This window comes from Moraxella cuniculi DSM 21768 (assembly GCF_900156515.1).
In the GTDB taxonomy this organism is placed as follows: Bacteria; Pseudomonadota; Gammaproteobacteria; order Pseudomonadales; family Moraxellaceae; genus Moraxella; species Moraxella cuniculi.
Map to the genome: position 1 here is coordinate 1 of NZ_FTNU01000004.1, position 115343 is coordinate 115343.

111 protein-coding genes, 4 tRNA genes and 1 pseudogene (1 of these 116 running past the window's edge) are annotated in these 115343 nt (G+C 45.8%); 57 read left to right on the forward strand and 59 right to left on the reverse strand.

Going from position 1 to position 115343, the window contains the following annotated elements:
- The 3 genes from BW928_RS03550 to BW928_RS12060 form a co-directional block, all read left to right on the forward strand.
- The coding region (locus BW928_RS03550; protein ID WP_227516538.1) for a VENN motif pre-toxin domain-containing protein at positions 1-1026 on the forward strand (1026 nt) is incomplete at its 5' end.
- Between the two features lie 3 nt (positions 1027-1029).
- Complete coding sequence (locus BW928_RS03555) at positions 1030-1404, forward strand: DUF596 domain-containing protein (RefSeq protein WP_076554869.1); 375 nt, start codon at positions 1030-1032, stop codon at positions 1402-1404.
- 115 nt (positions 1405-1519) lie between these two features.
- Positions 1520-1651 (forward strand): hypothetical protein, encoded by a 132-nt coding sequence (locus tag BW928_RS12060; protein WP_259741468.1) that lies wholly within the window; start codon positions 1520-1522, stop codon positions 1649-1651.
- Between the two features lie 107 nt (positions 1652-1758).
- Here BW928_RS12060 and rsfS read toward each other — a convergent pair whose 3' ends face one another.
- Positions 1759-2127, reverse strand: coding sequence for a ribosome silencing factor (gene rsfS / locus BW928_RS03560; protein ID WP_076554870.1), 369 nt, complete (start codon positions 2125-2127; stop codon positions 1759-1761).
- 46 nt (positions 2128-2173) lie between these two features.
- Positions 2174-2824 (reverse strand): nicotinate (nicotinamide) nucleotide adenylyltransferase, encoded by a 651-nt coding sequence (gene nadD / locus BW928_RS03565; protein ID WP_076554871.1) that lies wholly within the window; start codon positions 2822-2824, stop codon positions 2174-2176.
- A gap of 418 nt (positions 2825-3242) precedes the next feature.
- On the opposite strand from nadD, the gene uvrA reads away from it, so the two are divergent.
- Positions 3243-6128, forward strand: coding sequence for an excinuclease ABC subunit UvrA (gene uvrA, locus BW928_RS03570; protein WP_076554872.1), 2886 nt, complete (start codon positions 3243-3245; stop codon positions 6126-6128).
- Between the two features lie 105 nt (positions 6129-6233).
- Positions 6234-6935, forward strand: a complete 702-nt coding sequence (ssb, locus tag BW928_RS03575) for a single-stranded DNA-binding protein (RefSeq protein ID WP_076554873.1) — start codon at positions 6234-6236, stop codon at positions 6933-6935.
- Positions 6936-7227: 292 nt separating this feature from the next.
- Here ssb and BW928_RS03580 read toward each other — a convergent pair whose 3' ends face one another.
- Together BW928_RS03580 and BW928_RS03585 are read right to left on the reverse strand one after the other, a co-directional pair.
- Positions 7228-8379, reverse strand: coding sequence for a glutathionylspermidine synthase family protein (locus tag BW928_RS03580; RefSeq protein WP_076554874.1), 1152 nt, complete (start codon positions 8377-8379; stop codon positions 7228-7230).
- Positions 8376-8927: a hypothetical protein gene (locus tag BW928_RS03585; protein ID WP_076554875.1), complete on the reverse strand. Its 552-nt coding sequence runs from the start codon at positions 8925-8927 to the stop codon at positions 8376-8378. Before BW928_RS03585 ends, BW928_RS03580 begins: the two co-directional genes overlap by 4 nt.
- A gap of 252 nt (positions 8928-9179) precedes the next feature.
- On the opposite strand from BW928_RS03585, the gene BW928_RS03590 reads away from it, so the two are divergent.
- The 3 genes from BW928_RS03590 to ccmE are packed head-to-tail and all read left to right on the forward strand — an operon-like array spanning position 9180 to position 10749.
- The gene (locus BW928_RS03590; protein ID WP_076554876.1) at positions 9180-9995 is read left to right on the forward strand and encodes a heme ABC transporter permease; all 816 of its coding nucleotides are present in this window, start codon (positions 9180-9182) and stop codon (positions 9993-9995) included.
- Positions 9996-9997: 2 nt separating this feature from the next.
- Positions 9998-10201 carry a heme exporter protein CcmD gene (gene ccmD, locus BW928_RS03595; RefSeq protein WP_076554877.1) on the forward strand — a complete coding sequence of 68 codons (204 nt, stop codon included), beginning with the start codon at positions 9998-10000 and terminating at the stop codon, positions 10199-10201.
- Between the two features lie 17 nt (positions 10202-10218).
- Entirely contained in the window at positions 10219-10749 is a 531-nt protein-coding gene (gene ccmE / locus BW928_RS03600; RefSeq protein ID WP_076554878.1) for a cytochrome c maturation protein CcmE, read from the forward strand.
- A gap of 393 nt (positions 10750-11142) precedes the next feature.
- On the opposite strand, the gene BW928_RS03605 is transcribed toward ccmE, so the two are convergent.
- The 3 genes from BW928_RS03605 to metN all read right to left on the reverse strand — a co-directional run bounded on the left by BW928_RS03605 (position 11143) and on the right by metN (position 13970).
- Positions 11143-11982 carry a MetQ/NlpA family lipoprotein gene (locus tag BW928_RS03605; protein ID WP_076554879.1) on the reverse strand — a complete coding sequence of 280 codons (840 nt, stop codon included), beginning with the start codon at positions 11980-11982 and terminating at the stop codon, positions 11143-11145.
- A 166-nt stretch (positions 11983-12148) separates the two neighbouring features.
- Positions 12149-12844, reverse strand: coding sequence for a methionine ABC transporter permease (locus BW928_RS03610; RefSeq protein ID WP_143821499.1), 696 nt, complete (start codon positions 12842-12844; stop codon positions 12149-12151).
- A gap of 49 nt (positions 12845-12893) precedes the next feature.
- Positions 12894-13970 carry a methionine ABC transporter ATP-binding protein MetN gene (metN, locus tag BW928_RS03615; RefSeq protein ID WP_311195263.1) on the reverse strand — a complete coding sequence of 359 codons (1077 nt, stop codon included), beginning with the start codon at positions 13968-13970 and terminating at the stop codon, positions 12894-12896.
- 14 nt (positions 13971-13984) lie between these two features.
- On the opposite strand from metN, the gene BW928_RS12065 reads away from it, so the two are divergent.
- Positions 13985-14107, forward strand: a complete 123-nt coding sequence (locus BW928_RS12065; RefSeq protein ID WP_259741469.1) for a hypothetical protein — start codon at positions 13985-13987, stop codon at positions 14105-14107.
- On the opposite strand, the gene BW928_RS03620 is transcribed toward BW928_RS12065, so the two are convergent.
- From BW928_RS03620 to BW928_RS03630, 3 genes are all read right to left on the reverse strand, one after another.
- A complete protein-coding gene (locus BW928_RS03620) occupies positions 14087-15673 on the reverse strand; it encodes an ATP-binding protein (protein WP_076554880.1) in 1587 nt (528 codons plus the stop codon). The genes BW928_RS12065 and BW928_RS03620 overlap by 21 nt on opposite strands.
- A gap of 74 nt (positions 15674-15747) precedes the next feature.
- Entirely contained in the window at positions 15748-16470 is a 723-nt protein-coding gene (locus tag BW928_RS03625; RefSeq protein WP_076554881.1) for a response regulator transcription factor, read from the reverse strand.
- Between the two features lie 202 nt (positions 16471-16672).
- On the reverse strand, positions 16673-17656 hold the full coding sequence (locus BW928_RS03630; protein ID WP_143821498.1) for an efflux RND transporter periplasmic adaptor subunit: 984 nt from the start codon (positions 17654-17656) through the stop codon (positions 16673-16675).
- Positions 17657-17970: 314 nt separating this feature from the next.
- Between BW928_RS03630 and BW928_RS03635 the strand changes: the two genes are divergently transcribed.
- On the forward strand, positions 17971-18486 hold the full coding sequence (locus BW928_RS03635) for a cytochrome b (RefSeq protein WP_076554882.1): 516 nt from the start codon (positions 17971-17973) through the stop codon (positions 18484-18486).
- 243 nt (positions 18487-18729) lie between these two features.
- Here the strand turns inward: BW928_RS03635 and BW928_RS03640 are convergent, their stop codons facing one another.
- The 6 genes from BW928_RS03640 to BW928_RS03670 all read right to left on the reverse strand — a co-directional run bounded on the left by BW928_RS03640 (position 18730) and on the right by BW928_RS03670 (position 23782).
- The gene (locus BW928_RS03640) at positions 18730-19683 is read right to left on the reverse strand and encodes a ribose-phosphate pyrophosphokinase (protein WP_076554883.1); all 954 of its coding nucleotides are present in this window, start codon (positions 19681-19683) and stop codon (positions 18730-18732) included.
- A 193-nt stretch (positions 19684-19876) separates the two neighbouring features.
- A tRNA-Gln gene (locus BW928_RS03650) sits at positions 19877-19952 on the reverse strand.
- A 64-nt stretch (positions 19953-20016) separates the two neighbouring features.
- Positions 20017-20092, reverse strand: a tRNA-Gln gene (locus BW928_RS03655).
- A gap of 96 nt (positions 20093-20188) precedes the next feature.
- Positions 20189-21079 carry a 4-(cytidine 5'-diphospho)-2-C-methyl-D-erythritol kinase gene (gene ispE, locus BW928_RS03660; protein ID WP_076554885.1) on the reverse strand — a complete coding sequence of 297 codons (891 nt, stop codon included), beginning with the start codon at positions 21077-21079 and terminating at the stop codon, positions 20189-20191.
- Between the two features lie 7 nt (positions 21080-21086).
- The gene (gene lolB, locus BW928_RS03665; protein WP_227516539.1) at positions 21087-21707 is read right to left on the reverse strand and encodes a lipoprotein insertase outer membrane protein LolB; all 621 of its coding nucleotides are present in this window, start codon (positions 21705-21707) and stop codon (positions 21087-21089) included.
- 29 nt (positions 21708-21736) lie between these two features.
- Positions 21737-23782, reverse strand: coding sequence for a tetratricopeptide repeat protein (locus BW928_RS03670; RefSeq protein ID WP_076554886.1), 2046 nt, complete (start codon positions 23780-23782; stop codon positions 21737-21739).
- Positions 23783-24044: 262 nt separating this feature from the next.
- On the opposite strand from BW928_RS03670, the gene hemA reads away from it, so the two are divergent.
- The gene (gene hemA, locus BW928_RS03675) at positions 24045-25397 is read left to right on the forward strand and encodes a glutamyl-tRNA reductase (protein ID WP_076554887.1); all 1353 of its coding nucleotides are present in this window, start codon (positions 24045-24047) and stop codon (positions 25395-25397) included.
- 292 nt (positions 25398-25689) lie between these two features.
- On the opposite strand, the gene BW928_RS03680 is transcribed toward hemA, so the two are convergent.
- Entirely contained in the window at positions 25690-27351 is a 1662-nt protein-coding gene (locus BW928_RS03680; protein ID WP_076554888.1) for an electron transfer flavoprotein-ubiquinone oxidoreductase, read from the reverse strand.
- A 266-nt stretch (positions 27352-27617) separates the two neighbouring features.
- Here BW928_RS03680 and BW928_RS03685 point away from each other — a divergent pair, with 266 nt between their 5' ends.
- From BW928_RS03685 to BW928_RS03695, 3 genes are all read left to right on the forward strand, one after another.
- Positions 27618-28223, forward strand: a complete 606-nt coding sequence (locus BW928_RS03685; RefSeq protein WP_076554889.1) for a DUF1285 domain-containing protein — start codon at positions 27618-27620, stop codon at positions 28221-28223.
- A gap of 107 nt (positions 28224-28330) precedes the next feature.
- Positions 28331-29191 carry a glutamate racemase gene (gene murI / locus BW928_RS03690; protein WP_076554890.1) on the forward strand — a complete coding sequence of 287 codons (861 nt, stop codon included), beginning with the start codon at positions 28331-28333 and terminating at the stop codon, positions 29189-29191.
- A gap of 533 nt (positions 29192-29724) precedes the next feature.
- Positions 29725-29904, forward strand: a complete 180-nt coding sequence (locus BW928_RS03695) for a hypothetical protein (protein WP_076554891.1) — start codon at positions 29725-29727, stop codon at positions 29902-29904.
- Positions 29905-29954: 50 nt separating this feature from the next.
- On the opposite strand, the gene BW928_RS03700 is transcribed toward BW928_RS03695, so the two are convergent.
- Positions 29955-31319 carry a lytic murein transglycosylase gene (locus BW928_RS03700; protein WP_076554892.1) on the reverse strand — a complete coding sequence of 455 codons (1365 nt, stop codon included), beginning with the start codon at positions 31317-31319 and terminating at the stop codon, positions 29955-29957.
- A 165-nt stretch (positions 31320-31484) separates the two neighbouring features.
- Positions 31485-32015 carry a peptide-methionine (S)-S-oxide reductase MsrA gene (gene msrA / locus BW928_RS03705; RefSeq protein WP_076554893.1) on the reverse strand — a complete coding sequence of 177 codons (531 nt, stop codon included), beginning with the start codon at positions 32013-32015 and terminating at the stop codon, positions 31485-31487.
- 84 nt (positions 32016-32099) lie between these two features.
- Here msrA and cmoA point away from each other — a divergent pair, with 84 nt between their 5' ends.
- From cmoA to BW928_RS03725, 4 genes are all read left to right on the forward strand, one after another.
- Positions 32100-32864 carry a carboxy-S-adenosyl-L-methionine synthase CmoA gene (gene cmoA / locus BW928_RS03710; RefSeq protein ID WP_076554894.1) on the forward strand — a complete coding sequence of 255 codons (765 nt, stop codon included), beginning with the start codon at positions 32100-32102 and terminating at the stop codon, positions 32862-32864.
- Between the two features lie 42 nt (positions 32865-32906).
- Positions 32907-33944 carry a tRNA 5-methoxyuridine(34)/uridine 5-oxyacetic acid(34) synthase CmoB gene (gene cmoB / locus BW928_RS03715; protein WP_076554895.1) on the forward strand — a complete coding sequence of 346 codons (1038 nt, stop codon included), beginning with the start codon at positions 32907-32909 and terminating at the stop codon, positions 33942-33944.
- Positions 33945-34049: 105 nt separating this feature from the next.
- Positions 34050-34967, forward strand: a complete 918-nt coding sequence (locus BW928_RS03720) for a DUF808 domain-containing protein (protein WP_076554896.1) — start codon at positions 34050-34052, stop codon at positions 34965-34967.
- A gap of 72 nt (positions 34968-35039) precedes the next feature.
- Positions 35040-35270: a hypothetical protein gene (locus BW928_RS03725; RefSeq protein WP_076554897.1), complete on the forward strand. Its 231-nt coding sequence runs from the start codon at positions 35040-35042 to the stop codon at positions 35268-35270.
- A 28-nt stretch (positions 35271-35298) separates the two neighbouring features.
- Here the strand turns inward: BW928_RS03725 and BW928_RS03730 are convergent, their stop codons facing one another.
- Positions 35299-35958, reverse strand: coding sequence for an SPOR domain-containing protein (locus BW928_RS03730; RefSeq protein WP_076554898.1), 660 nt, complete (start codon positions 35956-35958; stop codon positions 35299-35301).
- 162 nt (positions 35959-36120) lie between these two features.
- On the opposite strand from BW928_RS03730, the gene BW928_RS03735 reads away from it, so the two are divergent.
- The 4 genes from BW928_RS03735 to BW928_RS03750 all read left to right on the forward strand — a co-directional run bounded on the left by BW928_RS03735 (position 36121) and on the right by BW928_RS03750 (position 39738).
- A complete protein-coding gene (locus BW928_RS03735) occupies positions 36121-36357 on the forward strand; it encodes a DUF2788 domain-containing protein (RefSeq protein ID WP_076554899.1) in 237 nt (78 codons plus the stop codon).
- Between the two features lie 30 nt (positions 36358-36387).
- Positions 36388-36732, forward strand: a complete 345-nt coding sequence (locus BW928_RS03740; RefSeq protein ID WP_076554900.1) for a hypothetical protein — start codon at positions 36388-36390, stop codon at positions 36730-36732.
- Between the two features lie 162 nt (positions 36733-36894).
- A complete protein-coding gene (locus BW928_RS03745) occupies positions 36895-38022 on the forward strand; it encodes an aminotransferase class V-fold PLP-dependent enzyme (protein ID WP_076554901.1) in 1128 nt (375 codons plus the stop codon).
- A gap of 213 nt (positions 38023-38235) precedes the next feature.
- Positions 38236-39738, forward strand: a complete 1503-nt coding sequence (locus BW928_RS03750) for an aminoacyl-histidine dipeptidase (RefSeq protein WP_076554902.1) — start codon at positions 38236-38238, stop codon at positions 39736-39738.
- Positions 39739-40199: 461 nt separating this feature from the next.
- On the opposite strand, the gene glmU is transcribed toward BW928_RS03750, so the two are convergent.
- The 7 genes from glmU to BW928_RS03785 all read right to left on the reverse strand — a co-directional run bounded on the left by glmU (position 40200) and on the right by BW928_RS03785 (position 46530).
- Positions 40200-41558, reverse strand: a complete 1359-nt coding sequence (gene glmU, locus BW928_RS03755; protein WP_076554903.1) for a bifunctional UDP-N-acetylglucosamine diphosphorylase/glucosamine-1-phosphate N-acetyltransferase GlmU — start codon at positions 41556-41558, stop codon at positions 40200-40202.
- Positions 41559-41567: 9 nt separating this feature from the next.
- Positions 41568-42278: an ABC transporter permease gene (locus tag BW928_RS03760; RefSeq protein ID WP_076554904.1), complete on the reverse strand. Its 711-nt coding sequence runs from the start codon at positions 42276-42278 to the stop codon at positions 41568-41570.
- On the reverse strand, positions 42275-42997 hold the full coding sequence (locus BW928_RS03765) for an ABC transporter permease (protein WP_076554981.1): 723 nt from the start codon (positions 42995-42997) through the stop codon (positions 42275-42277). Before BW928_RS03765 ends, BW928_RS03760 begins: the two co-directional genes overlap by 4 nt.
- A 178-nt stretch (positions 42998-43175) precedes the next feature.
- Positions 43176-43928, reverse strand: a complete 753-nt coding sequence (locus BW928_RS03770; protein WP_227516542.1) for a transporter substrate-binding domain-containing protein — start codon at positions 43926-43928, stop codon at positions 43176-43178.
- Positions 43929-44004: 76 nt separating this feature from the next.
- A complete protein-coding gene (locus BW928_RS03775) occupies positions 44005-44781 on the reverse strand; it encodes a transporter substrate-binding domain-containing protein (RefSeq protein ID WP_076554906.1) in 777 nt (258 codons plus the stop codon).
- 93 nt (positions 44782-44874) lie between these two features.
- Positions 44875-45660: a transporter substrate-binding domain-containing protein gene (locus tag BW928_RS03780; RefSeq protein WP_076554907.1), complete on the reverse strand. Its 786-nt coding sequence runs from the start codon at positions 45658-45660 to the stop codon at positions 44875-44877.
- 96 nt (positions 45661-45756) lie between these two features.
- Positions 45757-46530, reverse strand: a complete 774-nt coding sequence (locus tag BW928_RS03785; RefSeq protein ID WP_076554908.1) for an ABC transporter ATP-binding protein — start codon at positions 46528-46530, stop codon at positions 45757-45759.
- A gap of 361 nt (positions 46531-46891) precedes the next feature.
- Between BW928_RS03785 and BW928_RS03790 the strand changes: the two genes are divergently transcribed.
- The 4 genes from BW928_RS03790 to BW928_RS03805 all read left to right on the forward strand — a co-directional run bounded on the left by BW928_RS03790 (position 46892) and on the right by BW928_RS03805 (position 53715).
- The gene (locus BW928_RS03790; protein WP_076554982.1) at positions 46892-49540 is read left to right on the forward strand and encodes a DNA translocase FtsK; all 2649 of its coding nucleotides are present in this window, start codon (positions 46892-46894) and stop codon (positions 49538-49540) included.
- Between the two features lie 8 nt (positions 49541-49548).
- On the forward strand, positions 49549-50187 hold the full coding sequence (locus BW928_RS03795; protein WP_076554909.1) for a hypothetical protein: 639 nt from the start codon (positions 49549-49551) through the stop codon (positions 50185-50187).
- Between the two features lie 210 nt (positions 50188-50397).
- Complete coding sequence (topA, locus tag BW928_RS03800) at positions 50398-53010, forward strand: type I DNA topoisomerase (protein ID WP_076554910.1); 2613 nt, start codon at positions 50398-50400, stop codon at positions 53008-53010.
- 414 nt (positions 53011-53424) lie between these two features.
- Positions 53425-53715 carry a DUF2218 domain-containing protein gene (locus BW928_RS03805; protein WP_076554911.1) on the forward strand — a complete coding sequence of 97 codons (291 nt, stop codon included), beginning with the start codon at positions 53425-53427 and terminating at the stop codon, positions 53713-53715.
- A gap of 43 nt (positions 53716-53758) precedes the next feature.
- Here the strand turns inward: BW928_RS03805 and polA are convergent, their stop codons facing one another.
- The 5 genes from polA to BW928_RS03830 form a co-directional block, all read right to left on the reverse strand.
- Positions 53759-56656, reverse strand: coding sequence for a DNA polymerase I (gene polA, locus BW928_RS03810; protein WP_076554912.1), 2898 nt, complete (start codon positions 56654-56656; stop codon positions 53759-53761).
- Positions 56657-56722: 66 nt separating this feature from the next.
- A complete protein-coding gene (locus BW928_RS03815; RefSeq protein ID WP_076554913.1) occupies positions 56723-57766 on the reverse strand; it encodes an AbrB family protein in 1044 nt (347 codons plus the stop codon).
- A gap of 133 nt (positions 57767-57899) precedes the next feature.
- A complete protein-coding gene (locus tag BW928_RS03820) occupies positions 57900-59402 on the reverse strand; it encodes a tripartite tricarboxylate transporter permease (RefSeq protein WP_076554914.1) in 1503 nt (500 codons plus the stop codon).
- A gap of 3 nt (positions 59403-59405) precedes the next feature.
- Entirely contained in the window at positions 59406-59849 is a 444-nt protein-coding gene (locus BW928_RS03825; protein WP_076554915.1) for a tripartite tricarboxylate transporter TctB family protein, read from the reverse strand.
- 93 nt (positions 59850-59942) lie between these two features.
- Positions 59943-60947 carry a tripartite tricarboxylate transporter substrate binding protein gene (locus tag BW928_RS03830; protein ID WP_076554916.1) on the reverse strand — a complete coding sequence of 335 codons (1005 nt, stop codon included), beginning with the start codon at positions 60945-60947 and terminating at the stop codon, positions 59943-59945.
- A 386-nt stretch (positions 60948-61333) separates the two neighbouring features.
- Between BW928_RS03830 and BW928_RS03840 the strand changes: the two genes are divergently transcribed.
- The 3 genes from BW928_RS03840 to BW928_RS03850 are packed head-to-tail and all read left to right on the forward strand — an operon-like array spanning position 61334 to position 63568.
- A complete protein-coding gene (locus BW928_RS03840) occupies positions 61334-62920 on the forward strand; it encodes a peptide chain release factor 3 (RefSeq protein WP_076554918.1) in 1587 nt (528 codons plus the stop codon).
- Positions 62921-62943: 23 nt separating this feature from the next.
- Positions 62944-63387 (forward strand): putative toxin-antitoxin system toxin component, PIN family, encoded by a 444-nt coding sequence (locus BW928_RS03845; RefSeq protein WP_078310260.1) that lies wholly within the window; start codon positions 62944-62946, stop codon positions 63385-63387.
- Positions 63362-63568, forward strand: a complete 207-nt coding sequence (locus BW928_RS03850) for a hypothetical protein (RefSeq protein WP_076554920.1) — start codon at positions 63362-63364, stop codon at positions 63566-63568. The genes BW928_RS03845 and BW928_RS03850 overlap by 26 nt, the downstream gene beginning before the upstream one ends.
- 142 nt (positions 63569-63710) lie before the next feature.
- Here the strand turns inward: BW928_RS03850 and BW928_RS03855 are convergent, their stop codons facing one another.
- The 4 genes from BW928_RS03855 to BW928_RS03870 all read right to left on the reverse strand — a co-directional run bounded on the left by BW928_RS03855 (position 63711) and on the right by BW928_RS03870 (position 65911).
- Positions 63711-64223, reverse strand: coding sequence for a surface-adhesin E family protein (locus BW928_RS03855; RefSeq protein ID WP_076554921.1), 513 nt, complete (start codon positions 64221-64223; stop codon positions 63711-63713).
- A 51-nt stretch (positions 64224-64274) separates the two neighbouring features.
- A complete protein-coding gene (locus BW928_RS03860) occupies positions 64275-64625 on the reverse strand; it encodes a hypothetical protein (protein WP_076554922.1) in 351 nt (116 codons plus the stop codon).
- 129 nt (positions 64626-64754) lie between these two features.
- Positions 64755-65078 (reverse strand): single-stranded DNA-binding protein, encoded by a 324-nt coding sequence (locus BW928_RS03865; RefSeq protein ID WP_076554923.1) that lies wholly within the window; start codon positions 65076-65078, stop codon positions 64755-64757.
- A gap of 8 nt (positions 65079-65086) precedes the next feature.
- Positions 65087-65911 (reverse strand): hypothetical protein, encoded by an 825-nt coding sequence (locus BW928_RS03870; protein WP_076554924.1) that lies wholly within the window; start codon positions 65909-65911, stop codon positions 65087-65089.
- Positions 65912-66090: 179 nt separating this feature from the next.
- On the opposite strand from BW928_RS03870, the gene BW928_RS03875 reads away from it, so the two are divergent.
- From BW928_RS03875 to BW928_RS03890, 4 genes are all read left to right on the forward strand, one after another.
- Positions 66091-66378 (forward strand): helix-turn-helix domain-containing protein, encoded by a 288-nt coding sequence (locus BW928_RS03875; RefSeq protein WP_078310257.1) that lies wholly within the window; start codon positions 66091-66093, stop codon positions 66376-66378.
- Positions 66379-66459: 81 nt separating this feature from the next.
- A complete protein-coding gene (locus BW928_RS03880; RefSeq protein WP_076554925.1) occupies positions 66460-67329 on the forward strand; it encodes a DMT family transporter in 870 nt (289 codons plus the stop codon).
- 94 nt (positions 67330-67423) lie between these two features.
- Positions 67424-68242: a putative RNA methyltransferase gene (locus BW928_RS03885; RefSeq protein ID WP_076554926.1), complete on the forward strand. Its 819-nt coding sequence runs from the start codon at positions 67424-67426 to the stop codon at positions 68240-68242.
- A gap of 28 nt (positions 68243-68270) precedes the next feature.
- Complete coding sequence (locus BW928_RS03890; RefSeq protein WP_076554927.1) at positions 68271-69116, forward strand: RsiV family protein; 846 nt, start codon at positions 68271-68273, stop codon at positions 69114-69116.
- 35 nt (positions 69117-69151) lie between these two features.
- Here the strand turns inward: BW928_RS03890 and parC are convergent, their stop codons facing one another.
- The 4 genes and pseudogenes from parC to BW928_RS03910 form a co-directional block, all read right to left on the reverse strand.
- The gene (gene parC, locus BW928_RS03895) at positions 69152-71371 is read right to left on the reverse strand and encodes a DNA topoisomerase IV subunit A (RefSeq protein ID WP_076554928.1); all 2220 of its coding nucleotides are present in this window, start codon (positions 71369-71371) and stop codon (positions 69152-69154) included.
- A 100-nt stretch (positions 71372-71471) separates the two neighbouring features.
- Positions 71472-72158 (reverse strand): DUF1345 domain-containing protein, encoded by a 687-nt coding sequence (locus BW928_RS03900; protein WP_076554983.1) that lies wholly within the window; start codon positions 72156-72158, stop codon positions 71472-71474.
- Positions 72159-72227: 69 nt separating this feature from the next.
- Positions 72228-72509, reverse strand: a complete 282-nt coding sequence (locus BW928_RS03905; protein ID WP_076554929.1) for a 4a-hydroxytetrahydrobiopterin dehydratase — start codon at positions 72507-72509, stop codon at positions 72228-72230.
- 82 nt (positions 72510-72591) lie between these two features.
- Positions 72592-72879, reverse strand: a pseudogene (locus tag BW928_RS03910) (GNAT family N-acetyltransferase).
- Between the two features lie 73 nt (positions 72880-72952).
- Between BW928_RS03910 and BW928_RS12070 the strand changes: the two are divergent.
- Complete coding sequence (locus tag BW928_RS12070; protein WP_259741470.1) at positions 72953-73078, forward strand: hypothetical protein; 126 nt, start codon at positions 72953-72955, stop codon at positions 73076-73078.
- A 262-nt stretch (positions 73079-73340) separates the two neighbouring features.
- Here BW928_RS12070 and BW928_RS03915 read toward each other — a convergent pair whose 3' ends face one another.
- Positions 73341-73544 carry a hypothetical protein gene (locus BW928_RS03915; RefSeq protein ID WP_227516540.1) on the reverse strand — a complete coding sequence of 68 codons (204 nt, stop codon included), beginning with the start codon at positions 73542-73544 and terminating at the stop codon, positions 73341-73343.
- A 228-nt stretch (positions 73545-73772) separates the two neighbouring features.
- Between BW928_RS03915 and ettA the strand changes: the two genes are divergently transcribed.
- Together ettA and BW928_RS03925 are read left to right on the forward strand one after the other, a co-directional pair.
- The gene (ettA, locus tag BW928_RS03920) at positions 73773-75434 is read left to right on the forward strand and encodes an energy-dependent translational throttle protein EttA (RefSeq protein WP_076554931.1); all 1662 of its coding nucleotides are present in this window, start codon (positions 73773-73775) and stop codon (positions 75432-75434) included.
- A gap of 107 nt (positions 75435-75541) precedes the next feature.
- Positions 75542-77062 (forward strand): hypothetical protein, encoded by a 1521-nt coding sequence (locus BW928_RS03925; protein ID WP_076554932.1) that lies wholly within the window; start codon positions 75542-75544, stop codon positions 77060-77062.
- Positions 77063-77107: 45 nt separating this feature from the next.
- Here BW928_RS03925 and BW928_RS03930 read toward each other — a convergent pair whose 3' ends face one another.
- The 3 genes from BW928_RS03930 to BW928_RS03945 all read right to left on the reverse strand — a co-directional run bounded on the left by BW928_RS03930 (position 77108) and on the right by BW928_RS03945 (position 80228).
- The gene (locus BW928_RS03930; RefSeq protein ID WP_076554933.1) at positions 77108-77935 is read right to left on the reverse strand and encodes a M15 family metallopeptidase; all 828 of its coding nucleotides are present in this window, start codon (positions 77933-77935) and stop codon (positions 77108-77110) included.
- 73 nt (positions 77936-78008) lie between these two features.
- Entirely contained in the window at positions 78009-78311 is a 303-nt protein-coding gene (locus tag BW928_RS03935) for an SH3 domain-containing protein (protein ID WP_076554934.1), read from the reverse strand.
- A 453-nt stretch (positions 78312-78764) separates the two neighbouring features.
- Positions 78765-80228, reverse strand: coding sequence for a mechanosensitive ion channel (locus BW928_RS03945; RefSeq protein ID WP_076554936.1), 1464 nt, complete (start codon positions 80226-80228; stop codon positions 78765-78767).
- Between the two features lie 262 nt (positions 80229-80490).
- Between BW928_RS03945 and BW928_RS03950 the strand changes: the two genes are divergently transcribed.
- From BW928_RS03950 to BW928_RS03960, 3 genes are all read left to right on the forward strand, one after another.
- Entirely contained in the window at positions 80491-81306 is an 816-nt protein-coding gene (locus BW928_RS03950) for an FKBP-type peptidyl-prolyl cis-trans isomerase (RefSeq protein WP_076554937.1), read from the forward strand.
- A gap of 121 nt (positions 81307-81427) precedes the next feature.
- Entirely contained in the window at positions 81428-82078 is a 651-nt protein-coding gene (leuE, locus tag BW928_RS03955) for a leucine efflux protein LeuE (RefSeq protein ID WP_227516543.1), read from the forward strand.
- Between the two features lie 86 nt (positions 82079-82164).
- On the forward strand, positions 82165-83160 hold the full coding sequence (locus BW928_RS03960; RefSeq protein WP_143821496.1) for a hypothetical protein: 996 nt from the start codon (positions 82165-82167) through the stop codon (positions 83158-83160).
- Here BW928_RS03960 and BW928_RS03965 read toward each other — a convergent pair.
- Together BW928_RS03965 and BW928_RS03970 are read right to left on the reverse strand one after the other, a co-directional pair.
- Positions 83121-83915: an SGNH/GDSL hydrolase family protein gene (locus BW928_RS03965; protein ID WP_076554938.1), complete on the reverse strand. Its 795-nt coding sequence runs from the start codon at positions 83913-83915 to the stop codon at positions 83121-83123. The genes BW928_RS03960 and BW928_RS03965 overlap by 40 nt on opposite strands.
- Before the next feature lie 24 nt (positions 83916-83939).
- Positions 83940-84956 (reverse strand): bifunctional nicotinamide-nucleotide adenylyltransferase/Nudix hydroxylase, encoded by a 1017-nt coding sequence (locus BW928_RS03970; protein ID WP_076554939.1) that lies wholly within the window; start codon positions 84954-84956, stop codon positions 83940-83942.
- A 103-nt stretch (positions 84957-85059) separates the two neighbouring features.
- Between BW928_RS03970 and nfuA the strand changes: the two genes are divergently transcribed.
- The 4 genes from nfuA (at position 85060) to BW928_RS03990 (ending at position 87334) form a co-directional block, all read left to right on the forward strand.
- Positions 85060-85671: a Fe-S biogenesis protein NfuA gene (gene nfuA / locus BW928_RS03975; protein WP_126329522.1), complete on the forward strand. Its 612-nt coding sequence runs from the start codon at positions 85060-85062 to the stop codon at positions 85669-85671.
- Positions 85672-86001: 330 nt separating this feature from the next.
- Positions 86002-86229, forward strand: coding sequence for a hypothetical protein (locus tag BW928_RS03980; protein ID WP_076554941.1), 228 nt, complete (start codon positions 86002-86004; stop codon positions 86227-86229).
- Positions 86226-87134 (forward strand): ATPase, encoded by a 909-nt coding sequence (locus BW928_RS03985; RefSeq protein ID WP_076554942.1) that lies wholly within the window; start codon positions 86226-86228, stop codon positions 87132-87134. The genes BW928_RS03980 and BW928_RS03985 overlap by 4 nt, the downstream gene beginning before the upstream one ends.
- Positions 87131-87334, forward strand: coding sequence for a hypothetical protein (locus BW928_RS03990; protein WP_076554943.1), 204 nt, complete (start codon positions 87131-87133; stop codon positions 87332-87334). Before BW928_RS03985 ends, BW928_RS03990 begins: the two co-directional genes overlap by 4 nt.
- Positions 87335-87428: 94 nt before the next feature.
- On the opposite strand, the gene BW928_RS03995 is transcribed toward BW928_RS03990, so the two are convergent.
- From BW928_RS03995 to BW928_RS04015, 3 genes are all read right to left on the reverse strand, one after another.
- Positions 87429-87746: a hypothetical protein gene (locus BW928_RS03995; RefSeq protein ID WP_076554944.1), complete on the reverse strand. Its 318-nt coding sequence runs from the start codon at positions 87744-87746 to the stop codon at positions 87429-87431.
- Positions 87747-88437: 691 nt separating this feature from the next.
- A complete protein-coding gene (locus BW928_RS04005; RefSeq protein WP_076554946.1) occupies positions 88438-92679 on the reverse strand; it encodes a beta strand repeat-containing protein in 4242 nt (1413 codons plus the stop codon).
- 1652 nt (positions 92680-94331) lie between these two features.
- Entirely contained in the window at positions 94332-95003 is a 672-nt protein-coding gene (locus tag BW928_RS04015; RefSeq protein ID WP_076554948.1) for a YiaD family glycine zipper/OmpA-like lipoprotein, read from the reverse strand.
- Positions 95004-95494: 491 nt separating this feature from the next.
- On the opposite strand from BW928_RS04015, the gene yihG reads away from it, so the two are divergent.
- From yihG to minC, 3 genes are all read left to right on the forward strand, one after another.
- Positions 95495-96466, forward strand: a complete 972-nt coding sequence (yihG, locus tag BW928_RS04020) for a 1-acylglycerol-3-phosphate O-acyltransferase, YihG family (RefSeq protein WP_076554949.1) — start codon at positions 95495-95497, stop codon at positions 96464-96466.
- A gap of 33 nt (positions 96467-96499) precedes the next feature.
- A complete protein-coding gene (locus BW928_RS04025; RefSeq protein ID WP_143821495.1) occupies positions 96500-97603 on the forward strand; it encodes a hypothetical protein in 1104 nt (367 codons plus the stop codon).
- 163 nt (positions 97604-97766) lie between these two features.
- Positions 97767-98531, forward strand: a complete 765-nt coding sequence (minC, locus tag BW928_RS04030; protein ID WP_076554950.1) for a septum site-determining protein MinC — start codon at positions 97767-97769, stop codon at positions 98529-98531.
- Positions 98532-98552: 21 nt separating this feature from the next.
- Here the strand turns inward: minC and BW928_RS04035 are convergent, their stop codons facing one another.
- Positions 98553-98747, reverse strand: a complete 195-nt coding sequence (locus BW928_RS04035) for a hypothetical protein (protein WP_143821494.1) — start codon at positions 98745-98747, stop codon at positions 98553-98555.
- Positions 98748-98924: 177 nt separating this feature from the next.
- Between BW928_RS04035 and minD the strand changes: the two genes are divergently transcribed.
- Together minD and minE are read left to right on the forward strand one after the other, a co-directional pair.
- Positions 98925-99740, forward strand: a complete 816-nt coding sequence (gene minD / locus BW928_RS04040) for a septum site-determining protein MinD (protein ID WP_076554952.1) — start codon at positions 98925-98927, stop codon at positions 99738-99740.
- Complete coding sequence (gene minE / locus BW928_RS04045; RefSeq protein WP_197719003.1) at positions 99737-100018, forward strand: cell division topological specificity factor MinE; 282 nt, start codon at positions 99737-99739, stop codon at positions 100016-100018. Before minD ends, minE begins: the two co-directional genes overlap by 4 nt.
- Before the next feature lie 218 nt (positions 100019-100236).
- Here minE and putP read toward each other — a convergent pair whose 3' ends face one another.
- Positions 100237-101730 carry a sodium/proline symporter PutP gene (gene putP / locus BW928_RS04050; RefSeq protein ID WP_076554954.1) on the reverse strand — a complete coding sequence of 498 codons (1494 nt, stop codon included), beginning with the start codon at positions 101728-101730 and terminating at the stop codon, positions 100237-100239.
- Between the two features lie 127 nt (positions 101731-101857).
- On the opposite strand from putP, the gene BW928_RS04055 reads away from it, so the two are divergent.
- The 5 genes from BW928_RS04055 to hemN all read left to right on the forward strand — a co-directional run bounded on the left by BW928_RS04055 (position 101858) and on the right by hemN (position 106507).
- Complete coding sequence (locus tag BW928_RS04055; RefSeq protein WP_227516541.1) at positions 101858-102118, forward strand: hypothetical protein; 261 nt, start codon at positions 101858-101860, stop codon at positions 102116-102118.
- A 177-nt stretch (positions 102119-102295) separates the two neighbouring features.
- The gene (locus tag BW928_RS04060) at positions 102296-102934 is read left to right on the forward strand and encodes a 50S ribosomal protein L25/general stress protein Ctc (protein WP_076554955.1); all 639 of its coding nucleotides are present in this window, start codon (positions 102296-102298) and stop codon (positions 102932-102934) included.
- Positions 102935-103008: 74 nt separating this feature from the next.
- Positions 103009-103590, forward strand: a complete 582-nt coding sequence (gene pth / locus BW928_RS04065; protein WP_076554956.1) for an aminoacyl-tRNA hydrolase — start codon at positions 103009-103011, stop codon at positions 103588-103590.
- 23 nt (positions 103591-103613) lie between these two features.
- Positions 103614-104624 (forward strand): calcium/sodium antiporter, encoded by a 1011-nt coding sequence (locus tag BW928_RS04070; protein ID WP_076554957.1) that lies wholly within the window; start codon positions 103614-103616, stop codon positions 104622-104624.
- A gap of 473 nt (positions 104625-105097) precedes the next feature.
- Entirely contained in the window at positions 105098-106507 is a 1410-nt protein-coding gene (gene hemN / locus BW928_RS04075; protein ID WP_200800828.1) for an oxygen-independent coproporphyrinogen III oxidase, read from the forward strand.
- Between the two features lie 5 nt (positions 106508-106512).
- Here the strand turns inward: hemN and BW928_RS04080 are convergent, their stop codons facing one another.
- The 3 genes from BW928_RS04080 to BW928_RS04090 all read right to left on the reverse strand — a co-directional run bounded on the left by BW928_RS04080 (position 106513) and on the right by BW928_RS04090 (position 107529).
- Entirely contained in the window at positions 106513-107124 is a 612-nt protein-coding gene (locus BW928_RS04080; protein WP_200800827.1) for an RDD family protein, read from the reverse strand.
- 117 nt (positions 107125-107241) lie between these two features.
- Positions 107242-107318, reverse strand: a tRNA-Arg gene (locus BW928_RS04085).
- Between the two features lie 119 nt (positions 107319-107437).
- A tRNA-Ser gene (locus tag BW928_RS04090) sits at positions 107438-107529 on the reverse strand.
- 224 nt (positions 107530-107753) lie between these two features.
- On the opposite strand from BW928_RS04090, the gene BW928_RS04095 reads away from it, so the two are divergent.
- Positions 107754-108575 carry a hydroxymethylpyrimidine/phosphomethylpyrimidine kinase gene (locus BW928_RS04095; RefSeq protein WP_076554959.1) on the forward strand — a complete coding sequence of 274 codons (822 nt, stop codon included), beginning with the start codon at positions 107754-107756 and terminating at the stop codon, positions 108573-108575.
- A gap of 368 nt (positions 108576-108943) precedes the next feature.
- Here BW928_RS04095 and BW928_RS04105 read toward each other — a convergent pair whose 3' ends face one another.
- The 5 genes from BW928_RS04105 to ppx form a co-directional block, all read right to left on the reverse strand.
- Entirely contained in the window at positions 108944-109507 is a 564-nt protein-coding gene (locus tag BW928_RS04105) for a YggT family protein (RefSeq protein WP_076554961.1), read from the reverse strand.
- A 108-nt stretch (positions 109508-109615) separates the two neighbouring features.
- Entirely contained in the window at positions 109616-110458 is an 843-nt protein-coding gene (gene proC / locus BW928_RS04110; RefSeq protein ID WP_076554962.1) for a pyrroline-5-carboxylate reductase, read from the reverse strand.
- A gap of 94 nt (positions 110459-110552) precedes the next feature.
- Positions 110553-111929, reverse strand: coding sequence for a tRNA lysidine(34) synthetase TilS (gene tilS / locus BW928_RS04115; RefSeq protein WP_076554963.1), 1377 nt, complete (start codon positions 111927-111929; stop codon positions 110553-110555).
- 58 nt (positions 111930-111987) lie between these two features.
- Complete coding sequence (locus BW928_RS04120; RefSeq protein ID WP_076554964.1) at positions 111988-112785, reverse strand: acetyl-CoA carboxylase carboxyltransferase subunit alpha; 798 nt, start codon at positions 112783-112785, stop codon at positions 111988-111990.
- Positions 112786-112907: 122 nt separating this feature from the next.
- Positions 112908-114467, reverse strand: a complete 1560-nt coding sequence (gene ppx / locus BW928_RS04125; protein WP_078310244.1) for an exopolyphosphatase — start codon at positions 114465-114467, stop codon at positions 112908-112910.
- A 275-nt stretch (positions 114468-114742) separates the two neighbouring features.
- Between ppx and BW928_RS04130 the strand changes: the two genes are divergently transcribed.
- The 3 genes in view from BW928_RS04130 to BW928_RS04140 are tightly spaced (at most 2 nt apart) and all read left to right on the forward strand, a layout consistent with a single transcriptional unit that may run on beyond the window.
- A complete protein-coding gene (locus BW928_RS04130; RefSeq protein WP_076554965.1) occupies positions 114743-114961 on the forward strand; it encodes a hypothetical protein in 219 nt (72 codons plus the stop codon).
- On the forward strand, positions 114958-115182 hold the full coding sequence (locus BW928_RS04135; RefSeq protein ID WP_076554966.1) for a hypothetical protein: 225 nt from the start codon (positions 114958-114960) through the stop codon (positions 115180-115182). The genes BW928_RS04130 and BW928_RS04135 overlap by 4 nt, the downstream gene beginning before the upstream one ends.
- 2 nt (positions 115183-115184) lie before the next feature.
- Positions 115185-115343: the 5' portion of a hypothetical protein gene (locus BW928_RS04140; protein ID WP_078310241.1), read on the forward strand. 99 nt of this gene lie beyond the right edge of the window; the window shows 159 of its 258 coding nt (coding positions 1-159); it begins with the start codon at positions 115185-115187; its stop codon lies off the right edge, out of view.

The following is a 115343-nucleotide window of genomic DNA, read 5'->3' on the forward strand; positions in this document are numbered from 1 at the left end:
ACAGGCTGTATCTCTGCTGAAATTGCCAAAAATGACTGTGAATCAGCTGCCCTAGGTGCTATGATAGGTGAGATGTGGGCGGATAGAAAAATAGATAATCCAAACACATTAACCGACAAACAAAGACAACAAATCATCAATGAATCTCGCCTAGCTGCAAGCTTTGCTGCCTTTATCTTTGATAAAGATATCAACACCGCAGCAAATATGGCTTCTGAAGCGGTTAGGTGGAATTCTACCGCTAGAATTATGCTGGGGCATGAGTGGAATCAAATTACTGATGATGCAGATGGTACTTATGCTAAGGAGCAGCTACAGGCGATTAAAGATATTCCAGACAATCTTGCTGAATTATCAGAAAACATCACCTATTTAAAAAACAGCAATAATGATTTTATTATTTGTGTACGGACTACAACACAATCTTGCCTACCAAAACAAGGTCAAAGATACGCAACACAAAATGAAATCAGTGAAGGTTATAAAAACTTCATACTTGATATTATCCCAATCCCTGGCGGTACATCTGCAAAAGCGGTTGTTAAAAAAAGTGGTAGAGTAGTTTCTGAAGCGGTTGTAAACAAACCTGCAAACAATATTGGCAAAAATAATGCAAATTATCGCCGTGATCGGCATGAAAAGATTACTGCTAAAGGTATTCAGGCAGAGAAAGTAAATGAGCTTCGTAAACTATTTGATGAAAATAACGCAAGCAAAAGTATCAAAATTGGCAATAAAACACTGCATCAAGAAGCAAATAGTTCAGGATTAACTCGTATATTCAAAGGGGTGGGCGATGAAGAAGTAAAACGATATTTTATGGATCTTACTGGTCAGCCATTACCTCCACCAAGAAACATCCCAAATAAAGGAATTGTTTATGTTGCTAAAACACCGTATGGTAATTTTAATCTCAGAGTCTTTGCTTCAAGTGCTAACAAAACAGGCTCTGTTTGGACGATTGATATTCCAAGTGGTTTTGCACATAAGAGCAAAAGAACAGAAATTAAATTTTTAAGGAAATAAGTTATGATTCAGATTTCTGATGAATTAAAACAAGAAATCTATGACAGTGCAAAAAATTTATGGTTTTCTGCTTTATTTGATCATATTTCTGGATACATACCAGAAATCTCATTCGAAGATCAAAAAACTTTATTTTTTCAGCTGACCAAAGATGCTTTAGATGATGGCTTAATTAAGTTTGATGTACCTTATATTGAGGGTGTTCCATTTGAGAGAAGAGTTTGGGAAGCACCAACAGAAGAGATTATACAGTATCTTAAGGATAGTTTTCCGAAAGAAGCTACTGATGGGCTTGATGATGATGTTAATCTGTATTTCTATATATCCGCTCCGCCTGTCATGTGGAGACAAGATGATGGTAGTTATTATGGAAGTTGAAAACCACACCAAGAAGACTTTGACAGAGACTCTACAATGAATCGCGGTAACTGTCAATGACACTGGTATCATCAATAACAGCATACATAAAATCTCTGCTGGTTTAACAGGCTGTGTGGCAGCCAAAGCCAAAGGCGAGGCTTGTAAAGCAGGTGCTTTAGGTGCTATCATCGGTGAGATGGTTGGGGATTGGATGACAAATCGCTATCCAGCAGTCATGATTGATGGCAACCAAGCTAGGGCATGATTTGTTTGTAGATATGCAAACATCACAAACAAATCAGAGTTTTATTACCACGATGATGCTCAAACGCCACTCAAGCACAGGTTGATTGTGTGAAAGTCTCTTGCAAATTAGGCACGAGCCTGAACTGCCAAGTCTTTTAGGGCTTCTGGCGATGACCACAAGCCTTCTAGGTCATAAAATTCACGGGCTTGCGGTGTCATGATATGCACCACCACCGAGCCCAAGTCCACAAGCGTCCAATCGCTGTCCTTGTCGCCCTCACGACCAAGCGGTGCCAGTCCTGCCGCCTTGGTTGCCGCCCCAAGTTTATCCGCCAATGCCTTGACATGGCGTTTGCTTGTCGCATCGCAGATGATGATGCGTTCGGCAACTTCGGTCAAATGCTCAATCTCAAGCGTGGTGATGTTTTTGGCCTTCAAATCGTCCAGAGTTTCTATAATCAGTGCTAAAGTCTGCTCTAAAGTTAAAGTTGTCATAATTGTCGTTTTGATAAATTTATTGCAATCAAAAATTATAGCACAGTTAGCCAGTTTGGTATAGTTTATTTGTCAAGATATACGCCAGTACTTCATCATTGACCAAGTCGGTGGCTTGTTGCCAGTTTTGCTTGGCGATTAAGGTGCGAATTTGGCTTGATGACATGGCAGCAATCGGCGAGCTGTCCAAAAAAATGCGACCATTTTCTGCCAAGAACTGCGATAAATCTGTCGTGCAGCGTGCCATCAGCGATGCGTCAATCTTGTCTGCTGTGCCAATCCGCCCAAACGCCCATAATTTGACTGCATTGATGAGTTTCTCGTGGCTGTGCCATGTTGGCAAAGTGTGCAAGCTGTCGCCACCGATGACAAAAATCAGCACATCGTTGGGGTATTTTTTTTGTAATAATCGCACCGTGTCAATGGTATAAATCGGCGGTGTGCGTGCCAGCTCAGAATCATCAATACCAATCATGATACCGCTTGCAATCAGTGGTGTGATGGCGTGCTCAATCATATTCATGCGGTGCATGGCAGGTGTTGGCGGTGGTTTAAACGGATTGCCTGCGGTGGGCAGCAGGGATATTGTTGCTGGCAAGCCAAGCAGGCTTAATCGCCGAAATGCCGCCATCGCCATTTGTAGATGAGCATGATGAATGGGGTCAAAGGAGCCACCAAGATAGATGCGATAGGTCATTATTAATCCTAATAAGGCAGTGGATTGGCATCAGTGTAGCAAATTTGTCCGCCATTGATAATAGTCATTTGGTGTTTTGTTATACTGGTTTTGTGTTTTTGGTGATGGTTTTGGCGGTTTATTGCATTAATTTCTTGGTATAAGATGGCTGTGTTTGCCTTGTGGCATTTAAAATTACAGATTGGTGATGGTGGGCAATTTTGCCCAAAATATTTTAACCCAAGACGACCAAGTCATTTGAGATTTTGGTGAGCTGCTTACAATTTCTTAAGTTTAATTTTGCCCATTTTGTGCCATTTTGTCTTATAATAACTGTTTTTGTAGCCCAGCTATGCTCATGCTTACTGTCTGTTGATGGATTGATGGCGAATAAATCGCATGGCTGCTCAGGCTTTATTTTATCCAAAAAAGGCACTTTATGGCACACGACAAAATCAGTATCCGTGGTGCACGCACGCACAATCTTAAAAACATTGATGTCGATATTCCTCGTGATAAATTTGTGGTCATCACAGGTTTGTCAGGCTCAGGCAAGTCGTCATTGGCGTTTGATACGCTCTATGCCGAAGGACAACGCCGCTATGTCGAGAGTTTATCGGCTTATGCACGCCAGTTTTTGTCGCAAATGGAAAAGCCAGATGTTGATAGCATCGAAGGCTTGTCGCCTGCCATCGCCATCGAGCAAAAATCCACCAACCACAACCCTCGCTCAACGGTTGGTACGATTACCGAAGTGTATGATTATTTGCGACTGCTGTTTGCACGCGTGGGTGTGCCATATTGCCCAGAGCATAATGAGCCGATGGTGGCACAGACCATCAGTCAGATGGTTGATGGTGTCATGGCTTTGCCCATGGATAGCAAATTGATGATTTTGGCACCTGTGGTGCGTGAACGCAAAGGGGAGCATATCGCTCTTTTGGAAGGATTGCAGGCACAGGGATTTAATAAAGTTCGCATTGATGGCGTGGTTTATGATACTGATGAATTGCCAGCGTTGGAGAAAAATAAAAAACACAGCATCGAGGTGGTGGTAGACCGTTTTAAGGTGCGTGAGGATTTGGGCAATCGTGTTGCCGAAAGCCTTGAGGTGGCATTAAAATTGGGCGGCGATATTGCCATTTTGTCGCACATGGACGGCAATCCTTGTGGTGATGATGAGCAAATTTTGTCCGCCAAGCATTCCTGCCCTGTGTGCGATAAGGCGGTCAGCGAGCTTGAGCCAAGATTGTTTAGTTTTAATAATCCTGCTGGTGCTTGTTCTGCGTGTGATGGCTTGGGCAAGCGTCAGTATTTTGCTGCCGAACGCATCGTAACCCACCCTGACAAGTCGCTCAACCAAGGGGCAATCCATGGTTGGGACAAACGCCATGCTTATTATTTTGGTTTGTTATCTACCGTGTGCCGCCATTTTGGCATCGACATGGATAAGCCTTGGCAACAGCTTTCTACCAAAGAGCAAAGCGTGATTTTGCAAGGCTCTGGCAAAGAGAAAATTGAATTTAACTTCACCGATGAGCGAGGACGCAAAACCACCAAGACCGTGCCATTTGAGGGGATTTTGCCCTATTTGGAACGCCGTTATGCCAGCACAACCAGCAATTTGGTGCGTGATGAATTGGCACAATATCTGTCCGATACCACTTGTAATGCTTGTGATGGCGTGCGTCTAAATGACATTGCCCGCCATGTGCGTGTGGACAATCGCGTCATTGGCGAGATTATTCATTTGCCGATTTCAGAAGCATGGAATTATTACCAAAACTTAACAATAGAGGGTGCCAAGGGTGAGGTTGCCGACAAAATTTTTAAAGAAATCCGTGAGCGATTGGGCTTTTTGACCAAAGTCGGTTTGGATTATTTGACCCTTGCTCGTTCGGCAGAGACGCTCTCTGGTGGTGAGGCACAGCGGATTCGCTTGGCAAGTCAGATTGGTGCAGGCTTGATGGGGGTGATGTATGTGCTTGATGAGCCGTCCATTGGGCTGCACCAGCGAGATAATGACCGCCTACTATCCACTTTGACGCACTTGCGAGATTTGGGCAATACGGTGGTGGTGGTTGAGCATGATGAAGATGCCATACGCCAAGCCGACCATATCATCGATATCGGTGTCGGTGCTGGGGTACATGGTGGGCGTGTGGTGGCAGCTGGCACCGCCGAGCAAGTGGCAGCAACCGCTGGCTCATTAACAGGCGAGTATCTGTCTGGCAAGCGGTTCATAGCCGTACCAGAAGTTCGCCATCAGCCAAAAACACTTGAGATAAAAAAAGGCAAAAAAACCCACCGCGAGCCGTTGTTTATTGAGCTTGTGGGAGCGTCTGGCAATAATCTAAAAAATGTCAATCTGCAAATTCCCATCGGTGTGATGACCTGCATTACAGGCGTTTCTGGCTCTGGCAAGTCTACATTGATTAATCGTACTTTGATGCCACTGGCTGCCACGGCATTGAACCATGCCAGTACGCTTGTGCCAGAAAAGTATGAAAAAATCACAGGGCTTGAGCATTTGGACAAGATGGTAGATATTGACCAAAGCCCAATTGGACGCACGCCACGCAGTAATCCTGCAACTTATACAGGGGTGTTTACGCTGATTCGTGATTTGTTTACCCAGACAGTTGAGGCACGAGCAAGGGGCTATAAGGCAGGGCGGTTTAGCTTTAATGTCAAAGGCGGTCGCTGTGAAGTGTGCCAAGGCGATGGGTTGATTAAGGTAGAGATGCACTTTTTGCCCGATATGTATGTGCCGTGCGACGCCTGCCATGGCAAGCGGTATAATCGTGAAACGCTTGAGGTGCAATACAAAGGCAAATCCATCGCCGATGTGCTGGACATGACCGTTGAGGAGGCGTTGGCGTTTTTTGAGCCGATTCCTGTCATTTTCCGCCGTCTGCAGGCGTTGCATGAAGTGGGGCTGGATTATATTCGCTTGGGACAATCGGCAACGACTCTGTCGGGTGGTGAAGCACAGCGTGTCAAACTTGCCAAAGAGCTTGCCAAAAGAGACACAGGGCAGACTTTGTATATTTTGGACGAGCCGACCACGGGGCTACATTTTCATGACATTGCCAAACTTTTGCACATTTTGCACACACTGCGAGATCGAGGCAATACGGTGGTGGTCATTGAGCATAATTTGGATGTCATCAAAACAGCCGATTGGATTGTTGATTTGGGCTACGAAGGTGGCAGTGGCGGTGGACAAATCGTTGCCACTGGTACGCCAGAGACAGTCGCGGCGGACGATAAATCGCATACGGGCAGATTTTTAAGACCGATGCTTGAGCGACAAAATCCATAAAATTACAAAATTTGGCAAATTGTTTTGGAAAATTTGGCAAAGTTTGGTTATAATCAATCTTGTGAATGCTGATATTCACCACTGATTAACAAAAAAGGAAATCGTATGAGTGTCAATAAGGTAATTCTTGTGGGTAATCTAGGTAACGACCCAGAAGTTAGACAATTTGATAATGGCGGTATGCTTGCTACGGTCTCTATTGCCACCAGCGAACGCTGGACAGACCGCAATACTGGCGAACGCAAGGAGCATACCGAGTGGCATCGTGTGGTGTTTAATAACAAACTTGCCGAAATCGTACAACAATACCTGCGTAAGGGTTCGCAGATTTATGTTGAGGGTAGTTTGCGTACACGCAAATGGACTGACACACAAACAGGGCAAGAACGCTACAGCACCGAAGTGCGTGCTGATACCATGCAGATGCTTGGCACTCGTGGTGGCAATGGCGGTGGCGATTTTAATCAAAATGGTGGCTATGGTGGCTATCAAAACCAGCCAAATCACTATGCAGGGCAGGGTCAAGGTGGCTATAATCAAGGTTATACCACAAACCAAAATCAGGGCTACAACAACCGACCAGCCCAAAACAACTATGGCCATCAGCCAAATAATATGCCGTACAATAATCAGTTTGCGTCCTCGGATAATGCTCAAGCTGCTCCGATGAATAGCCGTGCTGATATGTCAGCACAGGGCAACAATATGGCACAGCATAACTCTTTTCAAAAACCAGCCGCACCGCCAGCTGACAAGCCTGTCATCTCGCCAGCAGCGGGTGTTGCTGATGATGATATTCCATTCTAATTGTCTGATGGGATCATTAAAAAACACAAAAAGACCTTGGGCAACAAGGTCTTTTTTTGTTGATTTGATAACATTCAACCCATGACAGGTTATGACAAAAAATCTTGTCAGCTGATTTGAAACACTTGGCTGTCTTGGGTGCAGTTTTTTGATGGCATTAAGGAGATTTTGGGTGGTTTAACAAGTGCAGTCTGGCAATGGGGCGGTCAAATTTATTTTGCAAAATTGATAAGTTTGATAATTTCCCAATGCTGTCCATCAGTCAGGCTGTAACACTGACCGATGGGCGATTTTAGATAAATGCGTGTGGCACAAACAGGCTGGTATCTTTGGTAATCAGCGTACTGTCCTCGCGAATGCCCATGCCAGCTGCACCATGACCCACCACCCAGCTGCCAACAACCGCATAGACTTCTTTGCCCTGATTGTTATGAAATTTTGGCAAAGGCTGCATGGCTTGATAAACACAACCTTCTTTGCCATATTGCCCATCGGTAGCAAGCAGTGAACCGTTGTGCTGCAAGCTGACATTTGCCCCCTCGCGTGAGAAAAAGGGTTTTTTGACGACATTGCCAGTTAATTGCTTGGCATCGAGGCTTGCTGGCAGTAGATTTGGGTGATTGCCAAACAGCTGCCACAGCACAGCAAGCATGGCTTTATTGCTTAGTAATAGCTTATAGGCAGGTTCGATAAATTGCGTGCCTGCATGAGTGATGTATTGACCAAAAGGTTCGTCAAGCAACCACTCCCATGGATACAGCTTAAATAAATGCGTGATGATTGTGTCTTTGGTGTCGGTAAATTTGCCATCGTGGCTACGATAGCCGATTGTACCAATGTCCAAATAATCCGTGCTAAGCCCTGCCTGTATGGCGACATCTTGCAGGTAGCGAGTGGTTGTCAAATCCTCCACGCTGGCAGAGACTGCCGCAAAATGCAGCGTGTGATTGCCAATGGTGTGTGCCAATTGCCCAAATTCTAGCAACAACCGTTCATGAATACTGTTAAACTGGTCGGCATCAGCAAGCATACCTGTTTGTGCCTGTAACCAATACCACTGGGCAACACTTGCCTCAAACAATGAGGTTGGGGTATCGGCATTGTATTCGTACAATTTGGGTGGATTGATACCATCAAAGCACAAATCAAAACGACCATACAGGCTAAATTGCTGATTGCGAAAACTTGACTCAATCAACGCCGCTGCATCATCATTAATACCAAGCATGGCATAGTCGCCTGTTTTGATGACATGGGCGATAGCCTGCAGATACATTTGGTGCAGCTCATTGGTGGCATCTTCGATGATGGTTATTTGTTTTTCGTTAAACAGATAACAAGCATCTTCTTGCCAATAGTTGCCATCAATGCTGTGGTAATCAAAACCAATACGAGCCATCTGCTCTTGCCAGTCAGGGCGAGCAGTAACAGCAATGCGTTTCATGAAGCTGTGCTGCCAGTTGCACTGCCTGTCTGTCCAAAGCCTTGACGAGTTGTGCCTGTTTTGTTGTCTTGGGTGGCTTGAGCCAGTGTTTGGCGATTGTTGTTTGCTGCTTGTTGCTGCGGATTTTGGGCTGGTTGCTGGGTGGTTGTGGGCGTTTGGGCAGTTTGTGAGGCAGTGGCGGTGGCTGCCTTGTTGCCAGCGGCTTTGCTGGCAATATATCCTGCAGCAGCACCAGCGGCAGCGGCGGCAAGCATACTGCCCGCACCGCTACCATCAGTTGCGGTGGCTTCACCTTGCTGCTCACCAGCGGCAGCGGCTTGAGCTTGAGCCTCAAGTTCGGCAGCCTGAGCTTGCAAGGCGGCAGCTTGCTCTTGCAGGGCTTGGGCTTCGGCACTGGTGTAGCTGGGTTGTTGTGATTGCTGGACTTGTTGTGTGGTTTGTGGCGTGTCGGTTGGCGAACAGGCACTCAACAGGCCAGCCGTACCAAGCAGCACCAAAGAGATGTTTGATGATTTATAAGATTTTTTGGCAAGGGTTGATTGTCTCATACGATTATCCAAAAGCAAATTATCCAAAAATACACGGAACAAAATCCAAGCCAATCACCGCAGCCTTAGCAGATGATGGCGTGATGTATAAACTAAGTGCATTATGCAGTTAAATGATAAATTTTGCAAGCCTTTGGCAGTCAGATGGATTATTCAGACTGTTGTGCTTGTAGGATAATGGCAAGCATGGTTGTGATGTGCTATAATAGGGCATTTATTAACGCTAAAACAGCACAACCAGCTAGGTGATTTATGCCAAAAGACACCCCAGCTTTGCACAACAATAATACAAATAATCAGCGTGGCGGTTTTTTTAATCGCCTGTGGCAAGCATTTTTGACCACCGTGGGAACGGAGCGGTTTTTTCAGATTTTCTCACCTTGGGTGAAGTATCTTGCCAGCATTGCTGCAGTGCTGCTTGCTGCTGGGCTGATATGGGGATTGGGATTTGCTCCTGCCGATTATCTACAGGGCAATTCATACCGTATTATTTTTATCCATGTGCCAGCAGCCAGCCTTGCCATGAGTATTTATTTTGCCATGAGCGTGCTTGGGGTGATTTTTTTGGTATGGAAAATCAAAACCGCCAATTTGGTTGCCCAAGCCATTGCTCCGATTGGCTTTGTGTGTTGCGTGCTAAGTCTTTTGACAGGCTCAATCTGGGGCAAGCCAACTTGGGGAACTTATTGGGTATGGGACGCACGCTTGACTTCGATGTTGATTTTGGCATTTTTGTATGCTGGGGTGATTGCTTTATTTGTCGCATTTGAGCACAGCAACAACCGAGGCAAGGCGGCGGCAATTTTGTCCATTGTCGGGGCGGTGAATTTGCCCATCATTAAATACTCGGTCGAGTGGTGGAATACGCTGCACCAAGGGGCGACTTTTTCCATCACCAATGCACCCAAAATGGACGCATCAATGTGGGTGCCGCTGCTGATTATGCTGCTTGGTGCTTATTTTTTGGTGGCGGCATTGGCAATTTATCGTACCAATTCGCTGATTTTGTTGCGTGAGGCAAATAAGGCATGGGTGCAGCGGCTGCTTTTGCGAGCCGATGGAGAGTGATAATGACACCATATTTTGCAAACTTTGCTGACTTTATTGCGATGGGTGGGCATGCCTTTTATGTTTGGCTGTGCTATGGTTTTGTATTTTTGGCGGTAGTTGGTATGATTGTTTATGCCAAAGCGGAACGCAATATGGTGCTAAAAAAACTAAAAAAACGCCAGTCAAATAAGCGATTAACCAACAAACAGCGTCGTACCAACTAGGCGAAAAAGGGGCAAAAATGAATACCGTAAGACAAAAAAAACTGATGTGGGTATTTGCCGTGCTGCTCGGTGCAGCGGTGGCGGTGGCGTTGATTTTGTACGCCATTGGTAATCAAACCGATTATTATTTTGACCCAACAGCAATCGCTGCAGGTCAGGCACCTGAGGCCAAGCGAATTCGTGCAGGGGGCATGGTGGTTGCAGGCAGCGTCAAGCGAGATGCTGCCGATCCGCTGAATATCCAATTCTCCATCACGGATTATAAGGCGACAGTGCCTGTGGTGTATCGCGGTGTTTTGCCTGACTTGTTTGCCGAAAACTCTGGCATTGTTGCCACGGGGCAAATGCAAGAAGGGGTTTTTGTCGCCAGCGAAGTGCTGGCTAAGCATGATGAGAATTATATGCCGCCTGAGGTTGCCAAATCGCTAAAAACCGAACACGCTGCACAAGGGGTTGATGTAAATAAAGAGCAGTTCATTCCAGCAACAACGATGAGCGAAATTGATCAGCGAAACAAGCAAAACACCCCAACAACGAACGATAAATAAAATATAAGCACAATACCCAAAAACCAAATGGGGTAGGCTTATATTGGCAGTCAAGCACAGATATTTCTGTGCTTTTTGTTTTGGCTGATATTGGCAGCTTGAGTGTGATTTGTAAAATGGCAGCTAAGCCTGCAAGTGGGGTAAATAAAGCCCATGGACTATCCGTTCATTCATCCTACTGGCAAGGGCTATGTGCTGTAGTAAGCGATGGCTATTGATGCGTCGCAGGTGGTTTGGTTGCCCATGCCTTGCTGACGGTGAATTGTGCATGACTAGAAAACTTACAATATGATTGCATGGCTTATCAATAAAAATACACCCCAAAGCAACGAAAAGTAACTTTGGGGTGCTTTCATACTTCACCAATTTGCGGGGGAGGGGAAGTTGAAAAATTTACCAGCCTTTTACGACACCATCTTTAAACTGCTTTTTGGCTTCGGCTTCTACTTCGTCAGTTTGGTAGGCTTTGACAAAATTCTGAATCGCTTCAGAGTCTTTATTGTCCGTACGAGCCACGATGATATTAACATAAGGAGACTGTTTGTCTTCGACAAATACGCCATGTTCGCTGGCGTTTAGACCTGCTTGACCTGCATAGTTGTTATTAACTACTGCCAAATCCACATCGTCAATCGCACGAGCAGCCACAGCAGTGTCCACTTCTTTGATTTTTAGATTTTTTGGATTTTCGACAATATCAAGCGTGGTGGACAGCAGGTTGTTGTTGTCTTTTAGTTTGATTAGTCCTTGTTTTTCAAGCAAAATCAACGCACGAGCCAAGTTTGATGGGTCATTTGGCACAGCAACGGTAGCACCATCTTTTAGTTCGCTTAGGTTTTTGATGGTTTTTGAGTAACCAGCCAAAGGATAGACGAATGTATTGCCAACAATGGCAAGGTTATCCAGACCTTTTTTGGCGGTATCTTCGTCAAGATAAGGCTTGTGCTGCATGGCGTTGGCGTCCAAATCACCATTTGAGACAGCGGTGTTTGGCAGAGCATAATCATTAAACTCAACCAATTCAACAGTCAGGTTGTATTTTTCTTTGGCAACCTTACCAGCAACTTCGGCGACAGCTTGTTCTGGCCCTGCCATTACGCCAACTTTGATGGTTTGTGCCGTTGGGTCTGTTGCTGCAGGGGCTTCGGTGGTTTGTGCAGGTTTGTTGCCACAACCAGCCAAAGCAATGCCTGATGCCAAAGCACAGATACCAAATAACTTACCAAAATTCATGGTGAAATCCTTAAAAATGTCTGAATATGCCACACAGTTTATAAAACTTGGACGATAATTATTGGTTATTAAACCACAAAATATCAGCCAAGGGCAAGTGTTTTCATCGGCAAATTATGCCTAAACTTATGAAATTTTTTCACAAAGAGATGAGCCAAATTCACCATCAGCGATGATCGACTTTTGTTGCGATAAAATCACCGATTTTTTGGAAAATCATCACGATGGCAACGATGATGATGGTAGAAATCCATTTGACATAAATCATATTGCGATGCTCTCCATAATTGATGGCAAGACTGCCCAAGCCACCGCCGCCGACTACGCCAGCCATCGCCGAGTAGCCAATGAGTGATACCAAGGTTAGCGTTGTGGCATTGATTAGGCTTGGTAGACTTTCGGCAAAGTAGTATTTGCTAATCATCTGCCAATGCGTTGCCCCCATGGATTTGGCGGCTTCGGTCAGCCCTGTGGGGATTTCAAGCAAAGCATTGGCGGTCAGGCGAGCAAAAAATGGAATGGCAGCGACACTAAGCGGCACGATTGCTGCGGTTGTACCAAGCGTTGTGCCGACCAAAAAACGCGTAACAGGCATCAGGATAATCAGCAAAATAATAAACGGCACGGAACGACCAACATTGATAACAGCGTCCAACAAAACAAAGGCAGTGTGATTTTGGAAAATGCGACCTTTGTCAGTCAAAAATGCCAAAAATCCCAGCGGCAGACCAACCAGTACGGCAATGAGCGTGGCAACCAGCCCCATATAGAGCGTCTCCCAAGTTGATTGGGCAACCATCATCCACATTTTTGGGTGCATTTCGCTGGTAAAATTAGCAATCAGAGTGTCCCACACAAGCATACTCCATACTTAAAAATATCTAAATAATGATGAAATCTTGATGTTGATTTTAATAGTTTGGATTGTCCAAATAACCCAATACCTCAATGTCTACTCGATGAGCGTGCAAAAACTCGATCGCTTGCATGACGGCTGTTTGTTCGCCAATCACCTGACAGATGGTAAAGCCAAATTTCACACCGCCAGCATAGTCCATTTGTGAGGTGAGAATATTAAACTCTGCACCAAATTGCTTGGAGGCTTGAGAAAACAGGGGCATATCCACCGAGTTGCCTGTAAATTCGCATTTGATGACTGGCGAGCGGTTGGTAGTAGGTTCATTTGTTAGTTTATTTAAAAAATCATCAGGCAAGCCGATGTGAAATGTTGAACGAATGAATGCTTTGGCAAGCTCGGTTTGGGGGTTGGCAAAAATCTCGCCGACCGTGCCTTGTTCGATGAGTCTGCCCTTGTCAATGACCGCTACTTTGTCGCAGATTTGCTTGACGACATTCATCTCGTGTGTGATGAGCAAGATGGTAATGCCAAGTTTTTGGTTGATTTGCTTGAGCAGTTTTAGGATTGATTGTGTGGTGGCAGGGTCAAGTGCCGAAGTCGCCTCATCACACAGCAGCACCTTGGGGTCTGAAGCCAAGGCACGAGCAATCGCCACTCGCTGCTTTTGTCCGCCTGATAAGTTGGCAGGGTAAGCGTGTTTTTTGTCTGCCAAGCCAACCAAATCAAGCAATTTGTTCACTTTTTGCTCAATAACCAATGACGGCGTATCAGCCAGCTCCAGCGGCAGGGCGATGTTTTCAAAAACGGTGCGTGAATGCAGCAGATTAAAATGCTGAAAAATCATGCCGATTTTTCGCCGCTTTTGTATCAGTTGGTTTTCGCTAAGCGTGGTTAAATCAGTACCATCAACCACCACAGACCCTGTGGTTGGCACTTCAAGCAGATTAATGCAGCGAATCAAGGTTGATTTGCCCGCACCTGATGCACCGATGATGCCATATATTTCGCCTGCTTGGACGGACAAATCGGTCGGCTGCACCGCAGTGAAAGAATCTTGCTTGCCGTCTTTTTTGATGATAAAAGTCTTGCTGACCCCAGATAGGGCAATCATTGGGCTGTGTGTGGACATTGGATTGCTAAATTATGCTAATAAATAACGATAGTATAGCACAGTTTGATGGATTTACCCATGCCAAATTGCCCGTGTTTGGCTTGGTGATGGCAACTGGCAGTGTTTGGGCGATTTTATGGTGCGGATTTGGGTGATTGTTCTAAGGCTTGGCGGTTTGGTTTGGCGTTTAGCGGTAGTACAACCAAGAAGCGAGTATGACCTTGCCAAGTGTCTGTTGTGATGATGCCGCTGTGGGCTTCGGTGATTTGTGCCACCAATGACAAGCCAAGCCCTGAGCCTTTTTTCTCCTGTTTTAGGCGAACAAAGGGGCTAAAAATATCCTCGCGTTTGTCCACAGGAATGCCTGTGCCTTCATCGACAAATGCAAGCACGGCATAGTTTGCCTTGTCGGATTTGGCTTTGTCTTTTTCTTTGCTGCGTGTTAGGCGTTTTAAAAAATCGCTTGGTGTTTTGTGTTCGGTATCATCATTGTTAATCACAAGCGTATCAGGGTCTGTGGCTGAATTATTGTCAAGCAGTGCTTGCGGAATGGTGGCGGCATCATCAATCCGTGCCACTTGATACAGATAGACGGACACGGGTGGTATGCCATGAATCATGGCGTTATTTAGCAGGTTGCGTACCAAATGCGTAAGCAGCTTGGGCTGGGCGATGAGCCAAATTGGCTCGCCAATCAGTTCTGCTTCGGGGTAGTGCTGGCATTCTTGGCGAACCAGCTCGTACAAATCAACCTGCTCGCTTGCTTGTAGAGCATGACCAGCATCAAGGCGTGAAACAAGCAAAATACTCTCAACCAGCTCATTTAATCCTGTCAAATCACGATTGACCGCTGCCGCACGCTTGTTGAATTTTTCTTTGGTTTCGTCATCGAGCTTATCAAGCAGCATTTGCATCATCTCAATCTGTAGGCGAATGCGAGTAATTGGCGTGCGAAACTCGTGAGAGGCGTGTGCCAAAAGCAGATTGTTGGCATTGATAAGCTGTTCTATTTTTTCGGCAGATTGGTTAAAGCCGTGTGCCAAGATGGCGATTTCGTCATTGCCTTCTTCAGGCACTCGCACGCTAAAATCCCCTTCGCCCAAGCGGCTCATCTGCTGACTTAGCTGATTGATTCGCCAAGTAATGCTGTGAGCAATCCACCACAGCACCGCTGACATGATGGTAAATAATAAAATCGTACCCGAAAACAGGTTAAACCACGCCATCAGCGGCCGCTCTGGCGAGGGTGTGCGGTTTTCGTACCACAGCGAAAAACCCAGCGGACTGCTGACAACGGTATGAGAAGGCGAGGGGGAGAAAATTTGGCTAATCCAAGGGGGTTCAGGATGCAAAATTGGTGGCAGTTCTGTATTTTCGGTCTGTAGCATCAGCCGCCCTTGAGCATTATACAGTCCGATTTTGGCATTGAGACTTTCATCAAAAATATCAAAACTTTTTTTGATAACCGCCAGCGAAAAACGAGCTTGTAGCAAATTATTCTCGGCGGTAAGTGTGCGAGCCTCGGTCAAAAACGGCTCAATCTGCGTCATGATTTGGCTGGCGATGGCACGATTTTTGGCATCATCGGAGTTATTGTGGGCAAATTGTGAAAGTATCACAAAGGCGATGGTAAAAGTCAATAATGCCAAAAACACGCTGATAAATAAGCGTGCTGAAATTGAACGAAAGCCAAACTTGCCATAATGTGCCAGTTTTGCCATTGACAAAATCCTTGCGTTGGGTAGCCAGCCAGTATTATTTTAAGCCATCAGGCGACTGCTTGATGGCTTGGTCATCAGACTTGGTCGGTTGCAAACTGATAGCCAACTCCGCGTACGGTGATGATGCGTTTGGGCTGGCGTGGATTGTCTTCAATCAAGGCTCGCAAGCGTGAAATATGCACATCAATGGCACGGTCAATATTCTCCGAGCTGTCATCATTTGGCATGGCTTGCCATAGCTGCTCACGGTTTAGTACCTTGCCTGCGTGCGTGGCAAAATAATGCAGCAACTGGAATTGGTGCGTGGTCAGACGGACGGTTTTTTCGTCAATGGTAACTTCGTGGCTGTCTGGATACACTGTCAAGCGACCAAAACTTAGACTGCCTGAGCTGGTGTCTGCTTGGTTTGGTGTCTCGTGGCGACGCAATACTGCACGGATACGGGCAAGCAATTCTCGAGGTTCAAAGGGCTTGGCGATGTAGTCATCAGCACCCATCTCAAGACCCAGCACACGGTCGGTGGTGTCGCCTTTGGCGGTTAGCATGACGATGGGAACTTTGTTGATGGCGTTATTTTTTGAGCCACGCACTTTTTGGCAGACTTGCATACCGTCCATGTCAGGCAGCATTAAATCCAGCACAATCAAGCTAATTTCACGCTCTTTGGCTTCCAAAATATCAAGCCCCGCCTGTCCTGTGGCAGCATGATGCACTTCATAATAATTCATTGACAGATAATCGCTGATTAATTCTGCCAAATCTGGATCGTCTTCGATGAGTAGGATTTGTTTATTCATTTTAATACCTGTCTGTAGTAATAATAAGCAATCTAATCACTTATTGAATATAAATTAATTGCAATAAGTATATCTTGCCAAGTTTTTGCTGGCTTGGCAAGAGTAAATTTGTAGCAAATTGCATAAACTTTGCCCAATTTTCCAAAATACGCAACAGATTATAGATAAGCGTAACATTTGTAAGATATCCGTAGTTTGTGCATTATTGCAGCATGACTTGTTTACCATGTGCCTGCTTATCAAGTTTGGCGGTGCTGACCAAGCTATCCTCTGTGATGCCCTGCACCAAGAATTGCTGCGTTTTTGGATAATATTCAACCAGTTTGACCGCCGACAAGGACAAGCTGTGATCTTGTTTAATAACCCAAACAAAGCCATCAACAGGTGTGGCAGGCTTGTGCGGTGGCTGCAAAAATAAGCTTAGATTAGCAGGCTGCAAGGCTGTATCATAAACCGCATCGGCAGGCATGATGACCCCAACCTGAATCTGACCGTAGTTGATATGACCGACCACGCCACGCCCCAGCAAATCTGCCGTCTCGTCATTGGTGGTGTCAATAATCACATGGACATTGATGAGGTTGGGATTGTCTTTATCAATGTCCACTTGGCTGATTTGCCCTGTATGACTGACACCATCAACCCCAAAATTCACCGCATCGCCAACTTGGATATGCTCAAGCAAACTGGCAGAGAGCTGGCTGATGAATTTTAATTGTGAAGTGTCGCTAATCTCAAGCCAAGCGTCCGCCTTGTCATAGCTTTGGTTTGTTTGGGCAAAAATTTTGTCAATCGTTCCGTCAAATGGTGCAGTCAGCTCAAACGGCGTGGCAGATTGGTTGCTTTGTGCCAATGTATCGGGCAGATAAGTCAGCAAAACATCGCCTTTTTTGACCCTGTCGCCAGCTTGTACGCTGATGCTACTAATGCTGGCAGGGGTTAATGCTGTGAGTGTGGTTTGTTTGATGGGCGTGATGACCCCAACAAAGGCGAAGCTGGGCTGATACTTGACCATTTTTACGGTCATCACTGCTTGCTTGGGCAGTGTGATGGTATCGCCAGTGGCTGGCTGGCTGTTTGTAGGTTCGGTGCAGGCGGATAATAGCAGGGCGGACAAAATCACCGCCAAGGCACGGCGTTGTAAATGATGGTTGTGTTGATGAGCTGCTGGCATTTTTGTTGGCATGGCTTTGGCGTGTTAAAATGGATTATCAGATTATCTTAACATGGTTTTGTTTGTAGGAAAATATCGGCTTTTGGCTTTGTGCGGTATTGGTGGCAGTGTTTCACTAATTGCCAAGTATATTGGTACAAAATTCCAACATTTAAGCAATAAAAAACTGAATAAATCTTGATAAAATTGTTGGAATTTATTCAAAATAATCAATTGCTTGATATTTAGCCAGTATAGTTAAGACCCAAGTATAACAATGCTGCGATGCTTGATTTGGTAGCATGGTGGTCGCCAGCAAATATCAAGTTCAATCAAAAGGAGAATTTATGAGTCAGACGGCGGCATCTTATGTGTCAAAATACAATATAGCAGCACGCATTTTTCACTGGGTGGGTGCGGCATTGATTGTTGCGGCGGTGGTAATTATCAATCAAGGTGAGGAGTTTATCAGCCTGCATAAATCAGTGGGGTTTAGCTTTTTGATTTGGACGGTTTTGCGTTTGATTAATCGCTTTGTCAGTGCAGCACCAAGCCCTGTGGCGATGTCGAAGTTGCAGCACGGATTGTCAGTTGCGGTACATGGCTTGTTGTATGTGGCGATGCTCGCCATGCCGCTGACAGGCTTACTTGCTTCGATGGCGTTTGGCTATGGGGTGAATGTTTTTGGCGTGCTGCCAATTGCAGGATTTGCAACGCCCAATGACGAGCTGGGCAGTATGATGATGAACCTGCACAAGAATTTGATTTGGCCAGCCTTGCTTGCATTGGTGGCGGCTCATATTTTGGCAGCACTGTATCATCAGTTTGTCATGAAGGACAAGCTACTATCTCGTATGCTATAAATGCTCGTGTACAATGATCGGTATGGCTATCAGACTGGGTCAAGTTTTGCTTGACCTTTTTATATTTTTGGGTGATGGTTGTAGTGGGTTTGTGGCGGCTTGATTTGTTGATTAACAAATAAGGCATTTATTCCAAAATAAGCTGTGCTACCAAAGCACAAGATGATGTTTGAAAGGTGGATTGTTAATGAATCCACCTAGATTAAAAAAAACCGCCGATATTCTCGGCGGTCAGAGTGCAAATCAGACATCGTACTCAAACATGGCACTGATGGATTCTTCGTTATTGATACGACGCAATGCTTCGGCAATCATCGCAGCAATACTGACTTGGCGAATATTGGCACAGGCAGCGGCAGCCTCTGACAATGGAATGGTATCGGTAACAACCAGCTCGTCAAGTGCAGAATTGGCAATGGTCTCGATTGCCTTGCCTGATAATACAGGGTGGGTGATGTAACCAACCACACGGTTGGCACCGTTGTCTTTTAGGGCTTGGGCGGCCTTGCATAGCGTGCCTGCGGTATCAACAATATCATCAACGATGACGCAATCACGACCAGAAACATCACCAATGATATGCATGACTTGCGATTCATTGGCACGGGCACGGCGTTTGTCAATGATGGCAAGGTCGGCATCGCCAAGCAGTTTTGCCATGGCACGAGCCCGCACAACGCCACCAACATCTGGCGAAACCACCATCAGGTTTTCGTAGTTTTGTTGCTTAAGGTCGCGTAACAACACAGGCGTGCCGTACAGATTGTCCACAGGCACATCAAAAAAGCCCTGAATCTGATCTGAATGCAAATCAACCATCATCACACGATCAATGCCTGCAATTGATAGCATATCAGCAACAACTTTCGCTGAAATAGGCACACGAGCAGAGCGAGGGCGGCGATCTTGGCGAGCATAGCCAAAATAAGGAATCACAGCAGTGATACGACCTGCACTTGAGCGACGCAACGCATCAGCCAGCAGGACAATCTCCATCAGATTGTCGTTGGTTGGTACACAGGTTGGCTGCAAGATAAATACATCTTTGCCACGCACATTTTCTTTGACCTCAATGGCGATTTCACCATCAGAAAAGCGAGTAATATCCGCTTTGCCCAATGGAATGTGCAAGTTGTCGGCAACGGTTTGGGCAAGTTGTGGGTTGGCACTACCTGAAAAGACAGCCATATATGACATGGTAAAAATCCTATAAAAGCGAATTGGGGCTAAAGAGCCATCAAATTTGGGTATATTTTAGCATTTTTGAGCAAAAAATTACACAATCTTTGCTGTTTTTTGGCGGTTTTTGTGATAATTTTTGCCACCGTGCAATAAGGCGGTACTGATACAAAAAAATCAAGCCAACCGATTGGCTGGCTTGATTTGGATTTGGCAGAGGTAGCTGGACTCGAACCAACGAATGTCAGGATCAAAACCTGATGCCTTACCAACTTGGCGATACCCCTAAGGTGCAATTTTAAAGATTGCGAACTTTGACTTGTAAAATGCAGTGCATTATCACAAGAAAATTGGCAGAGGTAGCTGGACTCGAACCAACGAATGTCAGGATCAAAACCTGATGCCTTACCAACTTGGCGATACCCCTGTATAGGCAAAAAATTATACCAAATTTTTGTCAAATTGCAAGAATTTTTCCAAAAATTTATTGAAAATTTATATAAGTTATTGAAAAATAATAATTTTATAAATTTTCTGATGCAGGATAGAGACTGTCAGCAACCACGCAGGGACAAGGGGCGGACAGTTGCCATGCGGTTAATTCGGACAAATCAATGTGGGCAGGAATTGGCAAAAAAACTGTGCTGCCTGTACCAGTTAGCCTTGGGTGGGTGTTGGTGATGGCAGCCAAGCGTTGCAAATAATCTAAGGCGGTGGCGACTTGGGTGTTGATTTTGCTGGCGATGGCTTCAAAGGCGTTGTAAAAGCCAGCCTCCAAGCGTTCGCCGTATTCCAAATAGCGTGCGTTAATATTGTCCAAGAGGGCGTGATTTTTGTTCAGCTCTGGGTGGGCAAATAATGTTTTGGTTGCCAAATGAGCCTGCGGAAAAAGCAGCAAGTAGCGAGCAGCGGGCAGTGATAGTGCTGATAGCTCATCACCAATGCCCAAAGCGTGTGCGTCTGCTTGCTGGGCGTGGCTGAAAATAAAAAATGGCACATCTGCCCCCAAAGTCCTGCCAATGGCGAGCAGCTCATCAGTGGACAGGTTTAGTTGCCACAGTTGGTTTAGGGTGATAAGCGTGGTGGCACAATTGCTTGAGCCACCGCCCAATCCTGCACCTGTGGGGATTTTTTTGTCCAGATGAATGGCGATGGGCGTGGCAGCATCTGGGTAGCGTGTTGCCAAAGCAGTCGTGGCACGGCTGATTAGGTTGTCGTGCAGGTTGGCGGTCAAGGTATCAGCACCTGTCAAGGTTAATAATGGTGCATCAGCAGCAGCTGGCATAAATGTCAGCCAATCACCAAAATCCAAAGCACGAAAGACACTTTGGATATTGTGATAGCCGTCATCTCGCTTGGCAGTAATGTGCAAAAATAAGTTGATTTTGGCAGGAGAAAATACTGTCAAAGACATAGGTAGCCTATTGATGAGCAATGGTCAGGGTAACACGATGACCGTCAGCGTGCGTGATTTGTAACCGTGTTGGTAGATTGGTTTGGTTATAAGAAAATTCTGCAACCCATGCACCATTAACAGCACGCACTAGGCGACCTGTGGCATCTTGAGTGCTGTCAGAGTCGCTGGGCGATATGCGACCAACAATCCAATAGGGCAACTGGGAAATGGGAGCTTGCCAGCCTGTTGCATTGTACAACAAAGCCTCTGGACTGTCCGCTGTGATTGTGCCTGTGCGTTCGCTTGAGAGCGTGGCAGTTGTGCCATCATAGCGGATCTCAGTCGCTCCAATGCCCAACGCCCCTGTCAAATCCATTGCAAATCTCTCACCTTGTTGCGACCAAGCGTAGAATGCACTGCCTGATTGCCTACCATCTTGTGTCAGGGTGATGATGCCAATCTTGCCTGTGATGGCAAATTGAATCGGTGCGTCAGCAGTTTGGGGGGTGCTTGATGGCGTAATGCCTTGTGTGGTTGCACAGCCGCCAAGCAATAAGACGGTCAGCCCGCAAGACAGGACGGCTTTTTTGATGGTGATTGCCACTGGGCGTTGGGCTGGCAAATCATGTGCTGTAGTGTTATTCATAAGTGGATTACCGTTTGTGCTTGGATTGATTAATAAATCTGACTGTCAAGCTGTACATCTTGGTTGTTTAAGAAACGAGTTTGGAGATCGGCAAGCAGTGTATTGACCGCTTCGGTATCGCCCAATCCTTGATAAGCACGCAACAAAGTAATGCCAGCAGGCAGTGTTGGCATGACTTCATAAGGGGCTTGTAGATAGTCAATGACCGCATCGTAATTGTTCTGAGCCAGGGCATGATTGGCAAGCACCAATAGGGCATCAAGCTGCAATTGACTGTCGTAGCTTGGGTCATCAAAGTTGATATTGCTGATTGCCAAGGCAGTGTCCAATGCCTGTGCGTCATTGGGGTTTTGGCTTAGGCGAAATTTGGCATCTGCCAGTTGATAGTAGGGGTTAAAGCTATCAATCTCAAGCAGGCGATTGATGGCTTGTCGCTTATCTTCTGGCTCCAATTCATCTTCTAACAATTGAAAACTGGCATACAGCAGACGATCGTCATTGGTCAGCTCACGATTGGCGATGGTGAGCAGGTCTTTGGCTTGTTGTTTGTTGCCTTGCCGCAAATAAATCTCCGCCTGCAAGATATAACTGTCGGTGGCATAAGAGCTAAACTCATCACGCAATCGCACCAGTGCCTTGATGGCAGCATCGCTGTTGTTTTCTGCCAAATAAAACCCGACGGTTTTTTTGGTGGCATCAAGCACATATTCGTAGTGATTGACCTTTTCATAATGCAGTCGTGCATTGGTTGTATCGCCCAGCCGTTCATAGCCGATACCGATGTAATAATTGGCTTGGTTGGCGATGTCTGGCAGTTTGGTGAGCGGCTCAAGCAAAGCAATGGCATCGGCAAAACGGGCACTGTCTAGCCCGACCAATCCAGCCAATAGCGTAATGTCTTTGTCTTTGGTGTTTTTTACCGCTTCATTGAGCAGTTGCCATGCTTTGGTCAAATCGCCTGTTTCGATAAGATAGCGAGCTTCGTATAGATATAGCTCTTTTTCGGTTGGTTGTTGTTTGCGTGCTTGCGATAAAAATTGCCACAGCTCGTCCATGCGACCAGCAGCACGCAGTACATTGAGCTTTAGCGTGATGAATGCTAGGTTGGTAGGCTCACTGGCAAGGGCTTGGTTGATGTGCAATCGTGCCGCTTCAGGGTCGTTTAGCCCCATCAAGATACCAGCACGCAACACAGCAATGGAGGCGTTGGTCTCGCCCAGTCCTTGCAGGGCGTATAACAAAGCACGCTTGTCTTCGGCTTTTGGTGGAATAATACCTGTCAAAATTTGCCCCAAATCAGCACGAGGATCGTAGTGCAAAATGGTTGAAAGCATGGCGGCGGCTTGTTTGTACTCACCTGCCTTGAGTGCCAAATGCGTTACATAAAACCAAGCAGGCATATGCTCAGGGTTGGTGGCTTGCCATGCACTGGCGAAGGCAAGTGATTTGTTGGGCGTTTCGTATTCAATGGACAAAGATAAAGCACGCTCAAACACGCTGGTGGCATTTTTTTTAAAAGATTCCATCTTATAAATGCTTAACGCTTTGGCAATCTCGCCTCGATCGGCGGCAAATTCAGCCTTGAGCAATGCGTACAAATCGGGCGTATCAAGCACAGGCTCGATATCATCGGCAATCAGCGTGTCATCAGAGAGCATGGCGGCAATATCTGCCTGCAAATCAGGCTCACCAGTTGCCAGCGTATCATCTGTCATCAGCAAAGATGGCAAGGGGTCATCATTGCCATCATCAGGCAATGACGGCGGTGCGTCATCGATATCGGTGGCGTCTGCTTGCTCGGTGGCATCAGGGCTATTTTCTGCTTGGGGTGCAGGCTTATAAAAAGGCAATAATATCCTAAGCAAAGGATCGAAGATGTTCGCTTGAGCATTGGTTGCCATCAGCGAAGTGCCAATCAACAGGGTGGCACTTAGGCACAGGGTGAGCGTTGATGGGCGATGGGCAGATTTGCTGTGTGAACATTTTGGTGGGCAAATTGTAGGTGCAGGCTGATAAGCCACACGCTTGGTGTTGCCTTTTCGCCAAATTCGCCGATTGCACCAAAATTGCTTCATGATGAGTATAAACCACGCCAAATCCCAAAACTATATTATAAGGCTGTTTTTGATAAGTGCAAATAAAACCAACAAAAAATGACAAGAAAATTGCAAAAATATCCCACTTGGGCTGATTTGTTACCAAGTTTTTGTCAAAAATGATTGTCGGCAGAAAAATTTAGCAAAACCATGCGTAATTTCTTGGCGAATTTGCCACAAAAACGCCGTTAGCTGTTATAATAGGCAGTTTAATTATTTGTGCCATTTTTGACGGTTTTTTATGAGATTAGCGGTTATCGGAGTCAATCATAAGACTGCCCCTGTTGCGTTAAGGGAGCGGTTGTCGTTTGGCTCGGATATGCCACAGGCAATCACGCAATTGTCATCACAGGTTGCAGGTTGTGCCATTGTCTCAACTTGCAATCGCAGCGAGCTGTATGTAGGCATTACTGATAACTCTGCCGCTGATGAGATGATGGCAGATGATGATGTCGTGCAGACAATGCCAGCAAACCTGCATGCCGTTGCCCAGTGGCTTGCTCAATTTAAAGGCGTAGCGTTTGATGAGATTGCACCTTATCTGTACACTTATCAAGATTCTCGTGCATTGAACCACTGGTTGCGTGTGGCAGCAGGGCTTGATTCGATGATATTGGGCGAGCCGCAGATTCTGGGGCAGATTCGCCAAGCGGTTGCCATCAGTCGCGAGCATGGCGGTGTTGATAGAGAGTTTGGCTGGCTGACTCAGCAAGTATTTGCCGCTGCTCGCACTGTCCGCCGTGATACCAAGCTTGGCGAACAGGCGGTAACTTTGGGCTTTGCCACTGCCAAACTTGCCACGCAGATTTTTGACAATCCAAGCGAGCTTAGTTTTTTGTTGGTGGCAGCAGGCGAGATGAACCGCTTGGTGGCTCATAATGTTGCCGCATTGGGCGTAAAAAAAATCATCATCGCCAACCGCAGTCCTGCACGAGCCGAAGCATTGGCCGATGAACTGCAAGCAATGGCAACAGCGGCAGGTCGGCAGTTGCAATTGCAGCTTGCCACGCTTGAGCAATTGCCAGAGATTTTGCCACAGGCGGATATTGTCAGCAGTTGCAGTGGCAGTATGCAAACGCTCATTGATGTGGCGATGGTTAAGCAAGCACTCAAGATTCGCCGCCATCAGCCGATGTTGTTGGTGGATTTGGCGGTGCCGCGAGACATTGAGTCGGCAGTTGGCGAGCTGGACGATGTGTATTTGTATTCGGTTGATGATTTGCAACATGTGATTGCAGGCAATATGGCAGAGCGTCAGCAGGCGGCTGTTGAGGCGGAATTGTTGGTTGGTCAGCTGGTTGCTGAGATAGAGGCACAAATGCAGGTTCAGCTGGCACGCAGTCATATCCACAATTATCGGCAGATGGCACAGGATTATACAGATTCGTTGTTGTCAGAGGCGATGGCACAGCTTGAGCAAGGTCAAGATGCCAAAGCTGTCTTGGAGCAATTTGCCCATCGTGTCAGTCGCACATTGATGCACAGTCCTTCACGACTTATCCGCCGCAGTGCCCAATATGGCGATAACAAGGTGCTAGAGATGGTGTCGCATGAGCTGCTGCATAGCCATCGCCAATCCAAATCTTCGCAATAATTTTAGCCAGTAAGCCAAGGGCTGGAGGTGCAATCAATTGCCATAATCGGCTTGGCAAATTATCCTGCCAGATACGCCAAAACCTTTTATTAAAGTAGATTAAGCGTGTTAATTTGCTAATTGCAATTTTTCAATTTTTCAATTTTTCAATTTTTCAATTTTTCAATTTTTCAATTTTTCAATTTTTCAATTTTTCAATTTTTCAATTTTTCAATTTTTCCATGCGTTAAGTTTTATTAACTAATAAATTTATAAAAATAAAAAACACGCCATTTGTAGGCGTGTTGTTGTGTTACATATTTGGGTAGTTTGGGCCACCGCCACCTTCGGGAGCAACCCAAGTGATGTTTTGGGCAGGGTCTTTGATGTCGCAGGTTTTGCAGTGGACGCAGTTTTGGCTATTGATGACAAATTGTGGCTCTTCGCCTTCTTTTTGCACCACTTCATAGACGCCAGCAGGGCAGTAACGCTGAGCAGGCTCGGCGTACAGCGGTAGGTTGCTGGCAATCGGCACGGTCGGATCGGTCAGGCGTAAGTGGCAGGGTTGATCTTCGGCGTGGTTGGTGTTTGAGATAAAGACGCTGGAGAGCTTATCAAAGGTCAGCTTGCCATCGGCACGAGGATAGTCTGGCTTGTAGGCGTGGCTTGCCTTGTCCAGCGTGCTAAAGTCAGGCGTGGTGTCGTTGATGGTCAGAGGCATTTTGCCGTTGAGTAGATTTTGTTCTACAAAAGAAAATGCTCCGCCCAACCAAGCACCCATGCGATGCTGTGCAGGTGAGAAATTGCGTGCTTGATAAGCATCGTCAAACAGCCATGAATTCTCAAAGGCGGTCTGATATTCATGCACTTCATCGCCGCTACGACCTGCTTTGATGGCGTTAAAGATGCTCTCGGCAGCAAGCATGCCTGATTTCATCGCTGTGTGCGTGCCTTTGATTTTGGCAGGGTTTAAAAATCCTGCATCATCGCCGATTAGCACCCCGCCAGCAAAGCTAAGTTTTGGCAAGCTGTTCAGACCGCCTTTGGTCAAGGCTCTTGCCCCATAGGATAGGCGTTTGCCACCTTCCAAAATTGGGCGAATGACAGGGTGTAGCTTGAGCCTTTGTAGTTCATCAAATGGCGAAACATGAGGATTGTGGTATGATAAATCAACCACAAGACCGAAACTGACTTGATTGTTTTCGGCAAAATACAAAAACCAGCCTCCTGTCGTGCCTGTCTCTGACAATGGCCAGCCAGAGCCGTGCATGATGACACCTGTTTCGTGTTTGTCGGCATCAATCTCCCACAATTCTTTTAGCCCGATGCCGTAGTGCTGTGGGTCTTTGCCCTTGTCCAGATGGAAGCGGCTGATAAGTCGCTTGCCCAGATGTCCACGACATCCTTCGGCAAAAATCGTGTATTTGGCAACCAGCTCATAACCTGCCTCAAAACTTGGCTTAGGCTCGCCTTTGGCATTTAGCCCCATATCGCCTGTTACCACCCCTCGCACCGAGCCATCTTCATGGTATAAGATATCGCTGGCAGCAAAGCCTGGGAACATCATCACCTCTAGGCTCTCGGCTTGTTCTGCCAGCCAGCGTACGACATTGCCCAATGAGACAATATAATTGCCCTCGTTGTGCATACTGCTTGGTATGATTGAGCTTGGCAGTTTGACGCTTTTGGTGGCACCAGTTAGCATATAGACACGATCCTCGGTGGCTGCCACGGTCAGTGGGGCATTTTTTTGTTGCCAATCAGGAATCAGCTCGTCCAACGCCCGAGTCTCCATCACCGCACCTGATAGTGTATGGGCACCAAACTCTGAGCCTTTTTCGATAACACAGACGCTAAAATCATCTCGACCATCGGCGATGGCCAATTGACGCAGACGAATGGCAGCTGACAATCCAGCAGGTCCACCGCCAACAATCACCACATCAAATTCCATAGATTCGCGTTGAATTTGCATGAAAATACCCTCAAATAATTATGTAATATTTATAAAAAAGCGTGCTCGCCATCAGGCTCGGCTGGCAAATAATTTGGTTCGTGATAAAATATTACTGCTTATTGTAGCAATCCTGTCAAATTAGGCAAGTTTTTTTGTTGCTGCTATGGATAAGCATACCAATCTTGGGCGGCATTATCATGGTCTGCATTTATGTCATTTTCTTATGATGATTTGGACAAGCCGATGGCAACAAATTCTTAAGCCTGCTGATGGAGCATTGATAAATGAAACAAAATTTAAATATAATCAATAAGTTAAACCAAGATTTGAATGTGGCAACTGGCACGGCAGAACGCACACGCAAGATACCACCTTTGCAAAAATGGCAACCGAACAGCACCTCGCCACTGGATATTAAGATTTGTAGTAATGGCGAATGGTGGCATGAAGGCACAAAAATGACCCGCCAGTCACTTGTGGATTTATTTGCCAGTGTATTATGGGCGGAATATGTTGATGGGCAAAAGGTGCATTATCTAAAAACGCCAACAGACAAATATCGGATTGATGTTGCAGATACGCCATTGTTTATCAACCAAGTAAGGCAGGTTGTGGATTTGGGGCTGTTGTGGGTTGAGTTTGAGACAACCAATGGCGATGTGATACGGCTTGATGATGAGCATGATTTGTATTTTGCAGAGTATGAGGGCGTATCTCGGCTGTATATTGATACTCGTTTTAATCTGACGGCACGGCTGATGAATAATGCCATGTATCATTTGGTGGAGCTTGGCGAGATTTATCAGACTGATACGCACACACATTTGCACATCACAAGCGGTGGTAAGGTGCATATTGTCAGCCAGCCAAATGAGCCATCTGAGCGGTAGCGGATATTGTTTTTGTGCAGGTTTTGTTATAATAAGAAAGCCTTTGTGGCGTATTATTGTGTCATGTTGGACGGTGGTTGCCGTCATAGTGTGGGTGATGGTGCTTGATGATTGATACCAAGACAGAATTGACGACCAAGACAAGCGATGCACCGATTGGTATTTTTGATTCGGGCGTGGGTGGTTTGTCGGTGTTTCGGCATCTGCAACAACTGATGCCCAATGAGCGTTATGTGTATTATGCCGATACGCAAAACATTCCCTATGGCAGCAAGTCTGGCGATGAGATTTTGTTTTTGACATTGCAAGCGGTGGATTGGCTCTGCCAACAAGGCTGTAAGCTGATTGTCATAGCCTGCAACAGTGCTTCGGCACACGCATTGACGGCGGTGCGTTCACATTGTAGCGTGCCGATAGTAGGCTTGGTGCCTGCGGTCAAGCCAGCTTGCCAAATCAGCCAAAACAAGCAAATCGCCGTGCTTGCCACTCAGGCGACACTTCAAGGCAGACTGTTGGCACAGGTGATTGATGAAGTGGCAACGCCCAATGCGATAATCGTGCATAAGCATTTTGAGCCGATGCTCGTGCCATGGGTGGAGCTGGGCATGCCCATCGATCATCAGGTGGCGGATTTGCTTATCGAACAAATGCAGGTTTGGCACAGTCAGGGGGTTGATGTGGTGGTGCTGGGCTGTACGCATTATCCATTTTTTCGCCAGTTTTTGCAGGAGTGGATTGACAGCCATGCGGTAAATATGACTTTGCTTGATTCGGGAGCGGCGATTGCCGAACGCGTCAAATCTTTGTTGGATTTTTTTGGGATAAAGAGCAGCCACCATCAGCCAGCCGATGTTGTTTTGACTTTTTATGCATCAAGCATGGCGGGCGATGTGGCAAATACCGCACAGCGATTGGCAGGCGTGCCGATGCTATTTGTGGACAGTGAATTTTCCCCCTTATATCCATAGTAATGTTATGGATTTGGGCGGTAAAAATTGCCCAATAAGTGGCTTTTAATTATTTTTTATAAATTTTAATATGCAAAAAGTTAAAATAACCAGCAATATAACCAAAAAAGCCACCAGATTGTCATCAGGGTGCTTGTTTGCTTGAAAATAATTCAGATAAAAAATCAGCAGTCCACAAGCAACGGTTGAGACAGTCAAAATAACTTTTTTCATTGGGTGGTTTTCTTGAATGGCAGTTACATTGTTTTGTGATATTCCGATATTTTTACATCGGAGATTTTGGCTCTTTTGTATTCCACTCGTATTTCTACCAAAACAACGCTCTAAAATTTCATTGTGGTATATACAAATCAACAATCCAGCAGAAATTTAACCCGACAGCGATGGGCAACTTGCAACAAAATACCATTATCCCCAGCGATGACGGTTTGCATTTTTGATAAAAATTTGTTGTAATAACATAAATCGCTGCGGTGGCAGTCGCCATACGCACCTGCGATTGTGTATCATTGAATCATTAAAAGGAGTATGTGATGACAACTGACAAATCAACCTTGCGTGATGAAATTGAAAAATTTGATGAATTGACCGAAACCATGCACGATGCCGAGAAAAAACGCACGCTTGCCGAGCAGGTTGCTTACCTAAAAAGCCAAGGCATTGACCCAGCAAAAACCTATGCCGAATGGGACGATGACAAGCAGGACGATTGATTGAACATGATTAAAAATCCCAAGTGTAGGCTTGGGATTTTTTGATGGGATTATTTGACAGGCACAAGCGATGCCGAGCCGTCAGCGTTGATGACACGCCGATAGGTCGTGCCAGTTGAGCTGGTGGCAGATGGCGTGATGGTGCTGGGCTTGGTGGCTGTGCTGCCCAAGTTATTTGCAGGCGTGCTGTTTTGCTTGCCTTGACTGGTGATGAGCCGATGGAATTTTTGCCCTGCACGGCCGTCAGGATTGACCCCAGCTTTGCGTTGATAATCCATGATGGCACGGCGGGTGTTGTCGCCAATGATGCCATCAACCGCCCCAATGTCATAACCTGCATCAATCAGCCCTTGCTGGATTTCTTTGGCTTCACGGCGGCCGATGCCTGGGTCATCAGTTGGCCAAGCGGTGGCAAAATCGGTGTTGGTATTTTCGCTTGTGATCAAATCGGACAGATGGGCGATTGCCAAAGCGTAGCTTTCTGAGGCATTGTAGCTGTAAAAGGTGTCAAAATTTTTGCCCACCAAAAATGCAGGGCCGTTTTTGCCAGCAGGCAATAATAGACCTGCCGAAGCCATATTATCAGGCAGTGGTTTGCCATTTGGCAGAGTGATGCCCTGTGATCGCCAATGGCTGATGGGCTGCTTATTGCGGCGACCGCTTGAGCCATCATAGCCATTTAGCTTGACTTCATAGCCCCACGGCTCGCCACTGCGATAGCCTCGTTTTACCAAAAAATTGGCGGTGCTTGCCAGTGCATCGGCTTTTGAGTTCACCAAGTCTTTGCGACCATCACCATCAAAATCCACCGCAAGCTCTAAGAATGTGCTGGGCATGAATTGCGTTTGTCCAAAAGCACCCGCCCATGAGCCTGTCATATCCTGCGGTCTGATGTCGCCATTTTGTACGATTTTTAGAGCATTGGCAAACTCACCACGAAAATACGACTGGCGACGATCAAAACATGAGAGGGTTGCAAGGCTGTCAAAGAGATTTTTCTTGCCGAGCGTTTGCCCAAAATTACTCTCCACGCCCCATACGCCAAGCACATGCTCAGGCTTGACGCCATAGCGACTTTCGATACGCCGTAGCACATCGGCTTGCTCACGCTTGGCACGGATACCATCTTCGACGCGTTCGCTATCAACCAGCGATGCCAAATAATCCCAGACATCTTTTTTAAACTCGGGCTGATAATTCAGCGAGCGAATCACGCTCGGATCTGGCTGGGCAGGGCGATAAGCCTCAAAGGTTGCCGAAGAAACGCCACGAAAAGCAGCGGTGTTTTTTAGGGTATTTAAGCACTGCTGAAACTCGCTGTTGCTAAGATTGGGCAGGTCATTGCCATTGGCAGATGCGGTGCTAACTGCACCCAAGCCTGCCAAGACAAGGGCTAGATAGGCGGAGATTTTCATAAGAATCCTTAAGTTGTGGCAAATACGCCTAGCTTAGCCAATTTTGGCAAAAAATTCAAAACAAAAATCATCTTGGCGGTGAATAATTGGGCAATTTCGCCAAAATCAACCAAATCAGCAACAAAGCGGTAAGATTACCACGCAAAATAATTTGGCTTGGGTGGTTTATGAGCGAAGCAAATGTGCGTAACTGGCACGCAATTTGGCAAGTTTTGGCGGAATAACCATCGCACAATAAGCCTGCGTGGGGTTGTTGGCATAGTAGTTTTGGTGGTAGGCTTCTGCTGGATAAAAGCTCACAGCTGGTTGCACTCGGGTAACGATATTCATGCCATCATCGCTTAGCTCGGTGATGAGCTGCTCGGCAGTTTTGGCTTGTGCTTCGTTATAATAATAAATCACTGACGCATATTGTGTGCCAATGTCGTTGCCTTGGCGGTTTAAGGTAGTGGGGTCGTGCGTGGCAAAAAACACCGACAAAATATCATGCGTGCTGATGATGGTTTCGTCATAGCTGACCTCTACCACCTCAACATGGTCAGTATTGCCTGTGCAGACGGCGGGATAATTGGCGGTTTCGGCGGTGCCGCCAGCATAGCCACTGACGACCGACACCACGCCTGACAAAGAACAAAAAACCGATTCGGTACACCAAAAACAGCCACCGCCCAGCAGTATTGTTGTTGTATTATTCATAACCACTCCAAGGATTTTGTTTATTTATCGCAATTTTTGTGCCAATCAATGCTATAATAGACGCATTTTAGTGTAGCACAAACCATGCCAAACGCCAAACACGATACCTTATTTACCACGCCTTTGGACAAATCCGCACGCTTTAGTTTTGATGAAGAAGTGGTGGCGTGCTTTCCTGATATGATTCGCCGCAGTGTGCCGGGCTATGGGCAGATGCTGGCGATGTTGCCGATTTTGGCACGCAGACATTGTCTGTTTCGCCAGACGACAGCACAGGGCAACAAGGTCAGCCGTGTGTACGATTTGGGAACTTCGCTTGGGGCGGCAAGTTTTGCTTTGGCGGATAAATTTGCCGCAGATGAGCTTGAGATTGTCGCCATTGACATCTCGCAGCCAATGATTGATAAAGCAAAAACAGTGCTTGGCGAGCATTATCCGCAGCACAATATCCGCTTTGAGTGTGCTGATGTGTGTCAAGTGGAATTTGCCGAGTGCGATTTGATTATTATTAATTTGACCTTGCAGTTTTTGCCACCGAATCGGCGACTTGAGCTATTGACCAAGTGCTATCATGCGTTGGCATCTGGGGGTATTTTGATTTTGACCGAAAAAACCCATCTTGATGATGAGCAGTATGATGCTTGGCGTGTTGAGCGGTATTATGATTTTAAAAGAGCCAATGGCTACAGCGAGATGGAAATCAGCGGCAAACGCAACGCCCTTGAAAATGTCCTCATCACCGACACGCTACAGACGCATTATGACAGGCTACAGCAAGCAGGTTTTCAGCGGTGCTTGACTTGGTTTATGTTCCTAAACTTTGCCTCAATTGTGGCATTTAAACCCTAAAATAACGCCAAGCCAACGGCTGGTTGATTGACAGTTAAGATTATGACAAGTATTGTACGCAGTGAGCAGGCACTGTATCAGACATTGTTTGCTCTGGCACAGCATTATCCGATTGCCTATGAATGGCTAAAACGACTGCCTGATTGGCTGACAGCCGTCAAAAATAAAGACCGCTATGCTCATGCACCGTTTTATCAGTCGGTGGTCGATAAGCTGCCCCCAATTGCCCCAACCGCTGTCTATCTTGATGAGGCGTGCGTGCGTGCCGAAGTGGCTTTTGATGACAGTGAGTATCGCCGCAGCAGGGCGTTGCTTGCCAATCTGATGCCGTGGCGAAAAGGTGGCTTTATCATTGGGCGTGATGATAGGACGATTCATATAGACACCGAGTGGCGTAGCGATCTAAAGTGGGAGCGAGTGTTACCGCACATCAGTGATTTGACAGGCAGGCGAGTGCTTGATGTCGGTGGCGGCTCTGGTTATCATGGCTTTCGTATGGTTGGTGCTGGTGCCAGCACGGTGGTGGTGATTGATCCGTCATGTTTGTTTTATCATCAATTTATGGCGATACGGCATTTTTTGGGCGAGCTTGGCAATCGTTTTGGTCAATCGCCAATTCACTTTATCCCTGTGGGTTTGGAGGAGTTGCCCCAAGATACACGGCAGGCAGGGTTGTTTCATACAGTGTTTTGTATGGGGGTGTTGTATCATCGGGCATCGCCGTTTGAGTGCTTGGCACAGCTAAAAGCTCAGCTGGCACATGGGGGCGAGCTGGTGCTTGAGACTTTGGTGGTGGCAGGGGACGAAAATACGGTGCTGGTACCACAAGACCGCTATGCGATGATGAACAATGTGTATTTTTTGCCTTCGGTGGCAGCCCTGACAGTGTGGCTCAAAAAAGCAGGATTTGTGGATATTCGCTGTGTTGATGTCAATATCACCACAACCGATGAGCAGCGAGCAACCGATTGGATGACTTATCACTCGCTTGGTGATTTTTTGGACAGTGATGACAATAGCAAGACCGTAGAGGGTTACCCCAGACCCATGCGTGCGGTGATGGTGTGCAAGCGACCTTGAGATTTGATGATATTGGCTACAAATCTGCCACACAAAAGTCAGACAATATCGCTATAATAGCCGCCAGTGCCAATTGGCAATTTAACAACAAATAAAGGTGAGAATATGGCAGGAGGTAGTTTACTACTGCTACTTGATGACATTGCAGCAATTTTGGACGATGTCTCGGTAATGACAAAGCTGGCGGCAAAAAAGACCGCAGGGGTGCTGGGTGATGATTTGGCACTCAATGCCCAGCAAGTAACAGGGGTGCGTGCTGACCGTGAATTGGCAGTGGTTTGGGCGGTGGCAAAAGGCTCATTTGTTAATAAGCTGATTTTGGTGCCAGCAGCCTTGATTATCAGTGCTGTGGCAGCATGGTTAATCACGCCGCTTTTGATGATTGGTGGGGCGTTTTTGTGCTATGAAGGGGCAGAAAAAGTTGTCCATAAAGTCGCTCCAAGTTTATTGCCACATGATACTGATGACGATGCAGCCCATCAGCAACGCCTAAAAGCCAATGCCGATGAGCAGGTGGATTTGGTTGCACTCGAAAAAGACAAAATCCGTGGTGCGATTCGTACCGATTTTATCCTATCGGCAGAGATTGTCGTTATCTCGCTTGGGGTGATGACGGCGGCGACACTTGCCACCAAGGCAGCTGCACTATCAGCGATTGCAATATTGATGACGGTGGGGGTGTATGGCTTGGTTGGGCTGATTGTCAAACTTGATGACATGGGCGTGCATTTGCTGAACAAGCCATCATCTGCCGCACAAGCACTGGGTCGGGGGCTGCTTGCCTTTGCACCACAGCTGATGAGATTTTTGTCAATCGCAGGAACTGTAGCGATGTTTTTGGTTGGTGGCGGTATTTTGGTGCATGGTGTGGCAATCTTAAGCGAGCAAGCACAGACGCTGTCGGCATTGTCAGGCGTGTTTGGTGGCTTGACCGAGACGCTGTATAATGGTGTGGTTGGGCTGATTGCAGGCTTGTTGATTTTGGCAGGGGTTATACTTGGCAAAAAACTCATCAAAAAATAACCTTCGTGGCACAGCTGTCTGTTGTGCCATTTGTACAAATTCGCTGACAGACACGGACGGTTTGTGGCGTTTATGCTCGTGTATTCACTTGTAGATTTGTATTATCAATTCACTCTCATGCACAAAACCATGCCAAGATTTTGTGTGCTGCCTGTAGCATTTTCTGTGGTTTTTAAAAATAACCAACCAATGCAGTCAGATGGCATGGCAATTACTTCGCCAATGGTGAATTTTGGTTTTATTTGGCTGTTATTTTTACCCATCATGGCACAAGAAGCAAGAAGGTTGTGGCTTATTTCATAAATAAGCCAATTGTGATGGGTTTTGGTGTTTATTGCTTGATAATCAGTGAATCAATGCCATTATTGCGTAGACGAACGCTGGCAGCACTGGCTTCGGCTTCGTTCATTGGCGTGGAGATGACCTGATAGATGCTTATACCGTCTTTGGTGGTGCGGCGAATCACCACAGCATCTACGCCAGCCATCAGCACTTCGGCTCGTTTGATATCGGCTTCTTCGGCTTTGCGGTAGCTTTTGATTTGCAGGATATAATCGCCCTGCGTGGGTTTGTTTTGTGCGATGCCACGATCGGACTCTTGGTCTGGGGTGGTGCCGACTGGCGTATCGTCTGATTTGGCGGCCGTGTCATCGCTGGACTTGGCGGTGCTGCCGATGACCAAATCTGTCGTTGGTGCAGGCAGAGAGCTTGCTTTATGCTGCTGAATGCTTACACCTTCAGGAATGCTTTGGAACTTTTGATTGGGCAGAACTTCATAAAACTCAAACACCATCGGTTCTTGCTTATCATAAGCAGTGGTCGCTGCCTCTGGCTGTGGGGCTGGGGCTGATGATGACCCAAAAAACAGCCAGCCAGCAATTGCCGCCAGCAACAAGCCGACAAGTATGGTAATGCCGCTCCAGCTGAACTTTGGTTCTGCGTCTGAAGAAATGGCGGTAACAGCAGGCTGGTTGTGGCTTTTTGGCGTCATGATATATCCTGTGTAAATAAACGAAAAATTTGCCAAAGGTTGCTTTGGGCAATATTTTAGCAAATTTTTCCAAAAATATCGTGTTTAATTCTTGTATGAAGGTTGGTAGTTGCCATTTTTATTGTTATAATGTGGTAATAAATTATCACAAAGGTGCTTTTGATGTCTGTGATGGCGACACAATTTATGGTATCTGCCGAGACAATAACCACTTTGGGGCTGTATGTCCTATTGCCAGTTTTTATCGGGTTTTTGATTTTTATCATGTGGGATATTTCAAAAAAGTCTGATGCAGGCAAGGCAGGAACTTTTTGGATTTTTGTTGCCTTGGGCATGGGCTTTTTTGGCTTTATTGCCAAGCTGGTTATCGAATTTGTGCTTGAAAAATGGGTTTTGTAACGCATTTGGGCGTTTTATTTGGAGAATATTATGAAAACTTTGGCAATTTTTGTGGCATTGTCGGCGGCGATGATGCTCAGTGCTTGTGGCGATAAGAAAGAGAAAGTCTATGCTGTTGATCGTGTTGAGGCGGCACAAGAGGCAGCTATGGCAAAAGCACCAAAGCCAGAAGAGATAATTTTTGAAGACCATGGTCAGCCAACCTTCGCCGAAACCGCTGCCAAGGGTGGTGCAAAACCAGCCGATGCTGCGACAACCGACACAGCCACAGCGGACAAGGCAGTTGAGGCGGCAGCTGACAAATCGGCTGAAAAAACTGATGAATCAGCAGACACCGCCAGCCAGTCGCAAGCAAGTGATGCTGCCAAGCAATAATCCCAAAACCCACAGGCTGTAGTTTGTGGGTTTATTTTTGTGTTTTTGCTTACCAAGCCTTCGGGTGGGCGTGGTAGTATCTGTGGCATTGGCACATAATATTGTGCAATGATATTTGATATATTATTTATTTTTAATTACCATTAACAACAAGGAGTGTCTATGTCGGCAACAAATTTGGATTCTAAGCAACTGCTTGAGTACTCGGTGGTATATACCGAGCGTGCGGTTAATCATATGTCCATGCAATTTCAGGCGGTGATGCGAGGGTTGTCTTATGAGCTTCGGCAGCTATATCAGGCTGATGCGGTGGCAATCGTACCTGGCTCTGGCACATTTGGCATGGAGGCGGTGGTGCATACGCTGGCAAAAGACAAGGACTGTGTGGTGATTCGTAATGGCTGGTTCAGTTATCGCTGGACGCAGATTATGGACGCAACAGGTTTGGTGAAGTCTTGTCAGGTGTTCAAGGCACAAGCCAAGCAGCACGATGGCGTGTTACAGTTTGTCCCAGCTGATATTGACAAGGTGGTTGATTATATCCACAAGCAGCGTCCGCAGTTGGTGTTCGCACCCCATGTTGAGACAGCATCTGGCATTATGCTGCCTGATGATTATATCAAGGCTCTGGCACAAGCGGTGCACGCAGTTGATGGACTGTTAGTGGTTGATTGTATTGCTTCGGGGTGCTTGTGGCTGGATATGAAAAAGTTGGGCATAGATGTGCTGTTGTCTGCACCACAAAAAGGCTTGTCCAGTACACCTTGTGCTGGTTTGGTGATGTTGTCAGATGCCGCCAAGCAAGCAGTGGCGTGCAGTACGCCATCAAGTTTTGCACTTGATTTGCGAGCATGGCTCAATGTGATGGCAGCATACGACAGTGGCGGTCATGCTTATCATGCCACGATGCCAACCGATGGCTTGGTGCAGTTGTATCAGGCATTGCTTGAGGCAAAGACACAGGGCTATGATGTGCTAAAAAATGCCCAAATCACACTTGGCGAGCGGATTTTGGCTTTATTAAATGCCAAAGGAATTAACAGCGTTGCCGATCGAGCAGTGCAGGCGTATGGGGTGATTGTTTGCCATGCACCAAACGAGGCGGTGCATAAGGGTGCGGCATTTGCCGAAGTGGGCGTGCAGATTGCTGCAGGCGTGCCATTGCAACTTGATGAGCCAGCAGATTATCGCAGTTTTCGCATTGGACTGTTTGGCATTGATAAATTAACCGATATTGATGGCACGGTGGCACGCTTTGCATTGGCGGCAGATCAGGTGTTTGCGGTATAATTTTGGATAGCTTGCCGCTAATATAAACGGCATGGGCGTATAAATTGGACAGGTGTTTTGCCGTTTTGCTGATTAATATTGACAGATTGGCGGACAAAAGGGCGATGTGGGGCATTGCAGACCTGCTGTGGCTGTACTGCTTGGGGTGATGATTGGCATATTAAGAAATAAACTTAGGCGATACCAAGATAGCAAAAATAACTAGGAGGTTGTATGAGTTTTCATGCTGTGGCATATGAACAAAATCTGGCGGTGGTTCAGGCATTTGAGCCGAGTCTGTTATGGCAATGGTTTGCACGCATCAGTGCAATTGCTCACCCAAGCCATCATGAAGAGGCTTTGGCAACTGATATTGTCGCATGGGCAAAGTCGCAAGGGCTGGCAGTACGCCGTGATGCGGTGGGCAATGTCATCATCAAAAAACCCGCTTCGGCAGGCTATGAGAATCGTGCTACCGTCGCTTTGCAGGCACATTTGGACATGGTGCCACAGGCCAACGCTGAAGTGGAGCATGATTTTGCCACCGATCCCATCAGGCTGCGAATCAATCCCAATGACGGTGCTTGGCTGATGGCAACAGGAACGACCTTGGGGGCGGATAATGGCATTGGCATGGCAAGTTGCCTTGCGGTATTGGCAGATGATACGCTGGCTCACCCAGAGCTTGAGGTGCTGCTTACCATGACTGAGGAGACTGGCATGGTTGGGGTGTTTGGTTTGCAATCAGGCGAGCTTAACGCCACGATGATGATTAATACTGATACCGAGGAAATCGGCGAGGTGTATATCGGCTGTGCTGGTGGCATTGATGCTGATGTCAGATTGCCCGTGCTGTGGCAAAAAACCGCCTTTGATACCGCCATCACCATCGATATTAAGGGCTTGCGTGGTGGGCATTCTGGGCTGGATATTGATAAGAACCGCAGCAGTGCCATCAAGATATTGGCACGAGTTTTGGCGGTGCTAAATCAACAGTTTTCTGGACAATTTGCCATCTCTGGACTGCATGGCGGTACTTTGCGAAACGCCATCGCTCGTGAGGCAACCGCAACCATCAGTTTGCCACAGACCATCAAATCCCAAGTTGTGCAGTGCATTGAGCTGACTTTGGATACAATAGCTGCCGAAATTGCCAAGGCGGAACCGAACTTTGTTGGTACGGTGGCACAAACTGCCCTGCCAGATACCAGCTTGACACCACAAGACAGCACGCAAGTGGTGGATTTGATTCATGCTTTGCCAAATGGAGTGGTACGCCAAAGCGATGTGGTAGCAGATACGGTTGAGACTTCTTTATCGTTTGGGCAATTGGCACTTGATGAGTCAGGTCTGCGGTGCGTGTTGCTGATTCGCTCATTGGTAGAATCTGGCAAGATGGCGGTGTGCGATGTTTTGTCAAGCATTGCACGCCTAGCAGGTGCAAGCGTGTGTTTTAGCGGCGATTATGTTGGCTGGAATCCTGATGAGAATTCTCCAATCACAGCCCTGACCGTGTCTTTGTACGAAAAAATCCTAAACCGCAAGCCTGATATCAAGGTCATTCATGCAGGGCTGGAATGCGGTTTGATCAAAAAAAGCCACCCCAACCTTGATATTGTCTCAATTGGGCCTACCATCAAAAATGCTCACTCGCCTGATGAGATGGTGCATATCGAATCGGTGGCGGCTTATTGGCGATTATTGACTGATATTTTGGCAAATGCACCAATGCGATGATTTAACTTGACGGTTGAGTGCTTTAAGATAACAGTTGATGCCATCAAAATTTGGGTACGATCCCATATGGATGCAAACACTTGGCTTGGCAATGATCTGCTTGGCGGTTGCTAATGTTTAATCAATTGCCAAAATTGTATGGGTGGCGGATAGCTATCTGCTGGCAAATGTTTATGCCTAAGGCTGCAAAGGTTATTTGGCAGCAAAGCCAAGTGGCAAAATGATGGGTTTGTCGGTTGAATAAACTTGCAGCTTGGGACAAGAGTGCGATAAAGCCATGATAATTTATCGCAAATTAACACGGTCAGCATTGTTTGTTTGAACCAAAATTGGCGACAAGACTATAGCGACAAGACTTGGAATATTGCCAAATCTATAGGCAAGTGCGAGCTTGGCAGGACAATGCTTGGTGCAAAAGACTGCACCAAGTGATAAATTTGCCAAGTTGGGGTCGGTGATTTTTAGGTTTTTTTCGTGGGGCGATGCCAGTTGTCAATGGTAACTTGCTGACTGCGTGCCAGTGTTAATTTGTCATCGGCGGCATCTTTGGTAATCACTGATCCTGCCCCGATGGTGGCGTTGTTGCCGATATTAACAGGAGCGACAAGGCTGGAATTGCTGCCCACAAAAGCACCATCACCGATGATTGTGCGAGATTTGTTCACGCCGTCATAGTTGCAAGTGATGACGCCAGCACCAATATTAACCTCGCGACCAATTTCACTGTCGCCAGCATAGCTTAGGTGGTTGATTTTGCTGCCTTGTCCGAGCGTGGTTTTTTTGGTCTCGACAAAGTTGCCGATTTTGACATTGTCAGCCAGCAGAGTCTGGGGGCGTAAATGGGCAAAAGGCCCAATGCTGGCATCAGAGCCGATATTACTGCCGTCAATGACGCAATAAGGCTTGATATGAGTGGCGTTGCCGATGGTGCTGTCAGTGATGATTGTTCCTGCGTCAATCTGCACACCATCACCAAGCGACACCTCGCCGATAAATATGGTATTGATATCAATAAACACATCTTGCCCACAGCGCAGTCGCCCACGAATATCTACACGATCAGGGTCGGCAAACTGCACGCCAGCGTGTTGTAAGGTGCGTATCTGATGAGCCTGATAGTGGCGTTCTAGATTTGCCAACTGAATGCGGTCATTCACCCCTTCGATTTCAAAATCAAACTCTGGGGAAATGGTCGCAATCTCCACACCATCAGCAACCGCCAATTTGACAATATCGGTCAGGTAATATTCACCCTGTGCGTTATCATTGGTGAGACAAGGCAGGTATTTGTGCAATAGGGCGTTGTCCACGCAATAAATGCCGCTGTTGATTTCTTTGATGGCTTTTTGGGCATCGGTGGCGTCTTTTTGTTCAACGATGGCAATGACTTGCTCGTTTTTGCGGATAATGCGACCCAGCCCAAATGGATTGTCCACCTCTAGGGTCAGCATGGAAATGCCAGCTGTGTTGGCAGCGACCAATTGTTTGAGTGTGTTTTCGGTGGTAAGTGGCACATCACCATACAAAATCAGGCTTTTGCCTGTGGTGGGCAGATGAGGTAGGGCGACTTTGACAGCATCACCTGTGCCAAGTTGCTCGGTTTGTTCGGCAAAAATAATATCATACCCTGCCAGTGCCTGCTTGACCATCTGACCACCAAAGCCATAAATCAGCACAGTGCTGTCTGCACCGATGGCAGCACAAGTGTCTAGCACATGACGCACCAAAGGCTTACCAGCTAAGGTTTGTAGCACCTTTGGTCTGGTGGATTTCATGCGTGTGCCTTTGCCAGCGGCCAAGATGATGGTATGCAGGGTCATGATGGCTCCTTAGGATTGATGAGTAGGTGTGTAGTATTTGTGGCGATTGATGCGATGCTCAAACTGGCGAAATGCGAACAAAAATACCCAGCTGATGAGCAGATAAATCACCCCAGCGGCAAAATACATCTCAAGGTTCAGGTAAGTTGCAGCCATGATTTCACGAGCCTTATAGGTCAGCTCAGCAACAGTGATTGATGCCGCCAAAGCACTGCCTTTTAGCATAAAAATCACCTCATTGCTATAGGCAGGAATCATGATACCAAAGGCACGAGGCAGGGTGATGCGGCGTAATTTTTTTAGCTTGGACATACCGATGGCATCGGCAGCTTCCAGTTCGCCTTGTGGCACAGCTTGTATGGCACCACGCACAATCTCGGCAATGTAGGCAGAGGTATTGAGTGTAAAAGCAATGATGGCACACCAGTAGGCTTGGCTTAGCACAGGCTGCCACAGGGCAGATTGCTTGATGGCATCAAATTGACCCAAGCCATAATAGATTAAGAAAATCTGCACCAAAAGCGGCGTGCCACGAAAAAAGAAAATATACATCGCAGGGATTGCACGCAGCCATACCACAGGCGACAACCGCCATAAGCCAAGCAAAACACCAAAGATAAGACCCAAGGCACAAGAGGCAATCACCAGCTCAAGCGTGGTGATGGACGCTGACAACAGGTCAGGAAAATACTTAATAATCGCTTGCCAATTCCAATTCATGCCTGACCTCGTGATTGTTTGCGTAACATCTTAGCGTAGCGTGCAGCAGGGTTGGCACGAGCCTCGCACCACATAACAAACAGCGTAATGATTGATGTCAAAGCCAAATAAATCAGTGCCGCTGCCAAATAAAAAGTAAATGGTTTTTGGGTTGCTTGCGAAGCACGCTGGGCAAAATACATTAAATCCTTCAGTCCGATGAGTGATACTAGGGCGGTGTCTTTGAGCAGTACCAGTGTCAAGTTGCCAAGTCCGGGCAGGGCAACAAGCCACATTTGGGGTAGGATAATGCGTGTCCAAGTCTGAAAAGGCGTCATGCCAAGACTTTCGGCAGCCTCAAACTGACCCTTGGGAATGTCTTGAATCGCCATGCGAAAAACTTCGGTGGCGTAGGCTCCAAACATGACAGAAAGAGCCACAACCCCTGCCCAGAATTCAGAAATATTAATGCGACCTTGATAGCCAAGCTGTTTGGCGATGACCAAAAAAATCACACTGCCGCCATAAAAGATAAAAAACACCATGAGCAGTTCAGGAATGCCACGCACGACAGTTGTGTAGATATTGGCAAGTTTTTGCAAAATCCACAGGTTTGAGAGTTTGGCACACGCACCCAGCAGCCCAAAAATCAAACCAAAAAACAAACTGGCAAGACCCAGTTTGATGGTCAAAAGTGTACCTTGTATTAAAATTGGGCCGTAGCCTTGTAAGTCAAACACGCTGATACCTTGTGCGTTGCCTGAGCAACTTTTGATGTTAATATAAACGCACACTGGCAAGGTCTAGCCCAGCCAAGAGTGCAATGGATTATTGTAGCACAAAACAGACCGCTGACCTAGAAACCTAGGTCAAGCCTGATAAACTCGTCTTTGGTGGAACTGTGCTGATGGGCTTGTGTTATTGCAAGTCCTTTGGCATGCCTTCAGCACCAAAATGCTTGATGACGATTTTTTCATAAGTGCCATCAGCCTTGATGGCATCTAGGGCGTCGTTGATTTTTTGTAGCAACTCTGTGTTGCCTTTATCAACGGCGACAGCGACTTTGTCATCGATGTCAATATCAGAACCTTTGATGGTGAAATTTTTGCCCAAATCAGATTTCAGCCAAGTCAAAGCAGGTAATTTGTCAGAAATCATGGCATCGGCACGACCATTGCCCAAATCAATAAAGGCATTGTCCAGCGTGTCATACAGCTGTGGCTTGCTGTTTGGGTAAGTCTGGGTCAGCCACTGGCTTGAGATGGTTGAGCGTTGGGCGGTGATTTTGGCATTTTCGATGTCGGTTTTTGAACTTGGGTCAAATTTGGAATCGTTTTTTGCCAAAAATACCAAATAGTTAATGTAGTAAGGCTTGCTAAAATCTACCTGCTCGCTACGCTCTGCGGTTACAGACATTGCCGAAACGATGGCATCAAATTTGCCTGTTTTTAGTGCAGGGATAATGCCGTCCCAATCTTGAGCGGTGATTTGGCATTGTGTTTGCATTTTTTCGCACAGAGCATTGGCGATGTCAATATCAAACCCAGCCAAGCTACCATCAGGATTGGTAAAATTATACGGTGCATAAGAGCCTTCGGTGGCGATACGCAGCACCGAGTCGGTTGTATTGTTTTGGTTGCCGCAGGCAGTTAATGCCAATGCACCAAGCATGGTTGCAAATAGGGCGGTGGTTTTTAGTTTCATCATCATCTCCTTGATTGACTGATGGGTGCCTATCTTGGCGGTGTTATTTTTGCAATAAAGTTTGTTTGTCAAAATACTTGCTGACGATTTCGTCATATTTGCCATTTTGCTTTAGGGCGGCAAGTGCATTGTCAAAATCTGCTTTTAGGGCAGTGTCGCCTTTGCGGACAGCGATGGCAACCTTGTCATTGATGTCAATGGGCTGACCTTTGATCTCAAAATTTGCCCCTGTCTCGGTGCTTAGCCAGTCGGTGATTGGCACAGCATCAGACAGCATCAAATCAGCACGCCCTGCTGACAAATCAAGATGGGCATTGTCTTGTTTGTCATAAGCCTTGACGATGGCATCGGGGTGGTTTTGTTTGAGGTAATCAGCTGCCAGTGTCGCCTGCTGTGTGGCGACCGTTTTGCCAGCAATGCTATCGATGGTGGTGGCATCGCCTTTTTTACCAACCAGTACCAACGCATTGTCAAAATACGGCTCGCTAAAATCCACCACTTGCTGACGCTCTTGCGTGATGGACATACCTGCCATAATCGCATCAGATTGATTGGCGTTTAGGCTTGGAATTAAGCTGTCCCAATCTTGGCTGATGATGTTGCACTGGGCTTTGATTTGCTCGCACAGGGCATTGGCAAGGTCAATCTCAAAACCCACCACATTGCCCTGCGTATCCAGATAGCTAAAGGGCTTAAAATTTGACTCGGTTGCGATGCGAATTTGTCGTGTAGCATCAGCGGGCTTATCATTGTTGGTGCCGCAAGCGGTAAGTGTGGCAAGGGCAAGGGCGGCGGTTGTTAATTTTATAATAAATTTCATGATAAACTCCTCTTGTTAAACATCAACCAAGTCTGCATTCACTTGGGGCTTAGGTTGCCTTGCCGTCATTGGCGTGGCGTGTGGCGGTAGGTATTATTGAAAATGGGCTTTTTCAATTTCTGCCAATTTTCCTGTTTGTTTTAAGGTTGCCAGTGCTGCGTCAAATTGTGCTTTTAGTGCATCGCCCTTACGCACGGCAATACCTAGGTTGTCGTTGTTGTTAATCTCTTCGCCAACCAGACCAAATTCTTCGTTGCCTGCTTGTTTTAGCCAATCCGATGCAGAGGCTTTTTCTGCCATGACTGCTTGGTTTCGACCTGCTTTTAGGTCAAGATAGGCGTTGGTGTAGGTGTCATACAACTGCACACGGTTACCATCTTTGCCGTCATATTTTTCGCTAATGTAGGCAGCACCTGTGGTGGAACGCTGACCGCCCAGCACTTTGTCGGTGATGTTATTGGGGTCAAAGCTGCCGTCTTTTTTGGCAAGCCATGCGATGGTGTTTGAAAAATATGGCTCGCTAAAATCCACTTGAGCTTGTCGCTCTGGCGTGATGGACATACCTGCGATGATTGCGTCATATTTGCCCATCAATAGACTTGGGATTAAGCCGTCCCAATCTTGGGCAACGATTTGGCATTTTGCCTGAATTTCGGCACAGATGGCATTGATGACATCAACATCGAATCCAACGATATTGCCACTGGGGTCGGTGTCATTAAACGGAGGGTAGGCGGCTTCGGTTGCGATAATCAGCTCGCGTTGTTCGGTGGTTTCGGCAGTTTGTTTGCTTTCGCTTGTGGCGGTTTCGTCTTTTGATTGTGAACAGCCAACCAGTGCAAGGCAAGCGATGGCAAGTGTAGCAAATGGTTTAATCACGGTTTTTCCTTAAGCTGGGTTCTTGGCAGTAAAAGAGACAAATTCCAGCTTGTATTAATAAAACAAAAATTCTTCAGCCAACTGGCACAATACCAATCAGCGGTGCGATGCCATAAATTCACGCACTCGTGGTGATTTTGGATTGTCAAATACTTCTTCAGGCGTGCCGATTTCCTCGATACGACCTTGGTGCAAAAAGACCACCTTGCTGGATACTTCACGAGCAAAACGCATCTCGTGGGTTACAATCAGCATGGTGCGACCTTCGGCAGCAAGCTCACGCATCACCGCCAAAACCTCATTGACCAATTCAGGGTCAAGAGCAGATGTCGGCTCGTCAAAAAGCAGCACCTGTGGACGCATGGCAAGCGAACGGGCAATCGCCACACGCTGTCTTTGTCCGCCTGATAGATTGTCAGGATAGGCATCTTTTTTGTCCAGCAAACCAACTTTGGTTAGCAGTCGCTCGGCATCGCTGATGGCTTCTGCTTTTGATAGACCCAGCACTTGGGTCGGGCCTTCGATGATGTTTTGTAAGATGGTTTTGTGCGGCCAGAGGTTAAAATTTTGGAAAACAAAGCCGATTTTTGAACGCAGTTTTTCCAGTTGTTTTTTGTCAGCGGCAACCAGTTCGCCTTTGTGGGCTTTGAGCTTTAGCTCCTCTTGACCGACAATAATCTTGCCAAGACTTGGTTTTTCGAGCAGATTAATGCACCGCAACAGCGTGGATTTGCCAGAACCTGACGAACCCAAAATACTGATAACATCGCCATCATGAGCAGTCAAAGAAACGCCTTTTAGCACCTCAAGCGAGCCATAGCTTTTGTGAATGTCTTGCAAATCAAGTGCAATTGGGCGTAAATCAGTCATGAAAATTCCTAAAATTGTAATGACAAAAAACAAGATGGCAAAGACCGTTGGTTATCGGTAGCGGTCATTAGCCAAAATAATTGTTATAATTTTACCGAAAAATCCAATAAAGGCAAACATTTTCTTAATTTTTTCATCGTTTGACAAAATTAGCCATGCCAAATTGTATCAAGCGATGGCTTTGGTCGCCGAATTCGGCATGGTTGTGGAATATTTGGTAAAATGCCATAAATTTCGCTATAATAAGCGGTTATGTTGCCACTTGGCTTTGGGCTTTGTGCGACAACCTTAACCACCCAACCCTTATGCTAGAGTATCCATGAAAACTTTATCGCTAAATCAATTCATCACGCCAAAAAAAATGTCCTTGTTTGGGCAATTGCTACTCACTGTCATTGGCACGGTGCTGTTGGTATTTTTGTTCTTGGCATTACTGTCGTACGACAAGACGGATTCGGCATGGTCGCATATCGGCAGCAATCCTGAGATTGCCAATGTCGCTGGGCGTATGGGTGCGTGGGTGGCGGATATTTTGCATACTTTTTTTGGTTATGGTGCATGGTTTTTGGTGCTGGTTTTGGCGTATGAGCTGGCACGACTGTGGTGGTTGCACGCCAAATTGCTGTGGGTGCTAAGGGTGTCAGCTTATGCCTTGTTGTTGGCATTTATCAGTGCTTTGCTGGCTTATATGGGTGATTTTCGGGATAATGGGCTTGCAGCCAGCTTGGGCGGTGCGATGGGTTTTGAGCTACAAAAAAACCTAGTCATCAATCTGGGGGCGAGCGTTACGGCATTGGCACTGATTGCGTTGATTGGCATTATTGCCGCCCTAAGTTTTGAGATTCGCTGGGCAAATGTGGCAGCGATGATTATGGACTGGGTGGGGCAGGCTCGCCCAAAAGCCGATAATGAACAAACGCCAGTGGCAGAAGTGCCAAAGCAGCCTGTGGCTGACGATGTTGATGAGCCGATTGATGATGTCGTGCAGGCTCATAATCATCACGGGGCGTTGGAGAGTTTTTTGTGTCATTCTGGGCTAAGAGATGAGCTGCTTGCCAAGCGACAAGCCGAGCAAGATGCTGCTGCCCAAAGAGTGCTTGATGAGCAGATTGCCCTACAGACCCAAGCAATAAGTTTGTCCGAGCAGATGCCGAGCGATGATAAGAATCCAGCTTGGCAGTATGAGTCAGATGATGAGCCAAATCCATACAGCACTGTGGCAGACGAGCATATCATCAATGAGGCGAGCATATCGCTGGCATTGACTGATGAGCCAAAGATACAGCCAGATGAGGCAGTACCAAGCACAGTGGATAGATATAATCAATTGGGTAAATTACGCATTGATTCTGCTGATGTTGATGCCAATCATCAGCCACAGACAACCGTATCTGCCAAGCCTTACGAGCCGATGCCAGAGCTGGTTGATGGATTATCAGATGAGCCAAATGATACAGCGGCTTGGGCGGATGAGCCAAGTCAAGCTGGCGGTCAGCCCAAGTCATACGCAATGGGTAAGCTTGCCTATCGCATGAGTTTATCGCCAATACCTGAGCTTACGCTGCTTGACACCCCAGATTATCAAAATAAGCCAAAGGTTAGTGAAGCAAAGCTAAAAGAATCCTCTGAATTGCTTGAGATTAAACTGCAAGAGTATAATATCCAAGCACAGGTGATGGCGGCGACTGTCGGCCCTGTGGTAACACGCTTTGAGGTGGCGTTGGCAGCAGGTGTGAAAGCAAGCCGAGTAACGCGGGAGGCGCGAGATTTGGCACGCAATATGCTGAAGGAATCGTTGCGTGTGGTTGAGGTTATCCCCGGCAAGCCATACATCGGCATCGAAGTACCAAATGAAAAGCGTGAAATGGTGCGATTGATTGAGCTGCTTGATACCCCAGACTACCAAGACCCAGACAAACAAATCGCCATCGCTGTCGGCAAGGATATTAGCGGTAAGGTGGTGATTGCTGACCTTGCCAAAGCACCGCATATGCTTGTGGCAGGTACGACAGGCTCGGGCAAATCGGTGCTGGTGAACTCATTTTTGTTATCCATGCTCCTAAAATATACCCCCGATGAGCTGAAGCTGGTACTGATTGACCCCAAGCAACTGGAGCTTGCGAATTATAACGACATACCGCACTTATTAACCCCTGTGATTACTGATATGCAAGATGCGGTGGCGGCATTGACTTGGTGCGTGAATGAAATGGAACGCCGCTATCGATTGATGAGTAAGCTGCGTGTACGCAAGATTGCCGAATTTAACAAAAAAATTATCCAAGCTGAACAAAGTGGCGAGCCAATTTATGATCCATTATGGCAAGCCAATGATAGCGTCAGTCAGTCCAAACCACCAAAGTTAAAGACACTGCCGATTATTGTCATTGTGGCAGATGAGTTTGCTGACATGATTATGCAGCTGGGCAAAACTGCCGAAGAGCCAATCGTGCGACTGGCACAAAAAGCTCGTGCTGCTGGCATTCATTTGCTGCTTGCCACCCAGCGACCGACAGTCAATGTGGTTACAGGACTGATCAAGGCAAATGTGCCATCTCGTGTGGCATTGAGGGTTAATACCAAAGTGGATAGCCGTACCATCATCGAAGAGGGCGGTGCCGAGGATATGCTGGGTAATGGCGATATGATGTTTATCGCTCCGGGCAAAAACTCTGCCGAGCGTGTGCATGGTGCTTATGTTGATGATGATGAGGTGAACCGTGTCTGTGATGCGTGGCGTGAGCGAGGCAGTCCTGACTATATCGACCTGTCAGAGAGTTATACTTTTGATGGTGAGGGCAGTGGCGATACCAGCAGTGTTGCCGATGGCGATCAATTATACGAGGCGGCAGCGGCATATGTGGTAGAGACACGCAAGCCATCGATTTCGTCAGTGCAACGCAAATTTAGCATTGGCTACAACCGTGCAGCACGCTTGCTTGATCAGATGCAAGAAAGAGGCTTGGTTTCGGCGATGGATAATAGTGGCAAACGCCAGTTGTTATTATAGGTGTACCGATGGATTTGTCAAATACAGCGATTGCTATTATCGTGGTGCTGGTAGTGGCAGGGTTTTTGCTGGGCAATTTTATGGCGGCTCGTCCAAGCCCAGCAGCGGTACGGGTGGCGGATTTTCGCCTGATGGCGAGATCTTATCAGATTTTCCCAAAGCTCATCGCTTGCCCTGATTGGCTTGTGGCTCAAAAAAACCTCATCAGCCCTGTGCCTGCCGATCGTCATCCAAGCGAGGCTACCGCCAAGATTGCCCAGTATACGCTGACCGCTCATGAGCTTGCCTTGCCAATGGTGCAGTATCAAGCGGTGGCAGGTGTCTGGCGACTGGTGGAGCAGGATTTTTATACCGCCAAAATGCGTCAGCAGGCGGCACGATTGGACGGCGTGCCGATTTTGTTGCCTGGTGCGATTGCCTCACGCACTTTGGGGTTGTCAATGAAGGCAAATGCGGTGGCGTTGTATTGGCTTGATGACAAATATCAGCACAGTCATAAGGCGTATAAACTGGATAAAAATCAGGCAGCGGCGGACTTGGTGGATATGTACAAGGCATTAATCGGCTGGGCAGAAACGGTGGCGACGGTTAAGCTGAGCATGGGCGTTGTCAATCAACAACCCGCTGAAGGCGACAACATTGGCTGATAAATTCACTAAGGTTGTCTGGATAAATGCACAAAAAACAGGGCAAAATCACCACAAACTGTGAAAAATGATTGACAAAATCAAATTTTCACCCTATAAATGCAATAATTCGTCAATAAATCGCCAAATGATTTGTGCGATGATGGGTATTTTTTAAGATATTTAAATATAAAGTTACTATTTATTAAATTGTTTATGACAGGGCAAGATATGGCAACCAGCAAAAAAACCACCACCAAAACCACAGCAAATGCCAAGGGTAAGGCTTTGGTGATTGTCGAGTCGCCAGCCAAGGCCAAAACCATCAACAAATATCTGGGCAGTGGCTATATCGTCCGCTCAAGCATTGGCCATGTGCGAGATTTGCCTGTCGGTGGCAGCGGCACAAAAGCAAGCAAGGACGAGGAGGCAGGGCTAAATCGTGAGCAAAAAGCCCAGAGGGCATTGGTTCGCCGTATGGGGGTAGACCCTGAGCATGACTGGGCGGCTGTTTATGAAATCTTGCCAAACAAAACCAAAGTAATTCGTGAATTAAAGGCCTTAGCAAAAGATGCTGACAAAATCTATCTGGCAACGGACTTGGATAGAGAGGGAGAGGCGATTGCGTGGCACTTAAAAGAGGTTATCGGTGGCGATGACGACAAATACAGCCGTGTGGTGTTTAACGAAATCACCAAATCCGCCATTGAAAATGCCTTTAAAAGCCCTGACAAGCTCAACATTGACCGAGTTAATGCCCAGCAAGCACGCCGATTCTTGGATCGTGTGGTGGGCTTTATGGTCTCGCCACTATTGTGGGCAAAAATCGCTCGTGGGCTGTCGGCAGGGCGTGTTCAGTCTGTGGCGACCCGCCTTGTGGTAGAGCGAGAGCGAGAAATCCGTGCCTTTGTACCTGTGGAATATTGGCAAATCCACACAAAAAACACCGCAGCAGGTGAGGTATTGACCCTAGAGGCAGTCAAGCAAGGCGGCAAGAGCCTAAAGCTGGATAATAAGCAAGCAGCAGATGCGGTGGTATCGGTGCTAAGTTCTGCTGATTTTGTTGTATCAAGCATTGACGAAAAACCCACCCAGTCTCGTCCCTCTGCCCCATTTATCACCTCGACACTGCAGCAGGCAGCCAGCACTCGCTTGGGCTTTAGCGTCAAAAAAACCATGATTTTGGCACAGCGATTGTACGAAGCTGGTCATATCACCTATATGCGTACTGACTCAACTTTCTTGAGCCAAGACGCATTGACGGCGGTGCGTGGTTATATCGGTGAGCAGTTTGGCGGTGCTTATCTGCCCGAAAAGCCCAATTTTTATGGCAACAAACAAAATGCCCAAGAGGCACACGAGGCGATTCGTCCGTCTAATGTTGCCATAAAATCCAGTCAATTGACAGCGATGGAGCGAGATGCACAGCGTCTGTATGAGCTGATTTGGCGGCAGTTTGTCGCTTGCCAAATGACACCAGCGCGCTATCAGTCGGTCAGTTTGTTGGTGGCTGCGGCTGACATTGAGCTAAAAGCCAAAGGACGGACGCTGATTTTTGATGGCTATACTCGCATACAGCCACCAGCCAAAAGCGATGATGTGTTGCTGCCAAAGGTTGCTGTTGGCGACAAATTGCCATTGACGGCGATTGAGCCTAGCCAACATTTTACCAAACCACCAGCACGCTACAGTGAGGCAAGTCTGGTCAAAGAGCTAGAAAGTCGCGGTATCGGTCGCCCATCAACCTATGCCTCAATTATCTCAACCATTCAAGAGCGTGGCTATGTAAAACTTGAGAACAAACGCCTGTATGCCGAAAAAATGGGAGATATTGTTACCGAACGCCTAATTGAGAGTTTCCCTGATTTGATGGATTATGCGTTCACGGCAGGGCTTGAGGATAAGCTTGATGAAGTGGCAGTTGGTGATGAGAATTGGAAAGTGGTGCTGAATAATTTTTATCATGAATTTAAACAAAAATTAGACACCGCCAAATCATCAGACGGTATGCGACCAAACAACCCAACCAATGTGCCAGAGATTGGCTGTGATGCCTGCGGCAGACCCATGCAGGTGCGTACAGGCTCGACAGGCGTATTTTTGGGCTGCACAGGCTACAATCTGCCACCAAAAGAACGCTGTAAAGGCACAAAAAATCTCATGCCAGTATCGGCATTTGCCTTTGATGCGGACGATGAGTCGGCAGAGGTTCATGCCTTGCTGGAGAAAAAACGCTGCCAGCTGTGCAATGCGGCAATGGACGGCTATATCGTCGATGGTGGGCTAAAATTGCACATTTGTGGTAACAATCCTGATTGTGAAGGCCATTTGTTAGAGCAGGGCGTGTTTGAGGTTGCTGGCACGAGTAATGACGCACCAACCATTGATTGTGATAAATGCGATGGGCAAATGGAGCTAAAAACTGGGCGTTTTGGGGCGTATTTTGCTTGCCAAAAATGCGACAATACGCGAAAAGTGCTAAAAAATGGACAAGCAGCACCGCCACGCATGACAGCCATTGCCATGCCACATTTACGCTCTGGGCGGTTTGATGACCATTATGTGCTGCGTGAAGGGGCGGCGGGTCTGTTCTTGGCGGCATCAAAATTCCCCAAAGTGCGTGAAACTCGTCCGCCAAAATTGAGCGAATTGCGTACCATCAAAGATGAGCTTGAGCCAAAATTTCATTATTTGTTTGATGCTCCTGATGTTGATGAAGAAGGCAATCCGACCATCTTGCGTTGGAGTCGTAAAAATGCCGAGCAGTATATCGGCTCTGAAAAAGACGGCAAAGCCACCCGTTTTGCACTGGTATGGCGACAGGGGGCTTGGGTGAAGCAATAGCATTTATTCAATTGTAAGCAATTTCTTACAACAATTGACGCATTTGCCATCTGTTTATCGTTGTGATTTTGGTGCATAATATGCACATAGCAACGGAAAACTCCAATGGATTGGAGCATGGATGAGATGCTAGCAAGGAAGAGAGTATGGATATTTTTACAGCCGTAAAAACAACAAAGCCGCACTAAGTTTGCGGTTTTGTTGTTTTTGGAATCGGCTATCAGCACCTGTTATTTACACTTATCAACTGTTTATTCACCATCAATCTTATCAATTCTGGATTGCCATCAATCAATACAGCTCTTATAATAACAAGCTAAAATAACACAGGCAACAAAACCGCCCAAGCAATGCGTGCGATGTTTCTCACTGGCAGTGCTGACGGTTTTTGATAAAATAGTTATGGAGTAAATCATGAGCCAAGCAGTCATCACTACCACTGACGGGCTAAGAATCGCCAAGCGTTTGACCAATCATTGGCAACATAAATTCCAGATATCATCGCTGGGCGATACGGGGTTTGTGGTGCATTTTCCCAGTGCAGAAGTGGTTCTGCTGCCATCGGCTGATGCTTTGCAGGTCGAAATTAGACCTGTTGAGGGTGGCAGTGAGCCGATGGATTTGGCAAAATTACAAAGCGTGGTGGCAAGCCATATTGACCGCATGGCAGGCGAGGTGTTTGATTATCAGTGGCATGATGCCTAAATCGCCCAAAGTGCTGTTTGGCTTATAGATGAGCTGACTTTGGTTAATGTGCCTGATCCCAATTATCGCCCATGCCAATCTCAACCAATAACGGCACGGCAAAATCCACCTGCCAGCCTAGCTCTTTGGCGGTGCTGGTCAGGACATTTTGCATGGCGGTCTTTATCATCTCACCGATGACGACAGCTTTGTCTTTGGCAACCTCAAACACCAGCTCGTCATGCACTTGCAAGAGCAATTTGGCATCATCTTTTGGCAGGATTTTATCGACAGCAATCATGGCAAGTTTGATAATCTCGGCTGCTGAGCCTTGCAAAGGGGCATTAATCGCCGCACGCTCGGCAGCATCACGCACCATGCGATTGCTGCTGTTGATGTCTGGCGAGTATAGCTTGCGTCCTAGAATTGTCTGCACATAGCCGTGCTGTTTTGCCATGTCTTTGGTGTTTTGCATATAGTCGTTGATGGCAGGATAGCGGGCAAAATATCGCTTGATGTAGTCTTGGGCAACGCCTCTTTCGACACCCAGTTGTTTGGCAAGTCCAAAAGCACTCATGCCGTATAACAGCCCAAAATTCACCGCCTTGGCAGCTCGCCGCTCCAGATTGCTTACTTGGCTGATGTCTTTGCCCATAATCTCGGCAGCGGTTGCGGTATGAATGTCTAGATTTTGGCGAAAAGCATCAATCAGACTGTCATCACCGCTAAAATGTGCCATCAGTCGCAGCTCGATTTGTGAATAATCTGCCGCCAAGATGAGGCGGTCAGGCGGAGCAATAAACGCCTCGCGAATCAGTCGCCCTGTATCGGTGCGAATCGGGATATTTTGCAGGTTAGGGTCGCTTGATGACAGTCGCCCTGTGCTGGTGAGTGCCTGATGATAGCTGGTATGCACACGGTTTGTTTTGTCAGCGGCTTTGGCGAGAGCATCGGTGTAGGTGCTTTTGAGCTTTGACAAACTGCGGTGGTTTAGCACAACATCAACCAGCGGGTGGTCAATATTTGCCAGCACAGATTCAGAGGTGGAATATTGCCCTGTTTTGGTTTTTTTGCCACCTTTGATGCCCAGTTTGTCAAATAAAATCTCGCCCAACTGCTTGGGGCTGGCAAGGTTAAACGCCTCTTTTGCGATACGCTCGGCATCATGCTCCAAAGCCATGATTTGCTTGTCAAATTCCACAGACAATCTGCCCAAAAAATCACGATCGATTAAGATGCCGTCATGCTCCATCTGAGTAAGAATCTTGGCGGTAGGCAGTTCAAGCTGGTGCAGTAATTTGGCGGCTGTCGTGTCATCTTGTAGATATTGATTAAAAATACTAAACAATCTAAATGTAATATCAGCATCTTCACAAGCATAGTTGGCAGCAGTATCAATGGCAACTTTGTCAAAGCTGATCTGCTTAGCACCTTTGCCTGCCACCGCTTCAAAGGTAATGGTATCAACGCCCAAGTAATGCTTGGCGAGTGCGTCCATGCTATGCCTTGTGGCGGCAGCATTGATGACATAGCTTGCCAACATGGTATCTGATTGCCAGTTGTTTAGCTTGATGCCATATTTCATAAAAATATGGGCATCGTACTTAAGATGCTGTCCGATTTTGCCGATGGCTGGGTTTTCCAAAACTTGCTTAAACCCTGATAACACAAAGTCCAAAGGCAGCTGATTATCAAGCAATATGCCAAAATCACCCGTATGTCCAACAGGGATATAATAGCCTTCATAATTGGCGGTGCTGACCGAAATACCGACCAAATCGGCGTGCTGCCAGTCGATGTTTGTGGTTTCGGTATCGATGGCAAAATAAGGCACGCTATTTAATTTATGTATTAAATTTTCAAAATCTGATACCGTGCTGATGGTATGATAACAAGGCGTGCCTGTGGGAAGATTTGGCACACTAAGGGGTTCTTTATCGGTGTGGTTTTGTGGCAAATTATCAGCGGAATTATGTATATTTTCTAAATTATCATGAGTGTCATTTGCAAGGATTTGGGCTGTTTCTGCCAGCTCTTTTTTGAATTCTAGTAATTGATACAATTCATGCAAATCTTTGGCACGCTGTTTTTGGGCGGCATGGCTGTTGTCTAGCACAATGTCATCAAAGCCAATGGGCAGATCCAAATCAGTTACGATGGTTGCCAAGATGCGATTTAGTGGAATGTCGCCTTGGTGGTCGGCTAGGCTTTTGCCGACTGCTCCTTTGATGTTTGGTAAATTTGCCAAAATGCCATCAATGCTGCTATATTCATTGAGTAGCTTGGCGGCGGTTTTTTGTCCGACTTTTGGCACCCCTGCGATGCCGTCTGATGCATCCCCCATCAAAGTTAGGTAGTCGATGATTTGCTCTGCGTGCACGCCAAATTTATCCAGCACGCCTTGGGTATCGGTGATTTTCCCTGTAAAGCTGTCTTCTAGCGTGATGCAGTCATTGACAAGCTGTGCCATGTCCTTATCACCTGTGGAGATGACGACAGGGTAGCCATTTTGGCAAGCACGATGTGCCAAAGTGCCGATAATATCATCAGCCTCAAAGCCGTCTATCTTTAGCAGCGGTATGCCCAATTGCTCAATCAGTTGGTGAATGTAGGGAATTTGCACACGCAAATCCTCATCCATCGGTGGGCGATGTGCCTTGTAGGCGGCGGATAATTCATGGCGAAAAGTCGCCGCCTTCGTATCAAAGGCAACCGCCATGTGCGTAGGCTGGTATTTTTTGATGAGCTTGTTTAGGGCATTTAGCACGCCACGAATGGCATTGGTGGGCAAGCCTTGCGAATTGGTCAGCGGCGGCAAGCCATGAAAACAGCGAAACAGATAATAAGACCCGTCCACCAAAATCACAGGCGGTCTTGTTTTGTTGATATGATCTGTGTTTATTTTGGCAAGGTTGGTTGGGTTTGGGTAGTGGGTGTTAAATGTTGGTTTATTGTCAGTCATGGCGTTGTTTTTGATTGAGTGTTGATAATTATTATAGCATAGGCGTGGCAGAATCGCTTGTTTGGTTTATTGCTTGATAAAGTATTTATCAAGCCAATGATACAGCACCCCTGCACTGGCGACCACAGCAATCATACGCACCACATGCAGCATGGTAACGATTGGCACGCCCAGCTGCAAAGTTTTGGCAGTGATGGTCATCTCTGCCACGCCACCGGGGGCAAAACCCAGTCCCAAAATCGCCTTGTCAATATCACTATAATGGGTCAATAGCCACACCATCAGCAATGTCAGCATAAGATGTATCAACACGCTGATGGCAGTGGCAGTCAGCAGTCGTGGTGCAACCTGAAAAAAATTAGGGCGAAACTTGGTGCCAAGCGTCCAGCCGATACACACCTGACCTAAGTATGACAAAACAGGCGGTATCGCTGACAAATGCACCCCATTGGCGGTCAAAATCGCAGCAACCAACAAGGGTGCAAATGTCCAAGGATTTGACCATTTTTTGTATTCAAAGTATTTGGCAGCCAATGCACCAAGTGCCAAAAGTAGCAGTAGATTGGCAAAATTGACCGCTTGGCTTGACTCAAGGGTGCGACTATCCTCGCCGTGATAGCCCATGAATTGATAAAAAAATGGCACGGTCGTTACCAGCAGAAATACTCGCAGTGTATGGGCGGCAACCACCAAATCCACACGAGCATTGTGCAATTGAGCAAGATTGGACATTTCGCTCGCCCCGCCGACAACAGAGGCAAACCAAGCGGTCTTAAAGCTGACTTTGCCAATGCGATAGGCGATGATTGAGCCGATAATTCCCAGTGTGATGCTAAAAATGGCAACCGCAATCAGCAGATAAACTGACTGTGCAATCAAATCAAGCATTTGTGGGCTAAAATACAAGCCAAGCGACAGCCCGATAATCATCAAGCCCGTTTTGCGACCAATTTCGGCATTTTTTATGGGCAATCCTGCCAAACTACAGCCACCAATGGCAATCAATGAGCCAAGCAGCCAAGGAATGGGCAACCCAAGCAAGTTTGCCAAAGCACCGCCTGCAAGTGCAATCAAAAAGCTCAATAAATACGCTGGCAGTGTCGTTGTCATAAAATTCTCCAGTATGCCAGATGGCTTGCGATGATTTGTTGGGCTTTGCAAAGGGTGGCTTGACCCAAGTTTGTCATACAAATCAGAGTATAAAACCAAACAAAAAACAGCCACTTTTTGTGGCTGCTTATGCTTAGGCGATGTGTTTGCGATTTTTGTTACGCAGCCAGCGATATACAGGCAGCAGTACCATCAGCACCACAAGCACCCATAGGATTTGTACGATTGGCCCATGGAATAAGATGCCCAAATCCCCTTGTGAGATGGACAAGGCACGGCGTAGACTTGATTCCATCAGCTCACCTAATACATAGCCCAAAATCAAGGCTGACAATGGGAAATTGAGCTTGCGTAATACATAGCCCAAAACACCAAGAGCAACCATCAAAATCAAATCAAAAGTCGTGCTATGAATGGCATACACGCCCACAAAGCTCACCGCAGCAATCGCTGGAATGAGAATGTAGTTTGGGGTGTTGAGCATTTTGGCAAATAATCCAACAAGTGGCAGGTTGAGTATCAGCAAAATCACATTGCCTACAAACAATGACGCAATCAGACCCCAAACAATATCAGGCTGCTCGGCAAATAATTGTGGGCCGGGCGTGATGTTATATAGGGTCAAAGCACCCATCATCACCGCTGTTGTGCCAGAGCCGGGTACGCCCAAGGTTAGCATCGGGATAAATGAACCACAGGCTGAGGCATTGTTGGCAGCCTCTGGAGCGGCGATACCACGCAAATCACCTTCACCAAATTTGCCTGTGTCGCCAGCGATTTTTTTCTCGTTGGTATAAGTCATGGCACTGGCAATGGTTGCACCAGCACCGGGCAGCACGCCGACAACAAAGCCAATCACGCCACTTCTTAAAATCGTGCCAGCAGAGAACATTAATTCTTTGAAATTAAACAACGCACGCTTGCCTTGCTCAAGGGCTTTTTGTCCTGTGCTGGTCTGCTCAAGCATGATTAAAATTTCGCTGATGCTAAAAAAGCCAATCACAACCGTGGTAAAGGCGATGCCATCAGACAGATTCACCGAGTCAAAAGTAAAGCGATACACGCCTGTAACAGCGTCCACACCAACGGTTGCCAGACCAAGACCAATTAGGGCAGCAACTGCGGTTTTGATGGGTTGATCGCCAACCAGACCGCTTAGGCAGGTGATGGCAAACACCATCAGCACAAAGTATTCTGCAGGGCCAAAGGCAACCGCCCAATTGGCAAGCAGTGGTGCAAACAGCACAACGCCAAGCGTTGCAATGATACTGCCTGTAAATGAGCTGACCGCTGACAATGACAACGCCACCCCTGCCTTGCCCTGCTTGGCAAGCGGATAGCCGTCTAGGGTGGACATGATGGCAGCAGCATCACCGGGAACATTGATTAAAATTGCCGAAATGCGACCACCGTATTCACAGCCCAAATAGACCGCAGCGAGCAAAATCAAGGCAGATTCAGGTGGCAAGCCAAGTGCATAGGCTAGCGGCAAAAGAATCGCAACGCCATTAATTGGGCCAAGACCAGGCAGCATACCAACGATTGTTCCCAAAAATGCCCCAATAAAAGCAAGCATAAGATTGGTTGGTGTTAATGCCACCGCAAAGCCTGATAATAAGTAGTTTAAGGTATCCATAATTTATCCAATCAAACCAAGTGGCAGCGGCACATCAAGTGCTTGGTCAAACAATAAATAGAGCAAGACGCCCATGGCAACGCCCGAGATAAGACAATGCAGCAATTTGCCACCAAACAGCTTACCGACAATGGTTGCCATTATCGCTGTGGCAATGATAAAGCCAAGCAGCTCAAACAGCACCGCATAGCCAAGCAAGGTAACTAGGCACAAGGCAAGTTTTTTTAGTAATGATGGCGTATAGCCAAGCTGGTCAATCTCTGCTTTGGGACGAACCAACAAAAACAACGAACACGCCGCAAGTAGAGCCAGCAGCAGCATTGGATAGGGTCTTGGGCCCAACGGATCATAGGCGATTGGGGCAACATAGCCCGATGCCAGATATAACAAAAACAGACTGACAATCAGAAGCAGTCCTGCAAAATATCGTTCAAATTTTGCGTTCATCATGTATCCTTATGTATTATGCAATACATGGCTGATAAGGGCAGGCTGTAGCTTGCCTGCCGTATTAATGATGGGCTTGCCGACATGACAAACTTAGTTTTGTGAATTTAGGTCAAATTCTTTTGACAAAACACGCATCTCATCGGTGCTTTTTTTGATATAGGCTTGTAGCTCATCGCCAGTCATGGCAAATGGCAACAAATCTCGAGAGGCACGCAGCTCTGCAAATTTTGGGTCAGCCATCATGGTATCAAAGCGATTTTTCCACCACTGATATGATTCTTCGCTAACTTTTGGACCCATGTAGTAGCCACGAATGACAGGCCACTCAACATCAAAGCCTTGTTCTTTGGCGGTTGGGATATCTTTTAGCTTGCCGCCCAGTCTTTCGGGGGCGAATACAGCCAGCACACGCACTTTGCCTGATTCGATATAAGGACCCATCTCGGCAATGCCAGCACTAACAACACTGATGTGATTGCCAAGCACAGCGGTTACTGCTTCGCCACCACCTTCTAGGGCGACATAGGTCATGTCTTTGGGGTTAATGCCAGCGGCTTTGGCAACCATGGCGGTTTGGAGCCAGTCTTGACCGCCGACACTGCCACCAGCACCGAAACTGATGGCTTTGGGGTCTTGTTTTAGGGCATTTGCCAAATCTTGCAAATTCTGCAAAGGTGAGTTTGCATTGACCGCCACCATGCCATAATCTGTACCAACGGCAGCCAGCCAGCGAACATCATCTTCGCTGTAGTTTTCGCCAAATTTACCCTGTGCAAGATTTAGCAATGAGCCTGTCGAAAAGGCAACAATGGCATCACCATTGGCGGGGTCGTTGGCGACAATTTTGTTATAAGCGACCGCACCGACGCCACCGGGCATATAGGTTACACGCATTGGCTTGTCAAGCAATCCTGTGTCTTTTAGTCCACTTTGTGCCAGTTTGCAGGTCAGATCAAAACCGCCACCCGGTTTGGCTGGGGCGATACATTCAGGTTTTTTTGGCATACCTGCTTCGGCATTTTTGTCGTTTTTGCAGGCGGTGAGTGCAACCGCTGTGCACAAAGCAGCGGTCAAAAGTGCGGATTTTTTGAACATTAGGGAGATACTCCAGAGATTGAATTTCCTTATAACCATATCATTTATGCGGTTATTTTTGGTAAAATATATCAAAATGCTGTTACTGTCAAGCATATTTAGCGAAAAATTTTGGTAACAAAGCAACAATTGATGGCAGCCGTGATTTTGATTAAACAAAAATATACCATTGCTGATGGCGTTGGTGTGTTTTTATTGTTTGCCAAGATTATAAATAAATACAAAGAACTTGGGCGGGATTGGCGGTGCTTTTGTGGCTCATTTAAGATATAATAGGGCAGCAAGGCGTGGGCATTGCCATGTAAATTTATCAAAGCAGTCAAATCACCCAAAGCATATCACAGCTAACCGATGTTTATCATTCATTAAAACAAACAAGGCATACAATGACAACCAATCTACTCGACCAAATCAACGCTCGCAGGACTTTTGCCATCATCAGCCACCCTGACGCAGGTAAGACCACCATGACCGAAAAACTGCTACTATGGGGCAGGGCGATTCAGGTGGCAGGTGAGGTGCGTGGACGCAAGGCGGATCGTCATGCCACCAGCGACTGGATGAGTATGGAGCAAGAGCGGGGCATTTCTATCACAACTTCGGTGATGCAATTTCCCTATAAAGAATGTATGGTGAACCTCCTAGATACGCCCGGCCATGCTGATTTTAGCGAGGATACTTATCGCACACTGACGGCGGTGGATTCTGCATTGATGGTTATTGATGGTGCCAAAGGTGTTGAGGAGCGGACAATCAAGCTGATGGAGGTCTGTCGTATGCGTGATACGCCGATTATTAGCTTTGTGAACAAACTTGACCGCGAGATTCAAGATCCGTTGGCGTTGCTTGATGAAATTGAAAGTGTGCTAAAAATCCGCTGTGTGCCGATTACTTGGCCGATGGGCATGGGACAGGATTTTGTTGGGGTGTATCATATCAAGCAAGACAAGCTGTATATGTACAAAAAAGGACAAGGCAGTCAAATTAGCGAAATAGAAGTCAGAGATGGCTATGATCATGCCGATGTGCGTGATCGCTTGGGCGAGCTTGTGTTTAATGAATTTGTCGAAAGTCTTGAGCTTGCTCAGCTTGCTGCCGAAGACTGGGACGAGGATCAGTTTTTGTCAGGCAAGATTACCCCTGTGTTGTTTGGCACGGCGTTGGGTAATTTTGGGGTGGATATGGTGCTAGACACACTGGTTGCTCATGCCCCGAAGCCCAAAGACCATCAGGCGGTAGAACGCATTGTGCGTGCTGATGAGCCTGAATTTACAGGATTTGTCTTTAAAATCCAAGCAAACATGGATCCAAAGCATCGAGATCGTGTTGCCTTTATGCGAATTTGCTCGGGGCGATATGAGCGTGGCATGAAGATGAATCATGTCAGACTGGGCAAAGAGGTGCGGGTTTCTGATGCCTTAATGTTCCTAGCGGGCGACCGCGAGACGCTGGAGGAGGCTTATGCTGGTGATATTATCGGTCTTCATAATCATGGCACGATACAAATTGGCGACAGTTTTACCAGTGGTGAGAGTTTGAACTTCACGGGCATTCCGCATTTTGCCCCTGAGCTGTTTCGCCGTGTGGTGCTAAAAGACCCAATGAAATCCAAGCAATTGCAAAAAGGCTTGCAGCAGCTGTCCGAAGAAGGGGCGACACAGGTGTTTATGCCCCAAATTAACAATGATTTGATTTTGGGTGCGGTGGGTGTGCTACAGTTTGAGGTGGTGGCACATCGCTTGGCAGAAGAATACAAAGTACAATGCAGCTTTGAGCCTGTATCCATCGCCACGGTGCGGTGGGTGCATTGTGATGACAAGGTGGCGTTTGAGAAGTTTAAGAAAAAAGCCCATGACCAACTGTCGGTGGACGGTGGCGGTTATCTGACCTACCTTGCCCCAAGCCGTGTGAACTTACAACTGATGCAAGAGCGATATCCTGAAGTGGAGTTTAGAAGTATCAGGGAGCATTGATTTTGGATTAATGCAGGATTATAATGAAAATCGTCTTAGATACCAATATTTTGGTGGGGGCGTGCTTGGGGTCTTGTCATGCCATCCGCCTAATTAAAGCTTGTTTAAATGGCGAATTTACACCAATTATTGGCGTGGCATTATTGGCAGAATATGAAGATGTTTTGGCTCGTGATGATGTGTTTGTCAAAAGCAAATTATCATTAGATGAGCGCAATGAAATTTTAAATGCCTTGTTATCTGTTTGTGAGTGGGTGCGTATTTTTTATTTGTGGAGGCCTAATTTAAAAGATGAAGGTGATAATCATTTAATAGAATTGGCAGTAGCAGGCAATGCTAAAATTATTGTGAGCCATAATCAAAAAGACTTTCGTCAAAACGAATTAAATTTTGGCATTAAAATTTTAGCACCAGAACAATTATTGCAGTTAAGGAGTAATGATGGGAACTGTAACACTTCAAGTTAGCAATGAAAAACACGAACGCTTAAATTTAATTGCCAATGAAAGAGGGTTAAGTGTCGCTCATTTAATAGATGAAACAATGTCTAATATGCTTGCTGAATATGAAGCAAGAAAACGCTTTGAAAATAGAGCTAAACAAGGTGATATTAAAAGAGCAATGGAGCTTTTGGATAGGGTTTTGTGATTCGTTTCTCAATTTTCCCCAAGCCGTGTGAACTTGCAACTGATGCAAGAGCGATATCCTGAAGTGGAGTTTAGAAGTATAAGGGAGCATTGATAAAACAAAAACCAAATCGTCAAAGATTTGGTTTTTATTTTGGTTTGGGCTAGTTGTTTTTTAGCTTGGCGGAGCAGACAAAATTAAGTGTAGACTCGCCTACGGTATCAGGAACGGCTCTATTCCAATCATCAGATGATCTTAGATTAATAGAGAAGTTAATGGAGTCGATAGGGTTGTTATAGAAATTATAGTAATTAGCTGCATCGGTTTTGGATTTTTTATTACTACAATCATAGTAGGTAAAAATTCTCATAGACCAGTATTTGCTCTTTTTATCGTACTCTTCTTGCTCTGTTGCGGTACGTTTTATTGGATATAATGTATCGGAAAATAGTTGGCTTATATTCTTACTACTTGGTAAGGATTGTGCTGAGTCATATTCCCATTTTTCCCACACAGATCGAAAAATGCGACCGTTGGCAATTTTATGCGTACGAATGCTGTCTGTATCTACATATATGACAGCATTGTCACTTTGACTGACTTCAGCCCAGTCTGCCGCTAAGACTGAATGCCCAGCCAGTAGGGATAAATATAAAAAGACCGTCCGTTTTGTCATTTTTCACCTCAAATAATCATGTTTAAACTTCTAAAATTGTGCTTGATTTGCCTAGTAGCAACCGTATGAGTCGCAAGTTTGACTTTGGTAGTTGTCGTTGCCATCCATACCGCTATAATAGGTTGAGTTACCAATGCGTTGAATGGTTTGATTCCAGCTGTTGCCATTAGCTGCCCGTCCGTTTTGATAAGTGATGTTGCCAATGGTCTGAGATTCACTACTCCAAGAACTGCCTGTGTTGCGGTTATATCCATTGACATAGGTTAAATTGCCAATTTTTTGTACATCGTAATTATTGCCATTGCTATCACTACAGCTATATAGTCTTTCGCTTCCGTAGCAATAAGCATTTGCCAAAGATGGCAGAGCAAGTAAGCTTAAAATAAGTACTAAATTTTTCATAAAATCTCCTAATAAAACCATGGGTATAATAGATAGCAATCATAATTGACTCAACCAACAAATTCGAGTGTTTGCACCTATTTTGTGGTTTGTTAATAATGCAATTTTGTGTTATTTGTAGCAAATAATCTAATCAAGAGGGTGGATTAACTTTGCTTCTATTTCGGTGATATATCGTGTTGTGTTTTGTCTGTCTTGGTATTGACGATGCTTTAAAGATCCCTCAACATAAACAAGACTACCTTTGGTGAGATTAGTCATACCAAAATCAGCCAATTTATTATGCAAAACAACTCTGTGCCACTCAATGCGTTCTTGGCTATCACCTTGCAGATCTTTCCATTTTTGTTTTGTGGCAACTGATAGGTGTGCAATCATGCCGCCATTCTGAAAAGATTTGCCTTCAGGATCTTGGCCTAACCTGCCGATAAGAATAACTATATTTACACTCATAAACTATCCTAAACAAAAATAATTTTTTGACGGCTTGTTTTTGGGATGCAGGTACTACAAGCCCTAAATCCATTGTTTTTCAATAGTTGTTCGTTAATGTTGTTTATATTAAAATTTACTTCCTTTTGAAATAGTGCCATTTTTGATAATAACAAATGATGTTTCAATTCAGACAGATTTTTTGCTGCTTCTGAAGTTTGAGGGTTGTGTTTTCTTGTGAGCCGACAAATGTCTTCTGGTGTTCGATATCTCAATTGAAAAACTTTTTCATGTATTTTTGAAATATTGGAAAAATTTTTCATTTCTTGAATGCTTGAATTAAGAATGTTTTGAATGTCGGATAGTAATAGTTTTGTAAAATCAATTTGAGTAGCTCCGCTATTATTAGATTCTTCTTTGGCAAAGCGTTCATCTGCGAAACCAAATTCGGCTTTAATGGCAATGATGGTAGATTCCTGTTCTAATTCATCAAAGTCAAATGTCTTGACATATTTGCGAAACCGTTGAACCTCTGCCTTGCCTTTAGCTTGCACCTCTTTTGGAATAAATAGATTTTGGTAGTGATTTTGAAGCCTGTAACAGTCTTGGTTGATATGGTAGGCAGGCGGTATGCCTTCATATAGTTTGGTAAATGTATCTTTTGGCACAGATACTTCCTTAATTATGCTTAGATTTGTTGTCTGGGCACCTTGAAAAAATTTTTTTGCACGAGAGAGCTGTGTTAATTCTTGATCAGAGATGAAATACTGTATATCTGGCAATTTTAATATTTCATTGGCTGATAGTTCAACTTTTTCAATTAATCGACTCATATTGTGATTGGTGATATACATAACACTATCCAAATAAAAATTGAAACTATCTGAAATTTATACTAAAATAGCCAATTATTCCACCAACAAAATTGACATTTTTAACCCACAAAAGGTAAGCCATGGATATTGCCGATAACATTGTTAAGCTTAGAAAAGAGCAACATCTGACCCAGGAACAGATGGCATAAAAGCTAGCAATGTCCAAAAATGGCTATGCCAAACTGGAACGAGGCGAGAGCAGAATTACGGTTGAGCATTTGCAAAACATTGCCAATACTTTTAATATTGATATTGTTGAATTACTAAAAGCCGATAAGGAAGTGGCATTGTTGATTGGTGATAATCATGGCAGTTATGCAAACAAATACTATAATAATGTGTACGAAATTGAAAAACTCCAATTAATTATCGCTCACAAAGACGAGCTGCTTGCCCAAAAAGACAAAGAAATCGCTTTGTTACGCCAGTTGCTTGATGGTGTATAATTAACACAGTCGTCAAGAGAGTGCAGAATGTAATTTTCAAGCCAATTTTCGCAATTGGCTTTTTAATTTCTAGGAGTAATCATGCCAAAAACTCCCCACGCAGACGCAGGCTCCGTCATCGGTTCATTATGGATGGTCTTGGCGGCTTTTTGTTTTGCCACCATGGGCATTTTGGTCAAAATCACCGCCGTCAAATTTGCCATGCATGAGTATGAGCTGGTATTTTGGCGAGTGAGCTTTGCAGCGGTGGTGCTGGGCGTGCAGGCGATGATTTTGGGACGATCATTTGCTACGAATTATCCGCTGGCACATTTTTGGCGATCGCTGGCAGGCACGATTAGCTTGTTTATGTTCTTTTTTGGCTTGGTGTATTTGCCACTGGCGACCGCGATTACTTTTAGCCACACTTCAGCGATATTTTTGGCGATATTTTCACTGCTGTTATTAAAGCAGCGACCATCGGCACTGACATGGGCAGCATTGTTGGTGGGGCTTGTTGGCATTGGGCTGATTTTGCGACCCAGTGTATTGGGGCATGGGCTTTTGCCAACGGTCATCGGGCTTGCCAGTGGTGCGATTGCAGGTTATGCCTATTTGCAGGTGCGTGAGCTGTCGCTGCTTGGTGAGCCTTCTTGGCGGATTGTGTTTTATTTTTCGGCGTTGGCAAGTCTGCTGTCAGCGGTCATCAGCAGCATCAAGGGCTGGACGGCAATCTCTGCTGAGATGTTGCCCTATTTGCTTGGCATTGGACTGTCGGCGATGGCAGGGCAGTTGGCAATGACTCATGCCTACAAGGTTGGGCGTAAGTTCATGGTTTCGGCACTGGGTTATTTGGTGGTGGTGCTATCAACCCTGTATGGCGTGCTGGTGTTTGGTGAAATATTGCCAGCGATGGCGATGGTGGGCATTGTGCTGGTGATTGTCAGCGGTATTTTGGCAAGCAAAAAATAACCATAGGATTAAAATCATTAAAATTAGAAAATCGCCGAGCCAGCTGGCAATTTATGTTACAATACGGTTCATTTGCCAAAAATGCTGATTTGTCATGTTAATTTGTCCTGTTTGCCAATCACCACTTCAGGTTTCTGCCAAGATATTCCGTTGTACGCTCAACCACAGCTTTGATATCGCCAAAGAAGGCTATGTCAATCTGCACATCGTTCAGCACAAAAAGAGCAAAAACCCTGGAGATACACCGCAGGCGGTGCAAGCACGGCGAGAGTTTTTGTCGGCAGGGCATTATGCACCATTTCGCACGGCGGTTGCTGATATTGTGCATAAGTTGCAGGCAGGCGTGGTGATGGATATTGGCTGTGGCGAAGGTTATTATACGCAGGCACTGACAGCACAGACGCAGGTTTTGGGGCTTGATATCGCCAAGTCGGCGGTGCAAATTGCTGCCAAGGCTGACAAAAACAAGCGTGTCTGCTGGCTGGTGGGAACTTCATCGGCATTGCCTGTGGCAAGCGGTTCGGTGAATGTTTGCACCAGTTTGTTCAGTCCACTGCCAAAGCAGGAGATTTATCGGGTGCTTGATGTATCAGGCGTGCTATTGGTGGCGGTTGCTGCACCAAGACATTTGTATGCTGTGCGTGAGGCATTGTTTGGCACGGTGATTGAGCATAGTCCTGATAAATATCTTGATGTGCTTGCACCAGAGTTTGTGCTGACAGACAGGCAACAAATCACTGTACCGATGCAGCTTGATAATCAATCATTGCGACAATTGATTGCCATGACTCCTTATGCGTATAAGGCAACCGCCGAGCGGCGAGCATGGCTTGAGCGACAGGAGAGCTTTGAGGCAGTGGGCGAATTTTGTGTCATGCTGTTTAAAAAAACAGTGATGGTTGAATATTATTAATGCCATAAAATACAAACTGGGAGGGTATATGAGATACTGGCAATGGGCGGCGATGTGTGTTGTGCTGGGCATGATGACAGCTTGTGCCGACAAGCCACAGGTACAGATGGCTGCTGATGTTATCAAGACAAAAGAGCAAAATCAATCGTTTGCTTGGCAGAATAAAATCATATCATCTAAAGATAATATTAACCAAAAATGCACAAACCAATGCCCGCAGATGGAGTATCAGCTAATCAGCACCCCTTATGCGTGGATTGACAGTACGATTAATAAAGCCGTGCTAAGCATACTGGATTCTGGTGAGGAGTCAGCAGAAGGTTCGCCAGCTGCTAAGCGTATTCAGGATTTTTATGCCAAACCTGTGGTGAGTGATGACGAGCTGGGCGAACAGCTTGGGCGTATCAAGCAAAACCTTGACCGTCTTGCCAAAGAGGCGTCAGGCGAGCAGATGGTTGTTGTGAGTGCCAAGCCTGACTTTTTGGGCTTTTATAAGGATTTGCCACAGATGAGTGTGTCAGGCGAGATTTATCTTGGTGGTGCTCATGGCATGACGAGTTATTTTTATTATGTGTTTGATTTGCAAGCCAAGCGTCAGCTGGATTTATCCGATGTGGTGCTGCCAAATCAAATGCCAGCATTGCAGCAGACTTTGCAAGCACAGTTTGATGCCATGCTTCGCAGTCAGGGAGCTGACCCAGCAGAGCATGGGCAGTCGTGGGAATTTTTTGTTACGCGGAATTTTGTCTTTGACAAAGACGGTATGGAGTTTTTGTACCAGCCTTATGAGATTGCACCTTATGTGTATGGCCCCATCAGTCTGCGTCTGGACAAGCAGCAAATGCGTGCATTGATCAAACCGCAGTATTTGTAATAAAAAACCGCTCTGATGTTTGAGCGGTTTATGCGTTAGTCTGTGGTGTGTTTTGACAGTTGTGAAACCTTGCCAAAACCTTTGGGCAACGCACCGCCACGACTGGCACGCTTGGCGATATAGTTGGCGATGTCGGCAGGCTTTAGCGTAAGTGTGCGTTTACCTGCGGTAATAACCAGACTGTCATCACTTGACAAACTTGCGATGGCGGTGATGTGTTCATCGGCTTTTAGGTTGATGAGCTTGTTGCCTTTGCCTTTGGCAAGCATTGGCAACTCATCACTTGGGAAAATCAGCAATTTGCCATCAGAGCTGCTGACAGCCACCAGTGTGTCTTTTTCGTCAATCAGAGCGATAGGCAGCAGCGTGCCGCCATTGAGATTGATGCTGGCTTTGCCTGCTTTTTGGTTGGTGTCAAGATTGTCAAGATTGTTGATAAAACCATAGCCTGTGCTGCTTGCCATGAGGATATTTTGGGTTTTGGCAAAGTGAATTTGCTCAATTTTTGTACCGTTGCCAAGCGTTAGCAGACTGGTAATGGGATCGCCTTGACCACGAGCGGAGGGTAGGTTGATGGTATCAATGCCATAACTTCGCCCTGTATTGTCAAGCAAAATCAAGCGTTCGGTGGATTTACCCAGTGCGTGCGTCAGGTAGCCATCGCCTGCACGATAGTTCATGCTCAAAGGATCGTTGCCATGCCCTTTGGCAAGACGAATCCACCCTGCCTGCGACAAAATCACCGTAACAGGCTCACTACTGATAAGCTCGGTTGCCTTCAGGCTTGCCGCCTCTTCACGCTCCACAACAGGCGAACGGCGAGCATCGCCATGCTCTTTGGCATCGGCGGTCAGCTCATCTATCAGCAGCTCAGTTAGGGCATCGGCATCATTGAGCTGTTTGGTGATGGTTGCCAGCTCGGCCTCAAGGCTTGCTTTTTCGGCATTAAGTTCAATTTCTTCAAGTTTGGCAAGTTGGCGTAATCTGATGTCTAAAATTGCCTCGGCTTGAATCTCGCTCAAGCCAAAACGGCTCATCAGCTCAAACTTCGGATCGTCCTCCTCGCGAATGATGCGAATCACCTCATCAATGTTCAAATACGCAATCAAGAGACCTGCCAAGATGTGCAGTCGTTTTTGTATTTTTTCGAGACGGTGCTGTAGTCGGCGAATCACCACGCTGCGACGCACCGACAGCCATTCGGACAAAATGGTTTTTAGGTTTTTGACTTCAGGCTTGCCATTGATGCCAATCATGTTCATATTGACCCGAAAGCTCATCTCAAGGTCAGTATTGGCAAACAGATGGCTCATGATTTTGTCAATATCCAGCTTGCCTTTTTTTAGCTCAATGACAAGACGGCAAGGGTTTTCATGATCAGACTCATCACGAATCTCCACCACCCAAGGTAGTTTTTTATCCGTCATCAATTTGGCGATTTGTTCAACAACTTTATTGCCCGAGACTTGATAGGGCAAGGCATTAATGATGACGAGATTTTTGTCTTTGGGGTCAGTGTGGTAGGTGGCACGCATTTTGTAGCTGCCTTTGCCTGTTGTATACATTGCAACCAACTCGTCCCTTGGCGTGATAATCTCGGCACTGGTGGGCAGGTCAGGGGCGATGATGCTTTGGGTGAGCTGCTTGATGCTGATTTCGGGATTTTTTAGCAAGCGAATACAGGCTTTGACAACCTCGCCCAAGTTATGCGGTGGAATATCGGTCGCCATACCAACGGCGATGCCTGTTGTGCCATTGAGCAAAATATTCGGCAGGCGTGCAGGCAGGGTGATGGGTTCTTTGAGCGAACCATCAAAATTATCCTGCCAATCCACCGTACCCTGTTCAAGTTCGGCAAGCAGCGTGTTGGCGTACAGGCTCATCTTGGCTTCGGTATAACGCATGGCGGCAAAGGATTTGGGGTCGTCAGGACTGCCCCAGTTGCCCTGACCGCTGATGAGTGGATAGCGATAGCTAAATGGCTGTGCCATCAGCACCATTGCCTCATAGCAGGCAGAGTCGCCATGTGGGTGATATTTGCCCAGCACATCGCCGACAGTACGAGCTGATTTTTTTGGTTTGGAGGTGTGCCGTAGCCCAAGCTCACTCATGGCGTAGACGATGCGGCGTTGCACAGGTTTTAGCCCATCGGCAATATGCGGCAAAGCACGATCCATGATGACATACATGGCATAGTTAAGATAGGCGTGTTCGGTAAAATCGCTCACAGAGCGAGTATCAATGTGTGTACTCATGATTGTCGTTGTTGCAAATGATGGCTTATAATAGCAAAATTACCAAAAATTCGGTAGTGGCTTTCGTGCAGAATGCGTGGCAGTCATCTTTGTTGCGATGCTAAATGGCTATCAAACTGGCTGACATTTCAATCATCAGTGCCAGCACGGCGGTATTAAAGAAAAACGACAGCACGCTATGAAATGCCCCAATGCGTCGCAATTTTCGTCCTGTAAAGGAAATATCTGCCGTTTGTCCTGTTGCACCAATACCAAGCGAAAAATAGACAAAATCCCAATAATCAGGCTTGGATTCATAAGGAAAATCCAGCGGATAATGGTCATTGTTATCGCTGTCATAATAACCATGTGCATAGTACAAGGCAAATAAAATATGAATAAACAGCCAAGACAGCACCAGTGTGAACATGGTTAGCCCAATATGAAAACCAGCAAGCCAGCCACTGGCATCGGCACCGATACGCATCTCTTGAATAATGGTAATAATGCTGATGATACTGGCTGTGCAGATAAGTACCAGCATGGTGGTGCGTTTTTCGTATTCTTGATGGGCTTGTTCTTGGATTTGTGATTGGCTAACTCTGCCAAAGACCAAGCCAACCAAGATTAAGTAAGTCAGCAAAAAACTGTCCCAAACCAACAAATAAGCGGTGGGCTGTTGTAAAGTGGGGATAAAGCTACGAAAAAATCGCAGTTCACTAAACAAAATCCCATAAACGCATACCGCAACGGTGATGGCAATGATAAGGTGGTTGTTGTTCTTAAAAAATCGCAATAAAGCAGACATGGTCATCAATCAATAAAAACCAAGCGATAAACACCGCTTGGTAGTGGCTAATGGGGCAAACCTGACAGCTTAGCCAATAAGGCTTTCAAGGCGTTTGGCAAGCTGCACATCTCGGCTGTGTATGGCGTGCTGTGCTGGGTCGCCGATACGCACGCAGATGGTGTTGTAATCGTGCTGCCAGACGGGATAATGCTCAAGGCTTTGGGCATGAAATGCTGCACGCACCATAAAACCCACCGCATCAGCAAAGTCCTCAAAGGTGAAAGTTTTGCTAAGGCTATTGCCCTCAAGCGACCAGTTGGGCAGGCTCTCTAGTTGCAGGGCGACTTGATCAGAAGTTAAGCTGCTCATAAAATTCCTTATAAAGAGGGTTGTTATTGATAATTTTTAACAATAACAGTGCATTTATTATCTATTATTATTTTAGCATGGTTTATGAATTTTTATGCAATAAATGATGATAATTTTGTTGTTTATTGATATAGTTCGCCACAAATGAGCAGCTGGCGATGACTTTTTTGCGACTGTCTGTGGCATATTCTAGGGCGAATTTTACCAAAGCCGTGCCAAGACCACGCCCGCCAAGTTCGGCTGGCACGATGGTGTGGTTATAATCAAGTGTCTACTCATCAACGATGCGGTAGCTAAGATATGCCACCTTGTCGTCAATAAGTGTTTCAAATCGCTGGGCGGCAATGTTGTGAGTGATTGTGGCTGTCATATACGCTCCTTGGGCTGTATTTATGGCAATGCTTGGGTGCAAAAATGAAAAATGGCTTGAGCAGGCTGTATTTATGATTAAGACAAACAATAGCAGGAATTTTTTATTCTGGCAAGGCATCATCTTAATGGCAGGGGTGATAAGTCTGTATATTGCCCAAAATCACCAAACGCAAGCAGATGGCATTGCTATTTTTTAAGCAGATTGTGAGTTGGTGTTTTTGGTGCAAGGCTTGGGTTAAAGATGGCTTGGTGTAGCAATGATAAGCGTGTGGTTGGCACAATTCATTATTGGGTGGCGACCCATCGGCTTATCTTGTGGGTTAAATTCTGGATAATTAAAAAGATGGTCAGCTGCCGCACCCTTACCAGCCAACTGGCTTGACAGGGTTTTGGCATTTATCGCCCAACCATATTAAGCATGGGCGATAAATTCCCCAGCCAACGCCGACCGTTAAGTGATTAACGGCAACCTTTTTGTTCGTACAGATTGGTTAGATTGACTTGTCGTTCTTTGGCGGCATTGATGGCTTCTTCGGTATTAGAATAAGTGCCAATCAGAGCTGGCCAAAAGAACAAAGCTGCGGCAATATTTTTGCCAGTAACTTTGCGTTCGGCACGGGCTTTTTGTTCAAATTCTTTGGCTGAATTGTTACAAATTAGCAATAAAAAGACAGCTAATTTATACAATAGTGTAATTTTATTGATGGCGGTTTGTCAAGTATCTAAATAAAATTATTACCATGGGTAAATCGTGGTAAAACACCTTGCCCTAGCATATAAAGCGTGCGATAATAAACGGTTAAGTTTGCCAACATTGGCTGGCCTGTCTGATGATGGTTAATACAATCTAAGTGATTGTTTTTATTGAAATTGTTAATATCAAGGAAAATCATGGCTCAATATATCTACACCATGAACAAGGTGTCAAAAATTGTTCCTCCCAAGCGTGAAATCCTAAAAGACATTTCGCTGTCCTTCTTCCCCGGGGCAAAAATCGGTGTCTTGGGTCTAAACGGTGCAGGTAAGTCCACCTTGCTACGCATCATGGCAGGTGTGGATACCGAGTTCAGCGGTGAGGCACGACCACAGGCAGGCATTAAGGTGGGTTATTTACCCCAAGAACCCCAGCTTGACCCCAGCAAAGATGTGCGTGGCAATGTCGAGGACGGCGTGCGTGAGGCATTGGACGCACTAGAACGCCTAAACCAAATCTATGCCGAATATGCCGAGCCTGATGCTGATTTTGATAAATTGGCTGCCGAGCAGGGCAAGATGGAGGATATTATCACCGCTTGGGATGCTCATAATTTAAACACTCAACTAGAAAAAGCCGCCGATGCTTTGCGTTTGCCACCGTGGGATGCTGATGTATCCAAGCTGTCAGGGGGCGAAAAACGCCGTGTTGCTCTGTGCCGACTTTTGCTTTCTAAGCCTGATATGCTACTGCTTGACGAGCCGACCAACCATTTGGACGCAGAAAGTGTGGCATGGCTTGAGCGATTCTTAAAAGATTATAGCGGTACGATTGTGGCGATTACCCACGACCGTTATTTCCTTGACAATGTTGCTGAGTGGATTTTGGAGCTTGACCGTGGCTATGGCTATCCGTATCAAGGCAACTACACCGAGTGGCTGGAGCAGAAAAACAAACGCCTAGAACAAGAGCAAAAGCAAGAAGAAGCCTTTGCCAAAGCCTTAAAGCAGGAATTGGAATGGGTGCGTAAAAACCAAAAAGGTCAGCAAGCCAAATCCAAATCTCGCCTAGAACGCTTTGAAGAAATGAACTCGCGTGAATTCCAACAACGCAACGAAACTGCCGAGATTTATATCCCGCCAGGGCCGCGTCTGGGCAATAAGGTGATTGAGGTGAATAATATCTCAAAATCGTTTGGCGACCGTTTGCTGTATGAAAATCTGTCATTTACCGTGCCTCCGATGGCAATTGTGGGGATTGTCGGCCCAAATGGTGCGGGCAAAACCACGCTGTTTAACATGATTACAGGCAAGGACAAACCTGACACAGGCACCGTTGAGATTGGTGAGAGTGTGAAGGTTGCCTATGTCGGTCAGGTGCGTGATGAGCTTGATGACAACAAGACAGTTTGGGAAGAAGTCTCGGACGGCCTTGATATGATTACCGTTGGTGAATATACCACGCCGAGCCGTGCGTATATTGGACGGTTTAATTTCAAAGGTCAAGACCAGCAAAAACGCGTAGGCAGCCTGTCGGGCGGTGAACGCAATCGCTTGCAACTTGCCAAAACCCTAAAACAAGGGGCGAATGTCATCTTGCTTGACGAACCATCAAACGACCTTGATGTTGAGACTTTGCGTGCCTTGGAAGATGCGGTGCAGGTATTCCCTGGTACGGTGATGGTGGTATCGCATGACCGCTGGTTCTTGGATCGTATTTGTACGCATATTTTATCGTTTGAGAACGAAGAGCCTGAGTTTTTTGATGGCAATTACAGCGATTATGAAAAATGGCGTAAAGAAAAACTGGGTGCAGATGCCACGCCTAAGCGAATGAAATATAAGAAGATTGGCGGTTAATGCCACTTACAAGCCCAAGCATATCGTTTGGGCTTGTGTTATTTGATGGGCTGAATTTGTTATTGGAAAATTATTAACAAAAATTATTAAGTCAAGGATATATCACCATGAATGCAAGTGACGAGCAAAATAGCATCAATCAACAGCTGGATAATCTTGAGCATCAGCCGTCCCAGCCAAAGACCGCCACCAATGAACCAATCAATAGTGTTAAAAAATGCTCTAGTATGGGGCGGATATTGGAAATGCTTATAAAATTCTTGTCTTTGCTGATGGCTATTGCTGTGGTGATTGGTGGTCTGAATGTGTATTCTTATTTGACAGCAATCAATCAAAAATCATTGTTTGCAAGCACGGTTGGTTTGTCTGAGTCGTTTATTGCTATTTTGGTGGCGTATTTTATCTTTTCATTGATGATGGCGGTTGGGTTTTTATCGCCATTTCTGTCTCATGTTTTGCTACTTGGTATATATTTTGATGAACAAAAACAAAACACCAAGCGTGCTGTAGGTAATCAAATCAACAAGCAATCTGTTTTTAATTTTCATCCTAGATTAAAACAATTGAGTTTGACGATCAAATTAAGCTTGAGCAACAAGTCAAACAAAGCTAAATTTTTCCTTGTAGGGTTTTTATTGTCTATAACTCCAATATTACTCATTATAATCCCATTATTACCAGTTTTATTTTTTGCTATTTGTTTGCCATTAATAGTTATCAAGATATTATTTTTTGGAGAAAAAAGAGCTTTATCTCTAGATACTCTCTCAAAATTTATTCACTGGAATTTATTTTTGTGCACACTGATTTTTGCATTAGCTGTGTATTTTGATAGTGAATGGTTGTTAAATCTAACGGTTGCCTTTTTTGCCTTATCTTCTTTTTGCTATACAATTCATTTTATAAAAAATAAATATGGATGCCGAGAGCTTTTGCTTAAAAAGATACTCTTTGTACTTGCACCACCCGTATTTCTGGTAGTATCTTTGCTATTGTTTTTTGAGCTTGTGGTATTTCCTACCAATAGTATTCTCGAAAAAGATAGAAGCTGGATATTTTATATAGTAAGCGTTGTATTATATGGGCTTTCTTGCCTATTTTCACATCTTTCAGCATCTGATTATACTGAAAACAAGCAATATGATACACCTGAATACAATATAACATTGCTTGTATTGGGTTTGAGTTTTGTACCGAGTCTTGTGTATACACTTTATGTAATGTTTTTTGCAAATTACAATATTTTATTATATGCATCACGCTTTATAGAAAGACCCCAAGACTCGGCATGGTATTTGGTCCATAACAGCAATGCTATGATAGATACCATCAACGGATTTACAAAATCAGATATTGAAAAATACAAGCAAAGTTTTGAACCAATAAGTTGGAGTAAATTTTGCAAAGAAGATGCGTTTACTGGAACAAATATTGCCAATCCCAGACCTAACGCTGCTCTATACGGCTATATGGCGTGGAATTTGGGGGTGACCAAAGTATTTTGCCCACAGTCGGTGGACTTTTTTGATGGTAGTGAGAACAAGAAGGCAAAATCTGCACAATGCCTTGTGATTGAAGGTAAATATCTGCAACCAGTTTCAGAAGGCTTTTTATTTAATGATAAATAATAAAAAACACTGGAGGACTATGCTCCAGTGTTTTTGGATGGTTTATCAACAGCTTCTGTTTTTACTGGCGGCAAAGATTGGCGAGTATTCACCTTGCTTGCCTTCATAACGCCAGTGCCATGGCTCAACGGCAATGCCACTATAGGCGGTATAATCTTTGGTAAAGCTCTGATACCAGCCGTATTGATTGGCATTTTTTACAAGCCAGCGATAGCCTGCGGTGTTGGCAAAGCTGTTCTCAATTGGCGAAAAATCCACCGTCAAACCTGTATGATGCTCCGAAAATCCCGGGTGTGATGATGTGTAATAAATTTGTCGTGCCGATTGCCCTTGGGATTTTTTGTTGGCAACGATTTGCTTTTGGCGTGCCACACTTCTAAAGATTGAGCCGGGAGTTAAGCTAACGCCATCGCGTCTTGCGGCATTGACCAGCTCTTGTAGGGCTGCTTTGGCTTCTTGGTGAATTTTATATTTGCTGTCGCTTTGGCTGCCATAACCGCTCCATACCAAATCCGATGACGAGGCTTCGTTATAGGCGAAATGTTTGATGCCTACCGCCAACGCCTCTGGGGCACATTTGGCAGCTGCTACTGGTACAGGCAGGCGAGTGGCAGTTACGGGCATCGGCTGTTGTACTGGAGCTGGTTGAGCGATTGCCGTATTTTGGTGAACGGTGGGGTTATTTGCCGCTTGAGCTACAGGAGCATTTGGCACATTGCCATTTTCTATTTTGATGGCTGGTGGATTTGTTTTATTTTCTGTGGGTGCTTTGGTGCTATTGGCACAAGCAGACAAGGTGCCGCCAGCGATAATAAGGCTGCCACCAAGCAGCATATTGCAGGTGTGTTTTGTAAGGTTTTTGCTAAATTTCATTGCATAAATTCCAAGCTATAATTGCTCTGGGGGGGGGGTAAACTGGCGAGCAAACTTTTGCCGCCAGTATTGCTTAGCAGATGTAGGCAGAGTGCGACCAGCCTCTGTATTTGCCATATTGCACAAAATACCACAAGCCGCCATCGGTGCCGATTTTTGAATTTAGGATTCTGACACCACGACCATTGGGAATGCCTGCGATGACACGATAGTTCTGTCCAGCGTTGACACGGATACGCACGCTGCTTTTTGGATTGACGGTGCAAGCATAGCCGTAGCCATTTGCCATGGCTTGTGGAGCGATGGCGATGCCTGTTGTCATGACGGCTGCTGCCAATGCAGAAGTTGCCGCAGTCTTTTTAATGATTTTAAACATTTTCAAGCGTCCTTATTTGAACAGATTTACTTATCTGTAAGATTTTAACAAAGCAACTACAAGGGTTTTGTGATTGCTGTAAGTTATTGTAACCGTTTTTTTTTTTTTTGCTTGTCAAGCCAAATTTGCCAAAAATTATTAAGAAAATCTCAATCTTTGCGTTTGGCTGTGGTGCGGCTTTGGCAGAATGGCTTTTGGAATTATATTAATAAGATAAACTTAATAGTTGAGTGATTTTTGCTGAAAATTTGACCACCAAACTGCTAAGAACGCTTGCTTTGGTATGATTAAATGACAAAAACGCACAAGCATTGATAATGGGTGATTTTGTGCTTGGTGTTTGGGTGATTGAAGATGGTGGTTTAAAGGCTAAAAGCTGTGGGCATAAAAGCCAAATCAAGGGCAATAAAAAACGACATCATAAAGATGTCGTTTTGCTAAGTGGGCGTGATATTATTTATTATCCGCTTCTTGTTCGGCTTTGTCTTGAATGCGTTTTAGCAAGCGAGCTGCCGCTTCACGACCGCCCAGACCAAAGGCAAGGGCAAATGCCACAGCTACCGCACCCAGTGTCAGACCAAAGGCAAGATTGACAATGCTGTCAGCGATACCCATCGCACGCAGACCCATCGCCAGCACAAGCCCCATGATAAGCACGCGTACGATATTTGCCGACAAGCGTGAACCATGTGCCGAACGCTCAACAATGCCTGCGATGATGCCAGCCAGCCAAAAGCCCACTGCCAAAATCACCGCACCTAGCACAATCTGACCGCCAAAGCTGATAAACATGGTAACAATATCACGAATCTGCTCAAGTCCAAGCACATCTGCCGCAGCTGTCGTGGCAAATAGCATGGCAAAAAACAAGATGCCGCAGCTGATGACTTCAGAGAGGCGTTTTGTGCCGAGTACGCCTTGTAGTCCAACGCGTGCTGGCAGACTGTCAAGTTGCGTGCTGGCAAGCAGGCCTTTGATGATATTTGCCACCATGCGTACAACAAAATAGGTAATTGCCAAAATCGCCACAGCGGTGAATACATTTGGCAGCGTTTCCATGATTTTGTTTAGCATATTGGTTGCAGGGCGAGAGATTGCCTCGATTTTTAATGCGTCCAATGCTGCAATGGTAAATGGCACAATGATTAGCAAAAATGACAATGAGCCTGCAATATTTGGTAGGCTGTTTTCGTTGCTAACACCTGCTTTGGCAGCGAGGGTTTGGATATTTAGCCCAGCGACTACTTTGGTGATGATGCCACGCACCACACGAGCAACAATCAGACCAACAAAGAATACCAAGGCTGCCATGAGCATATTTGGCACAAAGTCAAAAATCTTGTCAATCATGTTGGTCAATGGCGTAAACAAACCTGTCAGCCCCAAACGACCCAAAATCATGGTCAGGACAATCAGCAGAATAAACCAATAAATCACATCGGCAATCGTGCTGCTAAGTGGCGTAACGCCTGCTTGCTGGGAGAGCTTTTCGTCTAGGTTGGTTTTGTTCAGTGCCATGTTGGCGGCATTTTTGGCAACGGTTGCAATCACCCAGCCGATAACCCCAACAGCCACCGCTGCCAACAGATTTGGTAAAAATAGCAAGACTTGATTAATCATATTGGCAAACGGCACAGAGATTGAGTTTAAGTTGAGCTGGTTTAATGCACCCGAAACACCGATGGCGAACACGAACCAAAAGACAATCTTGGCAAGAATATTGTCCACTTGATAGGCACTGCCTGTAGAATGTTGCATACGCTCATTGACATTGAGCTTGGTGAGTGCCTTGCGAGTCAGAGCTGCCAGTATCAGTGCAGCCAGCCAGCCTAATACAAAAATCAATACAGCACCGATGACAGAACCAATCGGCCCTTGCAAGCCTTGGTTAAAAATCATGATTCTATTAAAGTCCATGGGATAACTCCAATTGAGTGATAACAATCACATCGGCAGCCTACCGATTTGATTTGGATTGCAAGCCTAAGGCTTGGTTTGGCTAGAATTGTAACACCAAAACCATGATTTTTGCCAAGCTGTTAAAGATATTTTGACAATCTTAACAATAATACAACAACCAGTATGAAAAAACGCCACTCTGTAATAGTAAATTTGGCAAATTTTTGCTATTATTGGCACGCTTTCCCCTTCAATACTTGAATCAATGTTGAGAAATGCTATGAAAAAACACGCACTGGTTGCTGCGATTATTGCAGCGGTTGCCTTGACAGGTTGTAACAAAGACACCAAAGCTGGCGATGCGAAGGCTGATGACAAAAAAGCCGCCGTCTCTAAGGTGATTAACGAGAAAAGCACCGAGATGCAAAAGGTGAGCTTTGTGTTGGGATATAACACAGGTAAAGACCTAAAAATGGTTGATGAGCAGATGGATTTGGAAGTGTTCTACAAGGCACTAAAAGATGGCTTTGAGGGCAAAGAAAGCCCGCTAAGCGAAGATGATGTCAAAAAACTTGGCGAAGCGTATGAAGCTCGCAAAAAAACCGAAGCTGAAGAAAAACTAAAACAAACCGCCGCCAAAAACAAAGTTGATGGCGAGAAATTCTTGACCGATAACGCCAAAAAACAAGGCGTGCAGACCACTGCGTCAGGCTTGCAGTACAAAGTCATCACCGAAGGCACAGGCAAATCACCAACCGCCAACGATGGCGTATTGGCAGCCTACGAAGGCAAGTTGATTGATGGCACGGTATTTGACTCTTCAGAAGGGCAGCCTGTGCCATTCATGCTAAATCAAGTCATCAAAGGCTGGACAGAGGGTCTGCAACTGATGAAAGAAGGCGGCAAATATGAACTGTATGTGCCAGCGGCATTGGCATATGGTGAAGAAGACCTAAAAGAGATTCCGCCAAACAGCGTACTGATTTTCCAAATCGACCTAAAGCAAGTGCTAAATGCCAAAGCGGTACAAGCCGAGCAACAAAAAATGCAGCAAGAGATGATAAAGCAGTTGCAAGAAGCTCAAGCCAATCAGTAATTGCTTACCAAAAAAAAGACACCTTTGGGGTGTCTTTTTTGTTGCTTGCTGATAAAATAGCCGCAATTTGGTACTGAGCAATCGGTTTTTGGCGGATTGTTGGCAGAGCGGTAAGTTGGAGATGGTTGTGTTTGGTATTACTGATTTTGCTACTTATTTTGTGGCGGTGCTGGTGATTATTGCATTGCCCGGCCCGAACAGTTTGTACTGCTTATCGGTATCGGCATCGTATGGGCATTCGGCTGGTTGGCGAGCGTTGGCAGGGATTTTATTGGGCGATACGATATTGATGGTAGCAACGATATTGGGTGCTGGCACGCTTATGCGTCTCTATCCTGAAATCTTTGAGCTTGTTAAGATTATCGGCGGCGTGTACTTGGGCTATCTGGGCATACGGTTGTTGCTGGCGGCTTATCAAGGCTTGACGAATCGCCAATTGCCACAAGAGACTGTACCAAAGCCTGTCGGTCGGCAGAATTATTTTTATCGTTCGCTGGGGCTTAGCCTGACCAACCCAAAGGCGATTTTATTTTTCTTGTCGTTTTTTGTACAATTTGTCAATCCAAATTATGACAAGCCGTGGCTGGGCTTTTTGATTTTGGCGATGGTGTTGCAAGCGGTGAGTTTTTCGTATTTGGCTTTGCTGATTTATACAGGGCGAGCATTGGCAGAAAAATTTGCCAAACGCCGTGTGCTAAGTGCCATTATGCAGGCAGCCGCTGGCGTGTTATTTGTCGGATTTGGGATAAATTTGTGGCTAAGTCAGCTGTAGCGGTGGCTTGTAGGTGTTTGTGGAAGGATTGGGCAGCTGCAAGGTGTCCGTTCGCCTATTTATGATGGTCAAAAAGGAGGTGTGATGTGCAATTAAGGTGGTTAATTGGCGGGTTTGGGCTTGTGGTGTCAGCTGCCGTTTCGGCGAATCAACCAGCAGTCCAAGATGGTACAACAGCTGGCGAGTCGCCCATTGAGCAAAACTGGCTTGATGACAAACATCAGCAGCTGGGCAATTGGCTACAGCGACAAGCTGGCACGATTGATAATTGGTTTGGTAAAAGCGACCCCAGTCAGCCAGCCAAAGCCAGTCTGCGTGTGATGGTCGATACCACTTGGAATGAATATGACGGCACAACCATCAAGCCTCGTGTGCGTGGCAGGGTGAAATTACCAACCCTTGAGCAGCGTCTTAGTGTGGTGTTTGGTGATGATAATTTGGACTATGAGCCAAAAGATGGTGGTGTGCTGACAGATGAGCGAATTGCCACACCAACTGGCACGGACAGTGCGTACAGCAGCCGACAGACACGAGAGAATAACGCATCGTTGGCATTAAGATGGTCAAAATTTCGCCAAGACACTGGGCTTGATGTGGATTTGGGTGTGCGTTCTGATGATGTATTTGTGCGAGCGACAGCAGATAAGGCGTGGCAGCTGCCGCATAAGATTGATGCCCGTTTTGAGCAAATGTATCGCTACGGCACAAAGAGTGAACATACGGCATTATCAACCTTGCAATTTGCCAAGGCATATTCACAAAAAAGCACACTGACTAATCGCTTGCATTTGCGTTATACCAACCAAGACAGCGAGAATTTGGACTGGGGCAACAGCTCATTTATGCGTTGGCAACAGCCTGTCAAGCAAGGCATTGGCGAGTTAAATTATGGTCTGTATGCAGGGGGTGATATTGTTGATAAAAAAGCACGCCTAAACACTTATGGGCCTTATGTCAGCTATCGTCAGCCTGTGTGGCGTGAATGGTTATTTGTACAGACTGATGTGAGTTATTATAACAATAAACTTAACAATCGTGGGCATCATACGGCAGTGTTTGGTCGAGTGGAGATGGTGTTTTGATGGCAAATGTGAACAAAACGCTCTTTGATGGCATGGCTGATGGTCATCGCCCAAATGTCATAAGTCTTGACACTGGGGTGAAAGCCATCATTAGCAAACATCGCTTTGGGATCTAATCGGTGCTTGGCAAACTCATCAGATAAATACAAAGCGACACCTGTATCATCATGCTTGCAAACGGCTTGTAACAATCGATCAAGACGGCGAGCTTGTCTGGCAAGCAAGTGGCAAAGCGGTGCTGGCAGTGAGGGCATCAGGCTCATGGGCGGCAGACTTAAAAATATCACTTGCTTGGCGGCAAATTTACGCACCAAAACCGCAATCATCGCACGGATATTGTGTTGCCAGATGGTATCGCTTGTGCGTTTGACAACATCATTGACTCCAACGCTTATCACGACAGTGTCGATTGCTTGGGTGGGCAATGTGTACAATCGAGCCAAAATCTGTCCGCTGGTATGTCCTGTTGTGGCGTGTAGTTGCCAGTCAAGGTGAGTACATGTATCATACAAGTGAGCGGATACATGATGGATAATGCGTCCAGAGGCGGCAGTGTCTTGATGTGTACTGCCGACACCTGCTGCTGCCGAATCACCGACAATCATCAGGCGAAAAGTACCGCAATCACCGCCAAGTTGCCGACAGCCAGATCTGTCGCCACATGGCTCGGGCAGGCTGATGGCGTTTTGTTTGACTTTGGTTGCTTGATAGAGATAAATTGGAGCAAGTAGCCAATCTAGCGTATTAAATTTCATCTGTCATCACCCAATAAAACTTGCTCAAATGCCCAGCATTTTGCAGATGATACTATAATGATCTTCAAACATCTGCTGACCATCAAGTTTTGCCAATGGCAACCAAAAGGCACGCTTGGCATCATCGCCTGCTGTCAGTACGGGCAGTTGGGCGGTGGCAGGCAGCTGAAAATAATACACGGTGGTGATGGTGCGACCACGCTGACTGCGTTTTGGGGCATCAAAGGTTTGGCTTGCTTTTAGGTGGCTTGTCAGTGTCTGTGCGTCAATGGGTAGGTTGGTTTCTTCATGCACTTCTCGCAAGCACGCACTGAGTAGATTCTCGTGCGGATCAACAAAACCTCCGGGCAAGGCATACAACCCTTGACCATAATCACCGCCTCGTTCAATCAGTAAAATATGCCCCGACTGCACAATCAGTGCATCCGTGGTGGTAAAAATTGGCGGATAAGGAGCGTGTTGCCAAGCAGCCTGATAACGCTGAATCTCGCCCAGCTGCTGCTTGAGTGCAGCATAATCAGGAGTCTGCATAAATGCTTGCAAAAACTGACGGCTGGCATCGGTCATGCGTGCATAGGCTCTATCACGAGCGGCGTCGTCATCGCCAAAATAGGCGTGTCGCAGTGGCGTGGCGGACAAATTCTCAAAATTTTCTACCAAAAAACTGCCATATTGCGGAAATAGCCCCAGATAGTACGAGCTTTCGTCCTTGTCATGGCCGATGATGGCGATGTTTGCACCGTCATCGGTATTGTCCATAATGCAGCGTTGGGCATCTAATAGCCACCGATTGTCATTATAAATGGCATCTGCCAAAGGCACGCAGATAATGCGACTGGCATCATCGGTGGCAAAACTGCCCAAAATCATCGAGCAGCGTTCAAAAAAATCAAATGGATTGCTCAAGGTGCGTGGCGAATTGGCAGAGCCGACAAGCACGATGACTTGCTTGGCGTGCTGCAGGGCTTGACGAATCACATATTGATGCCCTTGATGAAAAGGCTGAAAACGCCCAATAAATACCAAATAATCAAATTGCATTATATTGTCCTTAAAATACCAACAAAAATAAAAAATAACCTTGATAAATTCAAGCTATGTTATCATATAGGCTGTATATTTGTACATGATGATGAGACAACCCATGAGCGAAACTTTATCAAGCAATATCAAAATCACCGAATCTGCCCAAGAATATCTGGCCGAGCTGCTTGCCAAGCAAGAAACAGACGGCATTGGCGTGCGTATTTTTGTTGAGTATGCTGGCACGCCACGAGCCGAATGCTGTATGTCATACTGCCAGCCAGAAGAGGTGGACGAGGCGGATTTGCACATTGAATATGCCAAGTTTACCGCACATATTGACGCTGATAGCATTCCTTATCTGCACGATGCGGTGATTGATTATAACAAAGATCGTTTTGGTGGTCAGCTGACCTTCCGTGCCCCCAACTCAAAAGTACCGCAAGTTGGCGAAAATGCCAGCATTGAAGAGCGTATCAACTATGTGCTACAGTCGGAGATTAACCCAAGTTTGGCAGGGCATGGCGGCTCTGTAGAATTGCTTGAGGTTATCGAAGATGAGGCAGGTCTGACTGCGGTGCTAAAATTTGGTGGTGGCTGTCAGGGCTGTTCGGCAGTTGATGTAACTTTGCGTCAGGGCGTGGAAGTGCAGCTAAAGCAACAAATCCCAGAATTGACCCAAGTGGTTGATGAGACTGACCACAGCATTTCAGACCATGCTTATTATAAATAAGCAAAATACCCATAAATTAGCTGGCGTAGGTCGTTAATTTTGCCTTTATTGCCCACAAGCTGACGCTAGGTTTGCTTGCTGGGTGTTATTCTTAATAAAAATGATAAAAAATTTATGGATGATATACCACTAGACATTTCCAATGATGATTTTAAAAAATCGGTTCTAAAAAGACTTGCCGAGCGAAGAAATGAGTTCTAGTTTTTCATTTGCCCAATGTAAAACCTGATGATTTTGGCAAATTGTACCATTAAAAATACATTGATTTAATGTATTTTTAATGGTACATTATAAAGGTTTATTAGTTTCTATATTTCAAGGTTTGTGATTATGATGAATTCAATTATTTCAAAATTAAGAGACAGTCAATATATTGAGCAACAGGCATTTAGAATGCATTGCGAAAGTATTGTTAATGGCATTCCAGTTAGTTATGATTTTAATGATTCTCTTAAAACGGTATCTAACTTTGATGAGTTAGATAGAGATTTTCCAAATCTCCCAAGTTTGCTGAAAATGCAAATTATTGACGAAGTTAAAGAGAATAAAAATCTATGAGAAATAAACCTCAATTGGTTATATTGGGCGGAATCAACGGTGCTGGAAAAAGCAGTACAAGGGACAGATATTTAATGCCTGATGAAAGTAATGTTGTGGTTATTGACCCTGATAGGCTATCAAAAATTTACAGAGAGCAAGGGTTGGATAAGCGTAGTGCAGATATGCAAGGCAGTCGTTTGGCTATCTCTATGTTTGAGCAGGTAATTAAAGATAAAAAAGATATTTTTTTAGAAACAACATTGAGTGGTCAAACCATATTTAATCGCATGGATAAGGCTAAGAATAATGGTTATGAAACTACAACTGTTTATGTTGGACTATCTAGTGTTGAGACACACATAGCGAGGGTTGCACATAGGGTTAAAAATGGAGGTCATCATATTCCAGAGGAGATTATTAGGGATAGATTTTCTAAGGCGGATGAGCAATTAAAAAAAGCTTTTGAGAGGTCAGATAATTTTTATTATTATGATAACTCTGGAAATAAGCCAGTTTTATCATTTGAAAAAAACAAAGAGATTGATTTTATTATTCAACATAGCCAATCTGAAAAAATCAACGAAATTACAAAAACAATATCTCAGCAATATGGTATAAAAAATATCCAAGAAAAAGATTTGGGTCAAGAACTTAGCTCCCCTGTTTTGGGAAATACCAAGACAGGAAATATTGTTGTGATTGGGGATAATTTTACTCTACAAAAAACAGGGACGGGAAAAATTATTGCCTATGAAACCAAAAATATTCCTGATATAAAGCTTGATGATATTGGTAAAAAATTGCAGATTTTTTATGGTGCTGACGGCAAAGGTGAAGTGTTAAAAAGATATGACAGTGGCTTTGATAGACAAAAACACCTTAACTTAGATAATAGTTTTTCTAAAGAGTTAGATTTTCAATGACTAAAAATACTCAAGAGCAACCAAAAAAACGCCAACTGACAGTATTGATGGATAAAGATCTTTACGATTCTTTCAAACTAGTTGCAACCGCAAATGATCGAAAAATGGGTTTATTGGTTCGAGATTTTATTAAGCACTATATAAAAAAGAATGGTCAAGGTGAGCTTTTCCAAAATAAGAAAAAACACAAATTTAGATAAAGATACATTTATTTAATGTATTAAAATTTTATCCTTTTTCCCGAATTCGGACGCTTAACTTATTTGGTTTGCTGGTTATAAAAACATTACAAGGTTATTTTCTAATATCATGTTCATATTGAATGCTTAGAATTTGTGATTTTTCAATCTCAATAACTTTGTTATTGTTATCAAAACTATATTTTTTAATCCGAATGTCTGCTGAATTTGTGAGGTTTTCTTTTTCTATTGCATAAAATGGCAGAATCTGAAAGCTGATACTGGGCTTCTTGGGCTGTGTCGCAACACTTCCAATATGCGAAAGCCCATCTGTTGTTACAACTGCGATACAACCAAGGTACTGGTGAGTGTACCAGTGCACCGATTTTACAAAAACAAAATAAAGTGCAGCAATTGCTAATAACCATTTCATCGTTAATCAACCCGTTGTAAATTCTGGTAGACGAGCTTTCTGTTTTTCAGCATGTAATTGACAATATTGGCAAGAATCAATTTTTAAAATTGATAATTTCTCCCATATATCAAGGGTGATGAATATTAAGGCTAGCGTGCCTTGTGCAGTGGCAAACAACAAAAATGTAAGAAGTGCAATGTTGGAGCCTTCTTTGTGCTTCAGATGAAATCCACCACCAACACAAAAACATTAAACTTAAATAAAAAACAAAAATCAAAGGGGTACTAAGAGATATCTTAAACCCTCCCCATTATAATTAAATACCATCTTTTTGCCACAAGTAGCACATTTTATTGTGCGTTTGTAGTTTAACACACCACAAAAATAAGCTAGAAGCAGACACAAGAAAAATATTGGAAGTATAAGGGTTTGCTGATGGGTAAAAACTGCCATCGTGCTTGAGCTGTATTGTTTTTTGGCATAATTGCAATTTGCTGGACGAAGTCCAAAGGCACTGCGGCTGATTGATGGCGTTCTCTTGCTTGGTGATTTGTAGATGGTTGTTAATCGGTGGCATAATTGACATCAAGTATTTGTTTTTATTAATATCCATTAATGCTTATGCCAGCTGCTAAAATCATACACGCCAAGCCACATTGCCCAAATCAGCACATGAAAAACCCCTTGAAAATCAAGGGGTTGTTTATTATTATGCGTGGTTTTTGATGGTTTGGTAGCAGGCGGGGTCTAGTCTTGGACCAAATTGTGCAACCACTGCCGCTGCCACGCGTGCGGTATCCCACGCATTCACGGTGTAGACATCTTCTTGGTTTGCACCTGTGGTTTTGTCTACCGTGGTGTTTTTACCTGCTTCAACCTTAGTGCGAGCAGCAGCAGCGGCTTTGGTGAGCTGTGATACATTCACCGCATCGTTTGGATCCTTACCGTCAGCAAGGTTGGTGATTTTCACAGGGTTGCCTTCAGGGCTACCTACCACCAAATCGCCAGCGTCATTGCTGTTAATTTTCGGACCATCTTTACCGCCGCCAAATGTTACAGAATTGATATTAATATCATCAGCAAGTCTATAAGCGATTTCCGCACCATTACGGCTAACTTCTAGGTTGTCATTCCAAGTTCTGAAAGTAACGGTATCGCTTGGGTTGATAAGCTCAGTGCCAGTTGTACCTTCAGCAGCCAAGTTCCAACCAGAGTTGTTGATGGCATTTGCCACATCACCAGCGGTTACAAGAGCATTAGTATTAGCAGGGGTATTTACCTTGCCGTCTGCACGAACAGTTACAGGCGTGGTGTTGGCTTTGATTTGGTTGCCTTCCACCTTGATGGTGTTGCTGTCTGTATTGACATCAAAAGTGATATCGCCATTAGCGTTGCGAGCGGTGGTCGCAGTACCATTGACAAAGTTTACATCGCTGTTGTTTTGGTCGATGGTTTCAACTTGCGTGCCATTTACCGAAGTGGTGAATGACTGCACCGCCGTGTCTGCTTTGGCTAGGCTGTCTTTGCTGCCTTGAGACAAATCAACTTTATAATCCGTCACTTCCACACCGTCCACGGTGCTGGCTGTGCCTTTTTCTACCGTTACCGCTGTAGAACCTGCCGTTACAGACGCAGAAGTGTCTTTGCTGGTGGCGGTTAATTTACCGTCTTTGATTTGTACGGTGGTGCCGTCCACTGCCACATCAAATTTCACATTTGAAGTGGTGCCGTCAGTGGTGATTTCTACGGTGGTGCCGTTGCCTTTGGTGAAGTTTACAATATCTGCTGGGGCAACTTGGTCTTTGTGTTCACCATCTTGTTGCAATCCCCAACCTGCACTGACTTTTTCTGCCACGGCAAATAGCTGTGAGCCGTTGATGGCATCGGTCGAGGTTCTAGAGATTTCACCTGAGGCGACATTTTGCAGACGGCGTTCGTAGCCAGAGGCACCGATGGTAACGATACCCACAGGGGAAGAGCCTGCAAAGCCTTTTTCACCGCCATAGGTCAGTGTACCGACTTTATTACCTGCCGCATTGTAGTAATCAACGGTGGCGTTTTTATAGTCATAACTGCCTGCGGTGGTGGTCTCACCTGTATCAAATGAGTTTGGCACAATTTGGAATTCGGTACCACTGCCATCAGCGTTTAGGAGTGGGGCTGCTTGACCCTTACCCTCTTCACTAAACACACCATAAGACTCCGCTCCCAGATAGACAGAGTTGGCAATGGTGCCATTTTGATAGCTAGTCGGTCTGCCATTAATATCACCCATCGTGTTGATACCGCTACCTAGGATAAAGGTATTTTCGCTGGTAACACGGTTATTATTACCAATCACAAAACTGCCCGCAGTAGATTTATCTGGTTGCGAGGTCGCTGATGATAGCCTCATATCATTCGTGCGTGCGTCATAGCTTTTTTGACCGCCAAGCTGGTTATGGTTACCGATGATGGCTGAACTGGCTGAAGTGCTGTTGATAAAGTTGTTATTACCATAGGCAGAGGCATTGGCACCTGCGACAAGGTTGTTTGCACCAACCGTGTTTGCTCTCTTGGCAGTGGATTGGTTGGCTGAACCAATCGCAACCGCTTCTGTTTCGCTTGCAGTCGCTCCTGAACCGATGGCGATGGTGTTGTTGGCACTCACGGCAGCGGCTTGACCGATAGCAATGGCTTGTTCTACGGCTTTTTCACCATTAAAGGTTGGGGTGTATTTGTCGTATTTAACGACTGTGCCGTTTGGTGCAGTAACATCTTCTTCTTCGACTTTTACAGTGGCAGAAGTTGCACCGACTTTGATATTGTTACCAAAGACGAAGTTATTTTTTGAGGTTGAGCCGACCAAGTTGGCATTACCAATGGCGGTGTTGTTGGTACCACCGATAATGCTAAAGGTTTTATCGGTCATACTGCCATTTTTTAGGGCGTTTTCCATACGGGATTCGCTACCACCCCCTGTGGCACCGATGGCGGTAGAGTTAGCACCAAAGCTCATTACGGCCGAACCGATGGCAGTGGCAGATTTTGCCCCTGTAATCGCTCCTGAACCAACAGCTACTTGGTTACTGTAGTCGCCATTGGTGGCACTGCGAGAACCAAACGCCATCGCATCAAAACCACCACGCACTTGGGTCGCCGAACCATAGGCAGAAGTGGTATCGCCGTGCGTCTTCGCACCACCACCCACTGCCGAGTTGCGGTTACCGCCTGTAACGACCGCTTGTGAGCCGACAGCCATCGAACGGCTACCATCACCAATCACTTTGGCAGCATCACCGATTGCCATGTTGTTTTCACGGGCAGTGTTGGCGATTAAGGCATTGGTACCCATCGCAATGTTACTGCCCGCACCGTTTGCCATTCCTGCAGCACTGCTTGCCTCAACTTTGGCACCTTTACCGATGGCGACAGATTGTAAACGGCTAGTTGCCGCCTGATAACCCACGGCGATGGCTTCTTGGGCTTGAGCTTTTGCGTCATAACCAAGAGCCATACCACGGTCGGCATTGGTGTATTGATCGCCAACTTTAATGCTGCTGACTTCAGAGCCACGACCGATGGCGATTGAGCCGTCCGCCCAAGTTCTGGCGTTTTGACCCACTGCCACCGCCCAGCGACCACGCACCAATTTATCCGTGCCGATCTTCGTGCCATCTGCTGCGGTTTGTTCTGAATAGTTGTTGGCGTTGGTACCGATGGTGACAGAATCATCACCAAAATATTGATCGCCTGCATTATTACCAATCACCACTTGGCGTAAACCTGTGGCATTGGTACCAGCGGTATCACCGATGATGATATTGTTGTTGGTGGCGATGGTGTTTGTCGCGGTTTGAATTTGACCATTCACAATATGCTGACGAGAGCCTTGCGGATCGACAAAGCCCACCCCTGCATCTTTACCGATGGCGATGGTGTTGTTTGATAGGGCTTGTGCATTTACCCCAGCCGCCAAGCTATATGCCGCCTTGGCACCCCCGATACCGTCCACCGCAGCTAGGTTGGTGGCGTTAGCGGTTGGGTCAGATGATTTGTCTTGATTAGTGGCGTTTACATGGAAGTAGTTTTGTTTGTCAGTGCCAACATTGGCAGAAAGGTCTTGGATCGCCTTAAATGCTTGATAAAGCTGTGAACCGTTCACGCCGTCCGTAGAATCCTCCGCCACACGACCTGCTGCGACATATTGGATTTGACGGTATTTGTAGTCGTCAGAGTCTTTGGTTTCATCTACCCAGACTTTAGCACCGCTTAAATTACCACCGCCGTCTACCAATTTACGCTCGCCTGTGGCAACTTGTACTGTCTTACCAGCACCAACGGCTAATACGCTTGTGCCATCTGTTGGCTGACCTGCGTAATTATAAGTTTTGCCACCAATGGTGATAGATTTGGTTTCTGTACCTGTGTTGGTATTACCTGCCGCCGAGAATGCACCCAATGCGACATTACCCATATTGCTACCACCCGAACCTGCACCACCATCTGAGCGTACAGTTTGTGTACTTGAGTCGCTAGAAACAGTTGCTTTATAGCCGAGAGCTGTACCGTACCAAGTGTAGTTTGAGCTGGCATTACCACCAATCGCTACCGAGTGGTGAGCAGCTGCCGCAAGGTTTGGTTTGTCAGCATTGACTTGAGCACCATAAGCAAATGCCCCTGTCGATGCAGCGGCGTTCTCACCGATAACTACGGTTGAGTAATCGCCCTGATCGTAATAAGAATTCGACGCAGTCGCGTGAGCATTAGACGCAAAACCCAACCCCAACGCCGCCAACACAGCCGCTGCAAGCGGTGTGATTTTGCCAAATTTCACCACACCTGCCGACACGCTGGTATCCGCAGATGAATTATTCACAGTGCTGTTCTTGCCCTGCGATCTTGCAAACTCCGCAACCGCCGTAAAAGCACCCGTTGCTTTGTTAAAAACCACTTTATAAATGTGATTCATAGGATCTCCGATTTAGTTATAGACGACCATCAGCAATCTATACAATGTGGACTGTGGCGGTGATTGTCATACAACCAACAACTCACCAACAACAATACCCCCAATCTCACCCCCCCCCCCGCAAATCTGGGTGGTAGGTTGTTTGTAAGACTGTCCGATAGCGGTATTTGGACACAAAAATACACTGTGTATTATAATAAAAAACACATGCCCAAAACCAGTTTATCCGCCCAAAAAATTGTATTTTTTGTGTAAATCGTGATAACAAAAAAACCCACCGTCATCATCGGTGAGAGCTGGCTTATGGCATGATGATGGGGCTTGATGGTTGGCGTGAGAGTTTGGCTTGGGTGGGTGGATTATTAATAATAATTATTAATAACAGATAAAATGATTCATGTATAATGGCACACTACAATTGGGGGATTTTGGCAAGCAAAAACTTGCCGAGCGGTGGCATTGTTTGACACCATCAAAAAGATTTTTTATTATAAATAAATCAAGGCAACAGCTGCAACTGTCGCCTTGTAGGTTACCGCCACCGACCTGTGTGAGTGGTGGCAACTGTAAGGAGAGGTACGATGAGATTACTCACACTAATCTTGTTTATCATTCTGCTGTTATTAAGCAATAACGCTTATTAATGCAGACAGCCTGAGAAGTGATGCGAACACTTCGGAGGCTTGAGTTAGGGGCTAACCCTAACCGCTCCTTATTTATCTTTATTATGCCATCAAATCAAGATTTTGCAAGTGCTGTTTGAGAAAAATATTATAATTTTGGTTAAGAAAATAAAATCCGCCAAGCTAAGTGATGCTGGCGGATTTTTGTTTTGTGCGGTTTTAATTTGTGTGATGGTGGTTTTGCAATATTTGACACCGTCAAAAAGATTTTTTATTATAAATAAATCAAGGCAACAGCTGCAACTGTCGCCTTGTAGGTTACCGCCACCGACCTGTGTGAGTGGTGGCAACTGTAAGGAGGTGGATATGATTAAGCTACTTTTAATCATCATCTTGCTTTTGATTAGCTTACCAGCTTATTAAAAGCAAAGCCTGAGAAGCAGTAAGGCTACTTCGGAGGCTTGAGTTAGGGGCTAACCCTAACCGCTCCTTATTTATCTTTATTATGCCATCAAATCAAGATTTTGCAAGTGTTGTTTGAGAAAAATATCATAAAAATAACAAACAGGTTAAATAAAAAATCCGCCAAGCTAAGTAATGCTGGCGGATTTTTGTTTTATAAAATTTGCAATATTTGACACCATCAAAAAGATTTTTTATTATAAATAAATCAAGGCAAGTGCTGGAACACTTGCCTTGTAGGTTACCGCCACCGACCTGTGTGAGTGGTGGCAACTGTAAGGAGGAAGCAATGAAAACATTACTCAAGCTAATCGTTATCATTGTATTGGCTCTATTAAGCAACAACGCTTATTAAGCCAAAAGCCCGAAAAGCAGGACAAGACTACTTGGGGGCTTGAGTTAGGGGCTAACCCTAACCGCTCCTTATTTATCTTTATTATGCCATCAAATCAAGATTTTGCAAGTGTTGTTTGAGAAAAATATCATAATTTTGGTTAAGAAAATAAAATCCGCCAAGCTAAGTGATGCTGGCGGATTTTTGCTATTACAATACCAAAGAGTTTGGCATTAGCCATTTAGGCTTTGGGGTGCCAAAATGGTAATTTCTACACGGCGGTTTTTGGCTCTGCCTGCCTCGGTTGTATTATCCGCCACTGGCTGACGCATACCATAGCCAACGGTTTGGATACGGCTTGTCGCCACACCTTGACCAGCCAAATAGTTGCGTACAGCAGCTGCTCGCTGCTCAGACAGGCGTTGATTGTAGTCAGCTCGACCTGTAGAATCGGTATGACCTGCAACCACGATACTTGTTTGGCCGTATTCTTTCATGGTGGCAGCCAGCTGATTTAGACTGCTCAAAAATGCTGGGTTAAGCGATGCATCATCATGGGCAAAAGTAATATTGCTTGGCATAACTAGGTTGATATTGCCTGTTTTTGTGTCATGCTCAACGGTTACGCCTGTGCCTTTCATTTGTTCTTGAATTTGCTTGGCTTGGCGTTCCATATACCAGCCCACCCCTGCACCAACGGCAGCACCAATCGCCGCATCACGGCCTGTCTTTTCACCACCTGTTGCCTTAGAAATAGCAGCACCGCCCAACGCACCAGCAACCGCACCAATAACACGCTTATCGATATTGCCAATGCCAGTGCCTGTACCAGTGCCTGTATTGGCACAGCCTGCCAAAGTTACGCTGGCAGCCAACATGGTTACGCCAAATGCTTTTAGTTTCATAACAAACTCCTTTGGTTTGTAAATTTTACTGATGATATCTATCGGCTGTCAAACTGATCACTTGGCTCAATCTGCCACACCTTGCACGCCTGCACTCTTAGGCGATGGCAACATTATGCACCAAATATTTGACTACTTTGTACAATAACTGTAGCATTTGGTATGAGTTTATGCACGCTGTGTAATTTATCTGTGCGATTGTGCATATTCTAGCAACTTTGGTAACAATTATCACACCAGCGAATGCACCAGACCGCCCCACTGCCACGCCTATGCTATCCACACTTGGTCAGTTTAAGTCTAAGCTGGCTTAATCTTACAAACCTTATGGCAAATATGTCAAGCACTGACAGCAGTCATCATAAGTCAAGGCTTGGCTTATATTTAGACAACTGAATAAATTTTGTAAATCTTAGCCAATGAGAGAAATTTTTGGTAAACTATGTACAATCGTAAACATTAGCACTTGAGCTGAATTGATGAGGTTAATCATGTCAAATGGACGCAAAACTTTGCCATTTTTTGCAAAACTGCACCAAAAACAACCCAAACTCGCCCAAAAACTGTCGCTGATAACCAGTACCAGCACCATCGCCGCCAACAGTCTTTTGGTTGGTGTGCCTGTTATCGGTGCAGGCGTTACCAAGATGCTCACAGGCTCAAAGCGTGCTGACGACACCGTTATCGGCATTACCAACCACTGGCTGCAGACCAACAACCTGCTGATTGATAAAGTACTGCCCAGCAAAGACTGGCGTATCAACCTGCCTGACAACCTAGACCCAAACGGTCGTTATTTGCTCATCTGCAACCATCAGTCTTGGGTGGATACCAGCATTATTCAGTACATCAGCGAAGGCGTGCTGCCGATTACTCGCTTTTTTACCAAGCATGAGCTGATTTATATTCCCATTGTCGGTCAGACCTTTTATTTCTTGGATTTTCCGATGATGAAACGCCACAGCAAAGAGCAAATTGCCAAAAATCCTGCCCTTGCCAATCGAGATCTGCAAGAAGCTCGCCGAGCGTGCAATCTATTAAGCGGCAAGCCCTTTGTGCTGCTCAACTACCTTGAAGGCACTCGCTTTACCGCCGAAAAACACGCCAAACAAAACTCCCCCTATCGCCACCTGCTCAAGCCAAAAGCAGGCGGATTGGCATTGGCGTTGGCAAGCCTTGGGCAACAGATTGACGGCATCTTGGATATGACCTTGGTCTATCCTGATGGCGTGCCAACCTATGCCGATCTGTGGTCTGGCAAACTTCGCAGATTGGCGGTTGATATTGAATTTATCCGCCCAAATGATGCTCTGCTTGAAGCACTAAAAAATGGCAAATATGAGAGCGATGATACCGTCAAGGCACAAATGTATGCGTGGCTTGATGAGCTTTGGCAAGCCAAAGATGCCAAAATAGACGCCCTGCTTAATGATTTTGACCCAAAGAATAATCCATCAAAATAACTTGACACCGCAACACAACTGTAGCCATAGAAAATGAACACCGAACAACGCAGCACGCCCACACTTGACACCCTTAGCATGCCACAGCAGACAGATCTGCCTGATGGCGTCATACCATTTTATGGCACAGCCAAGGCACCAGAGCGTCGCCCCAGTCGCACCAAGCTGGGTTATGACATTCTCATGCTGTTGCTATTGCTTGTTGATTTGGCACTCATACTGACCGATACGATATTAACCAGTGGTATCGCTCACAGTCTGGCACAGTGGCTGAACCTGTCGGCAGTGCTGGTCAATTATCAGCAGAATTATCATGACAGCATTGCTACCATTGGTGGGTTTTTTACCCTATTTTGGCTTGGTGAATTGCTGGTGCGTTGGGGGCTGGCGATTTATGCTCGTACTTATTATCGCTGGTTTTTCTTTCCTTTTGTGCATTGGTATGAAGTGCTTGGGGTGATTCCTGCCTTGCGTATTTTGCGACTGCTGCGAGTGGTGGTAATTGTACGCCGACTGCACCGACTGGGCATACAGATTGTGCCACAACGCTGGATACAATCGGCACAATTTTATTATCATGTGCTGCTAGAAGAGCTGTCTGACCGTGTTATCTTGACAGCGATTGATAATTTTCGCACACAGCTTCATCAGCCCACGGGCAAACATGGGCAATTATTACAACAGACCATCGCCGCCAACCGCAGCCAAATTGAGACAGCGATTCTTGAACTGCTTCGCCGTGAACTAACACCGCGACTACAGGCGGCATTGCTGGCAGAGCAAGGCGAGCGACTGTCTGCCAGTGTCGGTGCGGCAGTTGAGCAAGCACTTGATGACACGCCAGAATTACGCAAATACCTAAAGCTCATTCCCATCGCAGGTGGCATGATAGAATCACAGATTCACAGCGTTGGACGCAGTATCGGCAAGCAAGTTACCACAGCAATCAATCAGCACCTGTTCGCTGACGAGACGCTTGATGGGCTAATGCGTGCCATCGCTCACGGCATCTCCCAAATTGACACCACACATCCACAGGTGCAGACACTGGTTGCTGAAGTGGTTGAGCTGTCCTTATCCGCCTTTGAAGAACAGATTAAGATTCAACAATGGAAACACCGTCAGCAATTGCCATAATAAAACAGCCATGATGGGCTTATCACAGCCATCAGACAGTCTGGCGACTGGGGTGGTAGTGGATTGCTTGGCGGTGGGTGCTTTTTTCATACGGCAAAAAATGCTACAATCAGCACAATATTTGGATAATTTGTTAATAACCATTTAAAAAAGGCAAAAACGCATGACTCAAGCCGTTACCCTCTTTGGCAAAATGCTCACCTTTAGCCGCCTAAAAATTCATACCGATGATTTGCAAGCAATCCGTAGCGAACTGGAGGTTTTGCTCGCCAGCAATCCCATCGCCAGCAGTCTTCCCATCATCATTGACAGCGATATTGCTCTAGAGCTTGATGCTTTGCTGGATTTGTTGTGGCTTATGGATATACAGCCCATTGGTGTGGTGAGCGGTCTGCTTGATATACAGGCAAAAGATTTGCGATTGGCAATTTTCCCTGCCGATGGCAAACGCATTGAGCGACTGCCCAGCACCCACGACAAGCCTGTCGCCACGCAACACGACACCACAAACACAGACACCACCGCTACAGTTGGCGTGCCAGCTGCCGCAACCCAACAAGCAGCAACACTTAGCACTGCCCAAGACAGCCAACAGCGTGTCAGTAGTATCCATACGCAGATGTTGCGTTCGGGTCAGAGCTTGCAGCACTTGGGTGGTGATTTGACCATCATTGGCGATGTGAACAAGGGTGCAGAAGCAATCACCGACAACAGCCTACATATCTATGGGCGAGGGCTAGGACGATTGGTTGCAGGGGCAACAGGCGACAAAAATGCACGAATTTTTTGCCAAAAATTTGACCCATCACTGGTGTCTGTCGCTGGCACTTACTGCTTGCGTGATGCCATTCCCAGCGAGATGATTGGGCAGGCGGTGCAGGTTACTTATGACGAAAATCAAGGGTTGATTTTTACTTTATTAGCCTAAGATTGTCTTAACACGCTGTCATCATGATTGATAACAAAACAGGTTGGAAAAACTGACAAGCCCAGCCTGTCGCACTGATGACAGCCATCTGGTCTGCTGTATGTAGCAAGCACAGCTTAATATCTCAAGCATAATCTCTAGACAAACAGCATCACGCCATTGTCCGCCACCGCCGTACTTGGCTGAACTGTTAGATTGCTGCCAAAGCATTATCATGGACAATTTTACCATTTGTCTATTTTGACAATTGTCATTTTTTATAATAAATAAAGAATCAGCCAGCAAAAATCAACCAAGCAATTGATGAAATTGTACAAATATGCTATTCTAGCAAGGTATTAGCTTTGGCAACTGGTGGTTATGCCGTGTTGCTGTTTTATAAGGAGTGCCGTTGTGGCAAAAATCGTAGTAGTTACCTCAGGTAAAGGCGGTGTGGGCAAAACCACCACCAGTGCATCATTTGGTGCAGGCTTGGCAAAACGCGGCTTTAAGACCGTGATTATTGATTTTGATGTGGGTTTGCGTAACCTTGATTTGATCATGGGCTGCGAAAATCGCATTGTGTATGATTTTGTTGATGTTATCAGTGGTAATGCCAAGTTGGCACAAGCACTGGTAAAAGATAAGCACTATGACAATTTGTACATTTTGCCAGCCTCACAAACTCGCGACAAAGACGCATTGACCGATGATGGCGTGGCACAAGTGATGAAAGAGCTGTCAGAGGACATGGGCTTTGATTACATCGTCTGCGACAGCCCTGCAGGGATTGAGCGAGGGGCTCAGCTTGCCATGTATCATGCTGACGAAGCCCTAATCGTTACCAATCCAGAAGTATCATCGGTGCGTGATTCGGATCGCATCATCGGCATCTTACAAAGCCGCACCAAAAAAGTCGAGGAAGGCGGCAGCGTCCGTGAGCATCTGGTCATCACTCGCTACAACCCAACTCGTGCATCAGAAGGCGAAATGATGGACTACAAGACCATCGCTGATGAGATTTTGCGTGTGCCATTGATCGGTATCATTCCAGAGAGCAATGCTGTGCTTGAGGCCTCCAACCAAGGTCAGCCTGTGATTCATTTCACCGACTCGGCAGCTGGACAATGCTATGATGATATCGTTGATCGTTTCTTGGGCAAAGAAGTGCCGCTGCGTCATCTGGAAGTGAAGAAAAAAGGCTTCTTTGAACGGTTGTTTGGGGGCTGATGATGAAAAAAGGATTTTGGAACACGCTTTTTGGTGGCGGTAATAGCTCAAACAGTGCCGATATCGCCAAAGATCGACTAAAAGTCATCGTTGCCAGCCACGATCGCCTTAATACTCGCCTAACCACTGATCGCATTGAGCAGATGAAGCGTGAAATCTTGGCAGTGGTCAATAAATATGTCAATGGTGTCAGCCTTGACAACCTTAACATCAATCACCGTCATGAAGACAATCTTGATGTGCTGGAGATGAATATCAGCCTGCCTGATCGCAAATGACCCCTTACCAACGCAGATAAGCCATTTATCTGCGTTATTTTTTTGGCTTAAATCTATAATGAGTGCAGATATTAATTTGATAAACCTATCAACCAAGCCTGCAATCACAGCTCCATTCCCAATCAGTCAGCATTAAAGCTGTGCTTATCAGTCATCAACAGCACAATCATGCACAAAAAAACCACCGCACAAATGTACGGTGGTCGCTCTGGATACGGTTATTTTAGTCCGCGTTCCATTTCGTTGAATTTTTCTACAATATAAGCAGGTGGCGGTGCAGTTAGCAGACTGACCACAATGGTGGTAATAAAGCTCAACGCAAAGCCCGGTAGGATTGAGTAAATCGCATCATTTGCTGGCTGACCGCCAATCTCAAAACCTCCATACACCCACACAATCACCGTCAATGCACCGACAATCATACCTGCCAATGCACCATTTCTGTTCATACGCTTCCATGTCAGGCTCAAGATAACCAGTGGGCCAAATGCCGCCCCAAAGCCTGCCCATGCGTGCGAAACGAGCTTTAGCACCGAACTGTTGCTATCACCCGCCAAAACAATGGCAACCAGTGCAACCGCTATCACTGATATGCGCCCCACCAGCACTTGACGAGACTCACTTGCCTCACGGTCAAGAAATAGCTTATAAACATCACGAGTCAGCGAGCTTGATACCACCAGCAGCTGACTTGAGATGGTACTCATGATTGCCGCCAAAATCGCCGCAAGCAAAAAGCCTGCAATCAATGGGTGGAACAGCACTTGCGAGAAAAACAAGAAAATCGTCTCAGGATCGCTCAAGCTCTGCCCTGTTTTGGCGATATAAGCAATACCTGCAAGCCCCACCATCAAAGCACCAATTAGGCTCAAAATCATCCAGCCCATACCAATGGCAGTTGCCACAGGCACATCTTTGACCGAGCGAATCGCCATAAAGCGGACGATGATATGCGGCTGACCAAAATAACCAAAACCCCACGCCATCAGCGAGATGATACCCATCGTGGTTACGCCATTTTTTAGGTTAAACACTTCAGGATTGGCTTGCTGGGCGATTGCCATGCCCTCTGAGATACTGCCAATTTCGCCAAATGCCACAATCGGCACCAGCAACATGGCAATCAGCATAATAACCCCTTGGACAAAGTCGGTCAATGACACTGCCAAAAACCCACCAAACAGCGTATAAGTAACCACCACGCCAGCAGTTACCCACAGCCCCAAGCTATACGATAGCCCCAGTGAGCTTTCGAACAATTTGCCACCTGCTACAAGGCTGGCTGCCGTATAAACGGTAAAAAAGACAATCACCACCACAGCCGACATAATACGCAGCAGGTGCGACTTGTCATGAAAACGGTTGGCAAAATAATCAGGCAGCGTGATGGCATTGTCCGCCACCTCGGTATACACACGCAATCGTGGTGCCACCAGTAGATAGTTGGCAAACGCCCCAATGGTCAGCCCCAGAGCAATCCAGATACTCACCACGCCAGAGGCATACATATAACCCGGCAAACCAAGCAGTAGCCAGCCTGACATATCTGATGCACCAGCTGACAATGCCGTTACCGCAGGGCCCAAATCTCGACCACCAAGCATATAGCCTTCAACATTATTTTGTTGTTTAAAATAAGCATAGAAACCGATGGCAATCATCAACAAAAAATAAATCGCCAACGAAATCCAAACGCCCGCCGCAACTTGCATAAGGCACACTCCTTTATCCAAACAGCAAAGCTGTTAATAATACAATCTAAATAATCACTATTGTTTGTCTTAATAAATAAAACAAAATGCTATTCATTATAACATAAAAAGCACAATTCTGTTATTATTGAGAATTATTTTCAAAAAAAATTGGAAAAATTGGAAAAATTGGAAAAATTGGAAAAATTGGAAAAATTGGAAAAATTGGAAAAATTGGAAAAATTGGAAAAATTGGAAAAATTGGAAAAATTGGGGAAATTGGGGAAATTGGGGAAATTGGGGAAATTGGGGAAATTGGGGAAATTGGGGAAATTGGGGAAATTGGGGAAATTGGGGAAATTGGGGAAATTGGGGAAATTGGGGAAATTGGGGAAATTGGGGAAATTGACACAAAACCATTGCCACAAACATAGTCCATTAAAGTTGGTAAAAAATTTGGCAAATGCACAAAAATACGCTATAATAGCCAGCTAATTTGTCATTGGTGGATAACCACCAAAACGCCCTTGGGGCATCATTGGCAAACTGGTCGCAAGTTTGCCTTCAATCACCAAAAGGATCTATTATGAGCCAATTTACTCTAAACGGTGTTGCTCGTTCGCAAGACCAGCAGGGCAAAGGTGCGAGCCGCCGCCTGCGTAAAGAAAACCTAATTCCAGCCATCATTTATGGCGGCAACGAAGAGCCAGTAAGCATCGGCGTTAAAACCAATGAGCTGGTAAAAGCGTTGAGCAACGATGCCTTTTTTTCAAGCGTCATCGCCATCTCAATTGACGGCACTGAGCAAGAAGTTATCATCAAGGCACTACAACGCCACCCAGCCAAAGGCTTCCCTTTGCATGTAGATTTTCAGCGTATCGTTCGTGGTCAAACCATGAATTTTAATGTACCTGTGCAAATCATCAACGAAGAAACTTCTGTTGGCAAAAAAGCAGGTGGCGTATTGACCACTTTGGTAACTGACATTGAAATCAACTGCCTACCACGCAATCTGCCTGAGAGCATCGAAGTTGATGTGGCAAATCTTGCCATCGGCGACTCTATCAACCTTGGCGACATCAAACTGCCAAAAGAAGTTACTCTAGTAACTGCTGATAGCGAAGACCTAAACCGCACCATCGCCACCATGCAAGCACCTACTGTTGAAACCGAAACAGAGGCAAGTGAAGAGGCGAGCGAAACCGCTGAAGCAAGCGAAGAGTAATTTTTACTCATCACAAAAACCAGTAAGTTGCTTACTGGTTTTTTATTAAGCAAAAAATATTTGGACATCAAGTTATGACCATCAAATTGATTGTAGGCTTGGGCAATCCAGGCAGTCAATATCAGCACACACGCCACAATGCAGGCTTTTGGTTTGTCGAGTCGCTGTGTGATAAATTCGGCATTTCACTAAGTTTTGACAAAAAATTCCGTGCAAAAGTCGGCTATGGTATGATACATAATGCACCTGTGCGTCTGCTACTGCCCGAGACTTTTATGAATTTATCAGGTCAGGCGGTCGCCCCTTTTGCCAAGTTTTATAACTTTGGCAGTGATGAAATCTTGGTGGCTCATGATGAGCTGGACATTGCTGCTGGCAACATTAAGCTCAAAACAGGTGGTGGTCATGGCGGTCATAATGGGCTAAAGGATATTGTGCCACATCTTGGTGCGAACTTTCATCGTCTGCGTATCGGTATTGGTCGCCCTGCACACAGCTCACAGGTCAGCAGTTTTGTGCTAAATAAGCCCATGATCGATGAACGCATCAGTATTGATGCCGCCATTGATTGTGCCATTGATGCCATGCCTATGCTGATGACAGGCGACATGGATAAGGCACGCAATCAAATCAATGGTTTTAAACTACCTCAATAACTCTCGACAAATTGGTAACTTTTATGCTAATTGCAATCATTGCCATGCTGATAGGCTTAGCCCTGCTGATTTTTAGTGCAGATGGTTTCATTGACCACGCTGTTGCCCTTGCTAATAAATATCATATGCCAAAAATGCTCATCGGAGCGTTGATTATCGGCGTTGGCACTTCGATGCCAGAGATTGTCGTCTCATCACTGTCAGCACTGGCAGGCAGTCCTGGTTTGGCACTGGGCAATGCCTTTGGTTCAAACATTGTTAATATCACCTTAGTACTGGGTGTAACTGCACTAATTGCTCCGATTGCAATCCAAAAACAAGTGCTAAAAACCGATTTTTCATGGCTAATAGTTGCAACCATCGTTGCCGTTGGGCTAATGCTTGATGGCAATATCAGCCGTATTGACGCAATTATCCTGCTTGTGCTATTAATTGCCAATATCTGCGTGCAAATCATTTATGCCAAACGCCATGCCCAAGCCACCAAAACCGCCATACTTGCCAGTACCGAGGTGGCACATGAGCTGGCAGCAGACGAGCTTCCTGCCCCTGATGATGTCAATACGGCCAAGTCAGTGATTTTGTTGCTCGTGGCATTATTCGTGCTGGTGAGCAGCTCGCGACTGATAGTCTGGGGAGCTGTTGAGCTTGCAACATTACTAGGATTGTCAGATTTGATTATCGGCTTGACGATTGTTGCCATTGGCACAAGTTTGCCCGAGCTGGTTTCGTCAGTCATTGCCGCACGGCGAGGCGAATTTGAGATGGCGTTGGGCAATGTGCTTGGCTCAAACCTATTTAACACCTTGGGCGTGGTTGGTGTAGCAGCCCTAATTATGCCAATGTCGGTTGATTCAGAAATTTTAAACCGTGATACCTTAGTGATGTGTGCCATCACCGCTTTGTTGTTTGTGCTATGTGCCATCGCCATCAAACGAGATGGGCAATTGGGTCGTCTTGTTGGTGCACTGCTCATCAGTTGCTTTGTCGCCTATAGTGCATGGCTGATTGTTTCGGTTTTGGGAGCGATATAAACCCTTGCTGCTTTGGCTAAGCACCAGCCACCGCCAAAGCAGCTTTGATTTATTAAATCACCAACCCATCATGCCATTGCCAATTGCCCAATGCTTGCACGGCTGTCTTGACGGCATTGCAGCATAATTTGATTTATCAATAGCAGCTTGGTATGTACGCCGCTTGTCTGCTTTTGGGCAAATCTTAGCCTCAAGGGCTTAGCAGATTAACTCCCCAATCAAATTAAATGATATTTATTCATAAAATCCAAAGACCCAAATGTCAAGCGTGAGTTTAAAGGTTTGACAGTTTTAATAAGATTGCCACCTTTCTTAACCAGCAATAAATCTTAAAAACCCCACAAAAACCTTGATATTGCTTGGGATTGTTAATCTACCAGATGAAAGCTAGCATTTGACCAGCAAGACGACAAAATTTGTCAATTTTTTCACAAAGTACGCTATAATAACTCAAGCATTTAACAAGCCAAGCCATCATGACAAACAATCCTTATGCCAACCGTCAGCCCACGCATTTTCAGGGCGTCTACTTTAACGAAACTCTTATCAATAAATACAACCAGCAAGGGCCTCGCTACACCTCCTACCCAACTGCTTTAGAATTTAGCCCCATTGATGATGGTTGTGAAGCTGACATTCTCACGCACCAAGACCCAAGCACGCCACTGTCGCTGTATCTGCACATTCCGTTTTGTCGTCATTTGTGCTATTACTGCGGCTGCAATAAAATCATCACCAAGAAAAACAGCGATGCAGGCGACTATTTGGATTATTTATTCGCCGAAATTCGCCACAAAAAATCGCTGCTGACAGGCTCACCCATCGTCAAGCAGTTGCACCTTGGTGGTGGCACGCCGACCTTTTTAAGTGATGATGAACTGGCAAGGTTGTGGGATTTTTTGCACACAGAGTTTCATTTTGCCCAAGAGGGTGATTTTTCTATCGAAATTGACCCCAGAGAGCTGCGACCAACCACCCTGCAGGTGCTAAGAAATCTTGGCTTTAATCGCCTAAGTTTTGGTGTGCAGGATTTAAATCATCAAGTGCAGATTGCTGTCAATAGAGTGCAGTCACTTGATTTGATTACACAAGTCATGCAAACAGCACAGGAGCTTGGCTTTTCCTCAACCAATATTGACTTGATTTATGGTCTGCCACATCAGAGTGTTGAGAGTATGACAGCCACCCTGCAAGCAATCATCAAGCTATCACCTGCTCGCTTATCGGTATTTAATTATGCCCATCTGCCTGCTCGCTTTGCTGCACAAAAACGGATTTGTGAATCTACCCTGCCCACCGCCACCGAAAAATTGGCAATGTTTAATACCATCATCACACTACTAAACCAAGCAGGTTATCAGTACATTGGCATTGATCATTTTGCCAAACCTGATGATACGCTTGCCGTCGCCCAAAGAGACGGCAAACTGCACCGTAATTTTCAGGGCTATACCATCTTGGGTGAGTGCGATTTGCTTGGCTTTGGTGTCAGTGCCATCAGCCAAATTGGCAATCATATGCTACAAAACCCCACCTCGCTTGATGAGTATTGCAGCATGATTAATCAGGGTAAATTGCCAGCCGTCAAGTACATTGCAAGCAGCCCAACTGACGATATGCACAGATATGTGATTATGAATCTATTGTGTCATGATTATGTGGATTTTGCACAGCTGCGTGTGCGATTTGGTATTGAGCCAATGGTCTATTTTGCCAAGCAGCTTGAAACTTTGCACGACATGGCGGCTGATGGTTTATTAACCATTGATGAACAAGGCATTCACATCTTGCCAGCAGGTCGTATTTTGGGGCGTAATATCGCCATGGTTTTTGATGCCTATCTTGACAAAAAACACGCAGGGCGATTCTCAAAAGTTATCTAAATGCGTTATTTTTTGCGGCGTTTTAGACTCTGCCATAGCGTTTGATGGGCAATTTTTGGCACTTTAAGCGTCAGGGTATCTGACAGCATATCATGCACAGCCAGCCCACGACGGTTGAATAAGCAAAACAAAAAGTTAAACAAAAACCCCAAAAACGCCGCCACCAGTACCGCCAATTTTGAGCCGTGAATCAACAAGCCAACCACGCTGCATAAGGCAGGCAACAAACAAGCAGCAAGAATACGCACGCAGGATTGTCGCCAGCTAAGCAGCTCACCATGTGCATTCACTGTCTTTAGTCGCCAAGTTTGCATACCCAGCGTCTGCCCAGATTTTCGCCAAAAAATACCATAAAAACCAATCAAAGTCAGCACAAATGATGGTGTCATGATCATGTTTTGGTACCACAATGGCAGTTTTTGGGCTTGTTGCGAGGTTGTGCCGACATCCAAAAACAACAGCGTGCCAATCACTGCCAACACCGCTCCCACCAAAAACAACATCGCCAAAATCAACATACCATCATAGACGATGGCAAGCAGCCTAACCAAAGGCTTGGCAACAGTGGCGGTTTGGGTGGGTAAAGCTGTATTTGTTGTGTGATGAGATGAGGACATTGTCTGTTTTGCTATTAAAAATATGCCATATTGTACCACAATCAAGGCATACAGTACCAACAGTGATGAAATAATAAAAAAATCACCAAAATAACATCTTGGTGATTTTTGATAATATGGCGCACCCGGAGAGATTCGAACTCCCGACCCCTTAGTTCGTAGCCAAGTGCTCTATCCAACTGAGCTACGGGTGCGGACAACTTACTCTGTAAACATCGTTCGTTGTGGCGGCTATTATACAGGATAAATTCTGTAAGTCAAGCACTTTTTTTATTTATTTTCTTGATTTGGAGCAAATACATAAGAAAATAAATGGCGGTGAAGGAGGGATTCGAACCCTCGATACCCGTAATTAGGTATGGTTCCTTAGCAGGGAACTGGTTTCAGCCACTCACCCACTTCACCGAACTTAGGCTGTGCAAACTGCTACGCTTGCTTATGCATCAACTGATGATTTCGCCTGTCGTTGTGGACGGTAATTATAGCAAAAATATTGGCAATTGCAAGTATTTTTTTTCAAAAAATATGAATTTTTTTGCTCTTGGTGGATTTTTGCCCTTTTTTTGATATTTTTGTATAATAATCTCTGGCAACAAAATCACTGAAATGCCATCACAAAGGAATGACAAATGCGACCCACAGTATTGTGTTTTTCGGGGCTTGACCCTTCAGGTGGTGCTGGGCTACAAGCTGACATCGAGTCTGTCGGAGCTGCCAAGGCTCACGCCGCCATCGCCTGCACCGCCCTGACGGTGCAAAACTCGCAGACGGTGTTTGACTTCACGCCTGTCAGTGATGATTTGCTAATAAGACAGGCGATGGCTGTTATCAATGATCTGCCTGTGCGTGCTATCAAATCAGGCATGCTTGGCACGGTTGGCAACATTTATGCCATTGCAGCGTTATTTGCCGACAAAATCATCGCAGCTGATACGCCCTATGTGCTTGACCCTGTATTGGTTGCCAACTCTGGTGGCAGTCTGGGCGACCCAGCTACTTTGGTGCAGGCATTTGGCAAACTGCTGCCCCATGCCACACTCATCACACCCAACACTCACGAAATCCGTGCATTGAGCGGTCGGCAAAATCTACACGATGCCGCCAAGTCTCTGAATGCTCAAGGCGTGCAAGCGGTTCTGTTAAAAACCTCGCATGAATATCACACAGGGGATATTGAGCAATTTTTGTACATTAATGAGCAAATTGCCCATACCAGCATTGTGCCTCGTCTGGCAGGAGAGTTTCATGGGTCGGGCTGCTCACTTGCCAGCTATATCGCAGGTCGGCTGGCAATGGGTGATGAACTCATTACCGCCATCAATGCTGCGGACACATGGATACATCGCACCCTATGCCATGCCGACAAACCACATCAATCGCCCACCGCCCAGCAGATACCCAATCGATTTTTTCAGTCGCCAACTGACTGTGAGAAATGCGGTAAGCTCTAGCGGTTATTGATTGTTTTATTTAACCGCCTGCCATATACGCCCATCAAAAGGCAGCTTGCAATCGCATGGCTTGGGCATGGGGGTATTTACAAAGCTGTCATGATACTTTTGGCAATCTACCCACACTCCAAGTGCTTTTTATTGGTAAAGATAAATATGTTAAAAGCGTGATTTATCCACATCACAGAGCCAAAATGGGGCAAAACAGCTTTGGTACATTATGCAATCATCTTTATCACCACAACCATGTCAATAATCCATGCCGACAATAGCCTGTCCAATTAGCAATCGGCACCGCCGCTTATATTTATGATTTGGGTGAAAGCCCAACCAAACCAGCAATATCATTGTTAAATGACCTAAGCTGGTTATAAATTCCAAATATATCGCCCAATAATGCCGACAACATTTTCAAGCAAAAGCAAGCTAAATAATGCTACCAAAAATGACAAATCAATCATGCCGATATTTGGTACAAAACGGCGAAATGGTGCAACGATCGGCTCAGCCAGTTGCATCAGCACGCCCATCAAGCTGTTATTGACATTCATAAACATCATCAACAAACTGCTAATTGCCGATACAATCATGGTATAACGCAACAACTGCAAAAATTTCATGATACCGCCCAGCGAGCCAACAAAAAACAGCTCAGCGGCAGTGATGGATTTGCCCAATGACGCATTTTCTACCGCCACACCAATCAAGCAAAGCAATAACATCAGCACCACCGCCGCCATGCTGATACGCCCCGAACCAACATTGGGAAAAATACGAGCAAACAAATCAACCACAGAAGTCAAGCGATAAGTTGCCCGTGCCACAGGCTCACGCCTGTCAATCTCTGCCAGCTGAATCATAAAACGCACAAAAAGCAGCATTAGGGCAAAATTGATAAACATCATAATCAAAACAAAAGCAGTGGCATTCATAAATTTCTCTTTGTGATCGTTGGGCGATCAAGCACCCAGTAGGATAATCCGAATATTTGTCCAACCGACAGCGGTTCAATGCAGATTCTTATCAATAAGCTACACAAGCTAGCTTTGGCTTAACATATGACCAAGCTCAGCACTGCGGTCGCTACACGCCTGCATCGCCTCAGCAAACGCCTCGCCCACTTTATGCTCATAAAGACTTGCCAATGCCGCTGCCGTGGTGCCGCCCTTGGAAGTTACCTGCTCACGCAATACGGCAGGGTTATTATCTTGTGCCAGCACGGCCGCCCCTTGCATACTCTGCACCGCCAAAGCCTGTGCGTCTGCACGCTCAAGCCCCATCTGTACTGCCTTGTCTATCATATGCTCAAGCACATAGAAAAAATATGCAGGTGCAGAGCCTGCCACAGCAGTAACAGCGTGCAACAATGCCTCATCTGTCACCCAGCTCACCATGCCAGAGGCTTGCATCACAGCCTGTGCCATCGCACGGTCTTTTTCACTGGCATTATCTGCAAACAACCCTGATGCCCCAAAGCCCTTGCTGGCTGGTAAATTTGGCATACAGCGTACAATCTGCTGATAATCGCCCAGCATCTGCGATAAGGTTGCCACCGACAACCCAGCTGCTACCGATAACACCAGCTGATTTGTCAAATAAGGAGCGACAGTCGTTGCCACTTGCCGCATCACCTGTGGCTTGACCGCCAGCACCACAACATCTGCCTTGCTAATAATACTGGGTGATTTGTCTGGAGTAACCGCCTCCACGCCCTTGCTGGCAAAAGCGTGGCGTTTGTCCTCATTATTATCTGAGACGCACAAGCACAAATCCAGCTTGTTGTCTTGCTTGGCTTTTAACAAGCCATCAATAATTGCTCGTGCCATATTACCACCGCCAATAAAGCTGATGGTCTTGCCATTTAACACTTCAAAATTCGCCATAATTTATCCCCATTTTTTGCCATTTATCAACCGATAGAAAATTAGCAATTTTTACAATCTTTTTGCACCCAACACAGCAATGTACCAAAAAAAATTACAGGGTGCGATTTGGTTTGTCATTGTACACCATTCGCCCAATTGGTGCAAAATTATCAAGCCCATCACCGCTGGGCAGTCGCCACGCCATCATAGGGGCAATCAGATACTGATTATCATCAATGGACAGTTGCCACAAATGCCTGCGTAACCAAGTCGGTATGCGAAGTTTTTGTGCCAGTTTTTTGCCACGATACTGGTACTGTCCAATGGTTATTTTTTGTTGTTGGACGGTTGTTATTTGACTTGGCGGACAGTGAAGCTGTAATTGACAATTGCCATCATCAAGCAGCACCCAGCCATCTTGATTGCGTTGAGGCTGTATCATCGAATGCTGCAATAGTTGCCACACATCTTGCCGATAGCGATACAGGCAATTATCATAACGACAAATCACATACGCCGCCTGCCTGCCCTGCCACCATATTTGGCTGTTGTGGTCGTTGTCATGGCGATATGCCAAACGATGCACCTGCACACTGATTGCCTGCGGTGGTGCCACAGGCTCATCTGCCTGCAGCCAGTGATGAATGAGCAGCTGCTGTACCGCCTCATCAAACTGGTACAATTTGGGCAAAAACAGCACCTGCTGATACGGCAGATTATCCACATCAACACAAAGGGGTATTTTTTCTGCCAGCCAATCATCAATCACTGCCAAATATCCACCAAGCAAAGCTGCCGAACGGCTGATGTTGGTGATGGCTTTGGGATTCATGATGGCAAGCTGTGGTAAGATATGCTGACGCAAATGACCCCGCATATAGCGATCGTCTAGGTTGGTTGCGTCATCAACATAAGGCAGTTCGTGTTGGTGGGCAAAACGGCTAATACACTCGCGAGTTGCCGTCAGCCAAGGTCGCCAAAGCATGATGGTCTTGGCTGAATTTTCAATCATCAGGCTTTTTTTTTGCCAAGTTTTTATGCCAGATAAGCCCTGCAAGCCTGCACCATCAGCCAGTCGCATCAGCACAGTCTCTGCCTGATCATTGGCATGATGAGCAAGCATCAGCACATCATCACACGCCATCATTGACATCATCGCCTGATAACGAGCATCGCGTGCGTGCGTTTCGCTATTTTTTGATAATTTGACAGGCAGGATATGGCACTCAAAGCCATATTGCACCGCCCAACTGCTAAGCATTTTTGCCCAGTCATCATTTGCTGTCTGCCAACCATGATGCACATGCAGCAGTATGGGCAGCTTATCAATCCTGCCTTGTTGATACAGCAACCAGCAAGCATATGCCAATGACAAAGAATCCCTGCCACCACTGCACGCCAAATACAGCCGACCATTACCGCCCTGCTTGCGAGCATAATAATCCTGATAAGCCTCAAGCAGTGTCGTACTTAGCACATCTGTATTCACACCTTGCCCCAAAATATAAGGGGCGAAAATTGATTTCGCCCACAGGATTGTTGTTTGATTATAACGACACAGTCGAATCAAATTTCATCAATCTGTCATAACGCTGCTGCAATAATACATCGGTTGGCAACCCTGATAATTCTCCAAGCTGACTGGCAAGCAGCTGCTTTAATGCTGTCATGACCATCTCTGGTGCTTCGTGGGCAGGGCTAGGCTCTGGCACAACTTCATCTATCAAGCCAAGCTGGTGCAAATTGGTGGCGTTGAGCTTTAGTGCCTCTGAGGCATCGGCGGCTTTTTCGGCGGTTTTCCACAAAATAGACGCACAGCCTTCAGGTGAAATCACCGAATAAATGCTGTTTTGTAGCATATTTACCTTATCTGCCACACCGATTGCCAATGCTCCACCTGAACCGCCCTCGCCGATGACTGTGGCGATGATGGGGGTTTTTAGACTGCTAAATACTGCGATACTTTTGGCAATCGCTTCTGCCTGACCTCTTTCTTCTGCACCAACGCCAGGATATGCTCCCTGCGTATCAATAAAGGTCAATACAGGCAAACCAAAACGCTCCGCCATCTGCACCAAGCGAATCACCTTGCGATAGCCTTCAGGGTTTGCCATGCCAAAATTGTGAGCAATGCGTTCTCTGGTACTGCGTCCACGATGCTGACCGATGACCATCACCGCTTCGCCATCAAAGCGTGCCAAACCGCCGATAATCGCACGATCGTCAGCAAAAGCACGATCGCCGTGCAGCTCATCAAACTCTGTAAACAATGCCTCAACATAATCCAAAAACAACGGACGCTTTGCATGGCGTGCCAGTTGCACACTTTCCCAAACTTGACTCATATCACACTCTTAGTATTGTACAAATGTAAACTGACATTTAGTTTAGCACTTTTTTTAAATTCCGTCATCATTTTTACAAAATTTTTGGCACTTTCTTTATCGGTCGGTAGATGATGGCCATCTCATTTGGTACAAACCACGCTCAACGCCACATCCCATTTGGCAAACTGTGGTATGTCAAGTTCCAGCTGATTGGCAATCAGTTCCTCATGCAAACCTGCCCCAACCACAACCTGCCAAGCATCTGGGCTACTGACGGTTAAATCAATCGCCGCCGCCTTGGTGGTGCGACTGTGGCTTGACTGTGCCGCCAAACGCAAAATCAAGCACAAATATGCCAATTTGCGGCCGCCCAACGCCTCCACCGCTTGCAATGTGTCAGGTTTTAATTTGCGGCGATGGTGCAAAACCAGTTGTGCCATCATCGCCTGCCCCATTTGTGAAAAACCTGCAATGTCTGAATGCTCAAGCAGATAAGCACTGTGGCGTTGATAATTGCTATGCCCAACCGCCAGCCCTATCTCATACAGATTGGCAGCACGGCGTAACAAATCGGCATCTTCGTCATCAAAGCCCAAATTGTCTTTTGCAGCATCAAACAACCGTGCCGCTCTGGTCATCACACGAGCTGCCTGCTTGGCATCAACCGAATAGCGTTCAGCCAACGCCGCCACACTACGATCTCGCACATCTTCGCAGTTTAGCCGACCAAGCATATCGTACATCACCCCTTCACGCAACGCACCATCAGAATAACCCAACTCATCAATGCCCAATGTCTGCATGATGGCAATAAGCTCCGCCACGCCAGCAGGAAATACCGCCTGACGATGTGCTTTTACCCCTTCAAAATCAATTTTCTCAATTGAGCCGAGCTTGATTAGGTGTTTTTTGAGTTTTTGTAATCCAGCAAGCGTAACGGTCTCAGCGGACAAACCAAGCTCGGCAAGCACAGACCGTGCTGCCTTGATTGTGCCTGACGAGCCGATGGCATTATCCCAGCCGACTTTTTTGTAGCGTTTGGTAATGCCAAGCAGCTCGGTTTGTGTGTATTTTGCCGCTGCCTCAAACGCCGCCTCGGTAATTTTGCCATCATCAAAAAATTTTTTGGTATAAGTAACACAGCCCATTTGCAGGCTTTCCATCTCAATCGGCTCAAAACCCTGACCGATAATAAACTCTGTCGAGCCACCGCCAATATCAATCACCAGCCGTCTATCTGTACTGGCATTAGAATGCGACACGCCCAAATAAATCAACCGTGCCTCTTCACGCCCTGCGATAATCTCAATCGGCTTGGGCAAAATTTCGTTGGCTCGCTGGAGAAATTCTTGGGCATTGACCGCCTTACGCAACGCATTGGTCGCCACAATACGCAAACGACTTGGGTGAACTTCGGTAATATGCTGAGAGAAGCGATTTAAGCACTCAAGTCCACGCACGATTGCCTCTTCGGACAAGACATTCTGCTCGTCCAAACCTGCCGCCAATTGCACCTTTTCAGAAATTGAGGCAACTTTTCGCACCTCGCCATGATCCAAGCGTGCAATCGCCAAATGAAAACTGTTCGAACCCAAATCAATCGCCCCAAGCAGCTCATCACGACCGATGGCAGCGGCATTGGTGATGGCATTGGCGATTTTTTCGTGGCGATCGGTGGTGTCTATTGTTACGGTTTTCATGGCGGTTTCCAAAAATAAAATTATCAATACTGTAAAATAAAATCACCAAATTGTCTAGGAAAAATTGCCAAGCCGCACCGCCAATCCCGCTTTTTGGCATGGATTGGGTGCATTGCTTTTGCCTTTTATTGATGATAAATCACAATCTGTATTTTGTACAAAAAACACCCAAACTTCACCAAACAATACACGCCAGCAATTATCTTGCATTGCTTTGCTTTTATAGTATCTGAAGCGTATAAGCATCATGTGTACATGTGACAAAAGGAGATTGAATGAAATTCACCAATAGATGCAAATTGGCACTGTCTGCCCTTGTCTTAGCAACAAGCCATGCTTATGCCGAGCAATCATATCTTGAAAGCGCCTATGGCATCAGTGCCGAAGAGGTACAGCTTCGCCTAGATTTGCAAGAGCAAGTCATTGCCTTGTCAGAAAAACTCAATACAATATTTAGACTGCATAATATTATGCAGTCTTGGAGATTTTTATGAAAAAACAAATTACGGTTGCAATTGTTTCAATGCTGACTTTAACTGCGTGTTCAAATCCAGCCATCAACGAACCAAGTACTAAAGTCCGGCCAATCAAAAGTAGCGAAATGCAACAAGATCAAAATAAAAATCAAGACACTCAATCCATATTTTATTTAAATAGTACCGATGTTTTACTAACAGATAATTTGCTGGCAGAACAAAACCACCAACAAGTTTGATTGTGTACAACCAATGCCTATCCGTTCGATCTTTTCTTAGTGGCAAAACATATACTTTAGCCACGCCCAATGCCAATGAAATTTTATTTGATGACAATCAAAATGTTATTGGTTTATTAAACAAAAAATCAAAAAGAAGAATCTTAATCGGTGATGAAATT

What these genes read in the sequence shown, in the direction of transcription:
- rsfS (WP_076554870.1), bottom strand. Translation starts at nt 2,127, where the DNA reads ATGACAACTTTAACTTTAGAGCAGACTTTAGCACTGATTATAGAAACT.
- lolB (WP_227516539.1), bottom strand. Translation starts at nt 21,707, where the DNA reads ATGAATAACACTACAGCACATGATTTGCCAGCCCAACGCCCAGTGGCA.
- BW928_RS03945 (WP_076554936.1), bottom strand. Translation starts at nt 80,228, where the DNA reads ATGGACTTTAATAGAATCATGATTTTTAACCAAGGCTTGCAAGGGCCG.
- BW928_RS03875 (WP_078310257.1), top strand. Translation starts at nt 66,091, where the DNA reads ATGTCCAAAAATGGCTATGCCAAACTGGAACGAGGCGAGAGCAGAATT.
- parC (WP_076554928.1), bottom strand. Translation starts at nt 71,371, where the DNA reads ATGAGTACACACATTGATACTCGCTCTGTGAGCGATTTTACCGAACAC.
- BW928_RS12065 (WP_259741469.1), top strand. Translation starts at nt 13,985, where the DNA reads ATGCTAATAAATAACGATAGTATAGCACAGTTTGATGGATTTACCCAT.
- BW928_RS03745 (WP_076554901.1), top strand. Translation starts at nt 36,895, where the DNA reads ATGTCGGCAACAAATTTGGATTCTAAGCAACTGCTTGAGTACTCGGTG.
- BW928_RS03840 (WP_076554918.1), top strand. Translation starts at nt 61,334, where the DNA reads ATGACAACCAATCTACTCGACCAAATCAACGCTCGCAGGACTTTTGCC.
- BW928_RS03640 (WP_076554883.1), bottom strand. Translation starts at nt 19,683, where the DNA reads ATGTCATATATGGCTGTCTTTTCAGGTAGTGCCAACCCACAACTTGCC.
- BW928_RS04120 (WP_076554964.1), bottom strand. Translation starts at nt 112,785, where the DNA reads ATGAGTCAAGTTTGGGAAAGTGTGCAACTGGCACGCCATGCAAAGCGT.
- cmoA (WP_076554894.1), top strand. Translation starts at nt 32,100, where the DNA reads ATGCCAAACGCCAAACACGATACCTTATTTACCACGCCTTTGGACAAA.
- BW928_RS03790 (WP_076554982.1), top strand. Translation starts at nt 46,892, where the DNA reads ATGTCCTTGTTTGGGCAATTGCTACTCACTGTCATTGGCACGGTGCTG.
- BW928_RS04015 (WP_076554948.1), bottom strand. Translation starts at nt 95,003, where the DNA reads ATGAAACTAAAAGCATTTGGCGTAACCATGTTGGCTGCCAGCGTAACT.
- BW928_RS03695 (WP_076554891.1), top strand. Translation starts at nt 29,725, where the DNA reads ATGACAACTGACAAATCAACCTTGCGTGATGAAATTGAAAAATTTGAT.
- BW928_RS03925 (WP_076554932.1), top strand. Translation starts at nt 75,542, where the DNA reads ATGAATGCAAGTGACGAGCAAAATAGCATCAATCAACAGCTGGATAAT.
- polA (WP_076554912.1), bottom strand. Translation starts at nt 56,656, where the DNA reads ATGACTGACAATAAACCAACATTTAACACCCACTACCCAAACCCAACC.
- BW928_RS03605 (WP_076554879.1), bottom strand. Translation starts at nt 11,982, where the DNA reads ATGAATTTTGGTAAGTTATTTGGTATCTGTGCTTTGGCATCAGGCATT.
- BW928_RS03935 (WP_076554934.1), bottom strand. Translation starts at nt 78,311, where the DNA reads ATGTTTAAAATCATTAAAAAGACTGCGGCAACTTCTGCATTGGCAGCA.
- BW928_RS03630 (WP_143821498.1), bottom strand. Translation starts at nt 17,656, where the DNA reads ATGCCAACAAAAATGCCAGCAGCTCATCAACACAACCATCATTTACAA.
- BW928_RS03985 (WP_076554942.1), top strand. Translation starts at nt 86,226, where the DNA reads ATGAGAAATAAACCTCAATTGGTTATATTGGGCGGAATCAACGGTGCT.
- BW928_RS03905 (WP_076554929.1), bottom strand. Translation starts at nt 72,509, where the DNA reads ATGAGCAGCTTAACTTCTGATCAAGTCGCCCTGCAACTAGAGAGCCTG.
- BW928_RS03760 (WP_076554904.1), bottom strand. Translation starts at nt 42,278, where the DNA reads ATGAATTGGAATTGGCAAGCGATTATTAAGTATTTTCCTGACCTGTTG.
- BW928_RS03670 (WP_076554886.1), bottom strand. Translation starts at nt 23,782, where the DNA reads ATGAAGCAATTTTGGTGCAATCGGCGAATTTGGCGAAAAGGCAACACC.
- ccmD (WP_076554877.1), top strand. Translation starts at nt 9,998, where the DNA reads ATGACACCATATTTTGCAAACTTTGCTGACTTTATTGCGATGGGTGGG.
- BW928_RS03825 (WP_076554915.1), bottom strand. Translation starts at nt 59,849, where the DNA reads ATGAACGCAAAATTTGAACGATATTTTGCAGGACTGCTTCTGATTGTC.
- topA (WP_076554910.1), top strand. Translation starts at nt 50,398, where the DNA reads ATGGCAACCAGCAAAAAAACCACCACCAAAACCACAGCAAATGCCAAG.
- BW928_RS03845 (WP_078310260.1), top strand. Translation starts at nt 62,944, where the DNA reads ATGAAAATCGTCTTAGATACCAATATTTTGGTGGGGGCGTGCTTGGGG.
- BW928_RS03965 (WP_076554938.1), bottom strand. Translation starts at nt 83,915, where the DNA reads ATGAAATTTAATACGCTAGATTGGCTACTTGCTCCAATTTATCTCTAT.
- nfuA (WP_126329522.1), top strand. Translation starts at nt 85,060, where the DNA reads ATGAGCGAAACTTTATCAAGCAATATCAAAATCACCGAATCTGCCCAA.
- ppx (WP_078310244.1), bottom strand. Translation starts at nt 114,467, where the DNA reads ATGAAAACCGTAACAATAGACACCACCGATCGCCACGAAAAAATCGCC.
- BW928_RS03735 (WP_076554899.1), top strand. Translation starts at nt 36,121, where the DNA reads ATGTCTGTGATGGCGACACAATTTATGGTATCTGCCGAGACAATAACC.
- BW928_RS03635 (WP_076554882.1), top strand. Translation starts at nt 17,971, where the DNA reads ATGAGTCAGACGGCGGCATCTTATGTGTCAAAATACAATATAGCAGCA.
- proC (WP_076554962.1), bottom strand. Translation starts at nt 110,458, where the DNA reads ATGGCGAATTTTGAAGTGTTAAATGGCAAGACCATCAGCTTTATTGGC.
- BW928_RS03820 (WP_076554914.1), bottom strand. Translation starts at nt 59,402, where the DNA reads ATGGATACCTTAAACTACTTATTATCAGGCTTTGCGGTGGCATTAACA.
- hemA (WP_076554887.1), top strand. Translation starts at nt 24,045, where the DNA reads ATGAGATTAGCGGTTATCGGAGTCAATCATAAGACTGCCCCTGTTGCG.
- ccmE (WP_076554878.1), top strand. Translation starts at nt 10,219, where the DNA reads ATGAATACCGTAAGACAAAAAAAACTGATGTGGGTATTTGCCGTGCTG.
- BW928_RS03750 (WP_076554902.1), top strand. Translation starts at nt 38,236, where the DNA reads ATGAGTTTTCATGCTGTGGCATATGAACAAAATCTGGCGGTGGTTCAG.
- BW928_RS03610 (WP_143821499.1), bottom strand. Translation starts at nt 12,844, where the DNA reads ATGCTTGTGTGGGACACTCTGATTGCTAATTTTACCAGCGAAATGCAC.
- pth (WP_076554956.1), top strand. Translation starts at nt 103,009, where the DNA reads ATGACCATCAAATTGATTGTAGGCTTGGGCAATCCAGGCAGTCAATAT.
- BW928_RS12070 (WP_259741470.1), top strand. Translation starts at nt 72,953, where the DNA reads ATGATTAAGACAAACAATAGCAGGAATTTTTTATTCTGGCAAGGCATC.
- BW928_RS03625 (WP_076554881.1), bottom strand. Translation starts at nt 16,470, where the DNA reads ATGAATAAACAAATCCTACTCATCGAAGACGATCCAGATTTGGCAGAA.
- BW928_RS03775 (WP_076554906.1), bottom strand. Translation starts at nt 44,781, where the DNA reads ATGAAATTTATTATAAAATTAACAACCGCCGCCCTTGCCCTTGCCACA.
- BW928_RS03700 (WP_076554892.1), bottom strand. Translation starts at nt 31,319, where the DNA reads ATGAAAATCTCCGCCTATCTAGCCCTTGTCTTGGCAGGCTTGGGTGCA.
- cmoB (WP_076554895.1), top strand. Translation starts at nt 32,907, where the DNA reads ATGACAAGTATTGTACGCAGTGAGCAGGCACTGTATCAGACATTGTTT.
- BW928_RS03720 (WP_076554896.1), top strand. Translation starts at nt 34,050, where the DNA reads ATGGCAGGAGGTAGTTTACTACTGCTACTTGATGACATTGCAGCAATT.
- ispE (WP_076554885.1), bottom strand. Translation starts at nt 21,079, where the DNA reads ATGTCTTTGACAGTATTTTCTCCTGCCAAAATCAACTTATTTTTGCAC.
- BW928_RS03900 (WP_076554983.1), bottom strand. Translation starts at nt 72,158, where the DNA reads ATGTCTGCTTTATTGCGATTTTTTAAGAACAACAACCACCTTATCATT.
- BW928_RS03970 (WP_076554939.1), bottom strand. Translation starts at nt 84,956, where the DNA reads ATGCAATTTGATTATTTGGTATTTATTGGGCGTTTTCAGCCTTTTCAT.
- BW928_RS03585 (WP_076554875.1), bottom strand. Translation starts at nt 8,927, where the DNA reads ATGAGACAATCAACCCTTGCCAAAAAATCTTATAAATCATCAAACATC.
- yihG (WP_076554949.1), top strand. Translation starts at nt 95,495, where the DNA reads ATGTCAAATGGACGCAAAACTTTGCCATTTTTTGCAAAACTGCACCAA.
- leuE (WP_227516543.1), top strand. Translation starts at nt 81,428, where the DNA reads ATGGTTGTGTTTGGTATTACTGATTTTGCTACTTATTTTGTGGCGGTG.
- BW928_RS03890 (WP_076554927.1), top strand. Translation starts at nt 68,271, where the DNA reads ATGAGATACTGGCAATGGGCGGCGATGTGTGTTGTGCTGGGCATGATG.
- glmU (WP_076554903.1), bottom strand. Translation starts at nt 41,558, where the DNA reads ATGACCCTGCATACCATCATCTTGGCCGCTGGCAAAGGCACACGCATG.
- BW928_RS03740 (WP_076554900.1), top strand. Translation starts at nt 36,388, where the DNA reads ATGAAAACTTTGGCAATTTTTGTGGCATTGTCGGCGGCGATGATGCTC.
- uvrA (WP_076554872.1), top strand. Translation starts at nt 3,243, where the DNA reads ATGGCACACGACAAAATCAGTATCCGTGGTGCACGCACGCACAATCTT.
- BW928_RS03865 (WP_076554923.1), bottom strand. Translation starts at nt 65,078, where the DNA reads ATGAGTGTAAATATAGTTATTCTTATCGGCAGGTTAGGCCAAGATCCT.
- BW928_RS03620 (WP_076554880.1), bottom strand. Translation starts at nt 15,673, where the DNA reads ATGGCAAAACTGGCACATTATGGCAAGTTTGGCTTTCGTTCAATTTCA.
- BW928_RS03680 (WP_076554888.1), bottom strand. Translation starts at nt 27,351, where the DNA reads ATGCAAATTCAACGCGAATCTATGGAATTTGATGTGGTGATTGTTGGC.
- BW928_RS03725 (WP_076554897.1), top strand. Translation starts at nt 35,040, where the DNA reads ATGCTCGTGTATTCACTTGTAGATTTGTATTATCAATTCACTCTCATG.
- BW928_RS03590 (WP_076554876.1), top strand. Translation starts at nt 9,180, where the DNA reads ATGCCAAAAGACACCCCAGCTTTGCACAACAATAATACAAATAATCAG.
- nadD (WP_076554871.1), bottom strand. Translation starts at nt 2,824, where the DNA reads ATGACCTATCGCATCTATCTTGGTGGCTCCTTTGACCCCATTCATCAT.
- BW928_RS03850 (WP_076554920.1), top strand. Translation starts at nt 63,362, where the DNA reads ATGGGAACTGTAACACTTCAAGTTAGCAATGAAAAACACGAACGCTTA.
- BW928_RS03855 (WP_076554921.1), bottom strand. Translation starts at nt 64,223, where the DNA reads ATGACAAAACGGACGGTCTTTTTATATTTATCCCTACTGGCTGGGCAT.
- BW928_RS03990 (WP_076554943.1), top strand. Translation starts at nt 87,131, where the DNA reads ATGACTAAAAATACTCAAGAGCAACCAAAAAAACGCCAACTGACAGTA.
- metN (WP_311195263.1), bottom strand. Translation starts at nt 13,970, where the DNA reads ATGTCCACACACAGCCCAATGATTGCCCTATCTGGGGTCAGCAAGACT.
- BW928_RS03950 (WP_076554937.1), top strand. Translation starts at nt 80,491, where the DNA reads ATGAAAAAACACGCACTGGTTGCTGCGATTATTGCAGCGGTTGCCTTG.
- BW928_RS04105 (WP_076554961.1), bottom strand. Translation starts at nt 109,507, where the DNA reads ATGAATGCCACTGCTTTTGTTTTGATTATGATGTTTATCAATTTTGCC.
- BW928_RS03995 (WP_076554944.1), bottom strand. Translation starts at nt 87,746, where the DNA reads ATGAAATGGTTATTAGCAATTGCTGCACTTTATTTTGTTTTTGTAAAA.
- BW928_RS03730 (WP_076554898.1), bottom strand. Translation starts at nt 35,958, where the DNA reads ATGACGCCAAAAAGCCACAACCAGCCTGCTGTTACCGCCATTTCTTCA.
- BW928_RS03770 (WP_227516542.1), bottom strand. Translation starts at nt 43,928, where the DNA reads ATGCTTGGTGCATTGGCATTAACTGCCTGCGGCAACCAAAACAATACA.
- BW928_RS03685 (WP_076554889.1), top strand. Translation starts at nt 27,618, where the DNA reads ATGAAACAAAATTTAAATATAATCAATAAGTTAAACCAAGATTTGAAT.
- BW928_RS03830 (WP_076554916.1), bottom strand. Translation starts at nt 60,947, where the DNA reads ATGTTCAAAAAATCCGCACTTTTGACCGCTGCTTTGTGCACAGCGGTT.
- BW928_RS04080 (WP_200800827.1), bottom strand. Translation starts at nt 107,124, where the DNA reads ATGTCCTCATCTCATCACACAACAAATACAGCTTTACCCACCCAAACC.
- BW928_RS03980 (WP_076554941.1), top strand. Translation starts at nt 86,002, where the DNA reads ATGATGAATTCAATTATTTCAAAATTAAGAGACAGTCAATATATTGAG.
- BW928_RS03555 (WP_076554869.1), top strand. Translation starts at nt 1,030, where the DNA reads ATGATTCAGATTTCTGATGAATTAAAACAAGAAATCTATGACAGTGCA.
- BW928_RS03815 (WP_076554913.1), bottom strand. Translation starts at nt 57,766, where the DNA reads ATGACAACGACACTGCCAGCGTATTTATTGAGCTTTTTGATTGCACTT.
- BW928_RS03870 (WP_076554924.1), bottom strand. Translation starts at nt 65,911, where the DNA reads ATGTATATCACCAATCACAATATGAGTCGATTAATTGAAAAAGTTGAA.
- msrA (WP_076554893.1), bottom strand. Translation starts at nt 32,015, where the DNA reads ATGAATAATACAACAACAATACTGCTGGGCGGTGGCTGTTTTTGGTGT.
- BW928_RS03785 (WP_076554908.1), bottom strand. Translation starts at nt 46,530, where the DNA reads ATGACTGATTTACGCCCAATTGCACTTGATTTGCAAGACATTCACAAA.
- putP (WP_076554954.1), bottom strand. Translation starts at nt 101,730, where the DNA reads ATGCAAGTTGCGGCGGGCGTTTGGATTTCGTTGGCGATTTATTTTTTG.
- ssb (WP_076554873.1), top strand. Translation starts at nt 6,234, where the DNA reads ATGAGTGTCAATAAGGTAATTCTTGTGGGTAATCTAGGTAACGACCCA.
- BW928_RS03580 (WP_076554874.1), bottom strand. Translation starts at nt 8,379, where the DNA reads ATGAAACGCATTGCTGTTACTGCTCGCCCTGACTGGCAAGAGCAGATG.
- BW928_RS04005 (WP_076554946.1), bottom strand. Translation starts at nt 92,679, where the DNA reads ATGAATCACATTTATAAAGTGGTTTTTAACAAAGCAACGGGTGCTTTT.
- BW928_RS03880 (WP_076554925.1), top strand. Translation starts at nt 66,460, where the DNA reads ATGCCAAAAACTCCCCACGCAGACGCAGGCTCCGTCATCGGTTCATTA.
- murI (WP_076554890.1), top strand. Translation starts at nt 28,331, where the DNA reads ATGATTGATACCAAGACAGAATTGACGACCAAGACAAGCGATGCACCG.
- BW928_RS04070 (WP_076554957.1), top strand. Translation starts at nt 103,614, where the DNA reads ATGCTAATTGCAATCATTGCCATGCTGATAGGCTTAGCCCTGCTGATT.
- BW928_RS03795 (WP_076554909.1), top strand. Translation starts at nt 49,549, where the DNA reads ATGGATTTGTCAAATACAGCGATTGCTATTATCGTGGTGCTGGTAGTG.
- BW928_RS04095 (WP_076554959.1), top strand. Translation starts at nt 107,754, where the DNA reads ATGCGACCCACAGTATTGTGTTTTTCGGGGCTTGACCCTTCAGGTGGT.
- BW928_RS04035 (WP_143821494.1), bottom strand. Translation starts at nt 98,747, where the DNA reads ATGATAATGCTTTGGCAGCAATCTAACAGTTCAGCCAAGTACGGCGGT.
- BW928_RS04060 (WP_076554955.1), top strand. Translation starts at nt 102,296, where the DNA reads ATGAGCCAATTTACTCTAAACGGTGTTGCTCGTTCGCAAGACCAGCAG.
- BW928_RS04130 (WP_076554965.1), top strand. Translation starts at nt 114,743, where the DNA reads ATGAAATTCACCAATAGATGCAAATTGGCACTGTCTGCCCTTGTCTTA.
- BW928_RS04025 (WP_143821495.1), top strand. Translation starts at nt 96,500, where the DNA reads ATGAACACCGAACAACGCAGCACGCCCACACTTGACACCCTTAGCATG.
- BW928_RS03885 (WP_076554926.1), top strand. Translation starts at nt 67,424, where the DNA reads ATGTTAATTTGTCCTGTTTGCCAATCACCACTTCAGGTTTCTGCCAAG.
- minC (WP_076554950.1), top strand. Translation starts at nt 97,767, where the DNA reads ATGACTCAAGCCGTTACCCTCTTTGGCAAAATGCTCACCTTTAGCCGC.
- BW928_RS03860 (WP_076554922.1), bottom strand. Translation starts at nt 64,625, where the DNA reads ATGAAAAATTTAGTACTTATTTTAAGCTTACTTGCTCTGCCATCTTTG.
- BW928_RS03930 (WP_076554933.1), bottom strand. Translation starts at nt 77,935, where the DNA reads ATGAAATTTAGCAAAAACCTTACAAAACACACCTGCAATATGCTGCTT.
- BW928_RS04135 (WP_076554966.1), top strand. Translation starts at nt 114,958, where the DNA reads ATGAAAAAACAAATTACGGTTGCAATTGTTTCAATGCTGACTTTAACT.
- ettA (WP_076554931.1), top strand. Translation starts at nt 73,773, where the DNA reads ATGGCTCAATATATCTACACCATGAACAAGGTGTCAAAAATTGTTCCT.
- BW928_RS03805 (WP_076554911.1), top strand. Translation starts at nt 53,425, where the DNA reads ATGAGCCAAGCAGTCATCACTACCACTGACGGGCTAAGAATCGCCAAG.